This is a genomic window from Halomonas stenophila (genome assembly GCF_014192275.1).
In the GTDB taxonomy this organism is placed as follows: Bacteria; Pseudomonadota; Gammaproteobacteria; order Pseudomonadales; family Halomonadaceae; genus Halomonas; species Halomonas stenophila.
This window is the reverse complement of record NZ_JACHXR010000013.1, coordinates 1-106268: the sequence shown is the minus strand read 5'-3', so window position 1 is coordinate 106268 and position 106268 is coordinate 1. Positions and strand designations below refer to the sequence as shown.

General features: G+C 68.5%; 99 protein-coding genes, 4 tRNA genes and 1 pseudogene. 35 read left to right on the top strand and 69 right to left on the bottom strand.

From position 1 onward, the window contains the following. Window positions 1–113 precede the first annotated feature (113 nt). The 5 genes and pseudogenes from FHR97_RS20545 to FHR97_RS17240 all read left to right on the top strand — a co-directional run. Window positions 114–461, top strand: a pseudogene (locus FHR97_RS20545) (GAF domain-containing protein); the annotation flags it as partial. Window positions 462–482: 21 nt separating this feature from the next. Further along, entirely contained in the window at window positions 483–1847 is a 1365-nt protein-coding gene (locus FHR97_RS17255) for a putative bifunctional diguanylate cyclase/phosphodiesterase (protein WP_281380504.1), read from the top strand. 566 nt (window positions 1848–2413) lie between these two features. Next, window positions 2414–3361 carry a TAXI family TRAP transporter solute-binding subunit gene (locus FHR97_RS17250; RefSeq protein ID WP_183385034.1) on the top strand — a complete coding sequence of 316 codons (948 nt, stop codon included), beginning with the start codon at window positions 2414–2416 and terminating at the stop codon, window positions 3359–3361. A gap of 93 nt (window positions 3362–3454) precedes the next feature. Next, a complete protein-coding gene (locus tag FHR97_RS17245; protein WP_183385033.1) occupies window positions 3455–5776 on the top strand; it encodes a TRAP transporter permease in 2322 nt (773 codons plus the stop codon). A gap of 155 nt (window positions 5777–5931) precedes the next feature. Further along, a complete protein-coding gene (locus tag FHR97_RS17240; RefSeq protein ID WP_183385032.1) occupies window positions 5932–8124 on the top strand; it encodes an OsmC domain/YcaO domain-containing protein in 2193 nt (730 codons plus the stop codon). A gap of 102 nt (window positions 8125–8226) precedes the next feature. Here FHR97_RS17240 and fabF read toward each other — a convergent pair whose 3' ends face one another. Further along, entirely contained in the window at window positions 8227–9492 is a 1266-nt protein-coding gene (gene fabF / locus FHR97_RS17235; protein WP_183385031.1) for a beta-ketoacyl-ACP synthase II, read from the bottom strand. A gap of 91 nt (window positions 9493–9583) precedes the next feature. On the opposite strand from fabF, the gene FHR97_RS17230 reads away from it, so the two are divergent. Then, window positions 9584–10228 carry a TetR/AcrR family transcriptional regulator gene (locus FHR97_RS17230; RefSeq protein WP_183385030.1) on the top strand — a complete coding sequence of 215 codons (645 nt, stop codon included), beginning with the start codon at window positions 9584–9586 and terminating at the stop codon, window positions 10226–10228. Between the two features lie 197 nt (window positions 10229–10425). Here FHR97_RS17230 and FHR97_RS17225 read toward each other — a convergent pair whose 3' ends face one another. The 6 genes from FHR97_RS17225 to FHR97_RS17200 form a co-directional block, all read right to left on the bottom strand. Next, window positions 10426–11325: a hydroxymethylglutaryl-CoA lyase gene (locus tag FHR97_RS17225; RefSeq protein WP_183385029.1), complete on the bottom strand. Its 900-nt coding sequence runs from the start codon at window positions 11323–11325 to the stop codon at window positions 10426–10428. Window positions 11326–11543: 218 nt separating this feature from the next. Then, on the bottom strand, window positions 11544–13610 hold the full coding sequence (locus FHR97_RS17220; RefSeq protein ID WP_183385028.1) for an acetyl-CoA carboxylase biotin carboxylase subunit: 2067 nt from the start codon (window positions 13608–13610) through the stop codon (window positions 11544–11546). Further along, the gene (locus FHR97_RS17215; protein ID WP_183385027.1) at window positions 13607–14437 is read right to left on the bottom strand and encodes an enoyl-CoA hydratase-related protein; all 831 of its coding nucleotides are present in this window, start codon (window positions 14435–14437) and stop codon (window positions 13607–13609) included. The genes FHR97_RS17220 and FHR97_RS17215 overlap by 4 nt, the downstream gene beginning before the upstream one ends. Window positions 14438–14572: 135 nt before the next feature. Then, window positions 14573–16180: a carboxyl transferase domain-containing protein gene (locus FHR97_RS17210; protein WP_183385026.1), complete on the bottom strand. Its 1608-nt coding sequence runs from the start codon at window positions 16178–16180 to the stop codon at window positions 14573–14575. Between the two features lie 132 nt (window positions 16181–16312). Beyond that, window positions 16313–17482 (bottom strand): isovaleryl-CoA dehydrogenase, encoded by a 1170-nt coding sequence (locus tag FHR97_RS17205; protein ID WP_183385025.1) that lies wholly within the window; start codon window positions 17480–17482, stop codon window positions 16313–16315. A 252-nt stretch (window positions 17483–17734) separates the two neighbouring features. Then, the gene (locus FHR97_RS17200) at window positions 17735–18673 is read right to left on the bottom strand and encodes a sodium-dependent bicarbonate transport family permease (protein WP_183385024.1); all 939 of its coding nucleotides are present in this window, start codon (window positions 18671–18673) and stop codon (window positions 17735–17737) included. A gap of 113 nt (window positions 18674–18786) precedes the next feature. Between FHR97_RS17200 and FHR97_RS17195 the strand changes: the two genes are divergently transcribed. After that, window positions 18787–19749, top strand: a complete 963-nt coding sequence (locus tag FHR97_RS17195; protein ID WP_183385023.1) for a LysR family transcriptional regulator — start codon at window positions 18787–18789, stop codon at window positions 19747–19749. Between the two features lie 133 nt (window positions 19750–19882). Here FHR97_RS17195 and FHR97_RS17190 read toward each other — a convergent pair whose 3' ends face one another. From FHR97_RS17190 to FHR97_RS17180, 3 genes are all read right to left on the bottom strand, one after another. Continuing rightward, the gene (locus FHR97_RS17190; protein WP_183385022.1) at window positions 19883–20692 is read right to left on the bottom strand and encodes an ABC transporter substrate-binding protein; all 810 of its coding nucleotides are present in this window, start codon (window positions 20690–20692) and stop codon (window positions 19883–19885) included. A gap of 63 nt (window positions 20693–20755) precedes the next feature. Beyond that, window positions 20756–21484 (bottom strand): ATP-binding cassette domain-containing protein, encoded by a 729-nt coding sequence (locus tag FHR97_RS17185; RefSeq protein WP_246404111.1) that lies wholly within the window; start codon window positions 21482–21484, stop codon window positions 20756–20758. Beyond that, window positions 21481–22185, bottom strand: coding sequence for an ABC transporter permease (locus FHR97_RS17180; protein WP_183385021.1), 705 nt, complete (start codon window positions 22183–22185; stop codon window positions 21481–21483). The genes FHR97_RS17185 and FHR97_RS17180 overlap by 4 nt, the downstream gene beginning before the upstream one ends. A 120-nt stretch (window positions 22186–22305) precedes the next feature. Between FHR97_RS17180 and FHR97_RS17175 the strand changes: the two genes are divergently transcribed. Continuing rightward, window positions 22306–23208, top strand: a complete 903-nt coding sequence (locus FHR97_RS17175) for a helix-turn-helix transcriptional regulator (RefSeq protein ID WP_183385020.1) — start codon at window positions 22306–22308, stop codon at window positions 23206–23208. 27 nt (window positions 23209–23235) lie between these two features. Here the strand turns inward: FHR97_RS17175 and FHR97_RS17170 are convergent, their stop codons facing one another. The 4 genes from FHR97_RS17170 to FHR97_RS17155 all read right to left on the bottom strand — a co-directional run bounded on the left by FHR97_RS17170 (window position 23236) and on the right by FHR97_RS17155 (window position 28062). Then, complete coding sequence (locus FHR97_RS17170) at window positions 23236–24555, bottom strand: NAD(P)-binding domain-containing protein (protein ID WP_183385019.1); 1320 nt, start codon at window positions 24553–24555, stop codon at window positions 23236–23238. Beyond that, on the bottom strand, window positions 24552–25112 hold the full coding sequence (locus FHR97_RS17165) for an OsmC family protein (protein WP_183385018.1): 561 nt from the start codon (window positions 25110–25112) through the stop codon (window positions 24552–24554). Before FHR97_RS17165 ends, FHR97_RS17170 begins: the two co-directional genes overlap by 4 nt. A gap of 113 nt (window positions 25113–25225) precedes the next feature. Beyond that, entirely contained in the window at window positions 25226–25780 is a 555-nt protein-coding gene (locus tag FHR97_RS17160) for a DUF4242 domain-containing protein (RefSeq protein ID WP_183385017.1), read from the bottom strand. Beyond that, a complete protein-coding gene (locus FHR97_RS17155; protein ID WP_183385016.1) occupies window positions 25777–28062 on the bottom strand; it encodes an ATP-binding protein in 2286 nt (761 codons plus the stop codon). Before FHR97_RS17155 ends, FHR97_RS17160 begins: the two co-directional genes overlap by 4 nt. A gap of 253 nt (window positions 28063–28315) precedes the next feature. On the opposite strand from FHR97_RS17155, the gene FHR97_RS17150 reads away from it, so the two are divergent. The 3 genes from FHR97_RS17150 (at window position 28316) to FHR97_RS17140 (ending at window position 30260) form a co-directional block, all read left to right on the top strand. Continuing rightward, a complete protein-coding gene (locus FHR97_RS17150) occupies window positions 28316–28948 on the top strand; it encodes a carboxymuconolactone decarboxylase family protein (protein ID WP_183385015.1) in 633 nt (210 codons plus the stop codon). Window positions 28949–29177: 229 nt separating this feature from the next. Beyond that, window positions 29178–29750: a TetR/AcrR family transcriptional regulator gene (locus FHR97_RS17145; protein WP_183385014.1), complete on the top strand. Its 573-nt coding sequence runs from the start codon at window positions 29178–29180 to the stop codon at window positions 29748–29750. A gap of 132 nt (window positions 29751–29882) precedes the next feature. Further along, window positions 29883–30260, top strand: a complete 378-nt coding sequence (locus FHR97_RS17140; protein ID WP_183385013.1) for a group I truncated hemoglobin — start codon at window positions 29883–29885, stop codon at window positions 30258–30260. A 62-nt stretch (window positions 30261–30322) separates the two neighbouring features. Here the strand turns inward: FHR97_RS17140 and FHR97_RS17135 are convergent, their stop codons facing one another. After that, window positions 30323–32326 (bottom strand): sigma-54-dependent Fis family transcriptional regulator, encoded by a 2004-nt coding sequence (locus FHR97_RS17135; RefSeq protein WP_183385012.1) that lies wholly within the window; start codon window positions 32324–32326, stop codon window positions 30323–30325. Between the two features lie 354 nt (window positions 32327–32680). Here FHR97_RS17135 and FHR97_RS17130 point away from each other — a divergent pair, with 354 nt between their 5' ends. The 7 genes from FHR97_RS17130 to FHR97_RS17100 are packed head-to-tail and all read left to right on the top strand — an operon-like array spanning window position 32681 to window position 38651. Next, on the top strand, window positions 32681–33199 hold the full coding sequence (locus tag FHR97_RS17130; RefSeq protein ID WP_183385011.1) for a gluconate 2-dehydrogenase subunit 3 family protein: 519 nt from the start codon (window positions 32681–32683) through the stop codon (window positions 33197–33199). Window positions 33200–33244: 45 nt separating this feature from the next. Beyond that, on the top strand, window positions 33245–34825 hold the full coding sequence (locus FHR97_RS17125) for a GMC family oxidoreductase (RefSeq protein ID WP_183385010.1): 1581 nt from the start codon (window positions 33245–33247) through the stop codon (window positions 34823–34825). A gap of 14 nt (window positions 34826–34839) precedes the next feature. Further along, the gene (locus tag FHR97_RS17120; RefSeq protein WP_183385009.1) at window positions 34840–35826 is read left to right on the top strand and encodes a thiamine pyrophosphate-dependent dehydrogenase E1 component subunit alpha; all 987 of its coding nucleotides are present in this window, start codon (window positions 34840–34842) and stop codon (window positions 35824–35826) included. A gap of 12 nt (window positions 35827–35838) precedes the next feature. After that, window positions 35839–36864, top strand: a complete 1026-nt coding sequence (locus tag FHR97_RS17115) for an alpha-ketoacid dehydrogenase subunit beta (protein ID WP_183385008.1) — start codon at window positions 35839–35841, stop codon at window positions 36862–36864. A 14-nt stretch (window positions 36865–36878) separates the two neighbouring features. Next, window positions 36879–37115, top strand: a complete 237-nt coding sequence (locus tag FHR97_RS17110; RefSeq protein WP_183385007.1) for a lipoyl domain-containing protein — start codon at window positions 36879–36881, stop codon at window positions 37113–37115. 11 nt (window positions 37116–37126) lie between these two features. Next, complete coding sequence (locus FHR97_RS17105) at window positions 37127–37891, top strand: 2-oxo acid dehydrogenase subunit E2 (protein WP_183385006.1); 765 nt, start codon at window positions 37127–37129, stop codon at window positions 37889–37891. A 13-nt stretch (window positions 37892–37904) separates the two neighbouring features. Continuing rightward, window positions 37905–38651 carry a lipoyl protein ligase domain-containing protein gene (locus FHR97_RS17100; protein ID WP_246404110.1) on the top strand — a complete coding sequence of 249 codons (747 nt, stop codon included), beginning with the start codon at window positions 37905–37907 and terminating at the stop codon, window positions 38649–38651. A 166-nt stretch (window positions 38652–38817) separates the two neighbouring features. Here FHR97_RS17100 and FHR97_RS17095 read toward each other — a convergent pair whose 3' ends face one another. Further along, the gene (locus FHR97_RS17095; RefSeq protein WP_183385005.1) at window positions 38818–40188 is read right to left on the bottom strand and encodes an amidase family protein; all 1371 of its coding nucleotides are present in this window, start codon (window positions 40186–40188) and stop codon (window positions 38818–38820) included. Window positions 40189–40484: 296 nt separating this feature from the next. On the opposite strand from FHR97_RS17095, the gene FHR97_RS17090 reads away from it, so the two are divergent. Further along, a complete protein-coding gene (locus FHR97_RS17090) occupies window positions 40485–41237 on the top strand; it encodes an intradiol ring-cleavage dioxygenase (RefSeq protein ID WP_221187842.1) in 753 nt (250 codons plus the stop codon). Between the two features lie 95 nt (window positions 41238–41332). Here FHR97_RS17090 and FHR97_RS17085 read toward each other — a convergent pair whose 3' ends face one another. Continuing rightward, a complete protein-coding gene (locus FHR97_RS17085) occupies window positions 41333–41740 on the bottom strand; it encodes a VOC family protein (protein WP_183385004.1) in 408 nt (135 codons plus the stop codon). 252 nt (window positions 41741–41992) lie between these two features. Between FHR97_RS17085 and FHR97_RS17080 the strand changes: the two genes are divergently transcribed. Continuing rightward, window positions 41993–43348 (top strand): FAD-binding oxidoreductase, encoded by a 1356-nt coding sequence (locus tag FHR97_RS17080; RefSeq protein ID WP_183385003.1) that lies wholly within the window; start codon window positions 41993–41995, stop codon window positions 43346–43348. A 135-nt stretch (window positions 43349–43483) separates the two neighbouring features. Here the strand turns inward: FHR97_RS17080 and FHR97_RS17075 are convergent, their stop codons facing one another. After that, window positions 43484–43711 carry a DUF3955 domain-containing protein gene (locus tag FHR97_RS17075; protein ID WP_183385002.1) on the bottom strand — a complete coding sequence of 76 codons (228 nt, stop codon included), beginning with the start codon at window positions 43709–43711 and terminating at the stop codon, window positions 43484–43486. A gap of 180 nt (window positions 43712–43891) precedes the next feature. Between FHR97_RS17075 and FHR97_RS17070 the strand changes: the two genes are divergently transcribed. Next, entirely contained in the window at window positions 43892–44917 is a 1026-nt protein-coding gene (locus FHR97_RS17070) for a GlxA family transcriptional regulator (protein ID WP_183385001.1), read from the top strand. Window positions 44918–45004: 87 nt separating this feature from the next. Here FHR97_RS17070 and FHR97_RS17065 read toward each other — a convergent pair whose 3' ends face one another. The 4 genes from FHR97_RS17065 to FHR97_RS17050 all read right to left on the bottom strand — a co-directional run bounded on the left by FHR97_RS17065 (window position 45005) and on the right by FHR97_RS17050 (window position 49346). Beyond that, window positions 45005–46381 (bottom strand): FAD-binding oxidoreductase, encoded by a 1377-nt coding sequence (locus tag FHR97_RS17065; protein WP_183385000.1) that lies wholly within the window; start codon window positions 46379–46381, stop codon window positions 45005–45007. Between the two features lie 306 nt (window positions 46382–46687). Next, a complete protein-coding gene (locus FHR97_RS17060; protein WP_343065620.1) occupies window positions 46688–47989 on the bottom strand; it encodes a glycerophosphodiester phosphodiesterase family protein in 1302 nt (433 codons plus the stop codon). Window positions 47990–48122: 133 nt separating this feature from the next. Next, window positions 48123–48404, bottom strand: coding sequence for a DUF503 domain-containing protein (locus tag FHR97_RS17055; protein ID WP_183384999.1), 282 nt, complete (start codon window positions 48402–48404; stop codon window positions 48123–48125). 105 nt (window positions 48405–48509) lie between these two features. Then, window positions 48510–49346: a class I SAM-dependent methyltransferase gene (locus tag FHR97_RS17050; RefSeq protein WP_183384998.1), complete on the bottom strand. Its 837-nt coding sequence runs from the start codon at window positions 49344–49346 to the stop codon at window positions 48510–48512. A 185-nt stretch (window positions 49347–49531) separates the two neighbouring features. On the opposite strand from FHR97_RS17050, the gene FHR97_RS17045 reads away from it, so the two are divergent. Continuing rightward, a complete protein-coding gene (locus tag FHR97_RS17045; RefSeq protein WP_183384997.1) occupies window positions 49532–51676 on the top strand; it encodes a cache domain-containing protein in 2145 nt (714 codons plus the stop codon). A 29-nt stretch (window positions 51677–51705) separates the two neighbouring features. On the opposite strand, the gene FHR97_RS17040 is transcribed toward FHR97_RS17045, so the two are convergent. From FHR97_RS17040 to FHR97_RS17030, 3 genes are all read right to left on the bottom strand, one after another. Continuing rightward, window positions 51706–52131 carry a DUF2784 domain-containing protein gene (locus FHR97_RS17040; RefSeq protein ID WP_183384996.1) on the bottom strand — a complete coding sequence of 142 codons (426 nt, stop codon included), beginning with the start codon at window positions 52129–52131 and terminating at the stop codon, window positions 51706–51708. A gap of 130 nt (window positions 52132–52261) precedes the next feature. After that, window positions 52262–53512, bottom strand: a complete 1251-nt coding sequence (locus FHR97_RS17035; RefSeq protein ID WP_246404108.1) for a cystathionine gamma-synthase family protein — start codon at window positions 53510–53512, stop codon at window positions 52262–52264. Window positions 53513–53517: 5 nt separating this feature from the next. Further along, window positions 53518–53709, bottom strand: a complete 192-nt coding sequence (locus tag FHR97_RS17030) for a ParD-like family protein (protein WP_183384995.1) — start codon at window positions 53707–53709, stop codon at window positions 53518–53520. 341 nt (window positions 53710–54050) lie between these two features. On the opposite strand from FHR97_RS17030, the gene FHR97_RS17025 reads away from it, so the two are divergent. After that, window positions 54051–54935, top strand: coding sequence for a class I SAM-dependent methyltransferase (locus FHR97_RS17025; RefSeq protein WP_183384994.1), 885 nt, complete (start codon window positions 54051–54053; stop codon window positions 54933–54935). A gap of 40 nt (window positions 54936–54975) precedes the next feature. Here the strand turns inward: FHR97_RS17025 and FHR97_RS17020 are convergent, their stop codons facing one another. The 5 genes from FHR97_RS17020 to FHR97_RS17000 form a co-directional block, all read right to left on the bottom strand. Next, on the bottom strand, window positions 54976–55938 hold the full coding sequence (locus FHR97_RS17020) for an XdhC family protein (RefSeq protein WP_183384993.1): 963 nt from the start codon (window positions 55936–55938) through the stop codon (window positions 54976–54978). A gap of 2 nt (window positions 55939–55940) precedes the next feature. Then, a complete protein-coding gene (locus tag FHR97_RS17015) occupies window positions 55941–58199 on the bottom strand; it encodes a xanthine dehydrogenase family protein molybdopterin-binding subunit (protein WP_183384992.1) in 2259 nt (752 codons plus the stop codon). Next, on the bottom strand, window positions 58199–58669 hold the full coding sequence (locus FHR97_RS17010; RefSeq protein WP_183384991.1) for a 2Fe-2S iron-sulfur cluster-binding protein: 471 nt from the start codon (window positions 58667–58669) through the stop codon (window positions 58199–58201). Before FHR97_RS17010 ends, FHR97_RS17015 begins: the two co-directional genes overlap by 1 nt. Before the next feature lie 80 nt (window positions 58670–58749). Next, on the bottom strand, window positions 58750–59376 hold the full coding sequence (locus FHR97_RS17005; RefSeq protein WP_183384990.1) for a nucleotidyltransferase family protein: 627 nt from the start codon (window positions 59374–59376) through the stop codon (window positions 58750–58752). Beyond that, a complete protein-coding gene (locus FHR97_RS17000; RefSeq protein ID WP_183384989.1) occupies window positions 59373–60371 on the bottom strand; it encodes an NADP-dependent oxidoreductase in 999 nt (332 codons plus the stop codon). The genes FHR97_RS17005 and FHR97_RS17000 overlap by 4 nt, the downstream gene beginning before the upstream one ends. Window positions 60372–60678: 307 nt before the next feature. On the opposite strand from FHR97_RS17000, the gene FHR97_RS16995 reads away from it, so the two are divergent. After that, window positions 60679–61578 (top strand): AraC family transcriptional regulator, encoded by a 900-nt coding sequence (locus FHR97_RS16995; RefSeq protein ID WP_183384988.1) that lies wholly within the window; start codon window positions 60679–60681, stop codon window positions 61576–61578. Window positions 61579–61651: 73 nt separating this feature from the next. Here the strand turns inward: FHR97_RS16995 and FHR97_RS16990 are convergent, their stop codons facing one another. The 3 genes from FHR97_RS16990 to FHR97_RS16980 are packed head-to-tail and all read right to left on the bottom strand — an operon-like array spanning window position 61652 to window position 65381. Continuing rightward, window positions 61652–63865: a xanthine dehydrogenase family protein molybdopterin-binding subunit gene (locus tag FHR97_RS16990; RefSeq protein ID WP_183384987.1), complete on the bottom strand. Its 2214-nt coding sequence runs from the start codon at window positions 63863–63865 to the stop codon at window positions 61652–61654. Next, entirely contained in the window at window positions 63862–64860 is a 999-nt protein-coding gene (locus FHR97_RS16985; RefSeq protein WP_183384986.1) for an FAD binding domain-containing protein, read from the bottom strand. The genes FHR97_RS16990 and FHR97_RS16985 overlap by 4 nt, the downstream gene beginning before the upstream one ends. Further along, window positions 64857–65381 carry a (2Fe-2S)-binding protein gene (locus FHR97_RS16980; protein WP_183384985.1) on the bottom strand — a complete coding sequence of 175 codons (525 nt, stop codon included), beginning with the start codon at window positions 65379–65381 and terminating at the stop codon, window positions 64857–64859. The genes FHR97_RS16985 and FHR97_RS16980 overlap by 4 nt, the downstream gene beginning before the upstream one ends. A 280-nt stretch (window positions 65382–65661) precedes the next feature. On the opposite strand from FHR97_RS16980, the gene FHR97_RS16975 reads away from it, so the two are divergent. Further along, window positions 65662–67488, top strand: a complete 1827-nt coding sequence (locus tag FHR97_RS16975; protein WP_183384984.1) for a PHA/PHB synthase family protein — start codon at window positions 65662–65664, stop codon at window positions 67486–67488. A gap of 409 nt (window positions 67489–67897) precedes the next feature. Here the strand turns inward: FHR97_RS16975 and FHR97_RS16970 are convergent, their stop codons facing one another. After that, the gene (locus FHR97_RS16970; protein WP_183384983.1) at window positions 67898–68296 is read right to left on the bottom strand and encodes an NfeD family protein; all 399 of its coding nucleotides are present in this window, start codon (window positions 68294–68296) and stop codon (window positions 67898–67900) included. Between the two features lie 358 nt (window positions 68297–68654). Here FHR97_RS16970 and FHR97_RS16965 point away from each other — a divergent pair, with 358 nt between their 5' ends. After that, entirely contained in the window at window positions 68655–70034 is a 1380-nt protein-coding gene (locus tag FHR97_RS16965) for a sialidase family protein (RefSeq protein ID WP_183384982.1), read from the top strand. Window positions 70035–70089: 55 nt separating this feature from the next. Here the strand turns inward: FHR97_RS16965 and FHR97_RS16960 are convergent, their stop codons facing one another. Next, window positions 70090–70428, bottom strand: coding sequence for a GNAT family N-acetyltransferase (locus FHR97_RS16960; protein ID WP_343065619.1), 339 nt, complete (start codon window positions 70426–70428; stop codon window positions 70090–70092). Window positions 70429–71158: 730 nt separating this feature from the next. Between FHR97_RS16960 and FHR97_RS20755 the strand changes: the two genes are divergently transcribed. Continuing rightward, on the top strand, window positions 71159–71278 hold the full coding sequence (locus FHR97_RS20755; protein WP_221187840.1) for a hypothetical protein: 120 nt from the start codon (window positions 71159–71161) through the stop codon (window positions 71276–71278). Between the two features lie 203 nt (window positions 71279–71481). On the opposite strand, the gene FHR97_RS16950 is transcribed toward FHR97_RS20755, so the two are convergent. The 12 genes from FHR97_RS16950 to FHR97_RS16895 form a co-directional block, all read right to left on the bottom strand. After that, window positions 71482–71898 (bottom strand): cupin domain-containing protein, encoded by a 417-nt coding sequence (locus FHR97_RS16950; protein WP_183384981.1) that lies wholly within the window; start codon window positions 71896–71898, stop codon window positions 71482–71484. A 379-nt stretch (window positions 71899–72277) separates the two neighbouring features. After that, window positions 72278–72901 carry a methyltransferase domain-containing protein gene (locus FHR97_RS16945; protein WP_183384980.1) on the bottom strand — a complete coding sequence of 208 codons (624 nt, stop codon included), beginning with the start codon at window positions 72899–72901 and terminating at the stop codon, window positions 72278–72280. Between the two features lie 61 nt (window positions 72902–72962). Continuing rightward, window positions 72963–74027 carry a patatin-like phospholipase family protein gene (locus FHR97_RS16940; RefSeq protein ID WP_183384979.1) on the bottom strand — a complete coding sequence of 355 codons (1065 nt, stop codon included), beginning with the start codon at window positions 74025–74027 and terminating at the stop codon, window positions 72963–72965. Window positions 74028–74125: 98 nt separating this feature from the next. After that, a complete protein-coding gene (locus FHR97_RS16935) occupies window positions 74126–74515 on the bottom strand; it encodes a VOC family protein (protein WP_183384978.1) in 390 nt (129 codons plus the stop codon). Window positions 74516–74598: 83 nt separating this feature from the next. Further along, window positions 74599–75765: a beta-aspartyl-peptidase gene (iadA, locus tag FHR97_RS16930; protein WP_183384977.1), complete on the bottom strand. Its 1167-nt coding sequence runs from the start codon at window positions 75763–75765 to the stop codon at window positions 74599–74601. Continuing rightward, complete coding sequence (gene cphA / locus FHR97_RS16925) at window positions 75762–78383, bottom strand: cyanophycin synthetase (RefSeq protein WP_183384976.1); 2622 nt, start codon at window positions 78381–78383, stop codon at window positions 75762–75764. The genes iadA and cphA overlap by 4 nt, the downstream gene beginning before the upstream one ends. Beyond that, window positions 78380–79228, bottom strand: coding sequence for a cyanophycinase (locus FHR97_RS16920; protein WP_183384975.1), 849 nt, complete (start codon window positions 79226–79228; stop codon window positions 78380–78382). Before FHR97_RS16920 ends, cphA begins: the two co-directional genes overlap by 4 nt. Before the next feature lie 166 nt (window positions 79229–79394). Next, window positions 79395–79889, bottom strand: coding sequence for a LabA-like NYN domain-containing protein (locus tag FHR97_RS16915; protein ID WP_183384974.1), 495 nt, complete (start codon window positions 79887–79889; stop codon window positions 79395–79397). Between the two features lie 160 nt (window positions 79890–80049). Continuing rightward, window positions 80050–81117 carry a proline racemase family protein gene (locus FHR97_RS16910; protein ID WP_183384973.1) on the bottom strand — a complete coding sequence of 356 codons (1068 nt, stop codon included), beginning with the start codon at window positions 81115–81117 and terminating at the stop codon, window positions 80050–80052. Further along, entirely contained in the window at window positions 81114–82289 is a 1176-nt protein-coding gene (locus tag FHR97_RS16905) for a zinc-binding dehydrogenase (RefSeq protein WP_183384972.1), read from the bottom strand. The genes FHR97_RS16910 and FHR97_RS16905 overlap by 4 nt, the downstream gene beginning before the upstream one ends. A 158-nt stretch (window positions 82290–82447) precedes the next feature. Further along, window positions 82448–83428: a 2-hydroxyacid dehydrogenase gene (locus FHR97_RS16900; protein ID WP_183384971.1), complete on the bottom strand. Its 981-nt coding sequence runs from the start codon at window positions 83426–83428 to the stop codon at window positions 82448–82450. 386 nt (window positions 83429–83814) lie between these two features. Next, window positions 83815–84405 (bottom strand): VOC family protein, encoded by a 591-nt coding sequence (locus FHR97_RS16895; RefSeq protein ID WP_183384970.1) that lies wholly within the window; start codon window positions 84403–84405, stop codon window positions 83815–83817. Window positions 84406–84717: 312 nt separating this feature from the next. Between FHR97_RS16895 and FHR97_RS16890 the strand changes: the two genes are divergently transcribed. Beyond that, complete coding sequence (locus FHR97_RS16890; protein WP_183384969.1) at window positions 84718–84915, top strand: hypothetical protein; 198 nt, start codon at window positions 84718–84720, stop codon at window positions 84913–84915. A gap of 40 nt (window positions 84916–84955) precedes the next feature. Continuing rightward, window positions 84956–85255 carry a hypothetical protein gene (locus FHR97_RS16885; protein ID WP_246404107.1) on the top strand — a complete coding sequence of 100 codons (300 nt, stop codon included), beginning with the start codon at window positions 84956–84958 and terminating at the stop codon, window positions 85253–85255. A 35-nt stretch (window positions 85256–85290) separates the two neighbouring features. On the opposite strand, the gene FHR97_RS16880 is transcribed toward FHR97_RS16885, so the two are convergent. Beyond that, window positions 85291–86397 (bottom strand): pyridoxal phosphate-dependent aminotransferase, encoded by a 1107-nt coding sequence (locus FHR97_RS16880; protein ID WP_183384968.1) that lies wholly within the window; start codon window positions 86395–86397, stop codon window positions 85291–85293. A 340-nt stretch (window positions 86398–86737) separates the two neighbouring features. Here FHR97_RS16880 and FHR97_RS16875 point away from each other — a divergent pair, with 340 nt between their 5' ends. Continuing rightward, the gene (locus tag FHR97_RS16875) at window positions 86738–86920 is read left to right on the top strand and encodes a RidA family protein (protein ID WP_183384967.1); all 183 of its coding nucleotides are present in this window, start codon (window positions 86738–86740) and stop codon (window positions 86918–86920) included. A 391-nt stretch (window positions 86921–87311) separates the two neighbouring features. Here FHR97_RS16875 and FHR97_RS16870 read toward each other — a convergent pair whose 3' ends face one another. The 4 genes from FHR97_RS16870 to FHR97_RS16855 form a co-directional block, all read right to left on the bottom strand. Further along, a complete protein-coding gene (locus tag FHR97_RS16870) occupies window positions 87312–88046 on the bottom strand; it encodes an RNA methyltransferase (RefSeq protein WP_183384966.1) in 735 nt (244 codons plus the stop codon). A 163-nt stretch (window positions 88047–88209) separates the two neighbouring features. Beyond that, window positions 88210–89856, bottom strand: coding sequence for a chaperonin GroEL (gene groL, locus FHR97_RS16865; protein ID WP_183384965.1), 1647 nt, complete (start codon window positions 89854–89856; stop codon window positions 88210–88212). A gap of 62 nt (window positions 89857–89918) precedes the next feature. Beyond that, window positions 89919–90212 (bottom strand): co-chaperone GroES, encoded by a 294-nt coding sequence (locus FHR97_RS16860; RefSeq protein ID WP_035595572.1) that lies wholly within the window; start codon window positions 90210–90212, stop codon window positions 89919–89921. Window positions 90213–90418: 206 nt separating this feature from the next. Then, window positions 90419–90937 carry an FxsA family protein gene (locus tag FHR97_RS16855; RefSeq protein WP_183384964.1) on the bottom strand — a complete coding sequence of 173 codons (519 nt, stop codon included), beginning with the start codon at window positions 90935–90937 and terminating at the stop codon, window positions 90419–90421. A 126-nt stretch (window positions 90938–91063) separates the two neighbouring features. Here FHR97_RS16855 and FHR97_RS16850 point away from each other — a divergent pair, with 126 nt between their 5' ends. Continuing rightward, window positions 91064–91270 (top strand): hypothetical protein, encoded by a 207-nt coding sequence (locus FHR97_RS16850; RefSeq protein WP_183384963.1) that lies wholly within the window; start codon window positions 91064–91066, stop codon window positions 91268–91270. Here the strand turns inward: FHR97_RS16850 and FHR97_RS16845 are convergent. Beyond that, window positions 91267–91545, bottom strand: a complete 279-nt coding sequence (locus tag FHR97_RS16845) for a ComEA family DNA-binding protein (protein WP_183384962.1) — start codon at window positions 91543–91545, stop codon at window positions 91267–91269. The genes FHR97_RS16850 and FHR97_RS16845 overlap by 4 nt on opposite strands. A gap of 211 nt (window positions 91546–91756) precedes the next feature. Between FHR97_RS16845 and pyrF the strand changes: the two genes are divergently transcribed. Continuing rightward, window positions 91757–92458, top strand: a complete 702-nt coding sequence (gene pyrF / locus FHR97_RS16840) for an orotidine-5'-phosphate decarboxylase (protein ID WP_183384961.1) — start codon at window positions 91757–91759, stop codon at window positions 92456–92458. Between the two features lie 4 nt (window positions 92459–92462). On the opposite strand, the gene lapB is transcribed toward pyrF, so the two are convergent. Genes lapB through FHR97_RS16825 form a run of 3 tightly spaced genes read right to left on the bottom strand, consistent with a single transcriptional unit; the run spans window position 92463 to window position 94299 of the window. After that, on the bottom strand, window positions 92463–93647 hold the full coding sequence (gene lapB, locus FHR97_RS16835; protein ID WP_183384960.1) for a lipopolysaccharide assembly protein LapB: 1185 nt from the start codon (window positions 93645–93647) through the stop codon (window positions 92463–92465). Then, window positions 93648–93953 (bottom strand): LapA family protein, encoded by a 306-nt coding sequence (locus tag FHR97_RS16830; RefSeq protein WP_126481005.1) that lies wholly within the window; start codon window positions 93951–93953, stop codon window positions 93648–93650. A gap of 49 nt (window positions 93954–94002) precedes the next feature. Next, the gene (locus FHR97_RS16825) at window positions 94003–94299 is read right to left on the bottom strand and encodes an integration host factor subunit beta (RefSeq protein ID WP_183384959.1); all 297 of its coding nucleotides are present in this window, start codon (window positions 94297–94299) and stop codon (window positions 94003–94005) included. A gap of 200 nt (window positions 94300–94499) precedes the next feature. Here FHR97_RS16825 and FHR97_RS16820 point away from each other — a divergent pair, with 200 nt between their 5' ends. Together FHR97_RS16820 and FHR97_RS16815 are read left to right on the top strand one after the other, a co-directional pair. Then, on the top strand, window positions 94500–94793 hold the full coding sequence (locus tag FHR97_RS16820) for an FAD assembly factor SdhE (protein WP_183384958.1): 294 nt from the start codon (window positions 94500–94502) through the stop codon (window positions 94791–94793). Next, window positions 94753–95151 (top strand): hypothetical protein, encoded by a 399-nt coding sequence (locus tag FHR97_RS16815; protein ID WP_183384957.1) that lies wholly within the window; start codon window positions 94753–94755, stop codon window positions 95149–95151. Before FHR97_RS16820 ends, FHR97_RS16815 begins: the two co-directional genes overlap by 41 nt. Before the next feature lie 75 nt (window positions 95152–95226). Here FHR97_RS16815 and nadB read toward each other — a convergent pair whose 3' ends face one another. The 8 genes from nadB to uvrY form a co-directional block, all read right to left on the bottom strand. Next, window positions 95227–96807 carry an L-aspartate oxidase gene (nadB, locus tag FHR97_RS16810; RefSeq protein WP_183384956.1) on the bottom strand — a complete coding sequence of 527 codons (1581 nt, stop codon included), beginning with the start codon at window positions 96805–96807 and terminating at the stop codon, window positions 95227–95229. After that, window positions 96788–97948, bottom strand: a complete 1161-nt coding sequence (locus FHR97_RS16805) for an FUSC family protein (protein WP_183384955.1) — start codon at window positions 97946–97948, stop codon at window positions 96788–96790. The genes nadB and FHR97_RS16805 overlap by 20 nt, the downstream gene beginning before the upstream one ends. A 58-nt stretch (window positions 97949–98006) precedes the next feature. Further along, window positions 98007–98093 (bottom strand) — tRNA-Leu (locus FHR97_RS16800). Between the two features lie 29 nt (window positions 98094–98122). Further along, window positions 98123–98196 (bottom strand) — tRNA-Cys (locus FHR97_RS16795). Window positions 98197–98222: 26 nt separating this feature from the next. Further along, a tRNA-Gly gene (locus tag FHR97_RS16790) sits at window positions 98223–98297 on the bottom strand. A gap of 63 nt (window positions 98298–98360) precedes the next feature. Continuing rightward, window positions 98361–98909, bottom strand: a complete 549-nt coding sequence (gene pgsA / locus FHR97_RS16785) for a CDP-diacylglycerol--glycerol-3-phosphate 3-phosphatidyltransferase (RefSeq protein WP_183384954.1) — start codon at window positions 98907–98909, stop codon at window positions 98361–98363. Between the two features lie 73 nt (window positions 98910–98982). Continuing rightward, window positions 98983–100797 (bottom strand): excinuclease ABC subunit UvrC, encoded by a 1815-nt coding sequence (gene uvrC, locus FHR97_RS16780; RefSeq protein ID WP_183384953.1) that lies wholly within the window; start codon window positions 100795–100797, stop codon window positions 98983–98985. Between the two features lie 60 nt (window positions 100798–100857). After that, window positions 100858–101505 (bottom strand): UvrY/SirA/GacA family response regulator transcription factor, encoded by a 648-nt coding sequence (gene uvrY, locus FHR97_RS16775; RefSeq protein ID WP_183384952.1) that lies wholly within the window; start codon window positions 101503–101505, stop codon window positions 100858–100860. Window positions 101506–101740: 235 nt separating this feature from the next. Between uvrY and FHR97_RS16770 the strand changes: the two genes are divergently transcribed. After that, window positions 101741–101816, top strand: a tRNA-Ala gene (locus FHR97_RS16770). A 151-nt stretch (window positions 101817–101967) separates the two neighbouring features. On the opposite strand, the gene FHR97_RS16765 is transcribed toward FHR97_RS16770, so the two are convergent. From FHR97_RS16765 to FHR97_RS16745, 5 genes are all read right to left on the bottom strand, one after another. Beyond that, the gene (locus FHR97_RS16765) at window positions 101968–102222 is read right to left on the bottom strand and encodes a hypothetical protein (RefSeq protein ID WP_183384951.1); all 255 of its coding nucleotides are present in this window, start codon (window positions 102220–102222) and stop codon (window positions 101968–101970) included. A 377-nt stretch (window positions 102223–102599) separates the two neighbouring features. Further along, window positions 102600–102815 (bottom strand): hypothetical protein, encoded by a 216-nt coding sequence (locus tag FHR97_RS16760; RefSeq protein ID WP_183384950.1) that lies wholly within the window; start codon window positions 102813–102815, stop codon window positions 102600–102602. A 178-nt stretch (window positions 102816–102993) separates the two neighbouring features. Further along, window positions 102994–103797: a ribonuclease H family protein gene (locus FHR97_RS16755; protein WP_183384949.1), complete on the bottom strand. Its 804-nt coding sequence runs from the start codon at window positions 103795–103797 to the stop codon at window positions 102994–102996. Window positions 103798–103880: 83 nt separating this feature from the next. Then, window positions 103881–104825, bottom strand: a complete 945-nt coding sequence (locus FHR97_RS16750; protein ID WP_183384948.1) for a metallophosphoesterase — start codon at window positions 104823–104825, stop codon at window positions 103881–103883. A gap of 113 nt (window positions 104826–104938) precedes the next feature. Next, window positions 104939–106102 (bottom strand): fumarylacetoacetate hydrolase family protein, encoded by a 1164-nt coding sequence (locus FHR97_RS16745; RefSeq protein ID WP_183384947.1) that lies wholly within the window; start codon window positions 106100–106102, stop codon window positions 104939–104941. Window positions 106103–106268 lie beyond the last annotated feature (166 nt).

The following is a 106268-nucleotide window of genomic DNA, read 5'->3' as shown; positions in this document are numbered from 1 at the left end:
GTCAGCAACGTCAAGTTCCAGGACGGGGAGCAGGTAGCCGATCAATCAGACAGGAATGCGGCCTGACCGCCATCCACCAGATTTGACGATAACTCCATGCGGCGGCCTGGGTCGGTATTGCCGATCCTGACCAGTCGGTGCCCAAGATCCTGGCTATCGGCACAGGGATCGGTATCGACGCGTCCGGCGCCGCCTGGAACGATGACGGTTCGACCTGGCAGGGCCCGGTGGGCTGGGCGCTCGCCTCGGGAGAGGCACAGGTGGTGGCAGACCTGGCCGCGGCTCTCGGCCTGCCCCCCTGGCGAGCGAAGTTGCGGGACCTGGGGCTGGAATCGTTGGTCGCCTTGCCCCTGCGGCCGGACCACGGCGCGGCCGGAGTACTGATGGTCGGCGCCTGCCGAGCCGGAGTCTTCGGGCGTGATGAGCGATGGTTACTGGAACGACTCTCGACGCACCTGACCTTCGGGCTCGACAAGTTGCGCATGCAGTGCGAGCGGGAGCGTCAGCAGCAGGAGATCTACAAGCTGGCCTACCGGGACCCACTGACTGACCTGCCGAATCGACGCTTTCTCCTGCACCGACTTAACCAGCTGGTGGCCAGTACCGGAGGTCTTCCGCAGGCCGCGGTGCTGTTTCTCGACTTCAATGATTTCAAGCTGGTCAATGATGCCCTGGGCCATGCTGCGGGGGATAAGATCCTGCGGCGGGCGGCACGGCGCATTCAGCACACCCTGCGTGACGGTGACCTGCTGGGCCGGCAGGGCGGGGACGAGTTCATCGTGGTGATGATCGACAATCCGCGTGACGCCCAGGCTTGCGAGGAGGATGGCATGCGCCGCCTGGTCGTCGGTGCCGAGGCGCTGGCGGGTCGGATCGTCAAGGCACTGGAGCAGCCGTTCGCCATTCAGGGGCATCGTCACCACCTGAGTATCAGCATTGGCATCAGCCTGCTGCCCTGTTGCACGACGGTGCCGGAGTGGGTGATCGACCAGGCCGACATGGCCATGTACCAGGCCAAGAAACAGGGCCACCAGCTGGCGTTCTACTCTCCGGGTATGGAGCAGCAGCGACTACAGCGCCTGTCGCTGGAGTCCCGGTTCTACCATGCCCTGGAATGTGAGGAGTTCCAGCTGCATTACCAGCCTATCTGGGAGATCGACAGCGGTCGCCTGGTCGGTGTCGAGGCGCTGTTGCGCTGGACGGACGCCGTGGGAAACCGCATCTCGCCCGGGGAGTTCATCCCCATCGCCGAGGATTTAAGATTGATGGGGTCCCTCGGTGACTGGGTGCTGAAAACGGCGGCTCGGCAGCTGGTGGACTGGCGGGCGCGCGGGATTACCTTGTCCATGGCCGTGAACCTCTCCGTCAGCCAGCTGCAAGGGCGTCAGGCGGCCGAGCACATCCGCGATCAAGTGGTGGCCAACGGCACCCAGCCAGAGTGGTGGCACCTGGAGCTGACCGAGGAAACCCTCATGCACGAGCCCGAAGAGGTCGAGGAGGCAATGAACGTGCTCAGCGATTGGGGTTTCCATCTGGCGCTGGACGATTTCGGCCGTGGCTACTCCTCTCTGGCCCGCCTGCAGTCGATGCCGCTGGATATACTCAAGATCGACAAGCTGTTCGTCGACCGGCTCGACGGGGATTCCGCCGGGGAGCCCATCGTCCAGGCCATTCTCGACCTGGCACGCCACCTGTCGATCCATGTGGTGGCCGAGGGAATCGAAACCATCGCGCAGCGCGACCGCCTCTGGGCGCTGGGGTGTCACTGGGGGCAGGGATTTCTGGTGAGCGGTGCACGGCCCGCCGACGAGATCGAGCAGATGATAGAGACCGAACAGACGTCCTGATACTTGAATGCGTTTCGACTACGCACTCCCCGAGAGGCGTTACCGGGCCCGTAACCACGCCAAGTCGATGGCCGGGGTTGAAGCGGGGTAGGCGACGGCATCCCACAGTCGCCGGGTAGGTCGTCCAAAGCGCTGCGGTTATTCCATGAATCCAGGGGTAAAGCGCTTCGCGCTAACCAATGGTTGCGCTGGACGATCCGGTGAACGCGGCTTTAGCGATTCAAGGTGGACCTATGTGGCGGCCCGGCTGGTCTCGCTCTGCAGGGCGCTCCCCATCGTCGGTGCTGCGGCGACAACCACCCTAGTGATGTACTGAGGCTCAACCGCTGGCACCCATCGCTGCGCAGTCGCGCCGAGCTCGTCGCAAATTCGCGACGACCACGCCGTGGCAGGGCGGCGTTTGCGTATAGACTGGTAATTGACCGTACCTCGACACCATCGACGAGCCGGCCCTGTCGCCGATGTCGTGGCTTCACCGCTCCGAGAGGGAGACGGTGAAAGAGAGGCCACGGGGCAAGGGCCCCCGCAGGAGGCGGATGTTCCATCCATTCCATCGGGAGGCTGTCATGAAAAGACTCATCGTTGTTCTCTTGGCCCTGGCGCTCGGACTGGTGACCCACCAGGCCCTCGCCCAGCGCCAGTTCTTGACCATCGGCACCGCCAGCGTGGTGGGTATCTACTATCCCGTGGGGGGCGCCACGGGGCAGATCATCAACCAGGCCGAGGTGGGCCTGCGGGCCACGGTGGAGGCCACCGGTGGTTCCGCCTTCAATGTCCGAGCCTTGGCCGCCGGGGAACTCGACCTGGCCCTGGCCCAGTCCGACGTGGTCTATCAGGCCTATAACGGCGAGGCTGCGTTCGAGGGGGAGGCGGTTTCCGAGCTGCGCACCGTGATGGGGTTACATGCCGAACCGCTGCATCTGGTCTGCTCCCGGGAATCCGGGATCACCAAGGTGCGCGATATCGTCGGCAAGCGGGTCAACATCGGCAACCCCGGCTCCGGCATCCGCTTCACCGTGGAGCAGGCGCTGCGGGCCCTGGAAATCGACCTGGACGACTTCGATGCCTATAACCTGACCGCCCCCGAGGGGGTGGACTTCCTGCGTGACCGTCGCGTCGACTGCTTCTTCTTCACCGTCGGCATCGGCGGGGCCGCCCTGCAGGATATCAGCACCACCCAGGACGTGGTCTTCGTGCCCATGGACGATCCCGCGTTCGAGGCCCTGGTGGAGGAGTTCCCGTACTTCGCCTTCACCGAGGTGCCCGCCGGTACCTATCGTGGCCAGGAGGAGGACATCACCCTGTTCGGCGTCAAGGCGCTGTTCGTCACCACCACCGATCTGGACGAGGAGGTGGTCTACAAGGTCACCAAGGCGGTGCTCGACAACCTCGAGGACTTCACCCGGATCCATCCGGCCCTCAACCACCTCACCGAAGAGGACTTCCTGAGCGGTCTCGGCGCCCCCCTGCATCCCGGGGCCGAGCGTGCCTACCAGGAGGCCGGCCTGCTATAGAGTCGCGGCCTTTTCGGGCGCGTTTCCCGGCAATGCGGCCGGGGCCATGGGCCCCGGCTGCTTCCTCGCCCGGTCACTCCGTGAGGCACCGCCATGGCCGATCCCGTTCCGCCGCCCGAATCGTCCCGGGACGGTGCCGAGCCTTCCCAGGCCGATACCGAGGCCGCCCGCGCGGCGCGTCGGCTGGTCGAGGAGCTCGAGACCGGTGGCCGCCTGCCCAGCGGGGTGTTGCTCTGGGGGATCATCGGCCTGTCACTGGGCTGGTCGCTGTTTCAGCTCGGGGTGGCGAGCGTGCTGGCGGTGGACGTGATCATCCAGCGGGCGGTGCATGTCTTCTGCGGTATCAGCCTGGCCTTCCTGGTGTTTCCGGCCATTCGCGGCCGCCGGCGCCCGGGGGTTTTCCAACTGGCGGTGCTGGGCGGCCTCAGCCTGGGGGTCGGCTATGCGGCGGTGCGCCTGGTGGGGGAGGTCACGCCGCTTTCACCGCCCCACTGGTTGGCGCTGGCCGTGGGGCTCGCCCTGGCAGTGGCGGTGCTCTGGTCGCTGCGTGGTGAACAGATCCACCGCGTACCCTGGTTCGATCTGCTGTTCGCCCTGATGGCCGGGCTCGGCGCGCTCTATCTGGTGTTCGACTACCAGGGCCTGCAGGCTCGGCAGGGGCTGGCGATCGAGCGCGAGATCTGGATCGGCCTGCTGTTCATGCTGCTCCTGCTGGAGGCGACCCGGCGCAGCCTGGGGCCGGCCCTGGCGGTGATCGCCGGGCTCTTCTTCCTCTACCAACTCTCCGGGCCGCGCGGCGCCATTCCCTGGCTGGCGGAATGGATGCCGGACCTGCTGGCCCACCGCGGCGCCAGCCTGCAGCGGGCCATCAGCCACCAGTACGTGACCACCGAGGGCATCTTCGGGGTGCCCGTGGGGGTCTCAACGGCCTTCGTCTTCCTCTTCGTGCTGTTCGGTTCGATGCTCGACAAGGCCGGGGCGGGCAAGTACTTCATCGACGTGGCCAACTCCTTCCTCGGTCACCTGCGCGGCGGCCCGGCCAAGGCGGCGGTGGTGGCCTCGGGGCTGACCGGCATGGTCTCCGGCTCGTCGCTGGCCAATGTGGTCACCACCGGCACCTTCACCATCCCGCTGATGAAGCGCACCGGCTACCCGGCCTACAAGGCGGGAGCCTGCGAGGTGGCGGTCTCCACCAACGGCCAGCTGATGCCGCCGGTGATGGGGGCGGCGGCCTTCATCATCGCCGAGTTCGTCGGGGTGCCCTATATCGAGGTGATTCGCGCCGCGGCCATTCCAGCCTTCGTGGCCTACTTCGCGCTCTTCTATATCATGCACCTGGAGGCCCTGAAGCTGGGCCTGCACGGCATCCCGCGCGATGAGCTGCCGCCACGGCTCAGGACCATCCTCGGGGGGCTCCACTTCCTGATCCCGGTGGCGGTACTGGTCCACTACCTGGTGATCGAGCAGCGCACGCCGGGCTATGCGGTGATGGCGGCGATCCTCGCCCTGGCGGTACTGATGCTGGTGCAGGAGCCGATCAAGGCCTGGCGGCAGGGGCGCCCGCTGCCGACGGCCCTGTGGCGCGGGGTGGTGACCCTCTTCCAGGGCCTGCTCGCCGGGGCACGCAACATGGTGGGCATCGCCGTGGCGGTGGCCACCGCCGGCATCATCGTCGGCTCGGTGAGCCAGACCGGGGTGGGGCTGCGGCTCACCGAGATCATCCAGATCCTCAGCGCCGCCATGGCCTCGGGCATCGGCCTGGTCACCCTGCCGGTGGTGGATTTCTTCGGCGGTGACGTGACGGGGTTCGACACCACCACCCAGTTCGCCATCGTGCTGCTGATCACCGCCGTGGCCAGCCTGATCCTCGGCCTGGGGCTCCCCACCACCGCCAACTATGTGGTGATGGCGACCCTGACGGCGCCGGTGATCTATCAGTTGGGCAATGAATTCGGCTTCGGCATCCCGCTACTGGCGGCGCACCTCTTCGTGTTCTTCTTCGGCATCCTCGCCGACGATACCCCCCCGGTGGGACTGGCCGCCTACGCCGCCGCCGGCATCGCCCGCAGCAACCCGATCCGCACCGGGGTCCAGGGCTTCATCTATGACATGCGCACCGCCATCCTGCCGTTCATGTTCATCTTCAACACCCAACTGTTGCAGATAAACGTGGAGAGCTGGCTGCAGATCGGGCATATCTTCGCCAGCGCCCTGGTGGGCATGATGGCCTTCGCCGCCGGGGTGCAGGGCTTCGTGCGCATCCGCACCATCCTGCCCGAGCGGCTGGTGCTGCTGGGCGTGGCCTTCATGCTGATCCAACCTAACTGGTTCACCGATATTCTCGGCGTGAGCCTCTATGCGCTGGTCTATCTCTCCCAGTGGTATCGACGGCATCGACGGGCGGGCGTGACCTGAGGGCATGGAGAGGCCTGGCCGGGACCATCCCCTACCAGGCTGGCGCCCAGACCGGTGGATTTTTGACCACTCGCCCAAGACGCAGGGCCGGAAAAGCTGGATAATGGCGGGCTACGCGCTGCGGCCGCCATGTACACGAATCCGGTGCTTTGTCAATGGAAATCAAGGTCAACTATCTCGACAACCTCCGGCTGGAGGCCAAGTTCGACGACTTCACGGTCATCTCCGACCAGCCGATCCGCTACAAGGGCGACGGCTCGGCGCCCGGGCCCTTCGACTACTTCCTGGCGTCGTCGGCGATGTGCGCGGCCTATTTCGTCAAGGTCTACTGCAACGCGCGCAACATTCCCACCGAGAACATCCGCCTGTCGCAGAACAACATCGTCGACCCGGAGAACCGCTACAAGCAGATCTTCAAGATCCAGGTCGAGCTGCCGGAGGACCTGTCCGCCAAGGACCGCGAGGGCATCCTGCGCTCCATCGAGCGCTGCACGGTCAAGAAGGTGGTGCAGACCGGCCCCGAGTTCCAGATCGAGACGGTCGAGAACCTGGACGAGGACGCCCAGGCGTTGCTGATGGCCGAGCCGGAGGAGGGCGCGAGCACCTGGATCGAGGGCAAGGACCTGCCGCTGGAGCAGACCATCGCCAACATGACGGGCCTCTTCGAGGCGCTCGGCATGAAGGTCGAGATCGCCTCCTGGCGCAACATCGTGCCCCACGTGTGGTCGCTGCACATCCGCGATGCCGCCTCGCCGATGTGCTTCACCAACGGCAAGGGTGCCACCAAGGAGAGCGCGCTGTGCTCGGCGCTGGGCGAGTTCATCGAGCGCCTGAGCTGCAACTTCTTCTATAACGACCAGTTCTTCGGCGAGGAGATCGCGGGCAGCGCCTTCGTCCACTACCCGAACGAGGAGTGGTTCCAGCCGGGGCCCAACGACGCGCTGCCGGAGGGCATCCTGGATGACCACTGCCGGGCGATCTACGACCCGGACGGCGAACTGGGCGGCTCGAACCTGATCGACACCAACTCCGGCAAGGTGGAGCGCGGCATCGTCGCGCTGCCCTACGTGCGCCAGTCGGACGGCGTGACGGTCTACTTCCCCTCCAACCTGATCGAGAACCTCTTCCTCAGCAACGGCATGAGCGCCGGCAATACCCTGCCCGAGGCGCAGGTGCAGTGCCTCTCGGAGATCTTCGAGCGGGCGGTGAAACGGGAGATCCTCGAGCAGGAACTGACGCTGCCCGATGTGCCGATGGCGGTACTCGAGAAGTACCCCGACATCCTCGAGGGCGTCGAGGCGCTGGAGGCCCAGGGCTTCCCGGTGCTGGTCAAGGATGCCTCCCTGGGCGGGCGCTTCCCGGTGATGTGCGTCACCCTGATGAACCCCAAGACCGGCGGCGTCTTCGCCTCCTTCGGTGCCCACCCGAGCTTCGAGGTGGCCCTCGAGCGCAGCCTGACCGAGCTGATGCAGGGCCGCAGCTTCGAGGGCCTGAACGACTTCCTGCCGCCGACCTTCAACTCCCTGGCGGTGTCCGAGCCCAACAACTTCGTCGAGCACTTCATCGACTCCTCCGGCGTGGTGTCCTGGCGCTTCTTCAGCTCCAAGGCGGACGTGGAGTTCGTCGAGTGGGACTTCTCGGGTACCAACGACGAGGAGGCCGCCGGGCTGTTCGGCATCCTCGAGGAGCTGGGCCTGGAGGCCTACATGGCCGTCCATGAGGACCTGGGCGCACCGGTGTGCCGCATCCTGGTGCCGGGCTATTCCGAGGTCTATCCGGTGGAGGACCTGGTCTGGGACAACACCAACAAGGCCCTGCTGTTCCGCGAGGACATCCTGCACCTCCACGAGCTGAGCGACGAGCGGCTGGCCGAGCTGCTGGAGCGCCTGGAGGAGACCCAGATCGATGACCACGAGGACATCATCACCCTGATCGGCATCGAGTTCGACGAGAACACCGTCTGGGGGCAGCTGACCATCCTCGAGCTCAAGCTGCTGATCAACCTGGCGCTGGGGCAGCACGAGGAGGCCCTGGACCGGGTCCAGATGTTCCTGCAGTTCAACGACAACACCGTCGAGCGCGGGCTCTTCTACCAGGCGGTGAACGCGGTGCTGGAGATCGCTCTGGACGACGAGCTGGAGCTGGACGACTACCTCTACAACTTCACGCGCATGTTCGGCGAGCAGACCATGCAGTCGGTGGTCGGCTCGGTGAACGGCGAGGTGCGCTTCCACGGCCTGACCCCGACCAACATGCAGCTGGAAGGCCTCGAGAAGCACCAGCGCCTGATCGAGAGCTACAAGAAGCTGCACGCGGCGCGCGCCGCCCGGGCCGGGGTGGCCGTGTAAGTCACGCCACGACCACGCTTCACACGTCATCGCCCCGGGTCAGTTCATTGCTGGCGCGGGGCTTTTTGTTGCTTGGCGTGCACGGTCGGTCGGCGTTGGCCCCTACAACCGACTGATGATCAGGGCGGCATTCACTCCGCCGAAGCCGAAGCCATTGCACAGCACATGCCGGGTGGGCTGTTCGCGCGCCACGCCAGGCACGAAGTCCAGATCCCGCATGTCCTCGTCGGCGTTTTCCAGGTTCAGGGTAGGGGGCAGGCGGTCGTGCATCACCGCCAGCGCAGAGAAGATGCTCTCCACCCCGCCGGCGGCACCGAGCAGATGGCCGGTGGTCGACTTGGTGGCGGAAATCGGGATGCCGGCGAGGGCGTCGCCGAAGACGTTGCGCAGGGCGGCGATCTCGGCACGGTCGCCGACCGGCGTCGAGGTGGCGTGGGCATTGATGTGGTCGATCGCCTCGGGAGATAGCCCCGCCATCCGCAGCGCCGCTCGAACGGCCGCCGCGGCACCGGCACCGTCTTCCGGGCCGGCGGTGATGTGGTGGGCGTCGGCGCTGGTGCCATAGCCGCCGAGAACGGCCAGGGGCGTTGCCCCGCGGGCCTCGGCGTGGGCCAGGCTTTCGATCACCAACAGTCCCGCCCCTTCCCCCATGACAAACCCATTGCGTGCCTGGTCGAAGGGGCGCGACGCCCTGGCGGGATCGTCCCGTTCGGTGGAGAGTGCCTTCATGGCGTGGAAGCTGGCCAGCGAGAGCGGGTCGATACAGGCCTCGGCGCCGCCTACCAGGGCCACATCGGCCTCGCCGCTGCGGATCAGGCGCATGCCATCGCCGATGGCCTGGATGCCTGCCGCACAGGCGGTCACCGGGCACCCCAGTGGCCCCCGAAAGCCATGGCGAATCGACACGTTGCCCGCCGCCAGGTTGGCCAGGAAGGCCGGCACGGTGAAAGGGGAGAGCCGGCGATGGCCGCGTGTCGTCAGGGTGTTCTGCGCCTGGGTGATGGTGGGGAAGCCGCCGATGCCGGAACCCACGATGGTGGCGGTGGCCAGGCGGTCCGCATCGCTGGTCGGGAACCAGTCGGCCTGGGTCAGCGCCTCTTCGGCGGCGGCCATGGCGTAGAGGCTGAAGCGTTCCAGCTTGCGGCGCTCCTTGGCATCGGCCACCCGGTCCGGGTCGAGGCCGGCTTCGGGGTCGTCGGCAATGTCGGGCACCGAGCCCGCGACCTTGATCGGCAGGTCGCCGGTATCGAACCGGGTGATCGGGGAGATGCCGGAGCGGCCGGCGAGGAGGCGCTCCCAGCCTGCCTTGACGCCGCAACCAAGCGGGCTGATCATGCCCATGCCGGTGATGACGAGTGGTGTTTGCATGGTGATGTCCTGAACAGCTCGGGGTGATGCCACGCTAGCATCGGGCTTTATATGATCAAGGTAATATTCAGCGTGGGAGTGTGAGGTCGCCATGCCCTACTCAGCGAACCACAAGGCGAGATCCCGGGAGCGCATCCTCAAGTCGGCCATCGAGCTGTTCAGTCGCCAAGGCTTCGAGAAGGTCTCCATCGGGCAGATCATGAAGTTGGCCAGGATGACCCACGGGGCCTTCTACACGCACTTTGCCTCGAAGGAAGCGCTCTATCATGCCTCGGTGCGGGAAACCCTGGAGAGCAGTCGCGCGGCCAGGCTGGTCAAGGGGCCCCTGTCGGTGAAGCACCTGACGGAGCTGGTCGCCAACTGCTGGAACCTTCAGGAGCTGGAACGCAAGCAGATGCCGGGACCGGAGACGGTGCTGTTCAACGAGATCGGTAACGAGAATGCCGAGGTTCGCACGCTGTTCGAGGCCTCCTACCTGCGCATGAAGAAGATGCTGGAAACCCGGCTCATCGCGCTGGGCCGCTTGAAGAAACTGCCCTTCGAGCCCGATCGCGAGGTCATCGCCGAGAAGTCGCGTGCCATCCTCGCCTCGCTGGTGGGCGCCGTGGCCATCGCCAAGAGCCTGCCCGGCGAGCAGGAGCGTCAACGCATCCTGAACGCCGCACAGCGCAACATCCTGCAGATGCTCGGCGTCGACGAAAGCGAGCTGGAGGGCATGCTGGGCGACGCCAGGTAGAGGTTCTTCGCCACCTCATGCGGATCTGGTGTGATCCAGCATGCGCCCCACGGGGCTACCGATCCGGTAGATCATGGTGATGAAGTTGGCCTCGTTCCGGTAGCCGCGTGACCTGGCTGCCTGGCACCGATCTCGATGATTACCACAGCCCCCGAGCCAGGCGACTGGCTCGGGGGCTTTTGCGTCTTGCGGGGTGGTCACTTGGCGGCGAGCGCCACGCCGACCTTGGAACGATTGGGCCGGCCGATGGCCTGGGTGATCCAGTGGCCGGTAGCGGCGAGCTGGTCCAGGTCGATGCCGGATTGGATGCCGAGGCCGTTGAGCAGGTAGACCACGTCTTCGCTGGCCACGTTGCCGGAGGCGCCTTTCGCATACGGGCAGCCGCCGAGGCCGGCCACGGAGCTGTCGATCACCGCCACGCCTTCCTCGAGCACGGCGTAGAGGTTGGCCAGCGCCTGGCCGTAGGTGTCGTGGAAGTGGGCGGCGAGCCGGGTCAGGGGCACGTCGCGGGCCACGGCCTCGAGCATGCGCTTGGCCTTGAGCGGGGTGCCGGTGCCGATGGTGTCGCCCAGCGAGATCTCGTAGCAGCCCATGTCATGGAGGGCCTTGGCGACCTCGGCCACCTTGGCCGAGGCGATCTCACCCTCGTAGGGGCAGCCCAGCACGCAGGAGACGTAGCCGCGCACGCGGACGTTCGCCTCCCGGGCGCGCTCGAGCACCGGGGCGAAGCGCTCCAGGGACTCGGCCACCGAGCAGTTGATGTTCTTCCGCGAGAAGGTCTCGCTGGCGGCGCCGAACACCGCCACCTCCTCGACGCCGCACTCGAGCGCCGCCTCCAGGCCCTTGAGGTTGGGGGTCAGCGCCGAGTAGACGATGCCCTCGCGGCGCCTGAGGCCGGTCATCACCTCGTGGTGGTCGGCCATCTGCGGCACCCACTTGGGCGAGACGAAGCTCGCCGCCTCGATATGGGCGAGGCCCGCCGCGCCCAGGCGGTCGATCAGTTCCAGCTTGGTCTCGGTGGCGATCGCCTCGGGCTCGTTCTGCAGCCCGTCGCGGGGGCCGACCTCGACCAGGCGCACGGATGGGGGGAAGGCCATGGGTTCTCTCCTGTCTGGCTGATGACGGGCCTGAGGTGTGGCTACGTGTCGCGGCTTTCCCGGCGACAGGCCTGCGGGGAGGCGCTGTGAACCCCTCCCTGGGCGCTACCGACGCCATCCTTGGCGTAGGACCTCCCCTTCGGCCTGTCCCCAGCGCCGCTCACATCGGAGGCTTCCTCCGGCACCGCCGACCCTTGAGCTCTGCGCCCGGTGATGGGTTACTCGTCCGCGGCGAATTCCAGCAGCACATCGCCCTGGCCGACCGTATCGCCGGCGGCGAAGTGGAAGCTCTCCACGTGGCCGTCGGCGGGGGCGGTCAGGGTGTGCTCCATCTTCATGGCTTCCATGACCATCAGCGGCATGCCTTTCTCGACCCGGGCGCCGGCCTCCACCAGCAGTGCGACCACGGTGCCGTGCATGGGCGCGGTGAGGGTGGACTCGGCCTCGTGGTGGCCGTGGTCGATGGCATCGATGCGCCGCCAGAACAGCCGGGTCTCCCGCTGCGGGTCGACCATCACCACCACGTTGCGCTCTCTCCCTTCGCCCACCAGTCGCGCCTGCATTCGACGGCGATGGCCATCGAGGGTTATCGCCACGGCGTCGCCCTCCAGTGGCGCGAGGGTGGCGGCGAAGGTGCGCCCGCCCAGCGTCAGCTGCCAGGGCGAGCCCTCGGCCTCGCGGCGGCCCTCGACCACCACCACGGCCTCGGCGTCGTCCTCGTTCGGCACATGCGTGGGATCGCACAGGGCGATGCGGATGGTGTGCGCCGCGTTGAGGCGGAAGCCGTCGTGACGATCCCAGGGGGAGTCGCTCTCGCATTCCCGGGCCAACTGGTGCAGGCCGATCAGCGCCGCCCCGGCGTATTCCTCCAGGTCGACCCGACGCTCGGCGAACAGCGTCGCCTCGTTGCGCTCGATAAAGCGCGTATCGAGATCCGCATTACGGAAGGCCGGATGGGTAGCCAGGCGCTGCAGGAAGGCCCGGTTGGTGACCACGCCCTGCACGTCCAGGGCGGCCAGGGCCCGGTTGAGGGTGGCCAGCGCCTGGGGGCGGTCGTCGGCGTGGACGATCAGCTTGGCCAGCATGGGGTCGTAGTGCATCGAGACCACATCGCCGGTGGCCACGCCGCTGTCCAGGCGTACCCGCTTGGGGTCCAGGCCGGCGCCGGCCAGGTCCATGGCGAAGCGCGAGAGGGTGCCGGTGGCGGGCAGGAAGTCCTGCTCCGGGTCCTCGGCGTAGAGGCGCGCCTCGAAGCTGTGGCCGGTGATGGTCAACTCGTCCTGGGCCAGGGGGAGCTCCTCGCCCATGGCCACGCGCAGCTGCCACTCCACCAGGTCCTGGCCGGTGATCATCTCGGTGACCGGGTGCTCCACCTGCAGGCGGGTGTTCATCTCCATGAAGTAGAAGCTGCCGTCGACGTCGAGCAGGAACTCCACCGTGCCCGCGCCGACGTAGCCGATCTCCTTGGCGGCGCGCACCGCGGCCTCGCCCATCTGCCGGCGCAGCTCGGCGGTCATGCCCGGGGCCGGGGCCTCCTCGAGGACCTTCTGGTGGCGGCGTTGCACGCTGCAGTCGCGTTCGAAGAGGTAGACGCCGTCGCCGTGGGTGTCGCAGAACACCTGGACCTCCACGTGGCGCGGCTGGGTCAGGTACTTCTCGATCAGCATGCGCTGGTCGCCGAAGGCGGCCTGGGACTCGCGGCGACATCCGTCCAGGGCGGCCTGGAAGGCCTCACTGGACTCCACCACGCGCATGCCCTTGCCGCCGCCGCCGGCGCTGGCCTTGAGCAGCACCGGGTAGCCGATGCGCTCGGCCTCGTCGCGCAGGAGGGCATCGTCCTGGCCCTCGCCGTGGTAGCCGGGCACCAGCGGCACCCCGGCGTCATGCATGCGCGCCTTGGCGGCGGACTTGTCGCCCATGGCGGCGATGGCCGAGGCGGGCGGGCCGACGAAGGTGATGCCGGCGGCGTCCAGGGCCTCCACGAAGGGGCCGTTCTCGGAGAGGAAGCCGTAGCCGGGGTGGATGGCGCCGGCGCCGGTGCGCCGGGCGGCCTCGATCACCGCCTCCACGTTCAGGTAGCTCTCGCGGGCGGCGGCCGGGCCCAGGCGCACGGCCTCGTCGGCCTCGCGCACGTGGCGGGCGTTGGCATCGGCGTCGGAGTAGACCGCCACGGTGCGCAGGCCCATGGCGCGGGCGGTGCGCATCACGCGGCAGGCGATCTCGCCGCGGTTGGCCACCAGCAGGGTGTCGAAGCGCTGGGCGTTGTTGTTCGGCGTCCGGGTCATGTACGACGCTCCGTGGTCGATGAGGAGTCGGGGGCCCAGGCGGGACGACGCTTCTCGAAGAAGCTGGCCAGGCCCTCCTGGCCCTCGTGGCTGACCCGCAGCTCGCTGATGATGCGGCAGGTGTGATCGCGGGTCGCGTTGCTGTCGGGCTCGCGGGCCACCTCGGCGAGCAGCGCCTTGGTGGCGCGGCTGGCCTGGGGCGAGGTGGCCAGCAGGGTGTCGACCATGGCCTCGACCGCCGCATCCAGGTCGTCGGCGGCGACCACCCGGTGGGCCAGGCCCAGGGTCTCGGCGGTGGCGGCGTCCATGACCTCGGCGGTCAGCGCGTAGCGGCGCATCTGCCGCTCGCCGATGGCGCGCTGCACGTAGGGGCTGATCACCGCCGGCGACAGGCCGATCTTCACCTCGGAGAGGCAGAACCTGGCCTTCTCGGAGGCGATGACCACGTCGCAGCAGGCGGCCAGGCCCACGGCGCCGCCGAAGGTGGCACCCTGCACGCGGCACACGCTGGGGCAGGGCAGGGTGTCCAGGCCGTGCATCAGCGCCGAGAGCTCCCGGGAGTCCGCCAGGTTGTCCTCGAAGTCGTAGTCGAGCATGCGCTTCATCCAGTGCAGGTCGGCGCCGGCGGAGAAGCTCTTGCCCTCGGAGCCCAGCACCAGCAGGCGCACCTCGCCGCGCCGGGCGAGCTCGCCCACCCGGTGCAGGTGGTCGTTGAGCTCGGCGATCAGGTGGTCGTCGAAGGCGTTGTGCACTTCCGGGCGATCCAGCGTGAGCCGGGCGACCCCGCGGTCGTCGATCGCCAGTGTTGAGAAGGTTGTCTGTGACATGTCAGACCTCGTTAGCAGAGCTTGAAGCCGGAAGCTGGAAGTTTGAAGAAACCCCGGTATCTTGCCTCCGGGGCGTGCGGTGGTGACTTCCAGCTTAGAACTTCAAGCGTCCAGCTCCCTTGCGCAGCAAGGGGACTACATCCTGAACACGCCGAAGCGGGTCTCTTCCACCTCGGCATTCATGGCGGCGGCCAGGGACAGGCCCAGCACGTCGCGGGTCTGGGCCGGGTCGATGACGCCGTCGTCCCACAGCCGCGCGCTGGCGTAATAGGGGTGACCCTGGTGCTCGTACTGGTCGCGGGTCGGCTGCTTGAAGGCGGCCTCCTCCTCGGCGGACCACTCGCGGCCCTCGCGCTCGATCTGCTCGCGCTTGACCTGGGCGAGCACCCCGGCCGCCTGCTCGCCGCCCATCACGGAAATCCTGGCATTCGGCCACATGAACAGCAGGTTGGGCTCGAAGGCGCGGCCGCACATGCCGTAGTTGCCGGCGCCGAAGCTGCCGCCGATCAGCACGGTGAACTTGGGCACTCTGGCGCAGGCCACGGCGGTGACCAGCTTGGCACCGTGCTTGGCGATGCCCTCGTGCTCGTACCTGGAGCCCACCATGAAGCCGGTAATATTTTGTAGGAAAATCAAGGGGATTTTCCTTTGGGCGCATAGCTCGATGAAGTGGGCGCCCTTGACCGCGCTCTCGGAGAACAGCACGCCGTTGTTGGCGACGATGCCCACCGGGTGGCCGTGGATATGGGCGAAGCCGGTGACCAGGGTGTCGCCGTAGTAGCGCTTGAACTCGTCGAAGGCGGAGTCGTCGACGATGCGCCCGATCACCTCGCGCACCTCGAAGGGCTTCTTGAGGTCGGTGCCGACGATGCCGTAGAGCTCCTCGGGATCGAGGCGCGGCGGCTTGGGCTCGGCCATGGCCAGCCGGCCGCGCTTCTGCCAGTTGAGTCGCGCCACGCAGCGCCGCGCCAGCTGCAGGGCGTGGGCGTCGTTCTCGGCGTAGTGGTCGGCCACGCCGCTGCGCTTGGTGTGGACGTCGGCGCCGCCCAGGTCCTCGGCGCTGATAGACTCGCCGGTGGCGGCCTTCACCAGCGGCGGGCCGCCGAGGAAGATGGTGCCCTGCTCGCGGACGATGATCGACTCGTCGGCCATGGCCGGCACGTAGGCGCCGCCGGCGGTGCAGGAGCCCATCACCACGGCGATCTGCGGGATGCCCTCGGCGGAGAGGGTGGCCTGGTTGTAGAAGATGCGCCCGAAGTGGTCGCGGTCCGGGAAGACCTCGTCCTGGCGGGGCAGGAAGGCGCCGCCGGAATCCACCAGGTAGAGGCAGGGCAGGCGGTGCTGGCGGGCGATCTCCTGGGCGCGCAGGTGCTTCTTCACGGTCAGCGGGAAGTAGGTGCCGCCCTTGACCGTGGCGTCGTTGGCGACGATCACGCACTCCACGCCGCTGACCCGGCCGATGCCGGTGACCACGCCGGCGGCGGGCACCGGGCTGTCGTAGACCTCGTGCGCGGCCAGCGCCGAGAATTCGAGGAAGGGCGAGCCCTCGTCGAGCAGGTGGTCGATGCGGTCGCGCACGAACAGCTTGCCGCGGGACTCGTGGCGGGTGCGGGCCTTCTCGCCGCCGCCCTGACTGATGGCGGCGGTCAGCTCGCGCAGCTTGCCGACCTCGGCGCGCATCGCCGCGTCGTTGGCCTGGAAGCCTTCGCTGCGTGGATTGATCTGGGACGTCAGGATGGACATACATCTCTCCGAGATGAGCGGAAGGTCGGAGGCCCGGTAGGGTGGATAAGCGCCAGCGCATCCACCGTGATGCCGGGCCGGTCTGTGTCGGATGCGCTCGCAGGCTCGCTTATCCGACCTACGGCTCGGGGCTTAGGCTGACTCCTGGAACAGTTCGCGGCCGATCAGCATGCGGCGGATCTCGCTGGTGCCGGCGCCGATCTCGTAGAGCTTGGCGTCGCGCAGCAGCCGCCCGGTGGGGTACTCGTTGATGTAGCCGTTGCCGCCGAGCAGCTGGATGGCGTCCAGGGCGACCTGGGTGGCCTTCTCCGCACAGTAGAGGATGACGCCGGCGGCGTCCTTGCGCGAGGTCTGGCCGCGGTCGCAGGCCGCCGCCACGGCGTAGAGGTAGGCGCGGCAGGCGTTGAGGGTGGTGTACATGTCGGCCACCTTGCCCTGCACCAGCTGGAACTCACCGATCGCCTGGTCGAACTGCTTGCGCTCGTGGATATAGGGGATCACCACGTCCAAGGCGGCCTGCATGATGCCGATGGGGCCGGCGGCCAGCACGGTGCGCTCGAAGTCCAGGCCGCTCATCAGCACCCGCGCGCCCTGGTTGACCTCGCCCAGCACGTTCTCCGCGGGCACCTCGCAGTCCTCGAACACCAGCTCGCAGGTATTGGAGCCGCGCATCCCCAGCTTGTCGAGCTTCTGGGCGGTGGAGAAGCCGGGCATGTCCTTCTCGATGATGAAGGCGGTGATGCCCTTGGAGCCGGCGTCCGGGTCGGTCTTGGCGTAGACCACCAGGACATTCGCCTCCGGGCCGTTGGTGATCCACATCTTGTTGCCGTTGAGGATGTAGCGGTCGCCGTCCTGGCGGGCGCGCAGCTTCATGGAGACCACGTCGGACCCGGCGCCCGGCTCGGACATGGCCAGCGCCCCCACGTGCTCGCCGCTGATCAGCCTGGGCAGGTACCTGGCCTTCTGCTCGGCATTGCCGTTGAGCTTGAGCTGGTTCACGCAGAGGTTGGAGTGGGCGCCGTAGGACAGGCCCACCGAGGCGCTGGCCCGGGAGATCTCTTCCATGGCGATGCAGTGCGCCAGGTAGCCCATGCCGCTGCCGCCGTCCTCGTCCGGCACGGTGATGCCGAGCAGGCCCATGTCGCCGAACTTCCGCCAGAGGTCGTTGGGGAAGGCGTTGTTCGCGTCGATCTCGGCGGCGCGGGGCGCGATCTCGTCTCGGGCGAAGGCATTGACCTGGTCGCGCAGCATGTCGAGGGTCTCGTCGAGGCCGAAGTCGAGGGGCTTGTAGGGCGCGTGCATGGCGTACTCCGTGATGAATCAGGGGGTGGGCCGCAGGTCGGCGCACCGGGCAGTCAGGAACCGATACCGCTAGCCTAGGCGAGGTTTACGTTAACGTAAAGGTCAGCTGAATATGGTTAGACCAAGGTCGCACCATGCGCCTGGTGTTCCGGGGACGTCGGAGGCCAGAAAGGCGAGATTCGCTCCCGACGAACCCTCACCCGTCCCACGTCCCTGTGGACCTCCGGCGTGGCCATCGCTGGGGGTTTTCTCTCATCCTAGCCACTGACTCCACTGATGGTAGAGGGGGATGCCGACGATTACGTTGAACGGGAAGGTCACCCCCAGGGAGGCCAGCATCGCCAGGCCGATATTGGCCTTGGGCACCGCGGTGCGCATGGCGGCGGGGGCGGCAATATAGGAGGCGCTGGCGGCGAGCGCGGTGAGGATCAGCACCGACCCCTCGGGCAGGCCCAGGGCACGGCCGAGCAGCAGGCCGACCAGACCCAGCACCGGTGGCACCGCCAGGGCGAAGGCCAGCAGGCGCCAGTGACGCCAGGGCAGGGGGCGCAGGGTCTCGGCGGCGGTCAGGCCCATCTCCAGCAGGAACAGCGCCAGCACCGCCTTGAAGGCCCCTGTGAACAGGTCCGTGACGGTGGCGCCCTCCAGGGGGCCATACATGGTGCCGATCACCACGCCGCCGGCCAGCAGGATCACCCCGCGGTTGGTCAGGGTCTCGTGCCACAGGCCCCGCATGGCCTCGCCGGGCTCGGCGCCGCGGTAGCGGCGGTAGAGGGCGATGGCGACCATGATCGCCGGCAGCTCCATCATCACCAGATACAGTGTTACCTCGGCGCCGACCGCCAGGTTGCGGGCCTCGGCGTAGGCCAGGGCGACGGCGAAGGTACCGGCGCTGACCGAGCCGTAGTGGGCGGCCAGGCTGGCGCTGTCCGCGGCGGACAGCCGCACCAGCCGGCGCAGCACCGGCATCAGGACCAGCGGGATCAGCCCGCCCAGCGCCGCCACCGCCAGCAGTTCGGTCACCAGCGACCAGTCCAGGCGGCCGTACAGCGCCATGCCGCCCTTGAGGCCGATGGTCAGCATCAGCAGCAGGCTCAGGGTGTCGTAGGCGGCGCGGGGAATGGTCAGGTCGGACTTGACGAGCCCGGCCAGCAGGCCGAGCAGGAAGAACATCACCACGATATCGGGCACGAGGTCTCTCTCCGGTCGAGGAAGGAAGGCGGCCGGATTGTGCGGAGTCGCGAATATTGATACCAATAATATCTATGCCGGCTTTCCATAGGTGAACATCTATAGGTCCCGCCATGAATATCCGTCACCTGACCTTCCGCCTGCTGCAGGTGCACGTGGAAGTCGTCCGCCGAGGCTCGGTCAGCGAGGCCGCCCGGCGGCTGCATCTCACTCAGCCCACCGTGTCCCAACAGCTCAAACGGCTCCGCGAGGCGGTGGGCGAGCCGCTGCTGGAGACCCGCCAGGGCCGGCTGGAGCCCACCGAGGCGGGCCTCGAGCTCTACCGGGCCAGCCGCGAGGTGCTGGGGCGCTTCGACGACTTCGCTGATTACCTGGACGCCCTGCGCGGCGGCCGGCGGGGCCACTTCAGCATCGCCCTGGTCAACACCGCCCAGTACGTGCTACCGCGCCTGCTGGGCCCCTTCAACCGGGCCTACCCGGAGGTGGAGGTCACAGTGCACATCGGCAACCGCCAGCAGATGCTGCGCCGCTTCGACCGCCAGGAGGATGACCTCTACGTCTTCAGCCATCCGCCGTCGCTGGAGCACGCCCTGGCGGGGCGCTTCCTGCGCAATCCCCTGGTGATGGTCGCCCCCCGCGACCATCCCGCCACCCGGGAGCCCGGCTGGGATCTGGAAAGGCTGCTCGGCGAGCGGCTGCTGCTGCGCGAGCCGGGTTCGGCGACGCGCATGATGACCGAGCGCTGGTTGCTCGAGCAGGGGCTCGCCACCGGGCCGACCATGCAGATGGCCAGCAACGAGGCGATCCGGGTCGGGATCGCCTCGGGCCTGGGGCTGGCGATCCTCTCCGAGCACGTGCTGCCGCCGGAGCATCCCGACCTGGTGACCCTGCCGGTGCCGGGCCTGCCCATCGAGAGCCACTGGCAGTTCATTGCCCGGCGCGACCAGCGCCTGGCCCACTCGGCCCTGGGCTTCCTGCGCTTCGCCCGCGACCACCTGGAGGAGTGCGTGGAGGCCCGCTTCGTCTGCAACGAAATCTTCGGGCTGCTGGCCGGGCTGGAGGTGGTGGAGGCCTGACGGGGGTCAGGCCCTTCAGTAAACTTTGTTGTTGGCCCCCAAACATCCTTACGAGGCCTTCGTCGACGGCTTCGCACTCATGGGGTAAACGTGCCCGCCACGGGCCGGTGAGGCCCGGGGCGACATGGAAGGCTTACTCGGCGTTGGGGAAGAACAGTTGCTGGCCCTTCACCTCGAAGTCGGCGATGGCCTGCTGGCCCGCCTCCGAGAGCAGCCAGTCGTGCCACTGCGCGGCCAGGTCGTGCTTGAGGTGCGGGTGTTTCTCCTCGGAGAGGAGCAGGCTGCCGTACTGGTTGAACAGCGCCTCGTCGCCCTCGAAGAGCAGCTCGAGGTTCTGGCGGTTGTCGAAGGCCACCCAGGTGGCGCGGTCGGACATCACGTAGGCGTCCATGCCGGCGGCGGTGTTGAGCGTCGGGCCCATGCCGCTGCCCAGCTCACGGTACCACTCGCCGGCGGGTTCGATGCCGGCGGCCTCCCACAGGCGCAGCTCGGCCCGGTTGGTGCCGCTGTCGTCGCCCCGGGAGGCAAAGGGCGCCTCGGCCTCGGCGATCCGCGAGAAGGCCTGCGCGACGGTCTCGGCCTCGCGGATGCCCGCCGGATCCTCGGCGGGGCCGATGAGCACGAAGTCGTTGTACATCACGTCGGCCCGCTCGGTGGCGTAGCCGTCGGCGACGAAGCGCTCCTCACCGGCCGTATCGTGCACCAGCAGGCTGTCGGCGTCGCCGCGTCGGGCGATCTCGAAGGCCTGGCCGGTGCCCACGGCGACCACCCGGACCTCGATGCCACTGGCCTCGCGGAACTGCGGGATGATGGCGTCGAACAGCCCCGAGTTCTCGGTAGAGGTGGTCGAGGCCAGGGTGATGTAGGGCGCCTCGTCCTGGGCGACGGCGGTCATCGAGAGGCCCATCAGGCCGAGGGCGGCGAGGGTGAGTCCTGTACGCATGCTTGGGCATCCTTGTGTGGCGTTGCGTGGTTGGAAGAGCGGTCGTGATGGCGATGGGCGGGGCTACCAGACCAGCTCCCCGCGCAGGAAGGCCGCCGCCTCAGGAGTGGCGGGGGCCGTGAAGAAACGCTCGGCCGGGGTGTGCTCGAGGAGCCGGCCGCCGCAGAGGAAGATCACCTCGTCGGCCAGGCGACGGGCCTGGTGCAGGTCGTGGGTGCTCATCAGGATGCGCGTGCCCCGCCGGTGGAAGTCGCTCACGGCATCCTCAACCGCCTTGATGGCGGCGGGGTCCAGCGCCGAGGTGGGCTCGTCGAGGAACAGCATCCGGGGCTCGAGCAGCCAGGCCCGGGCCAGGGCCAGGCGCTGCTGTTCGCCGCCGGAGAGCACCCGGGCCGGGCGGCGGGCCAGCGCGCCCAGCCCGAAGCGCTCCAGGGCCTCCCGGGCCAGGGGGCGGCGGCGGCGCCAGGGGGTGCCGTTGACGCCCAGCGCATAACAGAGGTTGTCCAGCGCAGAGCGCTTGAGTAGCACCGGGCGCTGGAAGACCATGGCCTGGCGGGGGATCTCGCCTTGCCAGCGAACCCGCCCATGGGTGGGCGAGAGCAGGCCGTGGGCCAGGCGCATCAGTAGGCTCTTGCCGGCGCCGTTGGGGCCCATCACCAGGGTGCGCCGACAGCCGTCCAGGCGCAGGGAGAGCTCGCTGAGCAGGGGCTGGCCGCGGTGGCTGAAGCCGAGCCCCTCGAGCTCGAGGGGCGCGATGGAGGCCGGGGTGTGGACCTGCAGCATGTCGTTCATCCCAGTCGCCTCCGCGCCGTCTCGCCGACCAGGTGCGCCGCGGCGTTGACCAGCGCCACCAGGCCGAGCAGCACGATGCCCAGGCCGAGCGCCAGGGGCAGGTTGCCCTTGCTGGTCTCGAGCACGATGGCCGTGGTCATCACCCGGGTCACCCCGTCGATGTTGCCGCCGACGATCATCACCGCGCCGACCTCGGCACTGGCCCGGCCGAAGCCGGCCAGCACCACCATCATCAGGCCGAGGCGGGCGTCCCACAGCAGGGTGGGGATCATGCGTGCCCGGGACAGGCCCAGGGAACGCAACTGCTCGCGGTATTCCAGATGCAGTTCCTCCACCTGCTGGCGGGTCAGGGCGGCGATGATCGGCAGCACGAGCAGCACCTGGGCCACCACCATGGCGCCGGGGGTGAACAGTAGCCCGAGTTCGCCCAGCGGGCCGGCCCGGGACAGCAGCAGGTAGACCGCCAGGCCGGCCACCACCGGCGGCAGGCCCATCAGGGCGTTGAGCACCACCACCAGCACGCCGCGTCCCGGGAAGCGCCACAGTGCCAGGGCGGCGCCCAGCGGCAGGCCCAGCAGCGCGGCGATCAGCACCGCCGTCAGCGAGACCTTGAGCGACAGCATGACGATGCCGAGCAGCGCCGGATCCAGGTCGAGGATCAGCGCGAGCGCGGTAGCGAAGGCGGAGTCGTGCTGGGGCATCCATTTCTCCTGACGTTTCCAGGCATGATGTGCCCTGTGTAAGCTGCTTGCATCGGGTAGTGAAAAATATGCAGCAAAACACCTGATAATGACATTCCGAGGACGACGGGAGGCGAGGGAATGACGACGGACCTCAGCGGGGCCGGGCCGGCCTACCTGACCACCGCCGAGGTGGCCGAGTACCTGCGCCTCAAGCCGCGCAAGGTCTACGACCTGGTGCGCCAGGGGCAGATCCCCTGCACCCGGGCCACCGGCAAGCTGCTGTTTCCCCGCCAGAGCATCGACCTGTGGCTGATGAGCCACCTGGAGGGCGACCAGCCGGGGAGTCGCCCGGTGCCGGTGGTGCTCGCCGGCAGCCAGGACCCGCTGCTGGAATGGGCGGTGCGCGAGAGCGGGGCGGGCCTGGCCACCCTGTGCCACGGCAGCGGGGATGGCGTGCGCCGCCTGCTCGCCGGCGAGGCCATGGTGGCCGGCCTGCACCTGGTGGACGAGGCCAGCGGGCGCTACAACCGGCCGGAGGCGCTGGGGCTTTCCGGGCTGCGCGACCTGGTGATGGTGCGCTGGGCGACACGGCGCCAGGGCCTGCTGCTGGCGCCCGACAACCCCCAGGGCATCCACCGCCTGGCCGACCTGGCCCGGCCCGGGGTGCGGCTCGCCCACCGCCAGGCCGGGGCCGGGGCCCAGCGGCTGCTGGGCTGGCTGCTGCGGCGGGCCGGGATGGCGGCCGAGCGGCTCGCCTTCACCGCCCATCCCTCGCTCAGCGAGGACGACCTGGCGCTGGCCATCCGCCAGGGCGAGGCCGATGCGGGGCTCGGGGTGGAGGCCGCCGCCCGGCGACAGGGACTGGCCTTCGTGGCGCTCCACGACGAGGCCTTCGACCTGGCCCTGCGCCGGCGCAGCTACTTCGAGCCGCCGCTGCAGCGCCTGCTGGCCTTCGCCCGGGAGTCGCGCTTCCGCGAGCGCGCCGAGGCGCTCGGCGGCTACGACGTCGGCGAGCTCGGGCGGGTGACCTACAACGCCTGAGGTCGCCGCCCGAGGCCGCGCGACGGGCTAGTCGAGGACGCTGGCGAAGGACGTTCTCGCGTCCAGGCGGTTCGTCTCGCCCGCCGATGCCCCCGCCAGATAGGCGGTAAGGTGGGCGCTGAGCTCGCGGGCGTCGTCATCGGCGCCATGGAGGAAGCTCGACTTGCGCCGGCGCATGAACGGCAGGCCCATGGCATAGACCCCGGGGGCGTCCACCACGCCGCCGTGGTGTCGCAGCCGGCCTTTGCGGTCGAACACCGGCAGCTGCAGCCAGCGGTAGTCGGGCCGATAGCCGGTGGCCCAGATGACGCTGGCGATCTCGCCACGCGCCAGGTCGAGGTCCAGGCAGGGCGAGGCCGGCACGGGCGTGGGGGCGAAGCGCTCGGGCGGCGGCAGGCTGGCGTCCCGGCCTTGCTCGTGGGCCCAGTCGTCGAAGCTGTCCAGCAGGCGGCCGAGCTTGAGGTCGCCGGCGGCACAGTGGGTACGCAGCGCCCCCGAGAACTGCAGGTGGCCATCGCGCAGCCCGACCAGGCGCCCGACCAGCCGCACGCCCTGCTCGGCCAGCGTGCCCAGGGACAGCGTCCGCGACTCGGGACTGCCCACCAGCTGGGGCGAGGGCAGGCGGCGGGCGCGCTCGAGATCCTCCACCGCGTCGTGCCGCTGGTCGAGCAGGCCGGTCGCCTCCATCCACCACTGGATGTCTTGCCCGCGATAGCGGCGCGGCATGCGTACATGGTCGCCCACGGAGAGGGTCACGGGACGCCCGCTGCGCTGGATCTCGTCGGCCAGCTGGACCCCGCTCGCCGAGGCGCCCACCACCAGCACGCCGCCCGCCGGGAGGGCCTCGGGACGCCGGTAGTCGTGCAGGCTCAGGCTGGCGATGCCGGGCGGCAGCGCCGTGGCCAGGGCCGGCACCCGCGGCAGGTTGCAGGCCCCGCTGGCCAGCACCAGCGCCCGGCATCGCCACTCGCCCCTCTCGGTGAGTACCCGGTAGCCGCCGTCCCCCGGCCGCACCGACAGCACCCGCGTCTGGGGGTGGACGGGCGCCGCGGTCCGGCGGGCGTGCTCCTCGAGGAAGGCGATCAGCTCGGCCATGGTCATGAAGCCGTCGGGCTCGGGCCCCGCATAGCGCAGCCCCGGCAGGCGGCACTGCCAGTTGGGGGTGAGCAGGCGCAGCGAGTCCCACCGCTCGTGCCGCCAGGAATTTGCCACCTCGCCGCGCTCCAGGAGCACATGGTCGATGCCGCGCGCCGCCAGGTGGTGCGACATGGCCAGCCCGGCGTGGCCCGCGCCGATGACCACCACGGTCACGGCGCGGGCGCGGCGGTGGAGGGCCGCCGCTGTCATGCCAGCGTCACCGCGACATCGGTGGGGTTGGTCAGCAGGTCGAACACCGCGGAGCGCTTCTGGGACTGGGCCACCAGGGCGGCGATTTCCTCGCGGCTGGCGTCGGCACCGATCTCGTAGGTGACGCGGACCGCCTCGAAGCCGTTGCGCACCTCGCTGTCCATGCCCAGGATGCCCTGGATGTCCATGCTGCCCTCCACGCAGGCCGTCACCGAGTGCAGCTGGATACCGCGATGCTGGGCCACGGCGGCGATGCCCGCGGTGAGGCAGCCCGCCAGACCGACCAGCACGTATTCCACCGGGGTCGGGCCGTGATCCTCGGAGGCGAAGACCTCCGGGTGGTCGGTATCGAAGGTGGTGCGCTGGCGGTGGCACTGGGGCTCGCCGAGGCCGTGGAAGGTGTCGATGGTGCTGCGGCTGTGGGTGCCGTTGACCCAGTCGCAACGGGCCTGCCAGGTGAAGCGCGCGGCCTCGGGCGCCTCGGCCAGGGCCTCGCGGGCGCCGAGCAGGGCGGTGACGTTGACGCCGTTGTCGATGGTGTGGATGGCGGTGGTCATGGATGTCTTCCTCGCGTGTCGTGATGATCGAGGCCGTCGACGGGGTGTCTGGCGGCTCGAGAGTCAGTCTGCGAGGAGGACGTGGGACCCAGCGTGGGAGCGCGCGTGGTTTTTCACGCCGCCGGCGTGGAAGCGGCCGACGTGGAAGCGGGGGGTGCCACCCGCTGGAAGGCCCAGGCCGCCTCCATGGGCATGCCGGCCTGGCGCTGGGCGATGCGTACCGACTCGGCGTCCGGCGCCTGGTAGAGACACAGCATGCGCCGCCGATCCAGGGAGAAGAAGGTGCGCAGGAAGCGCACGCGATGGTTCTGCAGGCAGGCCGCGCCGGCATCCTCGATGGCCTGGATCGTGGCCAGGTCGACGGGGGTGGCGAAGGCTCGTTCCACCAGCACATCGCCCGAGACTCCCGCCGTTCCGGGGACCTCATGGACCGTGCCGGCCCACAGCCGGCCGACGTCGGCGCCGGCCTGGCGCAGGCCCACCCGTGCTCCCTCGGCGTCGGGGCCTCGGAAGTGGCAGACCATGCGTCGGCCGTCCCGGGCCAGCAGGCTGCCCTGCCAGGCGACGCGGTGCAGGTCCAGGCAGTCCCGGGCGGCGAGGGTCAGCTGGCGGACGAACTCCGGCGCCAGAGGGGTTGTGAAGTCCCGCTCCAGGAAGACATCGATCATGGTGATCTCCTCTCGTCGCCATCGGGGTCGTGCGTTGCGGCCTCGGATGCCGTCGAGAGGGGGGCGCCAGGCCTGCTCAGCAGCTCGGTTGCCTGCTCGCGGACCCAGGCCGAGACGGTGGTCGTCGGCATCCCCTCGGCGGCCTGGATATGCTCGGCCGCGCGCGAGGTCTCCTCCAGGGCAAGTCCTGCCCGGGCCAGGAGGGCATGGGCCAGCAGCCGTTCGCTGTCACGCTCCAGGGCCTGGGCATTGGCGAGGGCCTCCTCGGCGGCGAGGCTCGCCTCGCGGGGGCGCCGGCGGGCCAGGTGCAGCAGTGCCGCCCGGTTGAGGACCCAGGCCAGGCGATGCTTGGCATCGGCGTCGCGCAGCGCCGGCAGGGCGGCCGTCAGGGGGCGCGGCTCATCGTCTTCGGCCAGCCGGCACAGGGCCTCGGCGGCATGGGCGAAGGGACCCTCGCTGCCGCCGCGCAGGCGGTCGCCCAGGGCGACGAGGGCCTGGCAGCGCTGGCGCGCCGTCGGGTAGTGGCCCGTCTCCAGTGCCATCATCATCAGGTACTCGTTGGCCTGAAACTCGCCGAGGCGGTCGCCGCCGGCCTTGCACAGGGTACGCGCCTCCTGGAAGGCCGCTTCCGCCTCCGTCGCCCGGGCGTCGTGCCAGGCCAGCAGGCCCCGTGCCAGCGACATCGCCGGATGGGTGAGGTGATGCCGGTCGGCCCGCGCCTCGGCACTGGCCAGCAGGGTGCGGGCCTGGTCCAGGTCGCGCTCCAGCATGGCCAGGCAGCGGGCGGCCTCGGCCATGGCGATGATCTGTTCGGGATCCTCGGCGCTGCGGGTCACCCGCTCCGACTGCAGGGCCTCCTCCCGGGCATGGCGCCACTGGCCGTGGGCCCAGCGCAGGTGGCTGGCCAGGTGATAGCCGAGCCGGGCGTGGGCCAGGTCGCCATGTTCCAGGGCCTGTTCGGCGAGCCCCACCAGCGCCTCGGCGGTCGCCTCCCAGTCCGCCGGTGGGGCGGCGCCCAGCTCCACGGCATGCAGGTCGAGCAGCAGGCAGATGCGGCGCCGGCCAGGCAGGCTCTCGGCCAGTGCCAGGCCGCGCCGGGCCAGGCGCAGGGCCTCGTCGTTGGCGAAGAAGCGCAGGCAGAGGCGTCCGGCGGTGACCAGGGCCTCGGCGGCCAGCGCCGGGTCGCCGCTGCGCTGGGCATGATGGGCGAGTTCCGCGGCCTCGTCCAGGTCGTGGACGGTCGACGCCACCAGGTGGTGGGCGATGCTGCGGTGCATGACCTGGCGGCGTGCCGGGGAGATGGTCGCGTAGAGACGGTCGACCCGCTCATCGTCGGCGAAGCACAGGCCCTGCTCGCGGGACGTCAGCCACCCGAGGCGCTCGGCGCTCTCCAGGGCCAGGCCGAACCGGTGGCTGTCCAGACCGCTGTAGCGGGCCAGGGCACCCGTGTCGGGGCAACGGCCGAGCAGCGAGGCCCACTGCAGCAGATCCCGGGTATCGGGATCGAGTCCTGCCAGGCTCTCGGCCTGACCGGCGGGCGACGTCGGCGGCGTGCCCGGCACCGTGACCGGGCGACGCCTGGCCGCCGGCAGGACACCGGCGATGGGCAGGCCCGCCTCCTGGAGCAGGCGCATGCCGAGCTGGTACTGCTGCTCGGCCTCCCGGGGGCGGTGCAGGGCCTGGAGCAGGCGCACCAGCCGGGCGCGGGCCGGCTCGTCGAAGGGGCTCAGCCGGACCAGGGCCCGGGCATGGGGCAGGGCGCGTTCGGGCGACTCGCCGAGTCGTTCCACCAGCGCCCCCAGCAGCCGCGACTGGGCGCGCATGGCGCCCTCCCGCTCGGCCAGGCACCAGCCGTGGAAGTCGTGCAGGTTGGGCAGCTCCAGGCCTTCCAGGAAGGGGCCGCGATAGCGGGCGGCGGTGGCCTCCAGGCAGGCGAGGTCGGCGTCCGGGAGTTCCCGGTCGACCAGGCGATGCAGCCGCAGCACATCCACGTCCAGGTCCTCGAGATCCAGGGCGACCGACAGGCGATCGGCGACCAGGCGCGGCCGGTCCGGCGTGTCCACCAGGCGGCGCAGCTTGGACAGGCTCCAGCGCAGCGAGCCGCGGGGGTCATCGGGAAGCTCCCAGAGCAGCTCGCAGAGATGGTCGCGGCTGATCGGGCGGGTGTGGAGGGCGAGGTAGGCCAGCAGGGCGCGGGTCTTCCGCGACGGGGGCAGCGACACCGGGCGGTCGTCGTGCAGGACCTCGAGGTCGCCCAGCAAATTGAGGGTCAAGGCGAACATGACATGTCTCGGGCGGCTGGCCCGTGCCAGTCGTGACGCCATCAGTATAGTCCGGCGCGCCTCGCCACCCCTCGGGTTTCGTCGGGGGGGATGACGCCGGTCCGCGCAAAATACCACGCTGGCTTCCACGCCTTCTTCCTCGTCGCGGGGCGATGCTGCTGGCATCGAGTGCCACGTCTCCCGGGGACTCGCCTCCCCGGGCCGGTCCGGGACCGCCTGGCGGCCCGGCCCCCGACATCCAGGAGAACCGGTCATGAGCTATATCGAGACGATCGCCCCGGAAGTGGCCGAGGGCGAGGTGCTGGCGATGTACCAGCGCCAGCAGGCGCACTTCGGCTACCTGCCCAACTATGCCCGGGTGTTCAGCCACCGTCCCGACGTGATGGCGAGCTGGGCGAGCCTGCTGGCGACCATCCGGCGACATGTCGCGCCGCGCCGCTTCGAACTGGTCACGCTGGCCGCCGCCCAGGCCCTGGGCAACAGCTACTGCGCCCTGGCCCATGCCCGGGCGCTGGGCGAGCTGCTGGGCATGGACGGCGTTCGTGACCTGGTGGCCGGCGAGGCGGGCTCCCTGAGCGACGCGGAACGCGCGATGATGGCCTTCGCCCGCAAGGTCGCCTGCGAGGCCCCGGCGGTGACCGCCGAGGACATCGAGGGCCTGCGCGGCCAGGGACTGGCCGACGACGAGATCTTCGACATCGTCGCCGTGGCCGCGGCGCGAGCCTTCTTCACGCGCATCCTGGATGGCCTGGGCGCCGAGCCGGATGCGGCCTATCGTGAGCTGCCCGAGTCGCTGCGCGAGGCGCTCAGCGTGGGGCGCCCCATCGCCAGGGCGGAGACCGGCAATACGGTCCCGCGTCGATCTGACCCTGTGGAATCCCCATAAACATGGCCGAATATCAAGCTGTTGCGGAATGGTCGGTGGCTGGTTGCCGGAGCCGATCCAGCCACCGGGCTCTGGTCTGTATGGCACTTGCTTAAGGCACAAGGTGTCGATATGCGCCAAGCGGAGTCGCATTCGAGCCTCTGGCTGCAAAGCGAAGCATACTGAATTTGACGATGGCCGCTGGTGTTCAATACTTACCAATAGACCGGTCGGTCTGGAAGGATGTGTGATGACGCATGTGACGAAGGAGCGGCTACTCGACTCGGGGCTCAGCATGTTGCTGGTACGCGGTTACAACGACCTGGGAATCCAGGCGCTGTTGGAGGCGACGGGGACGCCGAAGGGGTCTTTCTATCACCACTTCCGCAGCAAGGAGGACTTCACCCTCCAGGTCATCGACCGTTACATGGCGGAAGTTCACCGGGGACTGGATCACTCCCTGGGCAATACGTCCCTGCCGCCCCTGGAGCGGGTGCGTCTGTTCTTCGAGTTGTCGCAGGAAAAGTATCGCCAGGAAGGCTACTTGGGCTGCCTGCTCGGCGGGGTCGGCCAGGAACTGTCCGGGGTCAGCGAGACGTTCCGGCGCAAGATCGAGTCCTGCTTCACCGCTATCGCCATACGGATCGCTGGTTGCCTGGAAGAGGCCCGGCAGCGGGGTGAGCTGCCGCCGGAGAAGGACCCGCGGCAGATGGCGGACCTCCTGGTGGATTGCTGGGAGGGCGCCGCCCTGCGCAGTCGTTTGCGCCGCGATCCCGGTCCGCTCGGGACCATGCTCGACTTCTATTTCGCTGCGATCCGATGAGTCGTTGGTCGGGGCGAAAGGAGGCGCGGGGGTTGACCCAGCCTGATCCGACCGGTCCATTCCGGACGGTGTCGCGAACCGTCCCTCACCAGCGGCAAGGGTCGGTAACATGGCCGGCTCGGGAGGTATGAGATGACTACTGCAACCCTCTACGAACGTCTGGGTGGCGAGCGCGGCATAGCTGCCCTGGTCGAGGATATCGTGGAGACCCATATGCAGAACCCGCGGATCCAGGCACGTTTTCTGCCCTATCGAGAGGACCCGGCGCATCTGGAAGAGGTGAAGGGCCACCTGCGCGACTTCCTGTCCTCCGGCAGCGGCGGGCCCCAAGAGTATCGCGGGCGGAGCATGCCCGAGGCGCACCGCGGCATGAACATCAATGAGGCGGAATACATGGCTGCCGTTGACGATATCCTGGATGTCCTCGATCGTCACGGCATCGACCCGCAAACGCGCCTGGAAGTGCTCGGCATTGCCTATTCGCTGAAAGGGGAAATCATGTACGTCTGAATCGGAGAGACTGGCCGATCCAGCTTTCATGACACTGCCCGGGGACGTGTCCCCGGGCGGTGTCATGTCGGCATCTGGTGATTGGGCGGCACGATCCCCAGACGCTTCATGCGCCGGTAGATGGTGGGTCGCGACAGCCCGAGTTCCCGAGCCACGGCACTGATGTTCCATTGATGGCGGCGCAGGGCCTCCTGCAGCGGGTCCTCGCCGAGAGGCGGCCTCACGCGGCCGCCGCCGGCGATGGGGGAACTCGCCGCCGGGTGGGCCAGCTGGCCGCTGGTGCACTCCTCCGGCAGGTCGCCGACCACCACCTCGTCGCCCTCGCAGGTGGCCAGGGCATAGCGCAGGGCGTTGTGCAGCTCGCGGATGTTGCCGGGCCAGGGGTAGGCGAGCAGGGCGCTCATGGCGTCGCCGCGCAGCCGCACCCGCTGCCCGCCGCGCTCGGCTTGCAGATCCTCGAACAGCCGTCGGATCAGGTAGCCCTGGTCGGCCCGCTCGCGCAGCGGCGGCAGGCGCAGGCTGGCGCCGTTCAGCCGGTAGAAGAGATCCTCGCGGAACTGGCCCAGGTCGATGAGCCCGCGCAGGTCACGGTGGGTGGCCGCCACCACGCGCAGGTCCACCTTGATCGGCCGGCTGGCGCCGATGGGCAGCACCTCCTGCTCGGCCAGCACCCGCAGCAGGCGGGTCTGCAGCTGCAGCGGCATGTCGCCGATCTCGTCGAGGAAGAGGGTGCCGCCGTCGGCCTGGGCGATCAGCCCCTTCATGCCCTTGCTGCGGGCGCCGGTGAAGCTGCCGGGCTCATGGCCGAACAGCTCGCTCTCGATCAACGACTCGGGCATGGCCGCGCAGTTGATGGCCACGAAGGGCTTGTCGCGGCGTCGGCTGGACTCATGCAGGGCCCGGGCCATGCGCTCCTTGCCGGTACCGGTCTCGCCGACGACCAGGATGTTGATCGGCTCGTTGCGCAGCCGGGCGGCCCGGGTCAGGGTGTCGCGCATCGCCGGGTCGTCGTCGGCCAGCGCCTCCAGCGGTGCCAGGCTGGTGTCGCGCCGCGGCGCCTGGCCTCCGGTGGTCCGGCGGCGCGGGGGCTCGATCAGGGTGGCGAAGTGCAGCTCGTGGTGACGGTGGGTACGGAAGGCGCGCACCCGGTCGTAGCCGTAGTGCTGGATGTCGAGTACGTCGCCGATCTCGGCATCGAGCAGGTCCTGGATGTTCCAGGCCTTGAACGGTCGTGCCTCCCCGGCGCCGGCCAGCGGCAGCTCGTGGTGGCGCAGCAACTTGCGCCCGGCGGTGTTGGCGGCCACCAGGGTGCCGTCCTCCTCGATGGCGATCAGGTAGCGGCGGTTGATCTGCACGAACTCCCGCGACCGATCCAGGCAGACGATGTGGCAGCCGCCGTAGCGCTGCAGGAAGTAGGCGTCCTCGATCATCCGGGCATAGTGCTTGACCACCTGCAGGGCGAAGGTCTGCGAGGCCTTGGATTCCGGCGAGCGATAGGCGGAGATGTCGAGCACCGCCAGCAGCTGGCCGTCGGGATCGAAGACCGGCGCCGCGGTGCAGGTCAGGCGGATATGGTGGGCGCTGAAGTGGTCGCTGTGGTGGCAGGTCAGCGGCGCCTGCTCCTGGATGCAGGTGCCCACCGCGCAGGTGCCGGCATGTTGCTCGCTCCAGTCGGCCCCCAGGAAGAGGCCGGTGCGCTGGTGTTCGCGCTGGGCATCACGGGCGCCGAGGAACTGCACGGAGATGCCTCGGGCGTCGGTGAGCAGCACCACATAATCCAGTGGCATGACCTGGTGGTAGAGCTGTTCGACGCCTGCGCGCGCCACCTGGATCAGGGCGTCGGCCTGGTCCTGGTGTTCGCGCAGGGTGCGGTCGGGAACATAGCGGGGTGGGCTGGGGGCCGCGGGGTCGAGGCCGTAGAGATCGATGCAGCGACGCCAGGAACGCTCGATCACCGCCTCCCCGCTGCCATCGGAGTGGTCCAGGGAACGCAGGATCGTCTCGACATGCTCGTGCTGTGTCTGGGCGCCCTGGAGTTGGGGGCGTCGTACGTGGGCGGTGCTCATGGTCATGGCCTCCGCCGGTGGTCCGGCGTGTCATATGTTGTCGTTGTCCTGCTCTCCAAGGTACGACCCCGCCACGCCCGGGAAGATGCGACCTTGGTCGCCCCCGTTACAGGTGTAAACAGCGCTGTCACGCGCCTGTAAACGCCGGTGTCACGTTCAGTGTAATCCTCGGCGTTCCACGCGCCTCCCACGTCTCTCCTTTTCGCTCCCCGGTTGCGATTATTTTCCTTTAACAACAATTGCTTGGTGATTGTTTGTCACGTTCTGGCACGAAAGCTGCCTGGGCAGGAGTGTGCGGCCGGGTGGCCGCCCTGGCTGACCACAAGTGCATCGCACAACAACAGGAGCCATTCCATGACCCCATCTCCCAAGACGGCGCTGCTCAGCCGGCGTCGCTTCCTCAGCCTCTCCGGGCAGGGCGCGCTGCTCGCCGGCGGCCTGGCCCTCGGCGCCGGTGGCCTGTGGCCGCGCTGGGCCCTGGCCGAGCCCGACCTGGCCGCCGGCCTGCTGCGCATGGGCCGCGATATCTACCCCCATGAGGCCATCGCCGACCGCTACTACCTGACGCCCCTCGAGCCGCTGCTGGAGAGCGACCGGGCGCTGATTGCCGACGGACTGGCCGACCTCGACCGCCGCGCCCGCCAGGCCCATGGCAGGCGCTACGGCGACCTCGAGCGCGAGGACGACCGGGTGGCGCTGCTGCGCGAGATCGAGGACGGCGACTTCTTCCAGACGGTTCGCAACACCCTGGTGGTGGGGCTCTACGACAACCCGGAGCTGTGGCAGCCGCATTTCGGCTACGAGGGGGCGTCCTGGCAGCAGGGCGGCTACCTGCACCGCGGCTTCAACGACCTGGTGATCGACTGGCTGTAAGGGCGCCGGCCACCGACAAGCACAACGACAACGAGGAGACACGCCATGACAACCCGTTTCGCCCATGACGACGACGGCGTGGTGGTGATCATCGGCTCCGGTGCCGGCGGCGGCACCCTGGCCCACGCGCTCGCCAGGAAGGGCATCAAGAGCGTGGTGCTGGAGGCCGGCAAGCGCTACCGGATGAACGACATCGAGAACGATGAATGGGAGATGTTCAAGAAGATCTCCTGGCTCGATGAGCGCATCACCGCCGGGCCCCGCCAGCTCACCGAGACCTTCCCGGTCCTGCCGGCCTGGATCGTCAAGGGGGTGGGCGGCAGCACTATCCACTGGGCCGGCGTCTCGCTGCGCTTCCAGCCCCATGAGTTCCGGCTGCACAGCGAGGTCGGCGACATCCAGGGTGCCAACCTGCTGGACTGGCCGCTCTCCTATGAGGAGCTCGAGCCCTACTACGTGCGTGCCGAGCGCCACATGGGGGTGACCGGCGACTCCACCGGCATGCCTTATCACCAGTGGAACAACAACTTCAAGGTGCTGGCCGCCGGCGCCGAGCGCGTCGGCTACACCCAGCTGCGCGCCGGGCCGATGGCCATCAACACCGAGCCCTACGACGAGCGTGGCCAGTGCATGCAGGCCGGCTTCTGCATGCAGGGCTGCCGTTTCGGGGCCAAGTGGTCGACCATGTACACCGACATCCCCCGCGCCGAGGCCACCGGCCACTGCGAGGTGCGCCCGCGTTCCATGGCGCTGACGATCGAGCACGATGACCAGGGGCGCGCCACGGCGGTGGTCTATGTCGACGGCGACGGCAATCGGCATCGCCAGCGCGCCCGGGCGGTATGCGTGGCCGGCAACTCCATCGAGTCGCCGCGGCTGCTGCTCAACTCCCACTCGTCGCTGTTCCCCGAGGGCCTGGCCAACTCCTCCGGCCAGGTGGGACGCAACTACATGACCCACGCCACCAGCTGCATCTTCGGCGTGATGCCGGGGCCCGTGAACATGCACCGGGGCACCACCTTCGCCGGGATCATCTCCGACGAGGCACGCCTGGATCGTTCCCGGGGTTTCGTCGGCGGCTACACCCTGGAGGTGATGTCACTGGGCGTGCCCTTCTTCGCCAAGTTCATGGACCCCACCCACGCCGGCTGGGGACGCGATATCACCACCGCCCTGGACAAGTACGACCACCTCTCCGGGGTGTGGATCTGCGGCGAGGACCTGCCGGTGGAGCGCAACGGCATCTCGCTTCACGACACTCGCCGCGACCAGCACGGCCTGCCGGTGCCGATCGTCTACAAGGGCGATCACCCCAACGACGAGAAGCTGCGCCGCCACGGCGAGCAGCAGGCCACCAGGTGCTACGAGGCCGCCGGCGCCGAGCGCATCTTCCAGGTCCCGGACTTCCCCACCAGCCACAACGTGGGCACCAACCGCATGAGCGCGCGGCCCGCCGACGGTGTGGTCAACAAGTGGGGCCAGACCCACGACATCCCCAACCTGTTCGTTTCCGACGGCAGCCAGTTCACCTCGAGCGGCGCCGAGAACCCGACCCTGACCATCGTCGCCCTGGCGCTGCGCCAGGCCGACCACATCGCCGAGCGCATGCAGCGCCGCGAACTCTGAGCGGAGGATTCCCCATGCACCCGACCCGCGACCAACGGCTGTGGATGTATCGCCAGATGGTGACCAGCCGCTACCTCGAGGAGCGCATCGAGACGCTCTACATGGAAGGCAAGACGCCGGTGTTCAACATGGCCAAGGGGCCGATTCCCGGCGAGATGCACCTCTCCAATGGCCAGGAGCCCTGTGCGGCGGGCGTCTGCGCCCACCTGGGCCCCGAGGACATCGTCACCGCGACCCACCGGCCGCATCACATCGCCGTGGCCAAGGGCGTTGACCTGGACGCCATGGTCGCCGAGATCTTCGGCAAGGCCACCGGGCTCGCCGGCGGGCGCGGCGGTCACATGCACCTGTTCGACGAGCGGGTGAACTTCTCCTGCTCGGGGATCATCGGCGAGGGCCTGGGCCCGGCGGTGGGCGCGGCGCTTTCCAGGAAAATGCAAGGAAAATCGGGAGTTGCAGTGGCCTTTATGGGGGAGGGCGCCGCCAACCAGGGCGCCTTCCACGAGGCGCTGAACCTGGCCGCCGTCTGGCAGCTGCCGGTGGTGTTCGTCATCGAGGACAACGCCTGGGGCATCTCGGTGGCCAAGCAGGCCTCCACCGCCGTACCGCGCAACGACAGTCGCGCGGCGGCCTATGGGATGCCGGGGATGCATGTCGCCGACAACGACGTGGACGGCGTCTTCGCCGCGGCCGGCGAGGCCATCGCCCGGGCCCGGGACGGGCAGGGGCCGAGCCTGATCGAGATCGAGACCGCGCGGCTCGCCGGCCACTTCATGGGCGACGGCGAGGACTACCGCCCCGAGGGCGAGAAGGCCGGCCTCGAGGCCCGTGACCCCATCCCGCGCTACCGCCGGGCGCTGCTCGAGGCCGGGCTGCTCGACGCGGCCGCCGACGCCGGCCTGGTCGACGAGGCCCACGAGCGCGTCGAGGCGGCGATCCGCTTCGCCCAGGACAGCGACTTCCTGCCCGCCGAGGCGGCGCTCGACGCCGTCTTCGTTTGAGGAGAACCGATCATGACAACGACAAGCACTGGCACACGCAAGCTGACCATCGCCCGGGCCATGGCCGAGGCGACCGCCCAGGCCATGCGCGAGGACCCGACGGTCTTCGTCATGGGCGAGGACGTGGGTCCCCTGGGCGGGGTCTTCGGCAACACCCGCGGACTTCATGAAGAGTTCGGTTCAGACCGGGTGAGAGATACCCCGATATCGGAAACCGCCTTTATCGGCGCCGCCGTGGGCGCCGCCTCCGACGGCATGCGACCCATCGTCGAGCTGATGTTCGTCGACTTCTTCGGCGTGTGCATGGACGCCATCTACAACCTGATGGCCAAGAACACCTACTTCTCCGGCGGCCGGGTCAAGGTGCCCATGGTGCTGATGACCTCCACCGGTGGAGGCTACTCGGACGCCGGCCAGCACTCCCAGTGCCTCTACGCCACCTTCGCTCACCTGCCGGGCATGAAGGTGGTGGTGCCGAGCAACGCCCATGACGCCAAGGGGCTGATGACCGCGGCGATCCGCGACGACAACCCGGTGGTGTTCATGTACCACAAGGCCCTGCAGGGCATGGGCTGGCTGGGCACCGAGAAGGGCGCCACCGTGCCGGTGCCCGAGGAGGCCTACAGCGTCGAGATCGGCAAGGCGGCGGTGGCCAGGGAGGGCCGGGACCTGACCCTGGTCAGCCTGGGCGCCGGCGTGCACCACTGCCTGCGCGCCGCCAAGGCCCTGGAGGCGGAGGGCTTCGACGCCGAGGTCGTCGACCTGAGGAGCCTGGTGCCGCTGGACCGCGAGACGGTGCGGGCCTCGGTGGCCAAGACCGGGCGACTCATCGTGGTCGACGAGGACTATCACAGCTTCGGCGTCAGCGGCGAGATCATCGCCAGCGTGGTCGAGCATGACCATCGCCTCAAGGCCGCCCCGGCCCGGGTCGCCTACCCGGACATCCCCATCCCCTTCGCGCCGACGATGGAGCAGTGGGCGCTGCCCGATGCCGACAAGATCGTCGCCGCCTTCCATCAGATGCTGCGCAACCACTGACCGAGGAGAGACCCATGAATACCCCGATTACCGTACCCGAGGACCTCTGGGAAGGCGACGGCGAGGGCGTTATCACCGCCTGGCTGGTCGACGACGGCAGCGAGGTCGCCCAGGGCGACCTGGTGGCCGAGGTGATGGTCGAGAAGGCCCAGTACGAGATCGAGGCCCCGGTCTCCGGGGTGCTGACCATCGCCAAGCAGGAAGACGAGGTGGTCGCCAAGGGCACCCCCATCGCCAGCCTGGAAGCCTGAGGAGGCCTGCCATGCCACTCGACACTCCGACGATCGCCGCCCCCGAGGGGGCGGCTGGACTGGGAGCGCTGCAGGAGCCCCGCGAGATCCCGTTGCGCGGGATGCGCGGCATGATCGCCACCCGGATGCGCGAGAGCCTGCAATCGTCGGCCCAACTGACCCACCATGCCGGCGCCGAGCTCGGTGCCGTGCAGGCCCTGCGCGCCCATTGCCGGACCACCGAGGTGCCGGCGCCCTCGGTGCAGGACGTGCTGCTGCGCCTGGTGGTGCAGACGCTTGGCGAGTTCCCGGCGCTGAACGCGACCCTGGAGGACAACCGCATCACCCAGCACCCCGGGGTGCACCTGGGACTCGCCGTGCCGCTGCCCGACGACCTGCTGGTGGCGCCGGCGCTGTTCGACGCCCAGGCCATCGCCCTGGGCGAGCTGCCCGGGGCGCGCCGCGAGCTGGTGGACAAGGCCGGCGCCGGCAAGCTCGGCGTGCGCGAGCTGACCGGCGCCACCTTCACGGTGTCCAACCTGGGGCGCTCCCGGGTGCACCACTTCACCCCCATCCTCAATGTGCCCCAGGTGGCCATCCTCGGCATCGGCGGCACCCAGTGGCGCGCCGTGCCGGACGACGATGGCGGCGTGCGCTTCGCCGAGGTGATCGGGCTGTCGCTGACCTTCGACCACCGGGCGGTGAACGGCGCACCGGCGGCGGCCTTTCTCGATAGACTGGGGGAGCGCATCGAGACGCTCGCGCCCGATGCCTTCGACCACGAACTGACCCAGTGACAGGGGGGAGACCATGGCAAGCCTGTTCGACGTTTCCAGCATGACCCTGTCCAGCATGTCTCTGCAGCACCCCACGGTGGAGGAGGGCCTCGTGGCCGAGGAGGCCCTGCTCGACATGGTCTGCCAGGGCGAGGCGTCGCTCGGCTGGCTGGCCTGGTCGCCCCGGGACCGCGGCCTGGTGATGCCCCGTCGCCACGAGCGGCTGGCGGGCTTCCCCGACGCCCGCGCCCGGCTGGGGCAGGCGGGCTGGCCGATCCGCTTCCGCTCCACCGGCGGCACCCCGGTGCCCCAGAGTCCGGCGGTGGTCAACCTGGCGCTGGCCGTGCGCTGCCGGGTGGGCGGCTCGGCGGCCCACCTGGAGTGGGGCTATCACCGGCTGGGCGACCCCTGGTGCGACTGGCTCGGGGCCCTGGGCGTGACGGACGCCGACCTGGGAGCGGCCCCCGGTGCCTATTGCGACGGGCGCTTCAACGTGCGCGTCAGCGGTCGCAAGCTGGTCGGCACCGCCCAGCGCTGGCGGCGGGTGCGGGGGTGTCGCGACATGGCCTTGCTGGTCCATGGCGCCATGCAGGTCGACGACACCCCGGAGGCGCTGGTCGCCGTGGTCAATGCCTTCCAGGCCGCCATCGACGACCCCCAGCGCTTCCAGGCGGCGAGCCATATCGCCCTGCGCGACGTCCTGCCGGAGCTGGACGTCGAGACCGCGATTCCCGACCTTCTGGAGCGACTGGTGGCGGAGGAAGGCGTCGCGCCGGTATGAGACGCTGGCGTGCCGGCTCAGGTCTGAGTAACGAAGCCCGGTACGTCCACTGCGGACTCGGGGCAGATGACCAGGGTGCCTCGGGCGCCGTGTGGCATTAGAGCAATAAACGGATTAGCCAGCGCGAAGGAGACTACCGATGGAATGATGCACTCCAATGGTCTATCTATCCGGTTTCCCAGGCCAGGCCGAGCGCCAGCACTGTGCGGTCTGCCTGACCGGCGCCGGCGAATTCCAGGCCTACGGGCAGGCCCCGTGGCGTGGTCCCGGCCGGCACGCTCAGCGCCGGCACACCCAGCACCGCGGCCGTCACCGTGTGTCGGAGGGTCTGCCAGATCGAAACCTCCTTGCCGTTCACGGTCACCTTTTCGGTTTCGCCAATCGGTGCCGGCATGAGCGGTGTTGTGGGATAGACCATTCCGGCAAGACCATTCTCTTCGAGATAGGCCTGATAGGCGGCGCGGTGACGCGGGAGCACCTCCGAGCGGACGCGCGCGTATTCTGCGGCGGCGGCACCTCCGGCGCCGCAGACGAGCGGCTCGACCTCCGCCTTGACATAGGGGCTGGCGATTTGACTCACGACATCGCCGGCTGTCAGATCGCTGCCGACCTCATCCAGATAACGCGCAAGGTCGCGCGGAAACTCCACTCGCATGGTCGGGCCCGACGTTTCGGCGCGGGCGGCAGCGAAATCCGGCGCGTCCACCTCGACCAAGTCGACACCCAGGTGGCGGAGGTGAAGCAGCGCGTCTTCCATCACCGCTGCAATCTGATCATCGAGCTCCACAAAGAACTGATCCATCGGCACACCCAGACGCAGACCCTCGAGCGGTGCCGGCCCGACCTCGGCTTCGCCGGTGAGGATGGCGTCCAGGAATGCGATGTCCCGCGTGGTGCGTGCCATGAGGCCGATCGTGTCGCGGCTGGCGTTCATGGGCAGGACCCCGTCGGTCGGATAGCGCCCCAGGGAGGGCCGAAACCCGGAGAGACCGCAGAAGGCAGCGGGAATGCGGACCGATCCGGCCGTATCGGTGCCCACGCCGGCCGGGACCGTGTGTGCGGCCACGGCCGCGGCCGTCCCACCGCTACTGCCACCTGCGGTGTATTCCGGCTTCACGGGGTTGCGTGTGGGGCCGGTATGCGCGTTGTCGCAGGTCACGTGAAAGCACAGTTCGGGGAGGTTGGTCTTGCCCATCAGGACGGCGTCGGCGTCGAACAATCGTTCGATTGCCGACGCCGTCCGCCCGGGATGGTTCCGTTCCAGTGACGGCGTGGCCGCTGTCGTGGCTGTGCCTTCGATGTCGATGGCATCCTTCACGCATAGCGGGATGCCGCCAAGGGGGCCACGCGATCTCTCCCGACGGTCCAGGGCGCGCGCCGCGTCGAGGACACGGTCGCCGTCCAGAGACACATAGGCGTTCAGCGGGCGGGCCGTTTCGCAGCGCGCGAGTAGGTCCTCCGCGTATTCCTCGGCCCCGAGTTCGCCGCACCGAAGGCGCTCGACAGCTTGTTTGAGAGTGAGGTCGGATGGTTGCATCTGATACTCCTCGTGACCGCAAGCGGAAAGTGGTCTGTCGGTTGGCAGTCCATTGCCGCTGTGTCCTGCCGCATGCAGTGATCCGGGTTAATCGACCGCCTCGGGGTTGTCGCCAGGGATCTGGCCCCGGTCGCCTCGAGCCTTGCGGGATCATCCAGGATCCTACAATTAAAGAGTAAGAGTCACGTTCCGGGGGATCGAGAGTGATAGCCGACAAGACCGGTTCATTTTCGACACCCAAGGCCTCACGGGATGACTCGCGAGCGCGACTCCAATGCTTCGAGGGGGGGCACGAGATGGCCAAGCGGGGCACCATGCCGAGCCGTCAGGGGCTGAGTCGACGCCAGATGCTGCGTTGCGCCGGGGTGGCCGCCGTCGCATCACTCTGGGGCCGGGCGGGCGGCGTCACGGCGGCAGCCGGCGATACCGGCGGGGCGGCACTCGTCTGCGTCGCCAGGCCGCGCCAGACGGAGGGCCCCTACTTCGTGGATACCCGGCTCGAGCGCAGCGATCTTCGCTCGGACCCCACCGATGGGACGCGCAAGCCGGGCGTGCCGGTGGTGCTGGCGTTTCACGTCTCGCGGTTCGACGATGACGCCTGCACACCGCTGGCCGGTGCCGTGGTCGATCTCTGGCAGTGCGACGCCCTGGGCGTCTACTCGGGCGTGCAGGACTTCGCGGGACGCTTCGATACCCGTGAACAGCGCTTCCTGCGCGGCTATCAGGTGACGGATAGCCGTGGCATGGCCCGGTTCACCACCCTCTACCCCGGCTGGTATTCGGGGCGGGCCGTGCATATCCACTTCAAGATTCGCACCGACCCCGAGGCCGACCTTGGCCTGGAATTCACCTCGCAGCTGTACTTCGACGACGCCCTGACCGATCGGGTGCACCAGCAGCCCCCGTATGCCGAAAGGGGGCCACGCAATGTGCGCAATGACGCAGACGGCATCTACCGGCGCAGTGGCGGAGACGAGCTGGTGCTGGATCTGACCGAAAGCGGGGAGGGCTACAGGGGGGACTTCCAAATCGCCCTGGCGATGCATTGAGAGCCGCCCTGGAGAGGCGTTGAAAGCGCAGGCGGTCGGCGGGGATGTCATTGGGGCCGCCAGGGGGCGTGACTGGTGCCCGGGCCATGGCGCCGTTACGCGTCGGGTGGTCCCTTGAGCTCGAGGGTATTGCCCTCGGGGTCCTGGAGGTAGAGCGAGGGGCCCGTGCCTTCGGCCCCATAGCGGCGCTTGGTCTCGCCGACCTCGACGCCGTGGGCGGCCAGGTGGCGGCGGATCGCCGTCTCGTCGAAGGGGGCGAGACGCAGGCAGAAGTGATCCAGGTTATGGGCGTCCCGGCCGGGTGGCGGTCCGCCGCGGCGGCCCAGGGGGCCGTCCACGGGGACCAGGTCGATCAGGGCGTCGCCCGCCCGCAGCTGGATCAGACCGAGTTCGTCCTGGCGCTTCTCCAGGGTGCAGCCCAGCACCTCGCAGTAGAAGGCGAGCATGCGGCGCTCGTCGCGGATGCGCAGCACCAGATGGTCGATCCCGCGGATGGGCAGCATCACGGCACCTCGCCGGTCTCCGGTGGGTCGTCAAGGAGACTATGGCGCAGGCCGATGCCTTCCACCAGGGGAGCGCCACCGTTGGCCCCGGCCTGGCCCGCCCAGCGCTGGCGGCGGATGCAACGGCCGCCGACGCATGACCAACAGTACTATATTGAAGTCAAGGGGATAATGCGCAGGACAAGGGGGGGCGGTGCCGAGGTAGCACCGGTGAGCATTGGCGCATCGGGCAGTGAGCGGGAGGCAGGCGTCATGTTGGCGAGTGCGACGATTCAGGCTTGGCGGAAGCCGCTGCGGGGGCGGCTCCTCTCCCCGGAAGACGAGGGCTACGATGAGGCCCGCCGGGTATTCAATGGCATGGTCGACTCGCGGCCTGCCGCCATCCTGCGTTGTGCCGGGGTGGCCGACGTGATGGCGGGTGTCAACTTCGCCCGCGAGGCAGACCTGCCGGTGGCCGTGCGCGGCGGGGGCCACAGCGTGGCGGGCAGTGCCGTCTGCGACGACGGCCTGGTGATCGACTTGTCGGCGATGAGGAGCGTGCGCGTCGATCCGCGGCGGCGAACGGCGCGGGCCGAGGGCGGCGCCACCTGGGGCGACGTCGATCACGAGACCCAGGCCTTCGGGCTGGCCACCACCGGCGGCATCGTGCCCTCGACCGGCATCGGGGGCCTCACCCTGGGTGGGGGAATCGGCTATCTCAATCGAAAGTTCGGCCTCGCCTGCGACAACCTGCTGTCGGCCGATGTGGTCACCGCCGACGGCCAGTTACTCACGGCCAGTGACGACGAGAATGCCGAGCTCTTCTGGGGGCTGCGCGGCGGGGGCGGCAACTTCGGCGTGGTGACGTCCTTCGAGTACCGGGTCCATCGGGTGGGCCCGGTCCTGGCCGGCGAACTCGTCTTTCCCCTGGACCGGGCCAGGGAGGTGCTGCGCCGCTATCGCGACTGGTCCCTGGCAGCGCCCGATGAGCTGAGGGCGGATGCCACGCTGCTGTCGGCGCCCGACGGCCCCGTGCTGGCCATCATCGTCTGCTGGTGCGGGGACATCGAGGAGGGCGAGCGGGTCCTGCAGCCCCTGCGCGCGCTCGGCTCGCCCCTGCTCGACACCATCGATACGGTTCCCTACGCCACGGTCCAGAACCTGCTCACCGAGGTGTTTCGGCCGGGCCTGCGCCACTACTGGAAGGCGGGATTCATGCGCACCTTCAGCGATGAGGCCATCGACACGATCGTGGAGGCCTTCGCCGGTGACCTCCCGGCGCCGCTGGCCGCGATCGCCATCGAGCACCTGGGGGGCGCGATCGGTCGCGTGGGGGATCAGGAGACCGCCTTCGGGCATCGCCAGGCCCAGCATAGCGTGCTGGTGTTGCGCATGTGGCATGATCCGGCCGATTCCAGCGCCAACATCGCGTGGGGACGGCGCTGCTTCCGCGCCGCGGCGCCGTTCCTGGACGAGGGGGCGTACGTCAATTACCTGGCCGACGAGGGGGAAGCCCGGGTCCGGGCCGCCTATGGAGCCAACTACGAACGGCTCGCGGCGCTGAAGCGTCGCTATGACCCCACGAACCGGTTCCGCTTCAACCAGAATATTCCCGCCGCCTCTTCCTGAACCGCGGTGCCGGCGACCGCCAGGGCATCAGCGGGCCGCTGGCACCCATACGCGTTCGAGCGGTCAAGCGTGTGCGGGGCTCGAGACCGAAGCAGCATCGCGTGACCGCGCGCTCATTCGACCGAGACGGCCGAGCTAGTCTCGCCGTCGCTGGCGTCTCGCCAGCCAGTCGCCGACGCAGGCCAGCAACAGCACCAGGCCCAGGAACAGCGAGAGCCAGCCGAGCGGGATCAGCACGAAGGGCTCGTGGAGCACGCCCCGCGCGTCGACGTGCGTCTCGAAGAGGCGGTAGACGATGCCGCTTAACGCGGCGGTCGTGAGGAAGAAGACGGCAAGAAACCCCGTGATCCTGTAGATCGTCACCTTGGTGGCATCCCTTGACGCAGTGGTGCGGCCGTGGGCCCCGCGCAACGAGGCGAGTGGACCCGCCGGCGCTGGCATTCGCGGGGTAGACCGTATTCGGGCGCTGTCGTTCGGCCGGGCAATGCCATGGGGACGCGACGGCAGTGGCAGAGGCAGGCCGTCTCTGCCACGTTGTTCGGTATGGAGACACGGCAACCCGCCCAGCACGTCAGCCTGGTGGCGACCCGGGATGTCATCATCGGCACCCTCACGGGGCTGCATGACGTCTTCAACTGTTTCGGTGCCCTGGGCTGGTTCGATGAGGCGCTGTCCCGGCATCCGCCGTTCACCGTGGATATCGTCGCCGCGGGGGAAGGGCCGCTGATGCTGGATGCCGGCCTGTCCCTGCTGCAGACGCGCTCCGTGAAGGAGGTGACCCGGACCGACCTGGTCATCGTGCCGTCCTTCATGGTGGTGGATGGCGAATGGCAGGCCGGCCGCTATCCCGAACTGGTGGAGTGGCTGCTGGCCATGCATGCCGGGGGCGCCAAGCTGTGTTCGGCGTGCTCGGGGACCCTGCTGCTGGCCGAGACGGGCCTGCTCGACGGGCGCGAGGCCACCATGCACTGGGCCTATGCCGACACCTTTCGCCGCCACTTCCCGCGAGTCACCCTGGCCCTCGAGAAGACCCTGATCGTCGAGGGCGAGCACCAGGAGCTGGTGATGTCCGGGGCCGCCTCGTCCTGGCAGGATCTGGCGCTCTACCTGGTGGCCCAACAACTGGGCTCGGCCGTGGCCCAGGCCATGGCCAAGTTCTTCGCCTTCGACCTGCATAGCGACGGCATGGCGGCCTATAGCGTCTTCTCGCCCCGCTTCGATCATGGCGACGCCGCGGTCGAGCGAGCCCAGCGCTGGATCGCGCGGCATCTGGACTGTCACTCACCGGTGGAGAGGATGGCCGCCGCCAGTGGTGCCGCGGAGCGAAGCTTCCAGCGGCGTTTCCTGAAGGCCACCGGCTACTCGCCGATCCAGTACGTGCAGGCGTTGCGACTCGAGGAGGCAAAGCGCCTGCTGGAGCGCACCCCCCAACCCATCGACGCGGTCGCCTGGACCGTGGGCTACGAGGATCCGGCCTTCTTCCGGCGGCTGTTCAAGCGGCAGACGGGGATCACGCCCGGTGGCCATCGGCGCAAGTTCCGCATGCCGCATGCCACCGTCCTGCCGTAGACGGCGTCGTCATGGCCGGCGGGCCCCGAGGGGGCGTGAGCCGCCGTTCCCTGGCGGTCGATCCGCTTGTGGGTGGCCTCCTGCCCCTCAGCCGGCGGGCACGATGTTCTGGTTCACCCGGAAGAGGTTCTCCGGGTCGTAGTGGGCCTTGATGCGTTGCAGGCGGGGCAGGTTGTCGCCGTAGGTTCCCCGGATGCGCTCCTGGCCCTCCTCCATCATGAAGTTCACGTAGGCGCCCCCCGCGGAGTGGCCATGCAGGGCCTCCCAGTAGTCGCGCGCCCAGCGCTGCATGCGTTCGTGGTTGGCCGGGTCGGGATCGATGCCGGCGATGACCATCGACCAGGTGGCATCGCGGAACCGCCAGGCGGTGGCCTGCTCCTCGACTCGGTGCACGGCGCCGTCGATGGGATAGAGGTGCATCGTCGACAGGCTGGTGGGCACCTCGGCGAAGCGCCGGTGCTCGGCGATGGCCGCGTCGGAGAGCTCGCGCACGACATCGCCCTTCCAGTACCACTGCAGGCCGTCGGGATAGAGGGCATCGAACATGCTCTGCAGGGCGGGGTAGGGCATGGGCCCGATGCCCTCGAAGAGTGGCTCGGCCACCTCGCGGGCCGGCTGCAGCGCCGCCTCGGCGTGCGCCTCGGGGCCCGTGAAGCACCATTGCAGTCCGCACACCTTGCGCCCATGCAGTTCCGGCGGGAAGGGCGCCTCCGAGGGCACCTCGGCCGTGAGATAGAAGGCGTAGACCTCCTCCGGCGCCCGGGGCAGCCAGTCGCGGTACCAGCGCAGCGTGGTCTCGAGCGCCTCGATCGGCCAGAACAGCGGCCCGGCGATGACGGTTTCCACCGGGTGCAGACGGAACTCGAACGAGGTCACCACACCGAAGTTGCCGCCCCCGCCGCGCAAGGCCCAGAACAGGTCGGGGTGCTCGCGCTCGCTGGCATGCACCAGCCGGCCATCGGCCAGCACCACGTCGGCGGCCAGCAGGTTGTCGATGGCGAGGCCATGGCGACGCGTCAGGTAGCCATGGCCGCCACCGAGGGTCAGGCCGGGCACCCCGGTATTGGAGTGGATGCCACTGACGGCCGCCAGGCCGAAGGCATGGGTGGCATGGTCGACGTCGCCCCATCGGCAGCCGGGCTCGACGCGTACCGTCCTGGCCTCGGGATCCACGCGTAGCCCCTTCATCGACGAGAGGTCGATGACCAGGCCGTCGTCGACCGAGGCGAGGCCGGGGCCATTGTGTCCGCCGCCGCGAATGGCGATGGGCAGCCCCTGGTCTCGCCCGAACCCGACGGCGGCCATCACGTCCGCCGCGTCGACGCACCGGGCGATCAGTCGTGGACGCTTGTCGATCATCGCGTTGAAGAGGGTACGCGCCTCCTCGTAGTCGGCATCGGTCGGTTGGATCACGCGACCACGCAAGGCGTCTTCCAGGGTTTCGATAACGGATGTCGTCAACATGGCTTCTGCCTCCCGAATGGGTAGCGGTCGGATGCCCTGCCGCCTGGGCGGCGTGGCATCCCTCGGCCGGGACGGGCGGCGAAGGACGTCCCTCGCCGCCCGTCCCCACGGGGTCAGGATCGCGCTCGTCGAACCGGAATGTGAGAGGCAGACAGGGCAGATCCGGTCCATATCGGCCATCGCGACCAGGCGGCGTGATCGGGACGCGCGGTGGGGCAGCCCGGCCGGGTCGCCGGGGCGGCTGGCCACGGGGCAAGGGAGGGCAATGGGGGCAGGCCGCGCCAGGCGCGGCCCGGGAGCGAGGGCTCAGGCCTCGGGGGCCATGCAGTTGTCGTAGAAGGTGACGGTGGCGGGCCAGTCGGAGAACAGGCCACGGACACCTACGTCCCGGGCCAGCACGTCCAGGGTCAGCAGCTTGTCGCCGTTGCCGTCGATGACCGCGTCGGTGGTCTGGTGGTACCACTCGCCGTCCCGGGACAGCGGGCCGGAGCGCTCGAAGCTCCAGGCGATCAGCTCCAGTCCGGCGTCGCTGGCGCGCTCGGCGTAGACCGAGGGCAGGATGCGGCTCTCGCCGTCGCCGGCCCCCGGGTCGGCCGCCAGCAGCATCCACATGGGCGGCGCCAGGATCTTCACGCCCTGCTCGGCGAGTTCTTCCATGCTCGGCGTCCAGCTGGCCGGGTCGCGGTGATCGAAACCCTCGAGGTCGTAGCGGTCGTCCAGGTAGACCGCCTGGTCGGCGAAGGCCGGGGCGTGTTCGATCCAGTAGCGCACGTCCTCCAGGTTGAAGGACTGCGGGAAGACCCGGCTTGCCGGCACGCCGGCGGCCTCGTACTCGTCGATCAGCTTCTGGGCGTAGTCGGCCTGGCTCATGCCATCGAAGGGCATGGCGACGCTCGGGGCCTTGAGCTCCGGCGCCATCCGCACGCCCAGCGCCTGGAACAGCGCGATGCTCTCGGCGTGGGTCATCAGGGTGCCGCGATCGGCGTAGAGATCGGTGCGCCAGCCCGGCGTGCCGTCGAGGTAGGCCGCGACGCTGCGCGCCTCGGTGTCGGCGCCCTCCATCTTGCCCTGCAGGGACTCGAACTCGGCCAGGGTGATGTCGCTGGTGCAGCACTGGACCTCGGCCGCATTGGTCAGTTCGCCGCTGTCCGGGTCGAAGGCCGGCGGCACGCTGCACTTCCGGGCCAGGTCGGTCTCGAGGATGTTGGTGGTGGCGTGCAGGTCGCACTGGGAATGGCGACAGACGAGGGCCTGGTCGGCGGTGAAGGTCACGTCGCATTCGATGGCCCCGGCCCCCATCTGGGCCGCGGCGAGATAGGACTCGCGGGTATGCTCGGGAAACTGCATGGGAGCCCCGCGATGGCCGATGGTGAAGTCGCTGCGGCGCCAGGCTCGGTCGCCGGCGGCGCAGCGCAGCAGGTCCGCCTTGAGCTCGCGTTCCCGCTGGCTGTCCTCGCCCATGGCCTGCACCAGCGCCAGGGGGCGGGGGCCCAGGGTGACACGGCCGGCCGCGGCGGTGACGGCATCTTCCGGTGCGGCAGACACCGGGGCCGAGGCCAGCAGCCACGCCAGCCAGCAGAGAGTGAGCGTCAGGGTCATTCGTTTCATCCGGGGCCTCGCTGTCCTGTGATGGATCGGTGGGGGCGTTCCCAGCATGCCGCCGGACTGTTACAGGGGCGTGTGCCTCCTGCGACGGGCGGCGACCGGTCCCTAGGATGCGCGGCGGGTGCGGCATGGCCGGTCAGAGGATCTCCCGGGTCGCCTCCATCACCCGGCCATCGACCGTGCGTTGCACCCTGTCCTCGATCTCGCTGCACAGCGACTCGACCTCCGGCACCGTCTGCCCGACCGCCACGAAGGTCCATTCGCTGGTCTCCAGGCTGTCACGGTCGGCGCTTTCGCAGACCGCCACCGTCGGGTTGCGGCCGTATCGCTGGTGCATGCCGCGCATGCGCTGGCGCTTCTCCTTGAGGGAGGCGCAGCCGGGAAGGGAGATTCGCAGGGTCAGAATGCCGATGTTCATGGCCACTCCTGGTTGCGGGGGAGCAGGGAGTCGCCGGGTTCGAGGCCGCTGTCGGCAGGCTTCCCGCGGGAGCCGCGATCGATGGCCCCGGGCGTCCCGCGACGCTCAGTCCCGCTTCGTGCCGATGCCGATATTGACCCGGCTGGTGAGCACCGCGGAGGCCTCGTTCCCGGCGCGATCCCGGACCCTGGCGTCCAGCTCCTCGAGGATCCGGGCCTGCTGTTGCTGCGAGAGGTCGGCGACCAGCTGGCCGGGGATGGGGTTGCTGGACATCAGCCAGTCCCACAGCGCCTGGCCCGACCGGAAGCGCAGCGACTCGGTGAGCCGTTCCACCCGGACGTCTCTCAGGCCGGTGGTGATGAGCCGGTGACGCAGCTTGTTGGGTCTGCCGATCTGGAACGGCAGCGGCGGCGGCTCCCGGGAGAGGTCGGGGAACTCGGGCACCGCGGCCTGGATGGCGTCCATCATGAAGCGCATGAACTCGACCTCCTCGGGCAGGCCGAGGGCGATCACCAGCACCGTGCCGCCCGGCCGGGTGACACGCACCATCTCGGCCAGGCCGGCCATGAGATCGGGGAAGAGCATGACGCCATACTGCGATCCGGTCATGTCGAAGGTGTCGTCGTCCAGCTGCAGGGCGGCGCCATCCATGACCCGGGCCTGGAGGGTGTCGATCCCCGCCTGCCGGGCCCTGGCCTCGAGCCGTTCGACCATGGCGGGGGAAAGGTCGACGGCGGTGACCCTTGCCCCCAGGCGTGCCGCCGGCAGGCTCAAGGCCCCGCTGCCGCAGGCCACGTCGAGAAACGACATGCCGCTGGCGAGGCCGGCCCGGCGCAGGGCCTCGTTGCCCAGCCACAGGTGCGTGGGGGTGACGAGCCGATCATAGCCCGCTGCGAGGCTGCTCCAGACATCGCGTATCGGGTCGAAGTCGAGAATGGGCATGACCTTCCCCCTGAGCATCGGCCGAGGTGACACCCACCTCCAGCCTGCGCTGCGGCTTGTCTCCTGTAAGTGTAGAGGGCGTCGCCATCTTTCCCTGAGGACCTGACCACCGACGTTGCAATCCCCCTCGGCCGGTGCCATACCGAACACGAACCCAGTTCGCTCCCGAGACATCAAGGTGCAGGATGTTTCCCCCACCCGGTCCGGCACGCCTCGTCTTCAGCACGGCCCTGGTCGTGGCAGTGGTCGCCTTTACCATCGCCGTCGGCCTGATCTGGGTGGACCGCAGCACTCGGCAGCAAACGACCGATGACTGGCGGGAGCGGATCCGGGGCGAGGCCACGGTGGCTGCCGAGTCACTCAACGCCGATATGCGCCAGCTCTCCGACCTGGCCGATGCGCTCGCCAGCGAGCTGGCCAGCGGCGAGCTGCCGGTCACCCGGATCGAGGCCCGACTCGAGGCACTGGTGGCGCAGCACCCCGACGTCTTCGGCGTCGGGGTGATGTTTCGCCCCTATGCCTATGCCCCTGACCGACGGCTGCACGCACCCTACATCGTCAAGCGCCATGGCGTTCACCGCCTGGTCCGGGTGGAGGACGTCTACGACTATACCGAGCCCCAACACGCCTGGTACCACCAGGGGACCGCCCGGTCGGGCTGGCTGGAGCCCTTCTTCGGCCAGGCCAGTCAGGCGATGCTCGCCCTCTACTGTACGCCCTTCCGACTCCCCGAGGCGCAGCGGGCCCGCGACGCCGCCGGGGCCGACGGCACCGTCTGCATCGACTACTCGATCGAGGATGTCTGGGACCTGGTCGGCGCCCTGGACCTGGGCGAGACCGGCTATGCCTTCGTCATCACCGATCAGGGCACCTTCGTGGCGCACCCGCGGCGGGAATACGCGCGTCAGGGACAGAACCTGCACGACATCGCCGACCAGCTGCGCGATCCGGTGCTGAGGCGTCTGGCCGAGCGGGCCACCGACCAGCGGAGCGGTGTCATCGCCCATTCCAACGAACTCACCGGGCAGGACTCCTGGATCTTCTATCGCCCCATCGCGGCGCCGAACTGGTCCCTGGCGGTGGTGGCCTTCAGCGCCGAGATCCCGCTCGACCTCGGCGAACACAAGCACCGACAGATCGTGATCGCCATCGCCATGATCACCGGCGCGACCGGCCTGATCGTCCTGCTCCTCGCCTACCGCCTGGACTCCAAGCCGGCCCTCTGGAGCGGCAGCGTGGCCATCGCCCTGCTGTTCCTGGTCGGGGTGGTGCACATCTGGACCCTGGAGTTTGCCGAGGCGGGGCGCGACCCGCCGGGGGCGGTCATGCTGGTCGACCGCGCCGGCATCGAGAGCTACCTCGATGGCTATGGCGAAGAGGCTCGCCTGCAGCGCTTCGACGCCCCCATCCAGATCGCGACGGGGATGTTCGTCCAGGCGATCCGCTTCCAGACGGCCCACGACTTCGTCGTCACCGGCTTCGTCTGGCAGCGCTATGCGGTGCCGGAACATGACGACCTGCGACGCGGGATCTTCTTCCCGGACGCCATCCCCCAGCAGGATGTTCGCGAGGAGTTGTTTCGCCTGCGCGAGGGCGACAGCGAGGTGATCGGCTGGTACTTCAAGACCACCCTGCATCAACCCTTCGAATACTCCCGTTTCCCGATCGACATCAAGACCCTGCGGCTGCGGGTCTGGCATCCCGAGATGGCGCGCAACATCGTGCTGGTGCCGGAGCTGGAGGCCTACCGGCTGATTCATCCCACGGCGCTGCCGGGGATGGAGCCCGACTTTCGCCTGCCGGGCTGGCAGGTGCAGCGCAGCTTCTTCGCCTATCGCTTCCATGACTACCGCAGCGACCTCGGGGTGCGCGGGAACGCCAGGGAAGGCGATTTCCCGGAGCTGACCTACAACGTCACCCTGCTGCGCAACATCACCGACGCCTTCATCTCCAACCAGATCCCGCTGTTCGTCGCCGCGGTCATGCTGTTCGCCATGCTGATGATCGACACCCGGGAGACGGCCCGTGCCTCCCTGTACGGCTTCACCACCTCCACGGTGCTGGCGACCTCGGCGGCCATCTTCTTCATCATCCTGCTCGCGCATATCGATGTCCGCCGCCGCTATGCCGCCGAGGAGATCATGTACCTGGAGTATTTCTACTTCATCACCTACTTCACCATCGTCGCCGTCTCCATCAATGCGTTCATGCTCATGGCGCTCAGCGATAACCGCTTCTTCCACTACCGCGACAACCTCATCCCCAAACTGCTGTTCTGGCCGCTGTTGCACGGCGCCTTCCTCGTGGTGACGGTGTATGTCTTCCTGTGAGGCGAACGGTCGCGACTTGCCAGGCCATGTCAGCGGCTGTCACGGCGTCCCTTCCCGCCGAAGGGGCGCGGGCGCACCCAGAACCAACTGAGGACGACGAGGCCGCCGAACAGCGTGTAGACGACGATGAAGACCCAGGCGGGCGCCTGATAGAACAGCAGCCGGTGCAGCCAGTAGGCAACGAAGGAACCCGTATACAGGGCGTCTCCCGCCCTTTCCCGCAGCGCCATCTCCCACACGGTGAGCGGGCAGAGGGTGCCCAGCCATGTCTGCAGCACCACGAAACCGATCGCTCCCAGGTGCGCGAGGCGGAACCAGGGATTGCGGACCCAGTGCCAGGCGAGGGGCTTGCCGATCAGCGTCAGCGCGAGTCCCAGGATCACGAACACCACGAAGGCCGCGTGGACCACCAGGATGGCATCCGCCGCCAGGGAGTAGAGCAGGCGAGGATCCATAAGGCCTCCTCGAGGAAAGGTGATGCGACCGCCATCTCCGGCCGGCAGAGCTATGTCAGGATTGGACATCGAAGGCCGGAGGACGCTCACCCTCTCGGCGACCCGCGATATCGGAAGCGGTCTACATCGGCTAACCCAAAGCCCGCTCAAAGTCCTCCAGCAGATCATCCCGATCTTCGATTCCCACGGAGAGACGAATGGTGCCGTCGGAGATGCCCATCGACGCCCGCCGTTCCGGCCCCATTTCGAAGAAGATGGTGTGAGCCACCGGAATGGCCAGGGTGCGGTTGTCGCCGAGGTGGCTGGAGAGCACCACGCCTTGCAGCTTGTTCAACACGTCGAAGCAGGCGTCGTTGTCGACCAGGTCGATGCTCATCAAGGCCCCGAAACCGTTGAACAGTTCCTGTGCGCGCTGATGTTGCGGATGGGCAGCAAGGCCCGGGTAGTAAACCTGCTTGATCGCCTTGTGCCGGGAAAAATACTCTGCCAGCGCCTGTGCATTGCTGCACGCCTTGTCCATGCGCAGGGCCAGGGTTTCCGAGCCGATAGCGATGCGGTGGGCCGAGTCCGGTGCCAGGGTCGCGCCCATATCACGCAACCCCTTCTTGCGAATCTGTTGCAGGCCCCATTTCTGTGGATCGCCTGTCCGGTACGCGGGGTTGATATTGGGGTAGCGGCTCCAGTCGTACTCGCCAAGATCCGTGACCGCGCCGCCCAGGACTTCACCGTGGCCGGCGATGCACTTGCTCAACGAGTTGATGCTCAAGCCGGCGCCAACCGCCTTCGGCAAGAACAGTGCCGGTGAGGTCATGGTGTTATCGACCACGTAGACCAAGTCCTGCCGGCGGCAGAAATCGCCGATCGCTTTCAGGTCCGCCACCTGGGTGCAGGGGTTGGCGATGGTTTCGACGAAGACCATGCGTGTATTGGGTTGCACTGCCGCTTCCACATTGGCGACATCGGTGGCGTCGACGAAGGTGACCTCGATGCCGAATTGAGTCAGCGTCTGAAACAGACTATTGGTGTTACCAAACAGGAACTGGCTCGAGACCAGATGATCCCCGGCTTTTAGCAGCGTCAAGCAGGTGGCGGTAATCGCCGCCATGCCGGTGGCAAAACAGAGGGTATCGACTCCCGTTTCCAACGCGCTGATCTTGGCTTGCAGCGCAGTGGTGGTCGGGTTGTTCTGCCGACCGTAGGAATAGCCGGGCTGCTTGTTCTGGAACACCGCGGCGAGCTCTTCCGTGGTGTCGTAACCGTAGAGAACGACGTGATGCACCGGCTTGTGCACGGAGCCGTGTTCGATCGGCGATTCGCGATCGCCGTGGACAATCTTTGTGGTAAAACCCTTGTTTTTCATCGTGATGACTGCCTGATTCATGAACGTCAAAAGCAACCGCAGGTTTCCCCGGTCGTGATACTGCTCGACCAGGTCTCGAATCTCATGTCGGGGTTGGTTTCGGCCAGTATGCCGACCTTGGTCCAGAACTCGGCCTGAGCATTGATCGAGCGGACCATGGTCGAGCTGGCTTTGCGGATCTCATCGTGTAACGCGTCACTGATCTTGACGATACCCATGATAGTCTCGATATGCGGAATGTATGTATACCGTATATTTGGTATGTGAGGCATTCGAGGTCGTGGACCCAGCGAGTGGCCTGTCCACGATCGGCGGTGTCGTAACCGAGGAGCTTTCGGTGGAGCGCCCGAGTCGGCTCGCGCGATGTCGGAGGCGCTGGAGCATGAACGGGTGACGAACGTCTGCCTGTCGGTGGTCTACTCAGGCCACTCGGCCGGTTGTGCTTGTGCCCGGGCCTGCTAGAACTAGGAGACACGCCCCGCGATGCCGGTGGGTGAACCTGCCGGCACGCGGCCCCGTAGTTCCCGACTGTGCCCCGAGCACGCCATGGGAGGCCGCCATGAGCACTCCTTCCGCATCTCAACCGACCAGCGAATACGTCGAGTTCTGGAACGACACCCTGGCCGAGAAGTTCAATCGTTTCCAGGACATCCTGATGAATGGCCTGAGCTACCACAGCCGCGTGCCGCTCGAGGATCTCGAGGTGGCGTATGGCGCGCGTATCCTCGATGTGGGTTGCGGCTGGGGCGACACCGCCATCCAGCTCGCCCGCATGACCGGTCCCGAGGGCGAGGTGCTGGGCATCGACTGCGTCGACGCCTTCCTGGAGGACGCCCGGCGTCGCGCCGAGGAGGCCGGCGTGACCAACGTGCGCTTCGAGGTCGCCGACGTGGAGCGCTACCCCTTCGCGGCGGAGTACGACCTGTGCTTCTCGCGCTTCGGCATGATGTTCTTCGAGCACCCGGTACCCGCCATGCGCAACATCTTCAAGGCCCTGAAGCCCGGCGGGGAGCTGATGTTCATCGTCTGGCGCGATATCGAAGACAATCCCTGGCTGGGCCTGCCCAAGCAGGTGGTGCTGGACTTCCTGCCGCCTCCCGGCGAGGAGGCCCGCACCTGCGGCCCCGGGCCCTTCTCGATGGCCAACCCCGAGGTGGTGCGCCAGCAGCTGGAAAGTGCCGGTTTCGTGGACATCGGCTTCGACCGCAACGACGGCCCGGTGGAGGTGGGCGATTCGGTGGAGAACGCCATGCGCTTCCAGCTCGCCCTGGGCCCGGCGGGGGAGGTGTTCCGCGAGGCCGGCGAGGAGGCCGAGCGACAGCGTCCCGAGATCGAGGCGGCCCTGCGCCAGGCCCTGGCGCCCTTCGAGAAGGGCGGCAAGATCGTCATGGGCTCGAGTTCCTGGATCATCGTCGCCCGCAAGCCCGACGCTGAGGAGGCGTGACGCGGCCCGCGGGGCGGGGCAGCGTCGTGTGGCAGTTGAATCAGCGCCCGCGCATCACCCGCACCACATCGGCCAGCGTCGCCAGGGCGATCTCGGCCGGCGTCTTGCTGCCCAGGTCCAGGCCGATCGGCATGCGGATGCGCCCCAGCGCCTCGTCGTCCAGGCCGCCGCTGCGCCGCAGCCGCTCGGCGCGGTTCGCCGAGGTGCGCTTCGAGCCCATGACGCCGATGTAGAAGGCCGAGCCCCGGACGGCCTCGATCATGGTGAGGTCGTCCAGGCGAGGGTCATGGGTCAGGGCCACCACCGCGGTCATCGCGTGGGCGGGGTGGCGCCGGAGGTACTCGCTGGGCAGCTCGCGCCGGCAGCGGGCCTCGCCGGGGGCGAAGTCGTCCCAGGCCTCGGCACGGGGATCGCAGACCACCACCTCGAAGCCCAGCGCCTGGGCGAACTGGGCGCAGTACTGGCTGACCGGCGAGATCCCCGCGATCACCAGCCGTGCCACGGGGCCGACCCGGATCCGCACCGCTCCCGCCTGGCGTTCGACCCGGGGGCCCGGGGCATCGGCGAGTTTCCAGCGGCACTGGCCGCCGTCGAGCGGCACCCGGCGCTCCATCAGGTCGGCGTCCCTCAGGGCCTCGGCGTACGCCTCCAGCTCGCGGGATGCCCGGGCGTCGGCGGGCCAGCGTTCCACCAGCACCTCGAGACGCCCGCCACAGGGCAGGCTCACCCCGCTGGCGTCGATCGCCCCCGCGCCCTCCCCATAGGCGATGACCTCGGCCGGGGCCTGGAAGGCCCCGGCGGCCAGGCGCGTCAGGAAGTCCTCCTCCACGCAGCCGCCCGACAGGGAGCCGACATGCCGGCCATCGGCCCGGGCGACCAGCAGGGCGCCCGGCTCGCGGGGCGCGGAACCGAAGGTCGACAGCACCGTGCACCACCAGAGCGCGTGTCCCTCGGCATGCCAGCGACGGGCGGCCTCGACGACTTCCAGATCCAGGGCCTGCATGGTCAGGCCTCGAGCTGGTCGGCGATCGGCAGGCGGCGGATGCGCTGGCCGGTGGCGGCGTGGATGGCGTTGGTCACCGCCGCGGCCAGCGGGGGCACGCCGGGCTCGCCGACGCCGGTCGGCGCCGCCTCGGAGGCCACGATATGCACCTCGATCTCCGGCATCTCGTCGAGGCGCAGGACCTGGAAGTCGTTGAAGTTGGACTGTACCACCCGGCCCCCGTCGAGGGTGATCTCGCTGTGCAGGGCGGCTGCCAGGGCGAAGCCGATGCCGCCCTCCATCTGGGCGCGGATCATGTCCGGGTTGACGGCCAGCCCGCAGTCCACGGCGCAGACCACGCGATTCACCCTGAGGGCGTTATCGGCATCGACCGATACCTCCGCCACCTGGGCCACATAGCTGCTGAAGGACTTGTGGACGGCGATGCCGCGGCCGCGGCGCACGCCCTCTGTGCCCGGTTCGAGCGGCGATGTCCAGCCGGCCTGCTCGGCGGCCAGGTCGAGCACGCCGCGCCAGCGGGGCTGATCCGCCAGCAGCTCGCGGCGGTAGCGGTAGGGGTCCTGGCCCGCTGCCACCGCGGCCTCGTCGATCAGGCTCTCGGTGGAGAAGGCGGTGTGGGTATGGCCCACGGAGCGCCACCACTGCACCGGCACGCCGATATCGCGCGGGGTGTGCAGCTCGACGTGGAGAGCCGGCACCGCATAGGGCAGGTTGGAGGCGCCCTCCACGGAGGTGGGGTCGATGCCGTCCTCGACCATCATCGACTCCATCGGGGTGCCGGCCATGATCGACTGGCCGACCAGGCGCTGGTGCCAGGCCGTGAGCTTGCCGTCGTCATCCAGGCCGAGGCGGGCGCGATGGACATTGAGCGGGCGATAGTGGCCGCCGCGGGTGTCGTCCTCGCGGGTCCAGACCATCTTGATCGGCACGTCCCGTCCCTGGGCGCGGGCGGCCTTGGCGATCGCCGCTGCCTCCAGCACGTAGTCGCTGACCGGGTTGGCGCGCCGGCCGAAGCTGCCCCCGGCGTAGAGCTGGTGGATGGTGATCTTCTCCGGGGCCAGGCCGAGCAGCTTGCCGACCAGCTGCTGATCCATGGTCTGCCACTGCTCGCCGTTGTGGATGGTGCAGTGGTCGTGCTGCAGGTCCACCACGCAGTTGAGCGGCTCCATGGCGGCATGGGCCAGGTAGGGCACCACGTAGTCGGCCTCGATGACCTGGGCCGCGGTCTCCAGCGCCTTGGCGGCGTCGCCACGCCGGGTGACCGGCTCGCCGGGGGTGCCGGCGCGCTCGCGATAGGCGGCCTCGATCTCGTCACTGCTCAGGGTGAAGGCCTGGGCGTCGTCCCACTCGAGCGACAGGGCATCGCGCCCCTGGATGGCGGCCCAGGTGTTGCTCGCCAGCACCGCGACCAGGTCGCCGTCGCGGGTCGGGGAGGAGAAGCGAACGCTGGCCACCACGCCGGGTACCTTCAGCGCCTCGGCGTCGTCGACGCTGGCCAGCCGGCTGCCGAAGCGCGGCGGATGGGCCGGCACGGCGATCAGCATGCCGTCCAGCTGCACGTCCTGGGTGAAGCGGGCGCTGCCGTCGGTCTTGGCGGGGCCGTCCTGGCGGGGCAGGTGCTGTTTGCCGATCAGCGTGAACTGCCCGGGGGATTTCAGCGTGACCTCGTCGGGCACCGGCAAGCCGGCGGCGGCCTCGGCCAGCTCGGCGAAACCGAGCTCGCGCCCGGAGGCCTCGTGGATGACCTTGCCCTCGCGCACGCTCAGGCTCGCGGGCGATACCTCGAGCCGCTCGGCGGCGGCCGTCACCAGCATGGCGCGCGCCGTGGCGCCGGCCCGGCGCATCTGCTCGAAGGCGTTGGCGATGGAGGTGCTGCCCCCGGTGCCCTGGATGCCGAACATCAGGTTCTGGTAGCGCTGGGGGTCGGCCGGGGCGCCCTCGACGCGCACCGACGCCCAGTCGGCGTCCAGTTCCTCGGCGACCAGGGTCGCCAGCCCGGTGTAGGTGCCTTGTCCCATCTCCAGGTGCTTGGCGATCACCACCACCTCGCCGTCCGGCGTCACGCGCAGGAAGGCGTTGGGGGCGAACTCGCCGTTCTCGTCGGCCGCCAGGGCCCGGCCGCCGCGACCCAGCAGGGGGGCCATGTAGAGGCCCAGGGCGAGCCCCGCGGTGCCCTTCATGAAGCCGCGCCGGCTGACATGCACCAGTCGAGGCTGCGCCGCGGGGGCCTTGTCATTGTCGCGATTCGCCAATACGTGCATCAGGTCTCCTCCTGGCCAAGCGATTCCGCCGCCGCGTGGATGGCGGCACGTATCCGTACATAGGTGGCGCAGCGGCAGAGGTTGCCGCGCATGGCGCCGTCGATGGCGGCGTCGTCCGGCGCCGGGTTGTCGCGCAGCAGCGCGGTGGCCGCCATGATCTGGCCCGACTGGCAGTAGCCGCACTGGACCACCTCCAGCTCGCGCCAGGCCTGCTGCACGCTGGCGCCGGTGGCGTCCTCGGCGATGGCCTCGATGGTGGTGATCTCGCGCTGCCCCACCGCGGAGAGGGGCGTGATGCAGCTGCGGGTCGGCTGGCCGTCCAGGTGCACCGTGCAGGCGCCGCACAGGCCGCGACCGCAGCCGTACTTGGTGCCGGTGTAGCCGACGAGATCGCGGATCGCCCACAGCAGGGGCATGTCATCCGGGGCATCCACCTCGTGGGGCTGCCCGTTGATGGTCAGGGTGGTCACGGTCGTTCTCCTTGTCTTTCCCGGCGATCACTTCGGGAGTGTAGTCGCCGTCTTCGGGGGGCGGTCCAGGCCGTCGGCCTTCAGGGAGAGCACGGCGGCAGGGCGGCCAGGTCTGCGGCCACGTCGATATCGACGTGGATGCCGGGGTCGCTCACCTCCAGTTCGTGGCAGTGAGCGCGGTGGCGGGCGAGGATGCCGCGGGCGCCCCCGTCGCCTGCCAGGGCGGTCAGTTCGCCCCAGAACGCGCGGCCGAACAGCACCGGGTGGCCCGGCCGGCCGGCGTGGCGGGGGCGGACGATGCGCGCCCGCGCGGCGCGGTCCCGCAGTTCTTCCAGCGTCCCGGGCGCGAGGGCCGGCATATCGCCGAGCAGCACCGCCGCGGCCACGGTATCCACCAGGGCGGGGTCGCCTGCCAGGCCGGCGAAGGCGTCGGCGAGGCTCGCGCCGAGCCCCTCGCGGGCATGGGGCGCCCGGATGATGGGCGTGTCGGCTGCCAGCCCCAGGGCGACGGGGTCGTCCTCGTCGCGGAGCACCACGCGCAGCCGGGGAAAGGCCGCCGCCGCGTTGGCCACCGCGGTGGCCAGCAGGGGCTGGCCATCCGGCAGCCGGGCCCGGCGCTTGTCCTCGCTGCCGAAGCGCCGGGACGCCCCGGCGGCCAGGATCACCGCCACCACGTCCCGGGGGTCGCCCCGGCCGGGCGTGCTCATGGCCGGACCAGCATCTTGCCGCGGTTGGCGCCCTCGAAGAGCTTGAGGAAGGCGTCGGGCGTGCGCTCGAGGCCTTCCTCCACGGTTTCCTCGTAGTCGAGTCGGCCACTCTCGACCTGCGGGCCGACCTCCTCGAGGAATTCCGGGTAGTGGCTCCAGTGGTCGAAGACGATGAAGCCCTCCATGCGGGCGCGGCGGATCAGGATCATCGCCAGGTTGCCGGGGCCGGCGCTGGGGGTGGCCTCGTTGTAGCGGGCGATCATGCCGCACACGGCGATGCGTGCGCCGACGCGCAAGGTGTTCAGGGCCGCCTCCAGGCAGATCCCGCCGACGTTCTCGTAGTAGACGTCGAAGCCCTCGGGGCAGGCCTCCTGCAGCGCCTCGGTGAGCTCGGCGGCATCCTTGCCCTTGTAGCCGACCGCCTTGACGCCCCGGGACTCGAGCCAGTCCAGCTTGTCCCGGGAGCCGGCGATGCCGACCACGGTGCCGCCTTTGGCCTTGGCCAGCTGCACGGCCAGCGAGCCCACCGCGCCGGCGGCGCCGCTGACCAGCACGTTGTCGCCATCCTGCATCTCGGCGATGCGGTTCAGGCCGGTCCAGGCGGTCATGCCCGGCATACCCAGCACGCCCAGGTAGGCCTGCTCGGGCACCTTGAAGTCGGGCAGTGGTTCGAGCTCGGCGCCGGGCAACTGGGCGACATCGCGCCAGCCGGCCATATGACGCACCCGGGTGCCTACCGGAAAGGCCGCATCGCGGGACTCGATCACCTCGCCGATGGCGGCGCCCTCCAGCGGCGCGTTCAGCGCGAAGGGCTCGATGTAGGTGGTCACCCCGCTCATGCGGCCACGCATGTAGGGGTCCACCGAGAGCCAGGTATTGCGCACCCGCGCCTCGCCGTCGGCCAGTGCCGGCAGCTCGCGCTCGTGGAGCTCGAACAAGGCGCGTTCCGGGGTGCCCCGGGGATGGTCGTTGATGGTGAAGTAGCGTGACTGCATGGAGTGTTTCCCTCCTGGAGTTGGCCGGCGGTAGCTCAGCCTAGGTCATCGTCGTCGCCGCCCGCCAATCGGGGCGGGGCTGGTCGGCGGCGTGGGCCGCATAGGCACGGGTCTGGCTCATGGTGTGGTGCTCCTCTTCGTGTGAGGCATGCGGATCGGGGACGCTGACAGTATGGGATGGCAGGCGGCCGCCTGGGACCGACGTTCCTCCGGGGTTTTTGCCCATTCCTGCGAAAGTCAGGGACCGATCGCCCGACGGGTGGAGAAAATCGTCATAATCGTCCCATCCCGAGTCATGGAGCCCAGGATGCAAGTCACACAAGCCCTCTCATGTCCGCTGGTCGAGCTGATGGCTCCCCTGGTCGCGCGCGATGGCTTCACGCCGACGTCGTTGCCGGCGGTGTCGCTGGTCGCGTCGCATCGGCCCTGCGCGCGCACGCCGTTGATATACGAGCCGAGCCTGATCATCGTCGCCCAGGGCTACAAGATCGGTTTTCTCGGCGACCGCGAGATTCATTACGGCCCCGGCCAGTATCTGGTGCAGACATTGCCGCTGCCCTTCGAGTGCGAGACCCATGCCTCGGCCGAGTCTCCGCTGTTGGGGGTGTCGATACGCCTCGAACCGGCGCTGCTCGGCGAGTTGGTGACGGCCATGGTCGAGCGCGGCGGGGACGCCGAAGAGGCCCCCGTGCCCATGGCCTCGGTGTCGATGACCGACGGCATGCAGGGAGCGGTGGAGCGGCTACTGCGGATGCTGCACGACCCCGCCGAGACCGCCGCCATGGGGGGGCTTCGGGTGCGAGACGTGGTGTTCGAGGCGCTGAAGGGCCAGCAGGGGCCGGCGCTGCGCGCCCTGGTACTGCATCAGGGGCACTACTCGCGGATCGTCCAGGTGTTGTCGCGGCTGCATGCCCACTACGCGGAGGAGGTCTCGGTGGAGGCCCTGGCCCGCCAGGCCAACATGAGCCCCTCGACCTTCCATCAGCACTTCAAGCAGGTCACTCAGGCCTCGCCGCTGCAGTACCTGAAGCGGCTACGGCTGATCAAGGCGCAGCAGTTGCTCGTCCAGGAGGAGTGCAACGTGAACCAGGCCGCCGAGGCGGTGGGCTATCGCAGCGTCTCGCAGTTCAGCCGCGACTATAAGCGCTGTTTCGGAGTGTCACCGCTGCAGCATCGCCAGGAGGAACGCGTGCTGCAAGCGCCGTGAGGCCGCGGAGGCCTCGGGGGGCGGGTAACGACGCTGCCCAGTCCCTGGACGCCGAAGACACGGTCTTTATCCCTCAGTCCGGCGACACCAGCGTCTCCACGGTGATCGGGAGGTCGCGCAGGCGCTTGCCGGTGGCGTGGTAGACGGCGTTGGCGATGGCCGCCGCGACCCCGGTCAGGCCGATCTCGCCGATGCCGCGGGCGCCGAACTCGTTGAAGCGGTAGTCGGGATAGTCGAGCAGCTCGACATCGAGCTCGGGCATGTCGGCATGCACCGGGATGCGGTAGTCGGAGGCGTTGGCGTTGATCAGCCGGGCGTCCCGCGGGTCGTAGTCGAGCCCCTCGAGCAGCCCCATGCCGATGCCCATCACGATCGCGCCCTCCACCTGGTTGCGTGCCGCGACGGGGTTGATGGCCCGGCCGACGTCGATGCTGCTGACCACCCGGGCCACCCGCAGCCGGGAGATGCCCGGGTCCCAGCGCACCTCGACGAAGTGGGCGCCGAAGGAGCGGAAGCTGTACGCCTGGCGTTCGTCCCCAGGCGCGGTGCTGCCCTCGCCGGTGACGCCGGAGAGGCGGTGGCGCGCGAGGATCTCGGCGAAGTTCACTCGCCGGCCCTCGGCCACCAGCGCCCCGGCTTCGACCCCCAGGGAGGCGGGGTAGAGTCCATCGAAGTCGCCCCCCGGCCCGGTGGCGACCTCCTGGAGGGCGGCCAGGGCATCGCGTGTGGCGGCGGCGACGGCCGGCAGCGTGGAGGCGGTGGTCATCGAGCCGCCGGAGAGGGGGCCGGCGGGGAGGCGGGTCTCGCCCAGCCGGACCTCGACGCGCCCGACCGGTACGCCGGTGAGTTCGGCCACCGTCTGGGCGACGATGGTGTAGGTGCCGGTGCCGATGTCCTGGGTGCCGCAGGCCGCGAACACCGAGCCATCGGCGCGCAGCGTCACCCGGGCCGCACAGGGCTGGCGCCCGGCGAACCAGGTGGCCGAGGCCATGCCCTGGCCGATGATCTCGTCGCCGTCGCCCATGCTGCCGATCCGCGGGTCCCGCGAGGCCCAGCCGAACCGCTCCGCCGCGCTTTCCAGGCAGCGGTCGAGGTGCTTGCTCGACCACGGCAGGCCGCGCTGGGGGTCCTGGTGGGCGTAGTTCTTCAGGCGCAGGGCCAGCGGGTCCATGTCGAGGGCCACGGCCAGCTCGTCGATGGCGCTCTCCAGCGCGAACACACCGGACACCTCGCCCGGGGCGCGCATCGGACAGGGGGTGCCGTGATGGACCGGCAGGATGCGCTGGTGGGTGGCGACACTGTCGCAGGCATAGGCGCTGGGCGTGGCGCCCCCGCAGGCATCGACATAGCGGTCGACGGTGGAGGTCTCGGTGAGGCTGTCGTGCTGGATCGAGGCCAGGCTGCCGTCGAACTCGGCGCCGAGGCGGATGCGCTGGCGCGAGGCGGGGCGGTGGCCGGTGGTCATCATGTCCTGCTGGCGGGGCAGCACCGTCTTGACCGGCCGGCCGAGCCACCGCGCGGCCGCGGCGGTGGCCACGGCATGCGGCCACATGAACAGCTTGTTGCCGAAGCCCGAGCCGATGTAGTGCGAGATCACCTCGACCCGCTCCGGCGGCAGGTCGAAGATGCGCGCCAGGGCGTTGCGCTGGTAGAAGACGCCCTGGGTCGATTCGTGGACGATCAGGTGCTGGTCCGCGTCGCGCCACTCGGCCAGGGTGGCGTGCGGTTCCAGCTGCAGGTGGCTCTCGGCGGCGATGGTGTAGGTCTCGTCGAGGATCACCGGGGCGATGCCGAAGGCCAGCTCGGGCTCGCCGCGCATGTAGTGGCCGACCTCCTCGCCCGTGTCGTCGCTGGCCGCCAGACCGGTCACGACCCCCGCGTCCCGATGGTAGCGCGCCTTCACGCGGAAGGCAGCGGCCCGCGCCTGCTCGAAGGTCTCCGCCACCACCAGGGCGATGTACTGGCCGTGATAATGGATACGGTCGTCCTCGAAGGGCAGGCGGACCTCGCTGACCGCGTCACCCTGGCGCAGGCTGTTGGGCGAGCGATGCAGGTCCGGGAAGTGCCCGTGGTGGAGGATGTCCACCACGCCGGGCATGGCGCGGGCGGCGTCGAGCGTCAGCGATTCGAGCGTGCCATGGGCGATGCTCGCCGGCACCGGATAGCCGTAGAGCATGTCCTCGAGGCGATGGTCGACGGTGTAGTCGGCGCGGCCGGTCAGCTTGTCTTCGCCGTCGACACGCGGCGTGCGCCGGCCGACGACGTGATGCTCGGGGATGGCGGTCATGCGTCGTCCTCCCTGGCGCGCCGGGCGGCGTCGCGCAGCGCCCGCACGATGGCCTGGCGCGCCAGCGGAATCTTGAAGGCGTTGTGGGAGAGCGGCCGGGCATCGGCCAGGGCGAGGTCCGCCGCCGCCTCGAAGGCGGCGGTGTCGGCCCGCTTGCCCGCCAGGGACGCCTCGGCCTCACGGCAGCGCCAGGGCTTGGTGGCCACGCCGCCCAGTGCCAGGCGCGCCTCGCCGATCAGCTCCTCGTCCAGCGACAGCATGGCCCCGGCGGAGGCCAGGGCGAACTCGTAGGCGGCACGATCGCGCAGCTTGACGTAGGCCGCGCCCAGTGGCACGAGCGGCGGCGCCAGGGTGACGGCGACGATCAGCTCGTTGTCGAGGTCGTGTTCGAGATACGGCGTCGTGCCCGGCAGCCGGTGGAAGTCGGCGAACTCGATCTCGCGCTCGCCGCGCGGGCCGTGCAGGGTGAGGGTGGCGCCGATGGCGGCCAGGGCCACGCACATGTCGGAGGGGTGTACCGCCACGCACTCGCTGCTGCCGCCGAGCACGGCGTGCATGCGGTTGACGCCGTGCAGGGCGTCGCAGCCGCTGCCCGGCTCGCGCTTGTTGCAGGCTGCCGCCGCGTCGCGGAAGTAGGGACAGCGGGTGCGTTGCATGAGGTTGCCGCCGGTAGTGGCCATGTTGCGCACCTGGCTCGAGGCGCCGGCCAGGATCGCCTGGGACAGCAGGGGGTGATCGGCGAGCACGTCCGGGTGGTAGGCGAGGTCGGTATTGGTCACCAGGGCGCCGATGCGCAGGCGGTCATCGGGCAGGCGTTCGACCGTGTTCAGCGGCAGGGCGTTGATGTCGATGACCCGGGACGGCCGCATGACGTCGAGCTTGACCAGGTCGAGCAGGGTGGTGCCGCCGGCCACGAAGGCGCTGGCCGGGTCGCCCTGCTGACTCTCCACCGCGCGTGCGACGCTGTCGGCCCGGGCGAAGGCGAAGGTCCTCATGCGTCGTCTCCTCCCTCCTGGCCGTGCCGGCGCAGGCGGGCATCCTGGATCGCCGCGAGGATGTTCTGGTAGGCGCCGCAACGGCAGAGGTTGCCGCTCATCGCCTCGCGTACCGTGGTGACGTCGCCGGGGACACGGCGGTCCTCGAGCAGCGCCACGGCGGACATGATCTGCCCCGGGCTGCAGTAGCCGCACTGGAAGGCATCATGGTCGAGGAAGGCTTGCTGGACCGGGTGCAGGCGGCCCCCCTCGGCCAGCCCCTCGATGGTGGTGATGGCCTGGCCCTCGCACATCACGGCCAGGCGCAGGCAGGCGTTCATTGCCCGGCCCTCGACGTGCACCGTGCAGGCCCCGCATTGGCCGTGATCGCAGCCCTTCTTGGTGCCGGTCAGGCCCAGCTGCTCACGCAGCACGTCGAGCAGGATGGCGTTGGGGGAGACCTCGGCGGTGACCGGGACACCATTCAGCGTCAGGTGGACGGACACCGCAGCCTCGGGGGAATGCTCGGTCGTTTCCATCATGCCGGCTCCTCGTCGGGTATCGGCACGTCGCGCTCCGGCCGCTCCCGGTGAGCCGGGCCGTGGCGCACGGCGATTGACTCTCAAGCTAGGTGAGCCAGCCGGAAGCGACAAGGCGACCGGGCGCCGCCACCCTAGCCGGTTGCGTCTCACCCGGTCCCGACGATACTGAAACGGTAGGTTGCGGCAGAGGGGGCAGCACATCAGCCCTGGTTCGTCGGCCTGCCTCCGGCATAGGTCGGACGATGCCGCCATCGAGCAGTACTCACCAAGGGGCAAGGCCATGAGTGACCGGAAACCGTCGTCTTCGAAGCCACCCGACGAGCTGGCACGGCGCTATGCCGAGACCCTCGAGCGATTGTCGAGCGGGTCGTCCCGGGCCTGGCAGGGCTGGCTCGAGCGCCAGGCGCGCGGGGACTTCTTCACCCTGCCCGACCCGGCGGTCGCGGCCAAGGCGCTCACCCGCCTGAGCCAGCAGTTTCTCTTCCATCCGCAGCAGGCCCTGGAGCTCCAGCAACAACTCTGGCAGGGCTATGCGGCACTCTGGCAGAACACCGCGCGGCGCCTGTCTGGCGAGGCGCCATCACCGGCCGCCGCGCCCGACCCGCGAGACCGGCGCTTCAAGGGTAAGGGCTGGGAGGAGAACCTCTTCTTCGACGCGCTCCGCCAGGCCTACCAACTGACCGCCGAGCAGTGGTTGAAGGGGGTGCATGAGGTCACCGAGGAACTGGACCACGACGAGCGGGTGAAGGTCGAGTTCTATGCCCGTCAGCTGATGGACGCCCTCGCTCCCAGCAACTATGCCCTCACCAACCCCGAGGTGATCGAGGCCACGGTGCGCACCGGCGGCGCCAACCTGCTGCAGGGCCTGGCCAACCTGATGGAGGACCTGGCCCGGGGGGAGGGCTTGTTGCGCATCAAGCAGAGCGATTCGGCCGAGCTGGAGCTGGGCAAGAACCTCGCGGTGACCCCGGGCCAGGTCATCTACCAGAATGAGCTGATGCAGCTCATCCAGTATGCACCGACCACCGAGGAGGTCGACCGCCGGCCGCTGCTGATCGTCCCGCCCTGGATCAACAAGTTCTACATCCTGGACCTGACCCCGCAGCGCTCCTTCATCCGCTGGGCCGTGGAGCAGGGGATCACCGTCTTCGTGATCTCCTGGGTCAACCCGGATGAACGCTATGCCGAGGTGGCCTTCGACGACTACCTCACCCAGGGCACCCTCAAGGCCATGGAGGTGATGGCGGAAATCACCGGCGAGGAGACGCTCAACACCATCGGCTACTGCATCGGCGGCACCCTGCTGGCCAGCACCCTGGCACATCAGGCCGCGCGAGGCGATGAGCGGGTGCACAGTGCCACCTTCTTCACCACCCTGCTCGACTTCGGCGAGGTGGGCCCGCTGGAGGTGTTCATCGACGAGGAGCAGATCCGCTACATGGAGCAGCACATGGCTCAGCGCGGCTATCTGGAGGGCACGCACCTGGCCAACGCCTTCAACCTGCTGCAATCCGCCGACCTGATCTGGGGATTCGTGATCAACAACTACCTGCTTGGCCGCGTCCCCCAGGCCTTCGACCTGCTCTACTGGAATTCCGACTCCACCCGCATGCCGCGGCGCATGCAGAGCTTCTACCTGCGCAACATGTATCTGGAGAACCGCCTCGCCGAACCCGGAGGCATTTCCCTGGCGGGGCAAGCCATCGATCTGGGCAAGGTGCGCATCCCGACGTTCTTCGTGGCGACCGAGAAGGATCACATCGCCCCCTGGCAGTCCAGTTACCGCGGCGCGCACCTGCTGGGCAAGCAAGCCCGCTTCCTGCTCGGCGGGTCCGGGCATATCGCCGGCGTCATCAACCCGGCCGGCTCCTCGAAATACGGCTACTGGAGCTATGGCCGCCTGCCGAAAGACCCCGAGCGCTGGCTGGCCTCGGCCACCCACCACCCGGGCTCCTGGTGGCCGGAATGGCGCCACTGGCTCCAGCGTCACGCCGGCGGCCAGGTGGCGGCCCGCGAGCCCGGCAGCCGCCGCTTCCCGCCTCTCGAGGAGGCGCCGGGGTCCTATGTCCGGGTGCGGGTCGACGACGCGAGTCCGTCCGGCGGGTGAGAGGCCAGTGGCGCGAGGGTGGCGAGAAGCGCTACCCGCACACCGCGCCCCCTTCTTCCGCCAAGAGCACTGCTGAGGGCAGGCCGTTGGTCAGGACCGAGGCCCATGGCGACGTCGGCGGTATCGCCCCCTCGACAGTCGCAGGGCGCCCTTGCGCAGTCTACGCCACGCACCTCCAAACAGCCTGGCAAACAGAGCGGCCCGCAATCGGGCATTGCGCTGCTCCAGGGCCCGAATTTTCGGATTCGGATTGTGGAAGGCCATCATTTCCTCCGCTGTCGCGAGCACATTGGATGCCTAGCATAATAGGGGCACCGCGCATGCTTTTCATGGTTGCCTGACAGACAGGAATCGGCCATGAGCAGATGTTCAGTGCAAGCTGATAGAAAAACAGGGGGGAATCAGCCGGTCAGGCGTCTCTGCCTTGAGACTGAACGTATAGCGTGAGCCCCTCCCGGCGCTGCACCGTCAAAAGCTCGCCATCCTCCGGCACATGATCGGGACAATACGCCTTCCATTGCTCCCCGTTGAGCGTTACCAACCCCGTCGCCATGCCATCCCGAATCTCGAAGCGGCCCCGAGCTCTGACCCGCTCTCCGATCGCGTCGTTCCTGAGCAGGTCCGGTCGCTGTTCCACATGCCGCTCATTGCTCCAGGCCGCGAACCAATCCGCCGCGTAACTGATGAGCAGGAATGCTGGCAAGAGAATCACGCCGCCCATCTGCAAGGCCGGGACTTCCGAGAGCACCAGCGCGGCGGCCACGCCGAGCACAACGACGAAGGGGACGATGTTCGGGAGGAAGCGCATTGAAATGCCACTCCGGCATGGTGATGCTGAACGATGATTAGACTGCACACTTCCTTGTTTGCTTATCGTGCCTGCACGTTCGAGTCAATGAACGAGCACAGGGTATCGACCATAACCCTATGAACATCCTGAAAATTAAGTATAGTTTTCCAGCATGATGCGGATGCAGGCGCCGCAACATGTTCCGGAAGATCAGCCTCGGGTCGGAATCGACGAAGGGCTGCCCATGGTGCCGGTTCAGGGGCGAGCCTTGCCGGAACGAAGCCTGGGCGCCTGTCCTCATGAATAGACCGGGGCAACGCCATGGCTACACTTGAGTGGACGTCACAGTCCTTGACTCCATGCCGGGGAAGCCACGATGCAGGAGTACCAGAATCCGCGTCGGGCGGTGGTTTCGTCTTCGCGTGGCCGGGGAACAGTGCCGGCCATCGCTGGCGCCGTCATCGCGCTGATGCTGGAGATCCTGTCGCCGGTGGCCGAGTCCAGGCAAGACACCGACATCGTCTGGCACGATGTCCTGGAAGTGGCCACCGGAGAGGCCCATATGGGCCCCTGGCGCATGAACGAATCGGATTTCCGCTATGTGGACGACCCTTCGGTCGCGTTGCGCGAGGACGGCATGGCAGCGGTCGCCTGGGTCGACCAGGCGCGGCAGAATGTGTTCTTGCAGCGCTACGACCGCGACGGAGAGCCGCAACTCGCTGCCCCCACCAACGTATCGCGCAGCGCCGATACGTTCTCCTGGCTCCCGCGCGTGGTCATGGCCACCAATGAACCGGACAGCGTTTACGTGCTCTGGCAGGAGATCATCTTCTCTGGTGGCACTCACGGTGGCGAGATCCTGTTCGCCCGTTCGCAAGACGGCGGCGAGACGTTCAGTGCGCCGATCAATCTCTCCAACACGCAGAATGGCGCGGGCAAGGGACGGCTGACCACCCGGCGCTGGGACAACGGTAGCCTGGATCTGGCGGAAGGGCCCGACGGAGAGCTCTGGGCGGCCTGGACGGAGTATGAAGGCAGGCTGCGAATCAGCCGTTCCCGCGATGGCGGTCACACCTTCTCGATGCCAAAGCACATCGCCGGTAGTGGCGATCTCCCCGCTCGCGCGCCGAGTATCGCCGTGGACGGTGACGGACGGGTACATCTGGCATGGACCGTCGGCGAGGATCCGGCGGCCGACATTCGCTACACGGTTTCCGACAGCCGGGGCGAGTCATTCGATCCGCCCCGTACCCTGGACGCGACCGGTGGCCATGCGGACGCGCCGACACTCGCGGTGGACGGCGACGGCATCGTGCATCTGGTGTACGCCGAAAGTCCGGATGGCCCCTGGCAACAGGCGCATATTCGCTACACGCAGGCACGCGCCGGCGAACGCTTCCGCGCACCGGAGGACATTTCCAGCGCGCATGGCGAACGGTTCGCCAGCGTCGGCTTTCTGTCTCTGGCGGTTTCGGGCGCTGACCTGTACGTGCTCTGGGAGTTGTTCCCCCGTCCGGGCCGCCGCTCCCGAGGGCTCGGCATGACGCATTCCACGGACAGTGGTGAGCACTTCGCTGCGCCGGAGATCGTGTCGCACAGCGGGGCGTCGGATCCAGGATTCAATGGCAGCCTGCAGGGGATGTTGATGCGCAAGCTGGCCGTCAACGATGCCGGGGACATTGCCGTGGTCAACAGTACCTTTCAGCCAGGCGAGACGAGTCGGGTACGGTTGATTCGCGGCCACCTCGAACGCTGACAGAATGCGACCGGCTCGAGCGCCGGAGTCATCGCTCCCCCTCGCCCTGGCCGGCTCAGGTATCGGACGCCAGGTAGTTGTCGTAGAAGGTGACCGTGGCCTCGGACACGCCACCCTGGGCCCCGAGCCCGTGTAACCGTGCCAGCGCTTCCTCCACCACCCGCGAGCCGATGCCTTGCCCCTGGCGCGCGGGGATCACCGCCACCGGCCCCAGCCCGTACCAGCCGGGGGGCCCATCGGAGAGGGGCACGGGGGAAAGGGCCACCTGGCCGACCAGGGTGCCGTCCTTCTCGGCGACCAGGGAGATCGTCAGCGCCCCGGCGCGCCGCAAGGCGCCAACGATGAACTGCTCGGTATGGCTGGCATGCGGAGCCTCCCGGAACGCCTCGGCCACCAGTGCCTCAATGCCTCAATGCCTCAATGCCTCAATGCCGGGGGCGTCCACTGCGGTCTCGGGGTGGATGATGATGGTCATGGCACCTCGGGAATCGGTTGGGGGGAAAGACCAGTGTGAGATGGCGTCGTGCGAAGCGGGACTCGGCGTGCGCGCTACCCAGCGCGAAGCGCTGGGCGGAAATTCATCACCCAGCGAAGTCCAATCCCTCGATAGGACATCAGGGACGACTGCAAGGCGATTTTCGGCCAGAAGCGGCCATTCAGAAAATGATCTTACCCAGCAATCGTGGACACCGATCTAAGAGATCATTCGGGCCTCAATGGCCTCAGTCTTGATCTTCTCAATCGTACTGGGCCGGCGTTAGGGGTTGTAGTTATAGGGCTTGAACCATGGATTGCCAGCGGCTCCCCATTGCCTTTTTCCCATGCTATCGGGCGGGGACGGGGTTTTGCTACAGCCTCAACACTGTTGATAGCCGGCTGAGGGAGCGCAGCGTAGGGGACCAAAAGCAGTAGGCTGTCAACGCCAAAGAAGGTTGTCCGAGCTTCATCCACAATGGCCCACTCGCGGGGCTGTTGGCCGTCTGTGCCGGTTCGGACCTGATGCACCAGGTCGGTAGACTGATCACCGGCGGTTTGGCCACCGCCATCTTCCTCTACCTTATTCGGGGGGCCAAGACCGTATCGAAAGGCTCGACAATGTCCTGGGTGTCTGGCCGTTACACGGCGTGTGCGGCGTCTGGGGCGGCATCGTTGCCGGCATCTTTGGCCAAACCGCGCTGGGGGCATCGCCCGGGGGCAGCCTAGCGTCACAACTGGCTCCTTGGTCGGCGTATTCGTTACCGTGATCGGCAGGGTTGTCGTCTAAGCGTCATCGCTGCGCTAAGCGAGCTTCGCCTGAGCCAGGAAGTGGGCTTCAACGCCGACGATGTCAGCATCCATCGCATCGGGATCACTTCGTCGAGTTAGGACCTCGGGCAGCACCATCCTCTCATGCAGGAGCGCCCGTAGGCGCTCCTTCCAAGCATCTATCATCGGCAATATCCTAATTCTAGTTTTGCGCTTCCTCCTCCAGGAACGCCTTCTCCTTCGGGCTGACCTGAAACACCACCGCGTGGGCCGGCTGGTCGGTCGTGTTCAGCGCCCGCATCCGGGCATCCAACGGTTCGGCCACTGCTTCTCCCGCTTTGATCGTCTTGGTCTCGCCCTCCACCTCAAGCGTCACCTCTCCTTCGACGACATACACATAGACAGGGCTGGGATGGGTGTGCCACGCAGCGGCGGTGTGCGGATCCATCGCCACCCGGACCACTCGCACAGATTGAGCGCCAGGGGGCAGCTCGATTTCTTGTGCCAACACCTCTTCCAACTCCGAAGCGGGTTTATCGATTTCCGTCAGGTCTTGAGCCACCCCCCATGATGATGCGATCACCAAGGCGGCACCAGCCGCCCACGTCAGGAGTTTCATCGTAGTCCTCCTATCCCCTCAGGGCAGTGCATGATCCAGCAATAACGCCGCAGCTGAGACGTGCGACGCCCTCAGCTACAACTATAGTCAAGCCGTCCAGGATCCCCGATGGACATGCCTGCTGCCTTTTTCGGCATGTCGGCTTTGGGTCGAAAGCCGTCCTTCCGTCGCACAGTAGACCTGCTTGTCCATGAGCTGAGTTTTCATCCTGGCGGAATCCCAAACTATCCTTGGCCCCACTATAGCGGTTGATCGGCGTCAGTGAGTGGGCGGCCTTCAACGCTGTGCAGGGCAGGGCGGATGTCAATGTATCGGCCCCCGGTAGGTGGTTCGGCGTGGAACGAGATGGGGGAGGGGGGTTGCGCGGTTCTTCGCGGATTCAGCCTTCGGCGCTGCGCCGGAAGTGGGCGTACAGGAAGGACTGGGGCTTGCCGTCCGGCGTGTGGTGCGTCTCGCGTTGGTGGCCCATGAGCTCAAAATCCGTGCCGAGCTGAGCGGCCAAGGTGTCGGCGTCGTAGCGGACCACGTCGAGGCCGCTGCAGCGGGTGGGGCCTTGCGGTCCGAAGGTGGCGATGACCAGGTGCCCGCCGGGCATCAGGCTGTTGCGCAGCTGGTTGAGATAGGCGGCCCGCTGCTCGGGGGTGATCAGGAAGTGGAAGACCGCCCGGTCGTGCCAGAGGCCGTAGCGTCGCGCCGGCAGGGCGTCCCGGGTGATGTCGGCCGCCTGCCAGGTCACCTGGTCGGCGGCGGCGCCGAGGCGGCGCTTGGCCACCTCCAGCGCCTCGGGGGAGATGTCGAGGACGGTGAGATCGCGATAGCCCCGGGCGAGCAGGTCGTCGACCAGGGTGGATTCCCCGCCGCCCACGTCGATGATGGCCGTGTCCCGCGCCGGTGCCGCCGCCTCGATCAGCCGCAGCGAGGTCGCCAGGTGGGGCTGGTACCAGCTGACCTCGTCCGGGGCCTTGTGCCGGTAGATGGCGTCCCAGTGGGTCTGGCTCGTCACCGCTATGTCCTCCCGAATCGATGGAATTGCCGAGGTCGGGGCGCGGGCCCTGGCGGCGCGCTCATGCACCGGGCGGGGCGACCTCGTGCCTGGCCAGCGGCCGGAAGGTGTCGTCGAACACCGCGTCCAGGTCGAAGGTCGAGTGTTGGCCGATGGCCTCGAAATGGTCGGCGAGCCAGCGGTCGGCCCAGGCGCGCCCGAGGTCGTGCAGTCGCGAGATGAACGACCATTCGGCGTTCATCTTGCTGGAGGCGCTGAGCTCCTCGACGTCGTGCTCGGCGTGGATCAGGTGCAGGCGCATCGCCCGATAGCGTTCGAGTTCCAGGGCCTCGGCCTCGATCAGCCACTGCAGCAGCTGGATGCTGCGCAGCTCCTTGATCAGGCTCGAGTTGAAGGTGATCTCGTTGATGCGGTTGATGATCTCCCGGCCGCTGTCGGGTAGCTTGCGGCGCACCAGGGGGTTGACCTGGACGACCACCAGGTCGCTGCAGCCGCGGTCGTCGACCAGCGGGTAGAGCGCCGGGTTGCCGCTGTAACCGCCGTCCCAGTAGGCCTCGCCATCGATCTCCACGGCGGGATAGAGATTGGGCAGGCAGGCCGAGGCCATGACGGTGTCGACGGTCAGTTCGGGCTGGCGGAAGATCGTCGCCCGACCGGTGCGCACGTTGGTGGCGGTGACGAACACCTTGACCCTGTCGCAGGCGTTGACGCAGTCGAAGTCGATGCGCTTCTCGAGGAGGTCGCGCAGCGGGTTGATGCCCAGGGGGTTGAGCTGGGCCGGGGTGACCAGCCGGGTGAGGCCCTCGAAGAACAGGTAGCCCGGGGAGTGATCCAGGCTGTCGTCGCCCATCAGTCGGTCCCAGAAGGTGCGCTGCAGCGGCGAGAAGCGGGCCATCTCGCTCACCGAGCGCCAGAAGGCGAGCAATGCCTCCCGCGCGCCGTCGCGGCCGCCCTTGTAGAGGCCATCGGCCAGGGTCACGGCGTTCATGGCGCCGGCGCTGGTGCCGCTGATGGCGTCGATCTCCAGTCGGTCGTCTTCCAGCAGGCTATCCAGTACGCCCCAAGTCAGGGCCCCGTGTGAGCCGCCGCCCTGTAGTGCCAGGTCGATGCGCTTCCTTTCCGTCATGCCTGTCCCTCTTGCCCAGTGAGTTCCCGTGCCAGCCGCTCTGTTGCGGTGCAGTGTAGACGGCCCGGTCGCGGCTTGCCGGAGCGGGGCATGAAGCGTCAGTCGACTTCGCCATAGCGGCTGGCCAGCACCACCGTATAGCCATCGGGGTCGTGCAGCCAGCATTCGCGGTGGTTGGCCCGGGCATTGACGTGGGGCTCCTCGATGATCCAGGCCTCCATCTCGCGGGCCCGGTCCACGGTGCCAGGGAAGTCCTCGACCTCGAACCACAGCAGCACCCCATGCCCCGGACGCACGAAGGAGGGCTCGAGGTTGGGGTGGCCATGGGCCTCCCAGAGGTGCAGCTGCAGGAAGAAGGTCTCGTCACCCGGCATCATCAACTGCTCGTAGTCGTCGCCGCCATGAATGCCCACGCAACCGAACAGTCGCTGATACCACCGGCGGCTGCGCTCGATGTCCTCCACGGCGATCAAGGGCTGGACATGCATCTTTGGCCTCCCGTGACTCTGCGTCCCTATGTCCTTTGACCGCTTGTCTCCCGGGAAGTGGCGCCGTCGTCCAGCCTGAGTACTTACCCCTCGCTGTGGATGCAGCGGCCCGCCACGAAGGTCCTCCGCGGCTGGAGGTCATCGTCGAGCAGGGTCACGTCGGCATCGAAGCCCACGGCCAGCCGCCCCTTGTGAGCCTGCAGCCCGAGCACCCGGGCGACGTTGCCGGCGATCAGGTCCAGGGCATGCTCGAGCGGCAGGATGTCCTCGCGTACCAGGCGCTGCCAGTCGGCGATCAGGGCGGTGTTGCGTGCCACGCGCATGCCGATGTAATCGCCCTGGGCGTCGAACTCGGGCAGGCTGCCGTTGCAGTCGGAGCTGAGGGTGATGCGCTCCCGCGGCACGCCGCGCTCGAGCAGCACGACCACCGCGTCGAAGGCGGAGAGGCCCTCCTCGCCGGGATCCTCGAAGGCGGTCAGGTCGATGCAGGCGCCGAAGGTGAGCGCGTAGTCCGCCGCCTCGTCGAGCAGGGCGCGGCGGCGATTGACGTGGGTGGGGATCAGCTGATCGGCGGGAATCTCGGTCTCGGCCAGCAGCCGGCGCAGCGGTTCCAGGCCGCGCTCGCCGTCGCCGACATGGAAGTGACAGATGCCGCGCTTGCCGGCCAGCAGGGCGCCGACGCGCACCTCGCTGACCAGCCGCTCGAGCTCGTCCTGGCGCGGCTGGCTGGAGCGGTGATCGGAGATCGCCAGCTCGCCCAGGCCGATGACCTCGGGAATCCAGGCCAGGTCGCGCTGGAGATCGCCGGTGAGGGTCGGCGGCGGCACGCGATAGGCGCCGGTGTACAGGTAGGCCGCGATGCCCTCGGCGCGCAGGGCGCGCACCTTGGCCAGCAGGTCCGCCGGCGAGCGGCTGATGCTGTCGGTGCCGAGCACGCCCACCACCGTGCCGATGCCCATGGCGGCGATCTCGGCGGCGGTGATCTCCGGGCAGCGGGTGACGCAGCCCCCCTCGCCGCCACCGCCGGTGAGGTGGACATGCTGGTCGATGAAGGCGGGGACGGCGGTGAGGTCGCGCGCCTCCACCAGGCGCACGGGCCAACCTTCCGGCACGGCGAGGTCGCGGCCCAGCGCCGCGATCCGGCCGTCGGCGATCAGCAGGTCGGTGTCCTCGCGGGGTTCCGGCGCATAGAGGCGCCCGACCCGCAGCAGGGTCAGCAGCGGCCTGTCCCGATCGGCATCAGGCATCATGGGTGCGCCTCGCCGGGGGCGGCGGACGGAAAGCGGCGCCCCTTGAGGCGCTCGATAGCGCCGTCGATGTCATCGATCAGCAAGACCAGCAGGTCGCCTTCTCGGGCTTCATCGAAGGCCCGCTCGATCGCCATGTGCTCGTCGAGGACGATCTCGAGCTCGCAGGCGCTTTCCGGCGCCGCGCCATCGCGCAGTAACCCCGCGGCCTCGCCGACGGCGCGTCCGCGCGGATGGGTCTCGCAGACGAACACGACGTCGTGCATCCTGGCGAGCTGGGCGCCCAGGGCCATGAGGTCCTCGTCGCGACGATTGCCGGGGGCACTCGCCACACTGATGCGGCGGCGCGCCGGGAGGCTGCTGACGAGCTCGTCGAGCGCCTCGAGCGCCGGTACATTGTGGCCGTAGTCGATGAGCACCTGCACACCGTCGGCCGCGACGAGATTGGTGCGCCCGGGATTCTGGCCGGGCGTGGGATGAAAGGTCTGCAGCCCCGTCTGGATATCGGCGACGTCGAGCCCCAGCGCGTAGGCGGCGGCGCTGGCGGCCAGGGCGTTGGCGACGTTGAAGCGGGCATGTCCCTCGAAGGTGATGGGCACGTCATCGACGGGGATGATCTCGGCCTCGACGCGGCCCTGGCGCATCACGATGCGCTCGTTGTGGACGGTGAAGGCCACGCCGTGTTCGCGAACATGCTGACGGATGGCGCGCGAGTCGGGATCCAGGGTGAAGAAGATGATGTTTCCGCGCGCCCACTTCTGGCCCTCCAGCACATGGGGATCGTCGGCATTGAGCACGGCGGTCCCCCCTACGCGCACGGCGTCGATGACCACCGTCTTGCAGCGCGCCAGATCGTCGAGGGTATGGAGGTCGTGCTCGCCCAGGTGATCGCTGGCGATATTGAGCAGCACGCCCACGTCGCACTCGTCGAAGCCCAGTCCACGACGCATGATGCCGCCGCGTGCCACCTCGAGCACGGCATGCTCGACGGTGGGCTCGCGCAGCACGATGGCGGCCGCCTGCGGGCCGCTGTAGTCGCCGCGCATGATCACGTGGTTGTCGATCTCGATGGTGCCGGTACAGGCCATGCCGACCTTCCGCCCGGCGTGGCGCAGCAGGTGCGAGAGCAGTCGCACCGTCGTCGTCTTGCCGTTGGTGCCGGTCACCGCGGTGACGGGAAGGCGGCCGTCGCTACCCTCGGGGAACAGCATGTCGACGACGTGTTGGCCGACATCACGCCCCTGCCCGTGGGTCGGGGACAGGTGCATGCGAAACCCCGGCCCGGCATTGACCTCGACCACCGCCGCCGCCTGTTCCTCCAGCGGCCGGGTCAGGGTCTCGGCGAGCAGGTCGATACCGATGATGTCGAGCCCGATCAGTCGGGCGATCCGTTCCGCCGCATAATGCACCTCTGGGTGGACATCATCGGTCACGTCCGTGGCCGTGCCCCCCGAGCTCAGGTTCGCCGTGGACTTCAGGTAGACGATCTCGTCCTGGGCAATCACGCTCCGCAGGGTCAGGTTCTGCTGGTTAATCAACCGCAGCGACTGCTCATCCAGGTGAATCCGGGTGAGCAGGTTCTCGTGGCCGATGCCGCGGCGGGGGTCCTGGTTGGCCTGGTCCACCAGTTCCTGCAGCGTGGATTCGCCGTCGCCGACCACGTGGGCCGGGCGCCGCCGGGCCGCGGCCACGAGTTTGCCGTCGATCACCAACAGGCGATGGTCCTCGCCCTTGATGTACTGTTCGACGATCACCGACGGATGCTGCCGGCAGGCGGTTGCGTAGGCATCGCGCAGCGCCTGCTCATCCTGGAGGTTGGTGCTCACACCGCGGCCATGGTTGCCGCTGAGGGGTTTCGCCACCACGGGATAACCGATGCCGGTTGCGGCCTCGAGCGCCTCGTCGAGCGATCCGCAAATCTGGCCGATGGGTACCGGGATGCCGGCATCGCCGAGGATCTGCTTGGTCCAGTCCTTGTCGTCGGCGATGCCGTGGCCGAGCAGGCTGGTGCGACACGTCACCGTCGCCTGGATGCGTTGCTGGAGGTGGCCATGCCCCAGCTGCAAGTAGCTGCTCTCCTCACTCAGGCGAGTGAAGGGGATGTCGCGGCGCTTGGCCGCGTCGACGATCGACGCGGTGGAGGGGCCCAGCATGTGGGCGTCGCGCACCTCCTTGAGGCGGGCGATGATCGACGGCATGTCGATCTCGTCCCCCTTGAACAGCCGGGTGACGAAATCGACGGCCTCGACCCCGGCCGCCAGGCCACAGGCCTCGTCCCGATAGCGGTAGACCACGTTGTAGACACCGGTCTCGTAGGTGTCGATGGTCTTGCCGTAGCCGACCGAGAAGCCGATCAGGTTCTGCAGCTCGATCGCAACATGTTCCACGACGTGCCCGGCCCAGGTGCCACGCGCCAGCCGCTCCAGGAAGCCGCCGGGGCGGCCGACCGAGCAGCGATGCTCCTGCAGGGTCGGGATGAGCCCGGTGAGGCGTTCGACGATCCCCGGGATGGTGTCGCTGGGCCGCTCCTCGAGCTCGCTGATGTCCAGCCGCATGAAAATGCTCTGGTAGCGGCTGTAATAATTGGGGCCTCGCAGGGCCCGGTGTTCGAGAATGTTCATCGGCTATCCTCAAGCAAGGCTCTGAGTTCGTCGGCGACGAGATAGCGTCGCGCCTCGACATCGAACCCATGGCCGCTGACCATCGCATGGAGGATCATGTTCTCGATGGCCACCGCTCCTCCCATCGACAACTCGGTGATGTTCGAGCTCGCCAGGTCGCGGCTGTCGATGAGGATGACATGCCCCGGCCCGATGGCTTCGAGAATCCGGTTCGGGTGAACGATCACGGCGGCATCCTCGCCGAGCCCCACGCCCAGGTGCTCCGGATTGCTCGCCCCGACCTCCATCAAGCGCGTGAAACGCCCGCGTTCGAGGAAGTGGCTGTCGATGATGAGCCCATCGACGAAGCCGAGGCCGGAGGTCATGTTGACGGCTCCCTTGCGCAGGGCATCCGCGGCGTTGCCATCGTAGATCATGGTCCCCGGCATGGCCGCCGCGCCGGCACTGGTTCCGGCCACGACGGCGCCGGCCAGCAGGCGTTCGCGAACGGCCTTCAGCGTCGCCGAGCCGCCCAGCACATTGGTCAGGCGTAGCTGGTCACCGCCGGTGAAGAAAATCACCCCGCTTCGCTCGACCAGACTGGCATTGCCGGCGTCGGCGGCTTGCTTGCGATCCTGGATGTCAAGCGCATGGACCCGGCTGGCGCCCAGGCGCGTGAAGGCGGCGACGTACTCGGGGAGTACCTGATCGGGAATGCTGCTCGCCGTGGCGATGACGGCGACCTCGTGACTGCCCTCGGGGGCGAGAGAGAAGACCTGTTTCAGGATTTCGAGATCGGATGTCCTGTCCTCGGCACCGCCGATCGCCACGATGTGGCCAGGTGTGGCGGTCGGCTGAGATGTCATAATCCCGTTCGTCGCCCAGCGACGCTCTTGAGGAAACATTGGATCCATGGCCGGGCGGGCAATGGCTGAATATCCTGATGCCCGCCTCCCATTGTTTCATGGTATAGCAGCCATACCCCGGCGCGACCAGACCGCTGTCGACGGGTGTCGCCGGCGGAAGGAGGAATCATACCGAGCGATTCGCCTGGCCCAGCAGCAGATCGCCCTCGATGGGCACGAAGCGGCTGGCCGACTGGATCAGGGCATCGGCGGTGAGGGCGGGTACGCCGTAGACCTCCACCGCCACGCCGAACCTCTCGCGCAGGCGGTCGGCCAGCAGGGCGAAGTCGCCGTCCCCCGAGGCCAGCACCACCACGTCCACGTCGCCGGCGTACTCCATGGCATCCAGGGTGATGCCCACGTCCCAGTCGCCCTTGGCCGAGCCGTCGGCGCGCTGGATGAACGGCTTGAGCTTCACCTCGAAGCCGATGGCCCGGAGGATGTTCTGGAACTGGCGCTGCTTCTCGTCGCCGCGGTCGATGGCGTAGGCGATGGCCTTGACCACCCGCCGGCCGGCGCTCGCCCGTGCCCAAAGGGCGTTGTAGTCGACATTGCGCCGATAGGCCTGTCGGCTGGTGTAGTAGAGGTTCTGGACGTCCAGCAGGATCAGCGCTTTCGGCATCGAGGAAACCCGTGAGTGAGGGGGGAGCGGGGAGGCACAGGATGGCGCTTGCCCCGGGGAGGCACAAGCTCGACGAGGCAGGCAGTGGCGGCGGGTGGACCGCCGCCCGTGGCCGGTCATGGTGCGAGCCGGTCTCTCCCGGTGCCGGACAGTCGTCGGCTCACGCCAGCTTGTGCCGGGAGCTGAGGATATGGTGCAAGCTCTCGCTATGCACGCTATGCACGCTATGCACCAGCGGATCCTCGTAGTTGATCACGACCTCGGAGTGGGCCAGCACGTAGGCCTTGCCGGTGATGGTGTTCTCCACCACCTGGTGAGTGCCCTCCTGGCGGGTGCCGGTGAGCTCGCCGATGAAGCCGGTCTCGCGCAGCGACACGGTCTCGAGCTTGTCGCCCGGCTTGAGGCGGCCCTCATGATGCATCAGCGCCAGGCGCGCCGAGGTGCCGGTGCCGGTGGTGCTGCGGCAGATCACCCCGGGGTGCACGTAGGTGGTCGAGCGCGAGCGATAGAAGTCGTCGGCGACCTGCTCCACCGGGCCCATGAAGTGCAGGAAGGGCAGGGGGCCCACGTCGCCCAGGGTGTAGTGGGAGAAGCCGCGTTCGGCCTGCAGCGCCTCGACGATCCTGAAGGCGCAGTCGGACAGCGCGCGTTCCTCCTCGCGCACCAGCGAGAAGCCCAGGTCGGCGGCCTCCACCAGGGCGTAGAAGCCGCCGCTGTAGGCGACGCTGTAGGTCACGTCGCCGATGGTCGGCACATGGATGCTGCTGCGATAGGTGTCGATATAGCTGGGCAGGCCCTCGCAGGTGATGGTCTCCACCACGCCGTCGACCACCTTGGCCTCGATGTGCACCTGGCCGGCTGGTGACTCGAGGATGAAGCGCTGCACTCCCTCCTGCTTGGGCACCAGGCCGGCCTCCAGCACCGCCGTGGCGGTGCAGATAGTGTTGGAGCCGGAATAGATGGGGTAGCCCATCACCTCCATGATGATGTAGCCGACCTCGGCCTCGGGGTCGGTGGCCGGCACGATGAGGTCCACCGACATCTCGGGAATGCCGTAGGGCTCGTCGAGCAGCAGCCTGCGCAGGCCGTCGGCGTCGTCGCGCAGGTAGTGCATCTGGTCGCGCACCGTGGCGCCGGGCAGCGGGTCGATGCCGCCGAGCACGATGCGGCTGACGTCGCCGCCGGCATGGGTGTCCATCAGCTGGATCTTCAGTTCTTCCTTGCTCATCGTGTTCCCTCGAGCGCGAAGGGGGCGCCGTGTTGCGGCCACTCGGAATCCGGGACGATCACGATCTTGCCCAGGTAGTTGCTGCCACGATTGACGAAGTAGCGCTCCGCCTCGTGCAGCTCGGAGAGCTTGAAGGCCGCGTGCAGCACCGGCTTCAGCTGGCCGCCGCGGATCCATTTCACCAGCTGCTCGGCCTCCTCCCGGGTGCCGTGGGAGACGCCGAAGATCTGCACCTGGTAGAGGTAGACGCGGGTCCACATGATCTCGCTGACATTGCCGCCGCTGGCCCCGGCGATGGACAGCCGCGGGTAGCTGGTGCGGCGGTTCATGTCGACGATCATGGTGTCGATGAAGCGGTCGGTCATGTCGCCGCCGACCAGGTCCATCACCGCATCGATCGGCGAGCCGCCGGTGACCGCCTTCACCTTCTCGTCGAAGTCAGTCATGTCGGAGCGGTCGAGCACCGCCTCGGCGCCCAGTTCGAGCAGCGCCTGGGCCTTGTCGCGCTGGCTCAACGCATAGGGGATGGCGCCCACGATGCGGCACAGCTGGATCAGCGCCGTGCCCACGCCGCCGCTGGCGCCGGTGACCAGCACCCGCTCCCCGGCGCGGACCCGGGCCGCGGTCATCATATGGTAGGCGGTCTGGTAGGAGCACATGCCCATGGCCGCCAGCTCGGCGTCGGCCAGCTCCGGGTTGGCCACGTGGTGGAACTGGTCCGAGGGCACGGCGATGTACTCGGCGAAGCCGCCGTCGGCGCCATGGCCGTAGTAGTCCGGGGTCAGGTTGATATCGCGACGGGCGTCGGCATAGAGGTTGAAGTCGAGCAGCCCGCGCTCGCCGATGCGCGAGGCGTCCACGCCCTCGCCCACGGCGACCACCCGGCCGACCACGTCGGCGCCCTGGATGCGCGGGAAGGTCAGCGTCGGCGAGCCGCCCATGGCGAAGGAGGTCACCTCGCCCTTGTCCTTGGTCGGGTAGAGGCCCTCGCGCGCCTTGCGATCGGTGTTGTTCTTCGCCGTGGCGGTGACCTTCACCAGCACCTCGCCGGCGGCGGGTCGCGGGGTGGGGACATGCGTGTCATGGACCAGCTTGTCCACGTCGCCATGGCCGGTCAGCAGCATGGCCGACATGGTGGCGGGAACTGTTTCCGGCAGGGACTCGGAGCCCATTGGCTACCTCCTGGCATTGGCGGGGTTCGAGGGCTGACGATAACAAACTCGCGGGGACACGCCATCGGTGGTTTTTTCCGATTTGGGCGCGGCTGGCTGGGGGTTTTTTCGGTATGGCTCCTCGCTCCCCCGTGGCGCGTGCCCCGCCGGGGCGTCGCTCAGGCGGGCCGCCAGGCCGCCTCGTTGACCAGGCTGATGGGGCGCTGCCCCTTCAGCGCCAGGCGCAGGTTGTCCACGGCTCTCTGGGCCATGGCGTTGCGCGTCTCGTGGGTCGCCGAGCCGATGTGGGGGAGGGCCACCACGTTGGCCATATGGGGCAGCGGCGACTCGGGGGACAGCGGCTCATGCGCGAAGACGTCGAGGCCTGCCGCGTGGATCTGGCCGGTCTCCAGGGCGTTGATCAGCGCCGCCTCCTGGATCACCCTGCCGCGGGCGATGTTGACCAGGATGGCCGATGGCTTCATCAGGCCGAACTCCCGGGCGCCGATCATGTGTTCGGTCTCGACGGTCAGGGGCACCGTGATGCAGACGATATCGGCGTCGGCCAGCAGGGCGTCGAGCTCGCGGCGTTCGGCGCCGAGCTCCGCCTCGAGGTCGGGCTTCGGGGAGGCGTTGGAGTAGAGCACCTTCATGCCGAAGCCCAGCGCACCGCGTCGTGCGATCGCCGCACCGATGCGGCCGAAGCCCACCAGGCCGAGCGTCTTGCCGTGGACATCGGTGCCGAAGTGCTCCGGGCCGATGCCCTGCCGCCAGTCGCCGCGACGCACGAACTCCGCCAGCTCCACGGCACGGCGGGCGGTGGCCATGATCAGCAGGAAGCCGGTATCGGCGGTGGTCTCGGTGAGCACGTCCGGCGTGTTGCACAGCAGGATCCCGCGGCGCGTCAGCTCCTCGACGGGATAGTTGTCGTGGCCCACCGAGATGGTGGCGATGGCCTCCAGCCTCGGCGCCATGTCCAGCAGCTCCGGGGTGATGGTCAGGCTCGAGCCGATCAGGCCATGGGCCTCGGGCAGGGCGGCCCGGAAGGCCGGATCCTCGGAGGAGGCCAGGCCGGAGAAGTCGCGAACCTCGAACTCCTGGGCGAGCTGGGCCAGTTGCTCATCGCTCAGGCGCCCATAGGCCAGGATGCATTTCTTCATTTGGCATGTTCCTCATGGTGGCGGGTGACGACGGCTCGGTTACCCCTCGATTCTGGCTATCGAAGCCGTGGACGATCACGGCGGTTCTCACCTCGAGGTCAATATATTGCATGCTGTACTCACCAGGGGGTCGAAGGCAGTCGACCGATGCCGGCCTGGACAGGGGATAGACTCTATATACGAAACCACCGATTCGTCTGGCCGTCGAGTGTCCTCCGCCGACGCGCCGGGCCGGCCGCGTGGACCCGGCTGACGGGTAGGTCATGGGCCCGAGCCTGGGAGGCGCCGGGGCTGGCGTGTCAATCATCGTGGAGGGGGCTTCCCGGATGGGAAGGTCTGGAGGCGGCACCATCGGGTGCCGCCGGCAGGGAGGGGGCGCGTGCCCTTCAGTGACGCGGGTCCCAGAGACGCCCGCGATGCGCCTCCTCGTAGCCCATGGTGCCGTAGGGCACGCTGACCAACTCGAGCTGCATGCCCCACGGCGCCATGAAGTAGACCCAGGTCAGGCCTTCCATCGGGCCTTCGGTAAAGGTATGGGGCTCACCGAGCACTTCCACGTCTTGTTCCCTCAGGTAGGCCACGGCCTGGTCCATGTCGTCGACATAGAAGGCGATATGGTGGCCGCCGATGTCGCTGTTGCGTGGCGGCTCGGTGCGCTGGTCCGGCGCGGTGTACTCGAAGATCTCCAGGTTGGTGCCATCCCCGCAGCGCACCAGGTGGGCGGCGGGGATGGTGGCCTTCGGGTGGACGTTCAGGTTCACCGCCATCCAGTCGTCCTCGAACGGGCCGAACGGTCCGATGGTGAAGAAGGCCTGGCAGCCGATCACGTCGACGAAGAAGTCCACGGCGGCCTGGCGGTCCGGGACGGTGAAGCCGAAGTGCTGGGGGCCGCGCATGCCGGGCAGCTCGGCGAGGGCGGCCTGGCTGGTGGCCGTGATCAGCAGGACGGCGAGGCTTTGCTTGGCGAGTGGTGCCATGGAGTGTCTCCTGTGGTGTTGTTGTTGGTGGCGATTCGGGTCACCGTCCAGGAGGGAGCAAGTCGCGTGCCAGCCATGCCGGGGGTCTATGAACGTCGGCAATGGACTGTTTCCAAGCGGAAAATCGCTGGTTGTGCAGGTGGCAGGTAAACGGCCGTGGGCGTTGGCATTACAGCTGTCATGTGACAGGTGTCGCAGGCTGTTCACCAGGATGTCTCTCTTCGGCAACAGCGGCGTCGCCGCCGTGCCACATGGGGCAATCGGCCTCGGTTCGCTAGAATGGCGATCAACCACTCTCTATCTGGAGTCCTTATGCGTTGTCGAACCCTGCTGCTCTCGACCCTGTTGATCGCCGCCACCTTCCTGGCGGGCTGCAGCTACACGCCGGCGCGGATCAGCTCCGAGCCGTTGGTCGAGTTCGGCGATCACCACGACGGCCACGACCACGACCGGTATCGCCACGGCGGCGGCTTCTGCCCCCCCGGCCAGGCGAAGAAGGGGCGCTGCTGATCCGGCGGGCCTGACCATGAACGGACGGGGGAGGGGCGTCATGAACATGGCCAGAATCGTGGGGCCCGCCATGCTGATGGTGGCGGCCCTGACCCTGGCGGGCTGCAGCTATACGCCGGCGCGCGTCATGAGCGAGCCGTTGATCGAGATCGATGGCCACGATGGCGGCTATCACCGCCACCATGATCACTATGAGGATGATTACTGGGAACACTATGGCCATGACCGCGACCGCCACTACGACGATCGGCATTACCATGACCGGCGTCATTATCGAGATCGCGACCGGCACCGTTCCCGCTTCTGTCCGCCGGGCCTGGCCATGCAGGGGCGCTGCTGAGAATCGCCCGGCGTGACCGGCCCGGACCTCCGGCCCTAGGCGTTCTGCAGGGCCGCTTCCAGTTCCCTCAGCCGGCCCGGCACCAGGGCATCCTCCACGGCGGTGATACGCAGCATGTGGCCCAGCGACGGATGGGCGGGGCGGGCGATCAGCTTGCCTTGCTGCAGCAGGTCGGCATGCACGCGCTTGGCCAGGTCCGCACTGGCCAGGCGGATGCCGATGAAGTTGGTGGCGCTCGGCAGCACGTCGGCGCCGAGCTCGCGAAAGTGCCGGGCCAGCCGCTCCCGCCGGGCGATGACGTCGCGGATGTGCCGGTCGATCTCCTCGGGGTGATCCAGCACCACCTCGGCGGCCGCCAGGCTGAGGGTGGAGACGGCGTAATGGATGCGCACCTTCATCATCATGGCCAGGGTGTCGGGCTCGGCGATCGCATAGCCGACCCGCAGCCCCGCGAGCCCCAGCGCCTTGGACAGCGTGCGGCAACGGATCACCCCGGGCAGGGCCCGGCTGAAGCCCGAGGCCGCGGCGTCGTCGCGGAAGTCATGGTAGGCCTCGTCCAGCAGCAGCCAGCAGTCCTCGGGCAGATCCGCGCGCAGCCGCGAGACGCTGGCCTCGTCGTGGACATGGCCGGTGGGGTTGTCCGGGTTGGCCAGGTACACCAGGCGGGCGTCCTCCTCGTGGGCGGCGCGCACCAGGGCGTCGAGGTCCGGGGCGAGCCGCTCGGCGTCCTCCCGGTAGTCGACCTCCACCAGGCGACAGCCCTGGCCCCGGGCGAAGTAGCCGAAGGTGGGGTAGGTCCCGGCGGAGGCGACCACGGTGGTACCGGTCGGGGCGACGGTGCGCAGGGCCAGTGCCAGCAGGCTGTCGCAGCCGGCGTCGACCAGCAGGGAGTCCACCGCGAAGCCGTGGCGGTCTGCCAGGCGCTCGCGCACGCCCAGGGCCTCGGCGTCCCCATAGCAATAGACGTGCTCCGTCATGGTGTCGCCAAAGTGCGCGCGCAGGGCGGCATGGGGCATGTCGAGGCCCTCGTTGGAGCCCAGGCGGTGGGCGATCTCGTGTCCCAGGCGCCGCTGCAGCACCCAGATGCCGGGAAAGGGGTTGTCGGGACCGGGCGAGGTGAGGTGGTCCGGGAAACGCGGCATGAGATTCTCTCCTGGCGATGGTGGATGGGGCTCTACCGAAGGCTACAGGGAGAGCCGCCGGGTCGGCCAGTGGGGTGGAGGACTGGCCCGGCAGCGCCGCGCGCGGGATGACCAGGCTCGCCGAGGCGCCTCGTGCGACGGGCCTTCACCTCGCCGGTTTGCGTTCTTCAGCGGCTCGGCCCATGGTGGAAGGCGTCCTCGTCGCTTGCCATTGCCGCACCTGCCCACGGTGCTGGTGCAGGAGGGCGGCTACCCCACCGATCACCTGAGTCACAATCTGGCCGCCTTCATGGCGGGCTTCACCGGTGCCTGAGCGCCCCCGACCGAGTGGGATCACCCCATGAGCCTGACCCATCACGACAGCAACACCCGCATGAGCCAGATCGCCTTCCACAACGGCACCGTCTACCTGGCCGGCCAAGTGCCTGGCCGCCCGCCGGTGCGCGCCGCGGTCGAGGCCCCGCTGGCCAAGCCCGAGTGGAAGGTCGAGATCATGGTCGTGGCCGCGTTGCCGGAGGCCTGAGATGCGTATCATCGACGCCGAGCAGGTGGCGGCGGCGATCGAGGTCTGGGAGCGCCAGGAGGCAAGCGAGTGAGCATCACGGCGGTGGAGGCGGTGGCCACCGGCGGGCTGGGCGACGACCTGGCGGCCTACGGTGACTGGCTGACCCCGGCCTGAAGCTCGGGCGGCGGCGCCAAGAAAAACGCCACGACGCGGGGCGTCGTGGCGATATCTCCATCCTCCCTGGGCATCGTCCCGATGCCGCGATAATCCTCCCTGGGGGGCGTCCTGCCCCCGTGCGTCCCTGGCAACGCGAGTGGCAGTGTCCCTTGCCGGTCCCGTCTCGGGCAGGATCAGTATCGGCGGGGCGGATGACGGTGCCGTGACCGGGAAATGACGACTCCGTGACGGCTCAGGCGTCGTCCAGGCCTTGTTCCACCGAGCTCAGCAGGCCCCGCAGCAGCGAGAGTTCCTTGCGCGAGGGCCGGGCGCGGGCGAACAGCGCCTGGAGCTGTTCCTCGGTGCGGGCATGGGGCTGGGTGATAAAGCCGCTGGCCTGCATGACCCGGGACAGGTGGTCATGGAAATGCCCCAGCTGCTCCCGGGTGGGTTGGCGGTCATGGGAGGGGCGGGGCGCCCGGAAGTCGCTGTCCGGGCGCTGTCGCCAGGCCCGGAACACCTCGTAGGCCAGCACCTGAACGGCCTGGGAGAGGTTGAGGACGCCGTAGTCCGGGTTGGCGGGAATGCTGACCTGATGGCTGCAGTGGCGGATCTCGTCGTTGGTCAGGCCGAAGCGCTCGCGACCGAAGACCAGGGCCACCGGATCGTCGGTGGCGTTGGCCATCAGGGCATCGGCCATGTCCGCGGGCTCATCGAAGTGGGGCAACGGCAGGCTGCGCAGGCGGGCGCTGGCGCCGACCACCTGCACGCAGTCGTCGACGGCCTCCGCCAGCGAGCCCACCACCCGGGCGTTGTCGACGACGTCCTCGGCGCCGGCGGCGAGTCGCGAGGCCTCGGGGTCGGGGAAGCAGCGGGGAGTGACCAGCACCAGGTTCTCGAGGCCCATGGTCTTCATGGCCCGCGCCGAGGCGCCGATGTTGCCGGGGTGGTAGGTCTGGACGAGGACGATGCGGATGTTCGATAGCATGAAGGCGAGAGGGAAGCTGGAAGAGTGAAGATCGGCGCTTCGCGCCTGGAAGAGGACATTCTACACTGCCTCGTCATCCTTCTTCCTTCTTGAAACTGAAAAGACCCCCGCCGGTCACCCGGCGGGGGTCTCGATCAGGCTGGGCCTGGGGGAGTGGGTCGGCTTACATCATGCCGCCCATGCCACCCATGCCACCCATGCCGCCCATGTCGGCGCCACCGGCTTCCTTCTCGTCCGGATCGTCGGCGATCATGCACTCGGTGGTGATCATGAGGCCGGCGACGGAACCGGCGGACTGCAGGGCGCTACGGGTGACCTTGGCCGGGTCCAGCACGCCCATCTCGAACAGGTCGCCGAACTCGCCGGTCTGGGCGTTGTAGCCGAAGTTACCCTCGCCGTCCTTGACGCGGTTCAGGATGACGGAGGCCTCCTGACCGGCGTTGGTGACGATCTGGCGCAGCGGGGATTCCATGGCGCGCACGGCGATGGCGATGCCGTGGGTCTGGTCCTCGTTGTCGCCCTTGAGGCCGGCGATACGGGTCAGCACGCGCACCAGGGCGGTACCGCCCCCGGGCACGACGCCTTCCTCGACGGCGGCGCGGGTGGAGTGCAGGGCGTCCTCGACGCGGGCCTTCTTCTCCTTCATCTCGACTTCGGTGGCCGCACCGACGCGGATGACGGCGACACCGCCGGCCAGCTTGGCGACGCGCTCCTGGAGCTTCTCGCGATCGTAATCGGAGGAGGTCTCCTCAATCTGGGCGCGGATCTGGCTGACGCGGGCCTCGATGTCATTGTCGTTGCCGGCGCCATCGATGAGGGTGGTGTTCTCCTTGGACATGGTCACGCGCTTGGCGGTGCCCAGGTGGTCCAGGGTGGCCTGCTCGAGGTCCAGACCCACTTCCTCGGAGATCACGGTGCCACCGGTGAGGATGGCGATGTCCTGCAGCATGGCCTTGCGACGGTCACCGAAGCCCGGTGCCTTGGCGGCCGCGACCTTGACGATGCCGCGCATGGTGTTGACCACCAGGGTGGCCAGCGCTTCGCCCTCGATGTCCTCGGCGATGATCACCAGCGGCTTGCCGGCCTTGGCGACGGCCTCGAGGGTCGGCAGCAGCTCGCGGATATTGGAGATCTTCTTGTCCACCAGCAGGATGAACGGATCTTCCAGTTCCACGGCCATGGTGTCCTGGTTGGTCACGAAGTACGGCGACAGGTAGCCGCGGTCGAACTGCATGCCTTCCACGACGTCCAGCTCGTCCTCGAAACCACGGCCTTCGTCGACGGTGATGACGCCTTCCTTGCCGACCTTCTCCATCGCCTCGGCGATGATCTCACCGATGCGCTTATCGCCGTTGGCGGAGATGGTGCCGACCTGGGCGATGGCGTTGGTGTCGGTGCAGGGCACGGACAGAGCCTCAACTTCCTTGACCGCAGCGATGACGGCCTGGTCGATGCCGCGCTTCAGATCCATCGGGTTCATGCCGGCGATCACGCCCTTCAGGCCCTCGGTCACGATGGACTGAGCCAGCACGGTGGCGGTGGTGGTGCCGTCACCGGCGACGTCGGAGGTCTTGGAAGCGACTTCCTTGACCATCTGCGCGCCCATGTTCTCGAACTTGTCCTTGAGCTCAATCTCCTTGGCGACGGAGACACCGTCCTTGGTGACGGTCGGGGCGCCGAAGGACTTCTCGATCACCACGTTGCGGCCCTTCGGCCCCAGGGTAACCTTGACCGCGTTGGCCAGGGTGTCGACGCCTTTTGCCATGCGAGTGCGTGCATCACTGGAGAACTTGACTTGTTTCGCTGCCATTTTCGTATGCTTCCTGTGAGTTCGTGAACGTCAGTATCGGGCGATTGCTAGCGGGTCGCGGCTCAGCCTTCGACGACGGCCAGGATGTCGGACTCGCTCATGATCAGCACTTCTTCACCGTCGATCTTCTGCTTCTCGACGCCGAAGCCATCCTTGAAGATCACGGTGTCGCCGACCTTGACGTCGAGCGGGCGCACGTCGCCGCTGTCCAGAATCCGGCCGTTACCGACGGCGAGGACCTCGCCACGAGTCGGCTTTTCCTGGGCGCTGCCCGGGAGCACGATGCCGCCTGCGGTCTTCTGCTCTTCTTCAACGCGACGGATGACGACGCGATCGTGCAAGGGACGGATGTTCATTGCTCACGTTCTCCTGATGGTTTGCTGTGCCGGGGCGTCGCTGCCTCGGCGGTTTTCATCATCATCCCGCAGCGGGCCGCGGGGTGAAGGCGTCTCCGCCTTCGTGTGGATGGCCCCGGCAGGGCCGGGGCCGAAGCTCGTTGCTGACGGTTAAGTGGGGCTGCTGTCGGGGCTTTCAAGGTCCCGGCGAAAAATTTTTTGGCTCGTCAGCCCCGGCGCTCGTCGTGCCCGATGAAGTCGCCCTCCAGGGGTTCGCCCCGGCTATCGGTATGGGCTTCCCGCGTGGCGTCGCCGCGCGGCGCTTCGGCTTGCTGCCAGTCGGCGTCGCTGCCCTGACGGGGGCGGTAGCCGCCGGCATGGACATGCGCGCCCCCCATGCGCAGGCCGACCCGGCCGAGCAGCTTGCCCAGCAGGCGGCGCGCATCGGGGATCAGGCACATGAAGCCCAGGGTGTCGGAGAGAAAGCCCGGAGCCATGAGCAGGGCGCCGCCGAAGATCAGCGCCGCCCCGGTGAGCAGTTCGCCGGAGGGGACCTCGCCCCGGGCCATGCGCTCCTGGGCCCGGGCGAAGGTGGCCACCCCTTCGCGGCGGATCAGGTGCAGGCCGATGAAGCCGGTGCCCAGTACCAAGGCCAGGGTCGTCAGCAGGCCGATCTGGCTACCGACGGAAAACAGGAGCACGAAATCGAGCAGGGCAAAGACGGTGAAGATGAGAAGGAAGGGCATGATGACTCCGCTAGGTCGAATGCCGAAGACATGGGGGCGGGGCAGGAAAAATCAAGCGATCCCGGGGCGGCCGGGGAACTGCGCCCTAGGGAGGATACGGCGTCGCCACAGAAAATGTCGGCCTCGATGCGCGATGACATGCGGGAGCGTATCACCGCCGGCGTGTTCCTCAAGCGTCTGGGCCAGCCCCAGGTCATCGCCGAGAGCGCGGCCTTCATCGAAGAGAACGACGACTTCACCGAGCGGGTCATCGAGTGTGGAGGGGGGCGGATCCGTGAGGGGGAGGAGGCCACCGGGGCGCGGCCCGGTGGCCGGACGGACGAGACGGACTAGAAGCTCACCTGCTCGGCGAGGGCATCGACGGTGGTCTCGCCGATGCCGTCGACCCGGGTCAGGTCCTCTGCCGAACTGAAGTCGCCGTTGGTCTCGCGCTCCTCGACGATGGCGGCGGCCTTGACCTCGCCGATCCCGGGTAGCTCGGCGAGCAGGGCGGCATCGGCACTGTTGACGTTCACCGGCGCCATCTCCTGCGCCAGGGCGGGGGCGGCCAGGCCCAGCAGCAGGATCAGGCCGAGGAGGGCGAGGCGTTCCTTGAGCATGCGTGGCATACCGATCTCCTTGTGTCGCTTGGACGGGGGCTTGCGAGCAGGCGAGCTGCCTGTCTTCAAAGCTAGTGCCGCCAGCGGGTGGCGAAGCTCAGAGATTCCCGCCAGCGGCTGTCAGGGAATGGCGACATCGCGGAGACGATATCCACCACATGCGGTGTCGGGCATGGCTGATATACTGCCCCGGACCACTCACCTCGCCAGGAGCCCGCCCGTGTCCACTGCGTCACCCCTGATCATCGCCCTCGACTACACCTCCCTGGATGCCGCCCTGTGCATGGCCGATCGGCTGGACCCGGCCCGCTGCCGCCTGAAGGTGGGCAAGGAGCTGTTCACTCGCAGCGGACCGGACGTGCTCGAGGCGCTGCATGGGCGCGGCTTCGAGGTGTTCCTGGATCTCAAGTTCCACGACATTCCCAACACCGTGGCCGGGGCGGTGCAGGCGGCCGCCGAGCAGGGCGTGTGGATGGTCAACGTGCATGCCGGCGGCGGTCGGCGGATGATGGAGGCCGCCCGGGCGCGCCTGGAGCAACACGCCCTGAGCACCCACCTGATCGCGGTGACGGTGCTGACCAGCATGCAGGCCGGGGACCTGGCCGAGGTCGGGGTATCGGCGACGCCCGCCGAGCAGGTCGAGCGCCTGGCGGTGCTGGCCCGGGACAGCGGCATGGACGGGGTGGTCTGCTCGGCCCGGGAGGCCGAGCGGCTGCGTGCGCTGTGCGGCGATCGCTTCCTCAAGGTGACCCCGGGCATCCGGCCGGCCACCGCCGACGCCGGCGATCAGCGGCGCATCATGACGCCTGCCGCGGCCATGGCCGCCGGCAGCACCCATCTGGTGGTGGGGCGGCCGGTGACCCAGGCCGATGATCCCATGGCCGCTCTGGCCGCCATCGAGAGCGAGCTCGACGCCCGCTGAGCGGCTATTCGCCCTCGATGCCGGTGATCGGCTTGGTGGTGCCCCAGCTGCGGCAGCGAGGGCACTGCCAGTGGAGGTGCTCGCCGCTGAAGCCGCAACGGCGACAGCGGTGGCGGGGCAGGGACTGCAGCAGGGTGTGGGTGTGGTGCTGCAGCAGCTCGATGCGCTCGTCCTCGTTGCCGTGGGCTTCCCGCAGGTAGAGGCGGATCAGGTAGTCCACCGCGCCCAGGCTCGGCTCCCGGTTGAGCTGGTGGGCGACCAGCTCATGGGCCGCGCGGGCGTCGCCATGATGCCGGCGCAGGGTCTCGGCCAGCAGGATGATCACGCTGGTGTAGGGGACCGTCTCGAGCAGTTCCTGGAGGTACTGGATCAGGCCAACCTCGTCATCCAGCAGCCGGTAGGCGCGACTCAGCGGCTCGAGCATGCTGGGAATGAAGGTCTTGTCCTGGTCGGGGATGCGCTTGAGCAGGCGGATGGCCTGGCGGTACTGGCCGGTGTCGAGGGCCATCTCGGCGAGCAGCAGGTTGGCCCGCACGCAGCGGGCATCGGTGGCCAGGGCCTGCTTGAGATGGCGCCGGGCCAGCACCGGGCTGGCCGACCGGCGCTCCTGGTCGGCCAGCTCGCACAGCCAGTGGGCCGCGGCACGCCGGATGTCGTCGTGTTGCCGCACCAGGTGGGGCAGGGCCACGTCCAGGGCCGCCTGCCATTCCCCTTCCCGCTCGAGGAGGTCGACCAGCAGGCGCTTGGCCGACTGGCGCAGCTCGTCGTCCTGGCCTTCCCTGACCAGCCCCTGGAGCAGGCGCTCGGCCCGGTCGAGCAGGCCCAGGTGGAGGAAGTCCCGGGAGAGCTCCAGCTGGACCCGTTCCCCCTGGGCGCCGCTGAGGGTGGGGCGGGCCAGCAGGTTCTGATGGATCTTCACCGCGCGGTCGGCCTCGCCGCGGGTGCGGAAGAGGTTGCCCAGGGCGATGTGGGTCTCGATGGTGTCGCTGTTGACCTCCAGGGCGCCGATGAAGGTCTCGATGGCGCGGTCCTGCTGGTCATTGAGCAGGTAGTTGAGGCCCACGAAGTAGTCGCGGGCCAGGCCGGGCGAGGTGGCGGGGGTGCCAAGGCCTCGGCGTTCGCGGCGGCCCAGCCACCAACCGATGGCGACCGCTGCCAACAACAGGGCCAGCAGCAGAACATCGGGCATTCAGGGGAGTTCCTTCATCTCCTGGATACGCAGCTTGTCGAGTTCCTTGCGCTGCTGCTGGTTGTGGCGCTGGGCGCGGGTCAGCAGGGTGCGCAGGCGCAGGTAGACGCCGCTCATGGCGAGCATGCCCAGGAAGACGCCCACGGCCAGGGAGGCCAATAGCCAGACGGAGAGCGAGGCCGCCGGCAACTCGATCCAGATCAGGTTGAGGGGCAGGGCCTGCTGGTTGTTGACGGCAAACAGGATGCCGATCAGCAGCACCGCCAGCAGGATGATGGCCATGATCAGGCCTTTTAGCCAACGCATGTGCTTGTTCCCATGTCGAGTTGAGGAGAGGGTGGGGCGAGGCCGCTCGTCAGTAGCCGAGCGCGCGGCTGGCGTCTACCTGTTCGCGCAGCTCCTTGCCGGGCTTGAAGTGTGGCACGAACTTGCCGTCCAGTGCGACCGGGTCGCCGGTCTTGGGGTTGCGCCCGATGCGCGGCTCCCGGTAGTGCAGCGAGAAACTGCCGAAGCCGCGGATCTCCACGCGGCCGCCTTCCGACAGGGTGTCGGTGATGTCGTCGAGGATCAGACGCACGGCGGCCTCGACTTCCTTGACCGACAGCTCCGGCTGTCGCATGGCAATCTGCTCGATCAGTTCGGACTTGGTCATCGGTTCTCTCCGTGCGGTCCTGCCTGGGGCGGCGTGCTACCGGGGGCGATGGTTTTCTCAAAGCATACTGTGCAACTCTCGATAAAACAACGCTCTACGACCTTTGCCCCAGGCGGGGACGCGTCGCGGCCGGCGGGTGCCGGCGTCGCGGAGGCTCGGGTATACTGTCGCCACATTCACCCAATCCGACGAGGCCGACCTTGAACGACGATTCGTCTGCCGGCGCCGCCCTGCGCAAGCGCCTCTACTGGCATTCCCGTCGCGGCATGTGGGAGCTCGACCTGCTGCTGATTCCCTTCCTCGAACAGCGTTACGACGACCTGGACGAGAGCGACCAGGCCGCCTATCGCGACCTCATCACCGAGGAGGACCAGGACCTCTTCGCCTGGCTGATGCGCCGCGAGTGGCCGGAGGAGCCCGCCCGGCGTCGCATCGTCAAGATGATCGTCGAACATGCCGAAACCACCGACAACGATCACTATCGCACCCTCTAGGCTGGCGCTGCTCGCCCATGGGCTGCCGGTCCTGGGCGTGGTCGCGCTGCTGACCCACCAGGCGCCGCCCTGGGTGGCGGTGTCGGCGGCGCTGGTGATGGGCGCCGTGTTGTGGGACGTCGCGCGGTGTCGTCCGGCCGGGGCCCTGCGGGTCACGCCCCGCCCGTCGGCGCCTCCGGGGTGGGCCTGGCGCCCCCGTGGCACGAGCGACTGGCGGGTGGCGCAACTGGACTGCGACTACCTGGGGCCCTGGCTGGTGGGGCTGCGCCTCGATGGCCGCCGGCTCTGGGTCTGGCCCGACAGCAGCGATGCCGCCTCCCGGCGCACCCTGCGGCGCTGGCTGGTGTCCCTGCCCTGAATCCGCGGTTCCCTGCGTGTGGGCGTCGACGACCGCCCCGGGATGCATCCCGGGGCGGTCGTCGTGTGACCGGGCTCAGGGGCCGGCCAGGTCGCCGAGATGGATCCGCGAGGGGCGGGGCGACGGCTCGCCGTGCACGGGACAGTCGGGGTTGAAGTGCAGGCCCCGCGACTCCCGGCGAGCCCGGGCGCAGGCCACGGTGAGCCGGGCCAGGCGCAGGGCGTGCCACAGGCTCGCCAGTTCCTCGTCCGGGGCGGCCTCGGGCAGGCGCGGCGCCAGTCGGCCGGCCAGCTCGGCCAGGGCGTCGGCGGCCTCGTCGAGGCCGGCATCCCGGCGCACGATGGCCACCCGCGCGCTCATGATGCGGCGCATCTCGTCGCGCAGGGCCGCGATCTCCTCCCGCGGGACCGGTGTCCGGCCGGGCTGCCAGGTCGTCAGGGGGGCATCGCCGGCCGGCGAGGCGTGGCGCAGACGCCGACCGCAGCTGCGGGCGAAGGCCAGGCATTCCAGCAGCGAGTTGCTGGCCATGCGGTTGGCGCCGTGCAGGCCGGTGCAGGCGACCTCGCCGATGGCGTGGAGACGCGGGACGGTGGTGGTGCCTTCCAGGTTGGTGGTGATCCCGCCGCAGCTGTAGTGGGCCGCCGGGACCACCGGGATCGGCGTGCGCGCGATATCCAGGCCCCGGGAGGCGCAGTGGGCATGGATGGTGGGGAAGTGGTGGCGGATCGCCGCCTCGCCGAGGTGGCGGATGTCGAGCAGTACATGATCGGTGCCGGTACGCTGCATCTCGGCGTCGATGGCCCGCGCCACGATGTCGCGGGGGGCCAGCTCGGCGCGGGGGTCCACGCCGGGCATGAAGCGCTCGCCCTCGACATTGAGCAGCAGGCCGCCCTCGCCGCGCACCGCCTCGCTGATCAGGAAGGGCGCGCCCTCGGGGTCATAGAGGCAGGTGGGGTGGAACTGCTGGAACTCGAGGTTCATCAGCTCGGCGCCCAGTTCGGCCGCCATCATCATGCCCTCGCCGCTGGCCGGCCGGGGGCTGGTGGTATGCCGGTACAGGCCGCTGGCCCCGCCGGTGGCCAGCACGGTATCCGCCGCGAGCAGGCGGTGTGGCTGGCCCTCTTCGTCGAGGCAGCGCGCGCCGCGGCAGTGACCGGCGCTGTCGCCGATCAGCCCGATGGCGGTCAGGTCGGTGCGCAGGGCGATGGCGGGATGGGCCTGCACGTGCGCCATCAGGGTCTCGACCACGGCTCGCCCGGTGGCATCGTCGGCGTGGATGATGCGCCGTGCCCCGTGGCCGCCTTCCCGGGTCAGGTGATAGGGGTAGCCGGCCTCGGGGTCGGGGTCCGGGGTGAAGGGCACGCCCAGCGACAGCAGCCAGCCGATGGCGGCGGGGCCTTGCTCCACGGTGAAGCGCGCCGCGGCCTCGTCGCAGAGGCCGTCGCCGGCCACCAGGGTATCGGCGACATGGGCCTCGACGTCATCCTGGGGCGAGAGTACCGCGGCGATCCCGCCCTGGGCCCAGCGGCTCGCGCCCTGTTCGTCCCGGGCGGGCTGCAGCAGGGTCACGCGTCGCCGGTCGGCGACTTCCAGGGCCAACACCAGGCCGGCGATACCGCCGCCGATGATCAGCACCTCATGCTTGCTGTCGGTCATCAGGCTGTCCTTGTTGAGGGGCCGGCCGTGCGCCGGCGGGGCGGTCGAGGAGGCCGTTGCGCGAGGCGCGTCGGCGCAGGCGCTGGCTGGGCAGGCGCTCCAGGCCGCCCAGCCGCTCGATCAGCTCGCCGGTCAGGCGGGCGAGTTCCCGGTTGAGCCACAGGTAGCCGCTGGGGCTGAACAGCGCGCGACCGTCCTCGCCGTGGGCATCGGCGGCCAGGCCGGCGTGGCGCTGCAGCTCGAAGGGCGCGACGCGCACCTCGACGGGGTGGCCGGTGCGCACCTGGAAGGCCAGGGTGCCGATGCCCCGGGCCAGGGTGTGCTGCTGATCGCGAAGGCCGACCATGGCATCGATCCGGTCATGGCCGGCGCGGGTGTTCCAGTGGGTCTCCAGCAGCAGCTCGATGGTCGAGAGCATGCGCCGCTGCAGGGAGATGATGTCGTCGAGTTCGCCGCGACGCAGCCGCCCCTCGCGGTGGATGGCGTCGACCATGCCGCGCTGCTTGACCAGCAGGCCGCTGCAGGCCTTGAGCAGCTCGCGGGTGTCCAGGTCCGGCGCCGCGGTGGCCGAGGTGTGGGCATGGTAGAGGCGCGCCATGCGATCCAGGTTGTCGGCGAGCATGAAGCGCAGCATGTCGGTGGCCTTGTGGGGCAGCACCGCCACGGTGACCCCGATGCCGATCAGCGTGCCGAGCAGCACGTCGAAGCTGCGCCACAGCGCCACGCCCAGCTGCTGGTTGCCGTCGCCGACCACCAGCAGCAGGCTGATGGCGAACATCAGGCCGCCGTAGCCGTAGCGCTTGCCGAAGGTCATCCAGGTGCCCAGGGCGATGGCCAGCAGGGTCCCCAGCGGCACCAGGCCGGCCCAGGGCAGGGGCGTGGCGGCGATCAGCAGCAGGCCCCAGGCGGCCCCGAGCAGGGTGCCGAGCAGGCGTTGCCGGCCCTTGTCGAGCACGCCGCCGATATGCGGCAGGTTGCCCATCACCATCACGGTGCTGACCAGTGCCCAGCCACTGTGCTGGATCGCGAAGAGTTCGGTGACGGCGTAGGTCACGCACAGGGCGAGGGCGACACGCAGGACGTGCAGCTTGCGGCGGTGACGATGGCTGAAGTACGGATCGCGCAGACGCGCCAGGATCATGAAGCGACGCCCCGTTGGATGGCCGGGCTCAAGACAAGTCGAAACGCTGACTGCGGTATGGTGCCCGGAGCCGGGCTCGAACCGGCACGGTGTTGCCACCGAGGGATTTTAAGTCCCTTGCGTCTACCAATTTCGCCATCCGGGCGGGGTTCGAGCGGGCTGCTATCGGAATGATGGAGGCTGGAGTCGGAATCGAACCGGCGTACACGGAGTTGCAGTCCGCTGCATAACCACTCTGCCATCCAGCCTCATGAGTCGTGCCATTCGTGGGGAATGGAGCGGGAAACGAGATTCGAACTCGCGACCCTCGCCTTGGCAAGGCGATGCTCTACCACTGAGCTATTCCCGCCTGACTCGAGGACGCATTATACGGATAAGTCGGTGACTGTCAAACGCTTTTCGCGGCCTGCCGTCACATCGAGCGGCTCAGGTGCGGCCAGGCGGAGCGCAGGTAGTCGATCATCGACCACAGCGTCAGCAGGGCGGCCACATAGAGGGTCGCGACGCCCAGCATGGCGACGGGCGTGCCCGGGGCGAAGGCCAGCAGCAGCAGCAGGGCGATCATCTGCAGGCTGGTCTTGAACTTGCCGATCCAGGACACCGCCACCGTGCCACGCTTGCCCATCTCGGCCATCCATTCGCGCAGCGCCGAGATGACGATCTCGCGGCCGATGATGACCAGCGCCGGCAGGGTCAGCCAGCTGGCGTCGTAGCGTTCGATGAGCAGGGCCAGGGCCACGGCGACCATCAGCTTGTCGGCCACCGGATCGAGGAAGGCGCCGAAGGGCGTGGACTGGTCCCAGCGCCGGGCCAGGTAGCCGTCCAGCCAGTCGGTCACCGAGGCCAGGGCGAACAGTCCCGCGGCGAGCGGCATGCTCCAGGAGAGGGGCAGATAGAACAGCACCACCAGCAGCGGGATGAAGATGATTCTGGCCAGGGTCAGGATATTGGGGATGTTCATCGGAAGCTGCGGTCCTTGCCTGTATGGAGAGGGGATGCCGAGAGTCGGGCTATTCTATCCAGCTTGGCCGCGCTCATCCATGCAGGGCACGATGAATCGCCTCGGCCAGGGTGGCGCTGATGCCGGGCACCCGGGCGAGCTCCTCCCGACTGGCCTGCTTGACCCCCTGCAGGCCGCCGAAGAAGCGCAACAGCTCGCGGCGACGCCGCGGGCCGACGCCGGGGATCTCCTGCAGGGTGGAGGTGCGCCGCGCCTTGTCGCGCCTCGCGCGGTGGCCGGCGATGGCGAAGCGGTGCGACTCGTCGCGGATGTGCTGCAGCAGGTGCAGGGCCGGTGAGGTGCCGTCCAGGTCGAGGGTGCGGTCCACGGTCTCGATGAACAGGGTCTCCAGCCCGGCCTTGCGGGTGGTGCCCTTGGCGACCCCGAGCAGTCGCACGCCGGTGACCCCGAGGTTGGCGAACACCTCCCGGGCCATGTTGAGCTGCCCCTTGCCGCCATCGACGATGAGGATGTCCGGGCGTTCGCCCTCGCCCTCCTTCAGCCGCCGGAAGCGGCGGGTCAGCGCCTGGCGCATGGCGGCGTAGTCGTCGCCGGCTTCCACGCCCTCGATGTTGAAGCGCCGGTAGTCCGACTTGCGCGGGCCGCTGGCATCGAACACCACGCAGGAGGCCACCGTGGCCTCGCCATGGCTATGGCTGATGTCGAAGCACTCCAGGCGTACCGGCGTGGTCGCCAGGGCGAGCGCCTCGCGCAGGGCCTCGAAGCGCCTGGCGAGCTGGTTCTGGCTGGCCAATTGGCCGGCCAGCTGCTGCTCGGCGTTGGTGCGGGCGAGCTCGCGCCACTGGGCGCGGTGGCCACGGACCTGGTCGGTGACGCGGATCCGCCTGCCGGCACGCTCGCCCAGGGCGCGAGCGATCAGGGCGGCGTCGGGCAGCGGGTGGCTGGTGATCACCTCGGCGGGGATCTCCCGGCTCTGCCCCAGGTAGAACTGGCTGACGAAGTCGCCGAGCAGGGCCTCGGGGCCCAGGTCCAGGCCGTTGGCGGGCTCGTGGTGGCGGGCGCCGAGCAGGCGACCCTGGCGCACCGTCAGCACCGAGATGCACAGCGCCCCGGGGCGCGTGGCCAGGGCGAAGACGTCGGCGTCGCCGCCGCCGGTATCGACGAACTGGCGCTGCTGCAGCTGGCGGAGGTGCTGGATCTGGTCGCGCAGCCGGGCCGCCTCCTCGAAGTCCAGCGCCTGGCTGGCCGCCTCCATGTCCCGGGTCAGCTCGCGGGTCACCGCCTCGCTCTTGCCCTCCAGGCACTGCACCGCATGCTCCAGGTCGCGGCGATACTCCTCCTCGCCGATATAGCCGACACAGGGCGCGCTGCAGCGGCCGATCTGGTATTGCAGGCAGGGTCGGGTGCGATGGGCGAAGACGCTGTCCTCGCAGTTGCGGATGCGGAAGATCTTCTGCATCAGCGACAGGCTCTCGCGCACCGCACCGCTGCTGGGGTAGGGGCCCAGGTAGCGACCGTCGTCGTGGCGCGTGCGGGCGCGCTTGTACTCCAGGGCGGGGAAGGGGTGACGGTCGGTGACGAAGACGAAGGGGTAGGACTTGTCGTCGCGCAGCAGGATGTTGTAGGGCGGGCGCTGTTCCTTGATCAGCGTCTGCTCGAGCAGCAGTGCCTCGGTCTCGCTGTTGGTGACCGTGACCTGGATGTCGGCGATGCGCGAGACCAGCGCCTGGGTCTTGGTGTTCAGGGCGCCCCGGAAGTAGCTGGCCAGGCGCGCCTTGAGCCGGCGAGCCTTGCCCACGTAGAGGATCTCGCCCTGCTCGTCGAGCATGCGATAGACCCCCGGGGACTCGGTGACGGTATCGAGGAAATGACGGGAATCGAAACTCATCGCGGCGCCGGTGGTGGATGAAACGGGAGTGTCATCCTATCAGACCCGCCACCGGGCGGGTCATTCCACCTCGCTGAAGCCGTCCACCAGGCCATGACGCAGTCCCAGGTGGGTCAGCTCCACGTCGGAATGCACGCCGAGCTTCTCGAAGATGCGGTACCGATAGGTATTGACGGTCTTGGGGCTCAGGAACATGCGGTCGGCGATGTCGGCCACCTTCTGGCAGTTGACGATCATCATCGCCACCTGCAGCTCGCGCTGGGAGAGCTGGTCGAAGGGGTTGTCGCTGGAATCGATGCGCGACAGCACCAGGCGCTGGGCGATCTCCGGGCTGACGTAGCGTTGGCCGGCGAAGACCCCGCGGATCGCCTGGACCATCTCGTCCTGCTGGCAGCCCTTGCTGATGAAGCCGTGGGCGCCGGCCTCCAGCAGTCGCTGGGCGAAGGCCTCCTCGAGGAAGGCCGTCAGCACCAGGATGCGGACGTCGCTGGTGAAGCGGTGGATCTTGCGCGTGGCCTCCAGTCCCCCGATGCCGGGCATGCGGATATCCATCAGCACGATATCCGGCTTGAGCTGGCGCGCCTGTCGGATGGCCTCCTCGCCGTCCGCGGCCTCGCCGACCACGCTGATGTCGGCCTCGGCATTCAGCAGGTGGGCGATGCTGGTCCTAACGAGGTGATGATCATCGGCAACGAGAACCCTGATCAAGGCAGGTGCTCCTGAACGAAGTTGAGAATGGATGGGGAGACTTGCCACGGCATGACGCTGGCGCGCTGCTCGCCATCCCGGGTGGCTCACGATGTCCTAAGCGTGGCACAACATCATCCTAAGGGGAATTGGTGTCAGTCTCAGGAATGATTTTTCTCATGGCTGGGTTGACGGCTCGGTGATCAGGGCGTAAGATGTGCCTCGTTCTCGCAAGGCAGAAACGGCGAGACAGCGTGGGGCCTTAGCTCAGCTGGGAGAGCGCAACACTGGCAGTGTTGAGGTCAGCGGTTCGATCCCGCTAGGCTCCACCAACAAGCTTCTACGAATCAGCCGCCTGGTGCCATGCTCCAGGCGGCTTTTTCGTGTGTCCGTAAAAAAACCCGAAAATTTCCCGAAAAACTCCACACCGCTTTTGCCGGTCGGCTCGCTCCCAGCAGCCCCGCCACGCCCAGCTCCGGGTATTCACGTGTCTCCGTCGCCGAAGCGCGCATCCCGGTACTCCCTCTCCCGTCGCCGATGCTGGTCGGTCGATGTCCGGCCTGGGTACGGGGGCCGCTCGCCGGAGAGCAGGACATCGTTGCGAAGTTCCGGGCGGACGAGGTCATCCTGGGCCAGGCTCGACAGCAGTTCGGCGGCCTTGAGGCGGGAGCCGGTGAGAGGGCGGTGGGTGGCGGTAGGGCATTGCAGGCCCCTCGAGGGGCGGGGGTGATAGCTCATGTCGGTCTCCTGGTCCCCTGCGTTGGGCGGCAAGCGCCGACCCAGGGGAGAGGAGCCGTGCGCCGCTTTAGCTGTATTTCTATCCCGCCCGCAAGTTGGTGCTTAAATCGGCGGCCGCCCGGATCCCGGGCAACAAAAAACCCGCTCAGCATGTGCTAAAGCGGGCCTCCGGCGGTCGCTTTAGCTGGACTTGTAGAGCGCCCGCAAGCTGAGATTCAAATCGGCGCTGATACGAAGCTAAACAGCGTGGCCCGGCATGTCAACCTCCCTGTCGAGCGGACAAGGAGCCGGATGGCCGACAGGCGTATGGATGCGCCAACGCTTGAAAAGCCGTTTGACGAGTCTCGCTCACCAATGCCCTGCGTGCCCCCGGCACTCTAGCTGCGCACAGTCCATATCTGTAGCAGAGGCTCTTTCATGCCGTTGCGCCTGGCCAGGTATTCGACCTCTCGTCGCGCATTGGCCAGTTGCTCTACGGTCATCGGGCCATCGTCTTGATCGCGACGAGAAGTGGCGATGGTGCGGGCCGTCAGATGAAGGGCGGCGATTCCGGAAGGGCGGCGAGTCGGGTTGGCGGCGTACTGGGTGTGCATTGGACCACCTCCAGTCCAGGGAGAAAACTGTCATGCTAATGAAGCTGTCGCTGACTTCTCTTGTAACAGTAGTACACAAACTGTTACGCAAAGGCTTACTTTTCTCCTACTGCCTGGCGCGTTCCCTGTAATGACTCCTGGCCCTTTCCCTGTTACCGGGCTCCTGCCTATGCCGGTATCACCCTCGCTTGAGCTTGAGGATATCCGCCGCGCAGTCGCTGTCCCGATAACGGCAGAAGTCGCGCTCCTGCTGGTCGGCCCCATACATGGCCATACGGTCTGCCAGCTCGTTGCCTTCGACGCCGGCGTGGCCCTTGACGTGGGCGATGGTCACCGCCGACTTGAGGCTTTCATAGAGGGCATGGGTGGGCTGAATGATCTCGGGGTTCTTGATCGCCTGGCCATCGGCCTTCTTCCAGCCGCGCTTCTTCCACCCGCTGGCCCACTTGGTGATGGCGTTGATGGTGTAGGTGGAGTCGCAATGGATCCGCACGGAGGCTCCCCGGGTGATCTCCTCCCGGGCCACGCGGAGCGCCTGGTGAAAGGCATTCAACTCGGCGGTGTTGTTGGTCCCCCTCGGGTTGTGGAGCCCATACCAGAGCTCGTCCAGGGTGCCATTGCGGTAGATGGCCATGCCCGACCCGGCATCCCCGGGGTTGGGCTCACAGGCACCGTCGCAGTAGATCTCCGTGTCAAAGGTCTTGCCTGGTGCGGTCGGGGTATCTGGCGCAGTCTGTCGGCGTGCCGTGCGTCCCGCCGACGCCGAGCCCACGCTGCCCGATGCCTTCGCCTTCTTGGCGGGGACGGCACCCCGAGGGCCTTTCGCGAAGGCGGCGTCGGCATCCTCTCGGGTCGAGAAGGACTTGTAACGGGCCTTGGGGTAGCCCTTCACCTGGCGGTTGCATTCGGCCCAGGAGGTGAAGATCCCGGTCTGACGGCCGACCCAGACGACATAGAACTTGGGTCCTTTCCTTGTTGCCATGCGTCGCTCCGTGGCTGTGATGGTCTGGGGGAGGATAAAGAAGAGACCGACTCTACAGGCCGGGCTCGGTCCGTCAACACCGTTCAGGGGGTGACCCAGACGAAGTGCTCGGCCTGCAATTGCTTCTCGCCGTCCCAGCGATAGGCGCACAGCTTGCTGCCCCCCTCACCGTGCGAGGCAGGGGAGGCGGCGATGCTGTAGTCCAGGCAGGCGATCTGCGGGGTGAGGGGGCGCGGCGTGCCGCTGAGCCAGTAGTGCCCCACGAACAGCGGCTTGCTGCCCTCATAGCCCGGCAGCACATCCCCGGGGATGGGCTCGTGGGGGATCTCCTCGATGGCCTCCGGCGGCACCAGGGCGAGGTCACGGTAGGTGAGCCGGTCGAGTTCCCACCAGCGCGTGCGCACCCGACGGCGGGGGTTGCCGTCCTTGTCGAGGAACTCGTACCCGGCCGGCAGTTCCACCTCGAGTCCCTTGAGCAGGGTCTCCACCGCCTCGAAGGGGGCGCTGCCCTCGCGCACCAGCTCGGGCCAGGCCGCGGGCGGGATTCGGCCTTCGTCATCGAGTCGCGAGGCAAGCGTCTCCAGGGAGGGCGGGTGCCAGCAGGCGTGGACGACACGCAGCCCGGGGAGGTCGAGGTAGAGCGGCAGCGTCCTGAACCAGGCGATATGGTCACGGTGCAGGGGACTGCCCTCGCCGACCTGGTCGAGATAGGCCTGATGCTGGCGTCGGTGCTTCGGCGAGTGGCGGCGCAGCGTCTCGCCCGGTCGGGACGGGTCCGGGGTGGCCCAGGTCACGGCATTGAACTCATGATTGCCCATCACGGCCAGGGCGTGGCCGGCGTCGACCATCGCGCGGGCGATGCGGACCACCTCGGCCTGTTCCGGTCCGCGGTCGACGAAGTCGCCGAGGAAGATCACCCGACGCGCGGGATGTGACCAGACACCGCCGCGCTCGCGGTAGTCGAGCCGCTCGAGCAGCTTCCTTAGCGGGGTGGCGTAGCCGTGGATATCACCGATGAGGTCGAACATGAGCCTTCCTTCGCTGGACGGACCGCCGTCGAGGCGTGCGCGAGGCACACGACGGCGGCCGTCGCCAAGGATACCTCATATTCTCCGCTCCGATCAGGCGGCGAGGACGCGTGTCAGCCCCGTCGGGCCTGAAAGGCCTGCCATTGGCGGATGCCGAAGGTCCAGGGCGGCAGCCGGTCCGAGCGGTCGACGCGGTTGACCAGCGCGCCCAGGGCGGGCGTGGCGATGGTCACGCTGTCGCCGAGGTGATGCGTGAAGCCCTGACCCTCGCCGTCGCGATCCTGGATCGGCGAGAACATGGTCCCCAGGAACAGCATGACGCCGTCCGGGTACTGATGATGCGCGCCGAGGGTCTGGCCGACCAGCTCCAGCGGGTCGCGGCTGATCTCGGCCATGTCGCTGACGTCCTCCAGCACGAAGTCGTCGTCGGCGCCCTCGATGCGCAGCGACACCCGGGCCTGGCGCACCGTATCGAGGGTGAAGCGGTCGTCGAACAGGCGGATGAACGGCCCGAGGGCGCAGGAGGCGTTGTTGTCCTTGGCCTTGCCCAGCAGCAGGGCGCTGCGGCCCTCGACGTCGCGCAGGTTGACGTCGTTGCCGAGCGTGGCGCCCCTGGCCTGGCCGGCGGCGTCCACCGCCAGCACGATCTCCGGCTCCGGGTTGTTCCACTGCGAGGCCGGATGGAGGCCCACGCCGCGGCCGAAGCCCACCGCCGACAGCGGCTGGGCCTTGGTGAACACCTCGGCGTCCGGGCCGATGCCCACCTCCATGTATTGCGACCAGGCGCCACGGGCCTGCAGCTCGACCTTGAGGGCCATGGCCTCCTCGGAGCCGGGGACGATTCTCGACAGGTCGCCGCCGATCAGCGCCTGCAGCTCGGCGCGCAGTTCGCCGGCCCGGGCGGGGTCGCCGCCCGCCTGCTCCTCGATCACTCGCTCCATCAGGCTGACCGCGAAGGTCACCCCGCAGGCCTTGATCGCCTGGACGTCGCAGGGGGCGAGCAGGTAGGGCGCCTCGGGCGTGTCCCGCAGGGAATTCTCCAGTAGCGCCTCGACCGGGCCCAGGTCCTCGCCCTCGACCGAGGCCACGAACGCGACCGCGTCGTCGCGGTCGAGCAGGTCGGCCATGCAGGCGCAGGTGGCGGTGATGTCGAGGACCCGGCCCCGACGGACCCCCACCAGGGCCGGGCCCTGGTGGGGCGCATCGCGCCAGACCCGGCCGACCAGCAGGGCCTGGTCGGCATCCTCGGGCAGGGCGAAGGTCATGGTATGCGACATGGGCGTCTCCTCAGGCCTCGCGCCGGCCGTCGACCAGGCGGCTGACGCCGGCCGGGTTGCCGTCGCGCAGCGCCTCGGGCAGCAGGCCCTGGGGCAGGTTCTGGTAGCACACCGGGCGCAGGAAGCGCTGGATCGCCGCGCTGCCCACCGAGGTGGTCCGCGAGTC

Coding starts and splice junctions, on each gene's coding strand:
- FHR97_RS17255 (WP_281380504.1), top strand. CDS start 483: ATGCAGTGCGAGCGGGAGCGTCAGCAGCAGGAGATCTACAAGCTGGCC.
- FHR97_RS17250 (WP_183385034.1), top strand. CDS start 2,414: ATGAAAAGACTCATCGTTGTTCTCTTGGCCCTGGCGCTCGGACTGGTG.
- FHR97_RS17245 (WP_183385033.1), top strand. CDS start 3,455: ATGGCCGATCCCGTTCCGCCGCCCGAATCGTCCCGGGACGGTGCCGAG.
- FHR97_RS17240 (WP_183385032.1), top strand. CDS start 5,932: ATGGAAATCAAGGTCAACTATCTCGACAACCTCCGGCTGGAGGCCAAG.
- fabF (WP_183385031.1), bottom strand. CDS start 9,492: ATGCAAACACCACTCGTCATCACCGGCATGGGCATGATCAGCCCGCTT.
- FHR97_RS17230 (WP_183385030.1), top strand. CDS start 9,584: ATGCCCTACTCAGCGAACCACAAGGCGAGATCCCGGGAGCGCATCCTC.
- FHR97_RS17225 (WP_183385029.1), bottom strand. CDS start 11,325: ATGGCCTTCCCCCCATCCGTGCGCCTGGTCGAGGTCGGCCCCCGCGAC.
- FHR97_RS17220 (WP_183385028.1), bottom strand. CDS start 13,610: ATGACCCGGACGCCGAACAACAACGCCCAGCGCTTCGACACCCTGCTG.
- FHR97_RS17215 (WP_183385027.1), bottom strand. CDS start 14,437: ATGTCACAGACAACCTTCTCAACACTGGCGATCGACGACCGCGGGGTC.
- FHR97_RS17210 (WP_183385026.1), bottom strand. CDS start 16,180: ATGTCCATCCTGACGTCCCAGATCAATCCACGCAGCGAAGGCTTCCAG.
- FHR97_RS17205 (WP_183385025.1), bottom strand. CDS start 17,482: ATGCACGCGCCCTACAAGCCCCTCGACTTCGGCCTCGACGAGACCCTC.
- FHR97_RS17195 (WP_183385023.1), top strand. CDS start 18,787: ATGAATATCCGTCACCTGACCTTCCGCCTGCTGCAGGTGCACGTGGAA.
- FHR97_RS17190 (WP_183385022.1), bottom strand. CDS start 20,692: ATGCGTACAGGACTCACCCTCGCCGCCCTCGGCCTGATGGGCCTCTCG.
- FHR97_RS17185 (WP_246404111.1), bottom strand. CDS start 21,484: ATGAACGACATGCTGCAGGTCCACACCCCGGCCTCCATCGCGCCCCTC.
- FHR97_RS17180 (WP_183385021.1), bottom strand. CDS start 22,185: ATGCCCCAGCACGACTCCGCCTTCGCTACCGCGCTCGCGCTGATCCTC.
- FHR97_RS17175 (WP_183385020.1), top strand. CDS start 22,306: ATGACGACGGACCTCAGCGGGGCCGGGCCGGCCTACCTGACCACCGCC.
- FHR97_RS17170 (WP_183385019.1), bottom strand. CDS start 24,555: ATGACAGCGGCGGCCCTCCACCGCCGCGCCCGCGCCGTGACCGTGGTG.
- FHR97_RS17165 (WP_183385018.1), bottom strand. CDS start 25,112: ATGACCACCGCCATCCACACCATCGACAACGGCGTCAACGTCACCGCC.
- FHR97_RS17160 (WP_183385017.1), bottom strand. CDS start 25,780: ATGATCGATGTCTTCCTGGAGCGGGACTTCACAACCCCTCTGGCGCCG.
- FHR97_RS17155 (WP_183385016.1), bottom strand. CDS start 28,062: ATGTTCGCCTTGACCCTCAATTTGCTGGGCGACCTCGAGGTCCTGCAC.
- FHR97_RS17150 (WP_183385015.1), top strand. CDS start 28,316: ATGAGCTATATCGAGACGATCGCCCCGGAAGTGGCCGAGGGCGAGGTG.
- FHR97_RS17145 (WP_183385014.1), top strand. CDS start 29,178: ATGACGCATGTGACGAAGGAGCGGCTACTCGACTCGGGGCTCAGCATG.
- FHR97_RS17140 (WP_183385013.1), top strand. CDS start 29,883: ATGACTACTGCAACCCTCTACGAACGTCTGGGTGGCGAGCGCGGCATA.
- FHR97_RS17135 (WP_183385012.1), bottom strand. CDS start 32,326: ATGAGCACCGCCCACGTACGACGCCCCCAACTCCAGGGCGCCCAGACA.
- FHR97_RS17130 (WP_183385011.1), top strand. CDS start 32,681: ATGACCCCATCTCCCAAGACGGCGCTGCTCAGCCGGCGTCGCTTCCTC.
- FHR97_RS17125 (WP_183385010.1), top strand. CDS start 33,245: ATGACAACCCGTTTCGCCCATGACGACGACGGCGTGGTGGTGATCATC.
- FHR97_RS17120 (WP_183385009.1), top strand. CDS start 34,840: ATGCACCCGACCCGCGACCAACGGCTGTGGATGTATCGCCAGATGGTG.
- FHR97_RS17115 (WP_183385008.1), top strand. CDS start 35,839: ATGACAACGACAAGCACTGGCACACGCAAGCTGACCATCGCCCGGGCC.
- FHR97_RS17110 (WP_183385007.1), top strand. CDS start 36,879: ATGAATACCCCGATTACCGTACCCGAGGACCTCTGGGAAGGCGACGGC.
- FHR97_RS17105 (WP_183385006.1), top strand. CDS start 37,127: ATGCCACTCGACACTCCGACGATCGCCGCCCCCGAGGGGGCGGCTGGA.
- FHR97_RS17100 (WP_246404110.1), top strand. CDS start 37,905: ATGGCAAGCCTGTTCGACGTTTCCAGCATGACCCTGTCCAGCATGTCT.
- FHR97_RS17095 (WP_183385005.1), bottom strand. CDS start 40,188: ATGCAACCATCCGACCTCACTCTCAAACAAGCTGTCGAGCGCCTTCGG.
- FHR97_RS17090 (WP_221187842.1), top strand. CDS start 40,485: ATGGCCAAGCGGGGCACCATGCCGAGCCGTCAGGGGCTGAGTCGACGC.
- FHR97_RS17085 (WP_183385004.1), bottom strand. CDS start 41,740: ATGCTGCCCATCCGCGGGATCGACCATCTGGTGCTGCGCATCCGCGAC.
- FHR97_RS17080 (WP_183385003.1), top strand. CDS start 41,993: ATGTTGGCGAGTGCGACGATTCAGGCTTGGCGGAAGCCGCTGCGGGGG.
- FHR97_RS17070 (WP_183385001.1), top strand. CDS start 43,892: ATGGAGACACGGCAACCCGCCCAGCACGTCAGCCTGGTGGCGACCCGG.
- FHR97_RS17065 (WP_183385000.1), bottom strand. CDS start 46,381: ATGTTGACGACATCCGTTATCGAAACCCTGGAAGACGCCTTGCGTGGT.
- FHR97_RS17060 (WP_343065620.1), bottom strand. CDS start 47,989: ATGAAACGAATGACCCTGACGCTCACTCTCTGCTGGCTGGCGTGGCTG.
- FHR97_RS17055 (WP_183384999.1), bottom strand. CDS start 48,404: ATGAACATCGGCATTCTGACCCTGCGAATCTCCCTTCCCGGCTGCGCC.
- FHR97_RS17050 (WP_183384998.1), bottom strand. CDS start 49,346: ATGCCCATTCTCGACTTCGACCCGATACGCGATGTCTGGAGCAGCCTC.
- FHR97_RS17045 (WP_183384997.1), top strand. CDS start 49,532: ATGTTTCCCCCACCCGGTCCGGCACGCCTCGTCTTCAGCACGGCCCTG.
- FHR97_RS17040 (WP_183384996.1), bottom strand. CDS start 52,131: ATGGATCCTCGCCTGCTCTACTCCCTGGCGGCGGATGCCATCCTGGTG.
- FHR97_RS17035 (WP_246404108.1), bottom strand. CDS start 53,512: ATGAATCAGGCAGTCATCACGATGAAAAACAAGGGTTTTACCACAAAG.
- FHR97_RS17030 (WP_183384995.1), bottom strand. CDS start 53,709: ATGGGTATCGTCAAGATCAGTGACGCGTTACACGATGAGATCCGCAAA.
- FHR97_RS17025 (WP_183384994.1), top strand. CDS start 54,051: ATGAGCACTCCTTCCGCATCTCAACCGACCAGCGAATACGTCGAGTTC.
- FHR97_RS17020 (WP_183384993.1), bottom strand. CDS start 55,938: ATGCAGGCCCTGGATCTGGAAGTCGTCGAGGCCGCCCGTCGCTGGCAT.
- FHR97_RS17015 (WP_183384992.1), bottom strand. CDS start 58,199: ATGCACGTATTGGCGAATCGCGACAATGACAAGGCCCCCGCGGCGCAG.
- FHR97_RS17005 (WP_183384990.1), bottom strand. CDS start 59,376: ATGAGCACGCCCGGCCGGGGCGACCCCCGGGACGTGGTGGCGGTGATC.
- FHR97_RS17000 (WP_183384989.1), bottom strand. CDS start 60,371: ATGCAGTCACGCTACTTCACCATCAACGACCATCCCCGGGGCACCCCG.
- FHR97_RS16995 (WP_183384988.1), top strand. CDS start 60,679: ATGCAAGTCACACAAGCCCTCTCATGTCCGCTGGTCGAGCTGATGGCT.
- FHR97_RS16990 (WP_183384987.1), bottom strand. CDS start 63,865: ATGACCGCCATCCCCGAGCATCACGTCGTCGGCCGGCGCACGCCGCGT.
- FHR97_RS16985 (WP_183384986.1), bottom strand. CDS start 64,860: ATGAGGACCTTCGCCTTCGCCCGGGCCGACAGCGTCGCACGCGCGGTG.
- FHR97_RS16980 (WP_183384985.1), bottom strand. CDS start 65,381: ATGATGGAAACGACCGAGCATTCCCCCGAGGCTGCGGTGTCCGTCCAC.
- FHR97_RS16975 (WP_183384984.1), top strand. CDS start 65,662: ATGAGTGACCGGAAACCGTCGTCTTCGAAGCCACCCGACGAGCTGGCA.
- FHR97_RS16970 (WP_183384983.1), bottom strand. CDS start 68,296: ATGCGCTTCCTCCCGAACATCGTCCCCTTCGTCGTTGTGCTCGGCGTG.
- FHR97_RS16965 (WP_183384982.1), top strand. CDS start 68,655: ATGCAGGAGTACCAGAATCCGCGTCGGGCGGTGGTTTCGTCTTCGCGT.
- FHR97_RS16950 (WP_183384981.1), bottom strand. CDS start 71,898: ATGAAACTCCTGACGTGGGCGGCTGGTGCCGCCTTGGTGATCGCATCA.
- FHR97_RS16940 (WP_183384979.1), bottom strand. CDS start 74,027: ATGACGGAAAGGAAGCGCATCGACCTGGCACTACAGGGCGGCGGCTCA.
- FHR97_RS16935 (WP_183384978.1), bottom strand. CDS start 74,515: ATGCATGTCCAGCCCTTGATCGCCGTGGAGGACATCGAGCGCAGCCGC.
- iadA (WP_183384977.1), bottom strand. CDS start 75,765: ATGATGCCTGATGCCGATCGGGACAGGCCGCTGCTGACCCTGCTGCGG.
- cphA (WP_183384976.1), bottom strand. CDS start 78,383: ATGAACATTCTCGAACACCGGGCCCTGCGAGGCCCCAATTATTACAGC.
- FHR97_RS16920 (WP_183384975.1), bottom strand. CDS start 79,228: ATGACATCTCAGCCGACCGCCACACCTGGCCACATCGTGGCGATCGGC.
- FHR97_RS16915 (WP_183384974.1), bottom strand. CDS start 79,889: ATGCCGAAAGCGCTGATCCTGCTGGACGTCCAGAACCTCTACTACACC.
- FHR97_RS16910 (WP_183384973.1), bottom strand. CDS start 81,117: ATGAGCAAGGAAGAACTGAAGATCCAGCTGATGGACACCCATGCCGGC.
- FHR97_RS16905 (WP_183384972.1), bottom strand. CDS start 82,289: ATGGGCTCCGAGTCCCTGCCGGAAACAGTTCCCGCCACCATGTCGGCC.
- FHR97_RS16900 (WP_183384971.1), bottom strand. CDS start 83,428: ATGAAGAAATGCATCCTGGCCTATGGGCGCCTGAGCGATGAGCAACTG.
- FHR97_RS16895 (WP_183384970.1), bottom strand. CDS start 84,405: ATGGCACCACTCGCCAAGCAAAGCCTCGCCGTCCTGCTGATCACGGCC.
- FHR97_RS16890 (WP_183384969.1), top strand. CDS start 84,718: ATGCGTTGTCGAACCCTGCTGCTCTCGACCCTGTTGATCGCCGCCACC.
- FHR97_RS16885 (WP_246404107.1), top strand. CDS start 84,956: ATGAACATGGCCAGAATCGTGGGGCCCGCCATGCTGATGGTGGCGGCC.
- FHR97_RS16880 (WP_183384968.1), bottom strand. CDS start 86,397: ATGCCGCGTTTCCCGGACCACCTCACCTCGCCCGGTCCCGACAACCCC.
- FHR97_RS16875 (WP_183384967.1), top strand. CDS start 86,738: ATGAGCCTGACCCATCACGACAGCAACACCCGCATGAGCCAGATCGCC.
- FHR97_RS16870 (WP_183384966.1), bottom strand. CDS start 88,046: ATGCTATCGAACATCCGCATCGTCCTCGTCCAGACCTACCACCCCGGC.
- groL (WP_183384965.1), bottom strand. CDS start 89,856: ATGGCAGCGAAACAAGTCAAGTTCTCCAGTGATGCACGCACTCGCATG.
- FHR97_RS16860 (WP_035595572.1), bottom strand. CDS start 90,212: ATGAACATCCGTCCCTTGCACGATCGCGTCGTCATCCGTCGCGTTGAA.
- FHR97_RS16855 (WP_183384964.1), bottom strand. CDS start 90,937: ATGCCCTTCCTTCTCATCTTCACCGTCTTTGCCCTGCTCGATTTCGTG.
- FHR97_RS16850 (WP_183384963.1), top strand. CDS start 91,064: ATGCGCGATGACATGCGGGAGCGTATCACCGCCGGCGTGTTCCTCAAG.
- FHR97_RS16845 (WP_183384962.1), bottom strand. CDS start 91,545: ATGCCACGCATGCTCAAGGAACGCCTCGCCCTCCTCGGCCTGATCCTG.
- lapB (WP_183384960.1), bottom strand. CDS start 93,647: ATGCCCGATGTTCTGCTGCTGGCCCTGTTGTTGGCAGCGGTCGCCATC.
- FHR97_RS16830 (WP_126481005.1), bottom strand. CDS start 93,953: ATGCGTTGGCTAAAAGGCCTGATCATGGCCATCATCCTGCTGGCGGTG.
- FHR97_RS16825 (WP_183384959.1), bottom strand. CDS start 94,299: ATGACCAAGTCCGAACTGATCGAGCAGATTGCCATGCGACAGCCGGAG.
- FHR97_RS16815 (WP_183384957.1), top strand. CDS start 94,753: ATGCCGAAACCACCGACAACGATCACTATCGCACCCTCTAGGCTGGCG.
- nadB (WP_183384956.1), bottom strand. CDS start 96,807: ATGACCGACAGCAAGCATGAGGTGCTGATCATCGGCGGCGGTATCGCC.
- FHR97_RS16805 (WP_183384955.1), bottom strand. CDS start 97,948: ATGATCCTGGCGCGTCTGCGCGATCCGTACTTCAGCCATCGTCACCGC.
- pgsA (WP_183384954.1), bottom strand. CDS start 98,909: ATGAACATCCCCAATATCCTGACCCTGGCCAGAATCATCTTCATCCCG.
- uvrC (WP_183384953.1), bottom strand. CDS start 100,797: ATGAGTTTCGATTCCCGTCATTTCCTCGATACCGTCACCGAGTCCCCG.
- FHR97_RS16765 (WP_183384951.1), bottom strand. CDS start 102,222: ATGAGCTATCACCCCCGCCCCTCGAGGGGCCTGCAATGCCCTACCGCC.
- FHR97_RS16760 (WP_183384950.1), bottom strand. CDS start 102,815: ATGCACACCCAGTACGCCGCCAACCCGACTCGCCGCCCTTCCGGAATC.
- FHR97_RS16755 (WP_183384949.1), bottom strand. CDS start 103,797: ATGGCAACAAGGAAAGGACCCAAGTTCTATGTCGTCTGGGTCGGCCGT.
- FHR97_RS16750 (WP_183384948.1), bottom strand. CDS start 104,825: ATGTTCGACCTCATCGGTGATATCCACGGCTACGCCACCCCGCTAAGG.
- FHR97_RS16745 (WP_183384947.1), bottom strand. CDS start 106,102: ATGTCGCATACCATGACCTTCGCCCTGCCCGAGGATGCCGACCAGGCC.